Below are 112,153 nucleotides of genomic sequence, written 5' to 3'. Positions count from 1 at the left end.
TCCACCATCGCCGCCTTCAGCAGCATCGGGGTGTTGGCCGCCATGAGGACCTGCGACCAGGACAGGTCCTTGCCGTGCTTCATCGCCTTCCCGTCCGCGATCATCGCGCGCCACGACATCCCGGACAGCTTCTTGAATCGGGCCCCGTTGCGCAGCGCCCGGACCAGCCCGCTGACCCGGCCGGACGACTCCAGCCCGTCCACCAGCTCGCTGCGCAGCACCCGGTGCGGCATCCCGTCGACCTGCCGGGTCACGACCGTCTCGCCCGTCTCCAGGTACACCTGCTTGACCGCGTCGGGGACCGAGCTGTCGGAGGTCAGCAGGAACCGGGTGCCCATCGCCACTCCCGCCGCCCCGTAGGACAGCGCGGCGGCGAGCCCGCGCCCGTCGAAGAAGCCGCCGGCCGCGATCACCGGGATGTCGACCGCGTCCACGACCTGCGGCAGCAGCAGTGTGGTGGCGACGGCGCCGGTGTGCCCGCCGCCCTCGCCGCCCTGCACCAGCACCGCGTCCGCGCCCCAGCCCGCGACCTTCTCCGCGTGCCGCCGCGCGCCCACCGACGGGATCACGACGAGGCCCGCGTCCTTGAGCTTGGCGATCAGCTCCTTCTTCGGCGCGAGCGCGAACGACGCGACCTTCACGCCCTCCTTGATCAGCAGGTCGATGCGGTCGCCGGCGTCCCCGGCGTCGGCCCGCAGGTTGACCCCGAACGGCGCGTCCGTGCGGTCCTTCACCTCGTGGATCGCGTCCGCGAGCTGGTCCAGCGTCATCGTCGCCGACGCGAGGATCCCGAGACCGCCCGCGTTCGCGACCGCGGTGACCAGGCGCGGGCCGGCCACCCAGCCCATGCCCGTCTGGACGACCGGGTGCCGCACGCCCGTCAGCCGGGTCAGCGGGGTGTCGAGCCGCTGCTCCATCAGGCCGGGACCTCCCGCTCGCGCAGCCCCTTCGGGTCGAGCACCTCGCGCATGACCCGCAGCTCCTCGTCGTCGGGGAGGCGGGTCTGCGGCACCTCGTCCGGGACGGCCAGCTCGAACCCGGTGGCGGCCACGACGTCCTCGACGGTCACTCCGGGGTGCACCGAGCGCAGCCGCATCCGGTGGTCGGGGGTGTCGAAGTCCAGCACCGCCAGGTTGCTCACCACGGCGCGGATCTCGTGCGCGCCCCGGTCCCAGCCGACGCCGCTGACGAAGTCGACCGTGTCGGTGAACACCCGCGTCGAGTGCTTCGGCACCCAGTAGCTCGTCGGGTTCAGCAGCGTGTTGCCCGGCCCGCCGCGCGACCCGAGGAGCTGCCGCGTCGGCCGCTCCCAGTCGCCGATGCACGAGATGTTGGTGTTGCCGTACCGGTCGATCTGCGACGGCCCCATCACCACGTGCCGCCGCGCGTTCAGCACCAGCCACAGGTGGTCGCGGAACGGCAGCCAGCCCTCCGCCACCTCCGCGGTGCGGCCCAGCGGGACGGGCTCGGCGCTCAGCGTCGGCCCGCCGTCGGTCGTCAGCAGGTCCGGCTCGAACGTCGCCCGCGCGAGCCGCGAGCCCAGCATCGGCACGAAGCCGGCGACCGCCGCCGCCACGATCTCGCCGTCGCCCCGGAACAGCTCCGCGCAGGCGACCGCGCAGACCTCGGCCCTCGTCACATCGCTCATCGGGACTCCTCCTGCCAGGTCCGGACCGCGTCCTGGTAAGCGGCCTCGTCGCCGGACAGGAACCGGTCGCGGAACGCCGCCCACGCCTCCGGGTCGCCCGCCGACTTCGCGTACAGCTTCTGGAACGCCTCGTCGCGGCGGTGGTCGGGCTCGCAGTCGGTGAAGTGCGCGCCGTTCGGCGTCTCCACCACGCCCGCGACCTGCGCCCGGCTGATCAGCATCGACTGCGGCGGGCCCTCCTTGGCGAAGTCGGCGGTGTCCACCAGCCGCTCGCAGGAGATGTACGTCCGGTCCGCGGCCTTGGCGAACAGGTCGTCCATGTACGGGTCGGCGCCGAGGTACTGCGCGTTGCCGCGCGCGTCGGCGCGGTTCATGTGGATCAGCGCCGCGTCCATCTTCAGCGCCGGGACGGCGACGAGCTCCTGCCCGTCCTCGTACGGCGACCGGATCGTCTTCAACTCCGGGTTGACGCGCATCACGTCCGAGCCGAGCCCGACCGGGGTGGGCAGGAACGGCAGCCGGTGCGCCGCCGCGTACAGCCCGAACATGAACATGCCCTCGTCGTACTCGGTCAGCTCGATCGACCCGGTCTGCCGGGCCTGCCGGAAGTGCGGCTCCAGCGGGATCGAGTCCATGGTCACGAACGCGGTGACGAGCCGGCGGACCTTGCCGGCCGCGCACAGCAGCCCGACGTCCGGGCCGCCGTAGGTCACCACGGTCAGGTCGGTGACGTCGGAGCGGCACAGCGCCCGGACCAGGGCCATCGGCTTGCGCCGCGAGCCCCAGCCGCCGATCCCGAGCGTCATGCCGCTCTCCAGCGACCCGACGATCTCCTCGATGGAGAGAACCTTGCTCACTTGGCCCCCTTCGCGACGAAGGCGTCGCGGTGCTCGTCGCCCGCGCCCATGAGGTTCAGCTCGAACGTGAACCCCTGCTCGTAGCGGTAGCTGCGGCGGACGTCGACCGGGTCGATGCCGTTCAGCGACTCCTTGGCGCGCCGGATCACGTACCTGTCCTTCGCCGCGATGTTCCCGGCGACCTCCAGCGCCTTGGCGCGCAGCTCGTCCTTCGGGACGACCTCCAGCACCGAGCCGTGGTGGTGCAGCTCGGCCGCGGTCACGTTGCGGCAGGTGTAGACCATCGCGCGCATCAGGTGCTGCGGGACGAGCCGGGCCAGGTGCGTCGCGGCGCCGAGCGCCCCCCGGTCGACCTCGGGCAGGCCGAAGAAGGCGTCGTCGGACGCCACGACGATGTCGGCGTTGCCCGCCAGCCCGATGCCGCCGCCGAGGCAGAAGCCGTGCACCGCGGCGACGACCGGCACCTCGCAGTCGTAGACGGCGGCGAACGCCGCGAAGCAGCCCCGGTTGGCCCCCACCAGCGCGGTGTGGCCATCGGTCCGCTGCATCTCCTTGATGTCGACGCCCGCGTTGAAGCCCCGGCCCTCGGCCCGGAGCACGACGGCGCCGACCTGCGGGTCGCGGCCGGCCGCGAGCACCGCGTCGGCCAGCTCGAACCAGCCCGCGACGGTCAGTGCGTTGACCGGCGGCGCGTCCACGACGATCTCGGCGACCCCGTCCAGGGTCGTGGTGGAGACTCCCATGCGCTACCTTTCCACCAAACATTTGTTAGAACAGACCGTAGCAGAGGGGCTCGGAGGAGGCGGGATGTCACTGACGCTGGACCTGGCGGGGAAGACCGTCGTGGTCACCGGAGGCGCGCGCGGGGTCGGTGCGGGGATCAGCCGCGCCTTCCTGGAGGCGGGCGCCGACGTGATCGCGGTGGCCCGGCGGGAGCCGGACGCGCTGCCCCGGGGCGGCGGCCGCGAGGCGGCGTTCGTCTCGCTGGACGTCCGGGACGCCGACGCCGCCGAGGCGTTCGCCGCCGGGCTCGACCGGGTCGACGTCCTGGTCAACAACGCGGGCGGCGCGCCGTTCCGGCCGCTCACCGACGGGCCGCTGCGCACCCACCTCAAGATCATCGAGCTGAACCTGACCGGACCGCTGATCATGGCGCGGACGCTGCGCCCGCTGATGCCGGACGGCTCCTCGGTGATCAACATCGGCAGCGTCAGCGGGGTCCGGCCGTCGCCGGGCACCGCCGCGTACGGCGCCGCCAAGGCCGGGCTGCACAGCCTCACCCAGTCGCTGGCCGTCGAGTGGGCGCCGCGGGTGCGGGTCAACACCCTGGTCCTCGGCATGATCCGCACCGAGCTGGCGCACCTGCACTACGGGGACGAGGCGGGCGTCGAGGCCGTCGGCCGCACCGTCCCGATGGGCCGCCTCGGCGACCCGTTCGAGGTCGGCGCGGCCTGCGTCTACCTGGCCTCGGACCTGGCGTCCTACGTCACCGGGTCGCAGATGCTGCTGCACGGCGGGGGAGAGCGCCCCGCGTTCCTGGACGCCGCCACCGTGAACAAGGAGGAGTCGCGATGATCTGCAAGGACCGCGTGGTCGCCATCACCGGGGCCGGGCGCGGGCTCGGCCGCGCGCACGCGCTGGAGTTCGCCCGGCAGGGCGCCCTCGTCGTCGTCAACGACCTGGGCGTGGCCCGCGACGGCAGCGGCGACGCCTCCGGCGGCCCCGCCCAGGACGTCGTCAAGGAGATCGAGGCGCTCGGCGGGCGGGCCGTGGCCAGCACCGACGACATCGCCACCGACGCGGGCGCCGCCGCGCTCGTCGCCACCACCGTGGACACCTTCGGCCGCCTCGACACCCTCGTCAACAACGCCGGTTTCCTGCGCGACCGGATGCTGATCAACCTCTCCGAGGACGAGTGGGACGCGGTGATGCGCGTCCACCTCAAGGGGCACTTCCTGCCGCTCAAGCACGCCGGGCGGTACTGGCGGGCCGAGAGCAAGGCGGGCCGCGCCGTGGACGCCCGCGTGATCAACACCTCGTCCGGCGCGGGCCTGCTCGGCAGCGTCGGCCAGGGCAACTACTCGGCCGCGAAGGCCGGCATCGTCGGGCTCACCCTCGTCGCCTCCGCCGAGCTCGGCCGGTACGGGGTGAACGTCAACGCGATCGCGCCCGCCGCCCGCACCCGGATGACCGAGGAGGTCTTCGCGCAGACGATGGCCGCGCCGGCCGAGGGCGAGTTCGACGCGATGGCGCCGGAGAACGTGTCGCCGCTGGTCGTCTGGCTCGGGTCCGCGCAGTCCAAGGGCGTCACCGGCCGGGTCTTCGAGGCCGAGGGCGGCAAGATCTGCGTGATGGACGCGTTCCGGCACGGCCCCGCGGCCGACAAGGGCGCCCGCTGGGACCCCGCCGAGGTCGGCGAGGTCGTCGCGGGCCTCCTCGCCGAGGCCCCGGAGCCCGAGCCGGTGTACGGCGCGGGCTGATTCGCCCCCCGCCCGCGCCCCTCGTCCGCGCCCGGCGCATGCCGGGCGCGGCCGGTTCCGGTCGCGAACCTCCGTGGAACCGCCCTGACCTGCCACCATTCCGGATATCGGCGGGGGATGGGGGATGGTCGTGTCACCGAACCGGATCGTGGCGACCACGCGTCGTAGTTGCCGGGGAATGTCCCCGGACGACGTGAGAGGCAGGGGGTGCCGCCATGGCTCCTGTTGAGGGTCCGCCGCCAGGGGACGTGCCGCGCCGCGGCCCCGCCCACGAGATGACCGGCGCGTTCCTCGCCGGGCCCGGCGGCCGCCCCCGGCCCGTGGCGGCTCCCGCGGTCGCGCCGGCGCGGCGGGGACGGATCGGCGGACGCCGGGGCCGCGTCGCCGCGGGGGCGGTCGCGGCCGTCGTGGCGGGCGCCCTCCTCGGCCTCGGCGCCGAGTCCGGCGGGTCGCCGTCCCCGCTGCGCCCGGTCGGCCGGTTCCTCGACTTCTACTGCGGGGTCTTCGCGCTGGTCGCGCTGTCGCTGACGGTCATGATCGGGCTGCTGGCCACCGACCGCGCGATCCTCGCCTCCCGGCACCGGCTGCGGGCCCAGGCCGTGCACCGGGCCACCGCGTTCCTCGCCGTGGCGATGCTGGCCGTCCACATCGACTCGCAGCTCGCCGAGCACCGGGTCGGGATCGCCGGGGCGTTCCTGCCGCTGCCCGGCCGGCACGCCGCCGACTACGACATCGGCGTCATCGCCTTCTACCTCCTGATCATCGCGGTGGCCGGGGGCATCGCGCGCGGCCGCTTCGCCGCCACCCGGCGTCCGTGGATCTGGCGGGCCACGCACCTCACCGCGTACGCGGCGTGGCCGCTCGGGATCTGGCACGGCCTGACCTCCGGCCGCGCCCCCGCCGTGTGGGTGACGGCGGGCTACCTGCTGTGCGTGGCCGGAGTCGTGCTCGCGCTCGCCGCCCGCCCCGTCCTGCGGCCCCGGGAGAGGAGGACGCCGTGAGCGCGCTCGCCGTCCGGCACGTCGGCCCGCCGCGCCTCACCAAGGGGGTCGCCGACGGGGGACGCCTCGACTGGGACGCCCACCGCGCCCTGCATCCGCACCCGCGCCCCCTCACCACCGACCAGCTCGTCGCGCTGTGCGAGGAGGGGCGGCTGCACGGGCGGGGAGGCGCCGCGTTCCCGTTCGCGCGCAAGCTGCGTGCGACCGCCGACAGCGCCGTGCGGCGCGGCAAGCGGACGATCGTGGTCGTCAACGGCACCGAGGGCGAGCCCGGCAGCGCCAAGGACAAGGCGCTGCTGCGCGGCGCGCCGCACCTGATCCTGGACGGCGCCGCGCTCGCCGCGACCGCGCTCGGCTCGCTGGAGATCATCGTCGCCGTGACGGACGGGACGGCGGCCGCGTCGGTGCGGGACGCGATCGCCGAGCGCGACCTCGGCGGCCGGGCCCGCGTGGCGCTGCTGCCGGAGCGGTTCGTCACCGGCGAGAGCGGGGCGCTGGTGCGCGGCATCAACGGCAAGCGCCCGATCCCGCCCGGCCGCAAGGGCCGCGCCTCGACCCGCGGCGTGGACGGCCTGCCCACGCTGCTGTCCAACGCCGAGACCTACGCCCAGCTGGCCGTGCTCGCCGGGCTCGGCCCCGCCGGGTACCGGAAGGTCGGGACGCCCGACGAGCCCGGCACGGTGCTGCTGACCGTGACCGGCTCGGCCCGCTTCCCGGCCGTGGTGGAGACGCCCGCCGGGGCGCCGCTCGGCCACCTGCTCGACCTGTGCGGCGCGCGGGCGGGCGAGGGAGTGCTGGTCGGCGGGTACCACGGCGCCTGGCTGAAGGGCGAGGTCGCGACCCGGACCGCGGTGTCGCGCGCCGGGCTCGCGGCGGCGGGCGGCGCGCTCGGCGCCGGGATCGTCATGCCGGTCGGGCGCGGCACCTGCCCGCTCGGCGAGGCCGCGCGCGTCGCCGGGTACCTGGCCGCCGAGTCGGCCGGGCAGTGCGGGCCGTGCCGCCTCGGGTTGCCCGACGTCGCCGGCGCGCTCGCCGACATCGCCGCCGGCCGGGGCGTCGCGGCGGCCTGCGAGGCCGTCCGCCGCGCCGTCGGGATGGTCGTCGGCCGCGGCGCGTGCTCCCACCCCGACGGCACCGCCCGGTTCGTGCTGTCCGCACTGGAGGTCTTCGCCGACGACCTCGCCCGGCACGCCTCCGACGGCGGCTGCGGGCGGCCCGTCCTCGGGGTGCTGCCCGCCGAGGCGGAGGCGGCCGAGCTGCGGCTGGAGGTCGACTGGAGCCGCTGCGACGGGCACGGCCTGTGCGCCGACGTGCTGCGCGGCACCGTCCGGATGGACGAGTACAACTACCCGGTGATCCCGTCCGAGCCCATCCCGGCGCGGCTGGAGGCCGACGCGCGGCGCGCCGTCGCGATCTGCCCCGGCCTCGCCCTGCGCCTCGTCCCGCGCACGCCCCACGAGAAGGCGGGCCGGGCCTCCTAGCGGCGCAGGAATGCCCGGTGGGGCGGCGGGCGTTGTAATCGGCGCGCCGACGGAAAATGGATCGCCCGGCGCGGGCGATTCCGGCTACGGTGCGAAGGTTTGAGGGTGAGCGGGGCCTGCCGGCCTGGAACCCTATCCTTGTCGATGGTTATGAGGACGCCTGTGAGATCGCCGCTCGCCGACCTGCGCGCGCGCCTGCCCGAGCTGATGCTGCGCGACCAGCACCGGCTCCGCCGCCGCATCGACGGCGCCCAGAAGATGCGGGACGCGGCGCGGCGCGCGAAGGTCGCCGAGGAGATCGCCGCCGACGTCGAGGCCGCCGGACGGCGGGTCGAGCGGCGGCGCCTCGCCGTGCCCGAGATCACCTACCCGGCGGAGCTGCCGGTCGCGCAGAAGAAGGACGACATCCTCGCCGCGGTCCGCGACCACCAGGTCGTGATCGTCGCGGGCGAGACCGGGTCCGGCAAGACCACCCAGATCCCGAAGATCTGCCTGGAGCTCGGCCGCGGCGTGCTCGGCTCGATCGGCCACACCCAGCCGCGCCGGCTCGCCGCCCGCACCGTCGCCGACCGGATCGCCGAGGAGCTCGGCACCGAGCTCGGCGACACCGTCGGCTACAAGGTCCGCTTCACCGACAGGGCCGGCGACGACACGCTCGTGAAGCTGATGACCGACGGCATCCTGCTCGCCGAGATCCAGACCGACCGGCTGCTGCGCCAGTACGACACGCTGATCATCGACGAGGCGCACGAGCGCAGCCTGAACATCGACTTCCTGCTCGGCTACGTCAAGGAGATCCTGCCGCGGCGTCCCGACCTCAAGGTGATCATCACCTCGGCGACGATCGACCCCGAGCGGTTCTCCCGGCACTTCGGCGACGCCCCGATCGTCGAGGTCTCCGGCCGGACGTACCCGGTGGAGGTGCGGTACCGGCCGGTCGCCGACCCCGACGACCCGTCCGCCGACCCCGACCGCGACCAGATCCAGGCGATCATCGACGCGGTCGACGAGCTGGGCCGCGAGGCGCCCGGCGACGTCCTGGTCTTCCTCAGCGGCGAACGGGAGATCCGCGACACCGCCGACGCGCTCACCAAGCACTTCACCCGCCAGAGGACGGCGACCGAGGTGCTGCCGCTGTACGCGCGGCTGTCGGCCGCCGAGCAGCACCGGGTGTTCCAGGCGCATCGCGGGCGGCGCGTCGTCCTCGCGACGAACGTCGCCGAGACGTCGCTGACCGTCCCCGGCATCAAGTACGTCGTCGACCCGGGCACCGCCCGCATCTCCCGCTACAGCCACCGGCTGAAGGTGCAGCGGCTCCCGATCGAGCCGGTCTCGCAGGCGTCGGCGAACCAGCGCAAGGGGCGCTGCGGCCGCGTGTCCGAGGGCGTGTGCATCCGGCTGTACTCCGAGGAGGACTTCGAGTCCCGGCCCGAGTTCACCGACCCGGAGATCCTGCGCACGAACCTCGCGTCGGTCATCCTGCAGATGACGGCGCTCGGCCTCGGCGACATCGCCGCGTTCCCGTTCGTGGAGCCGCCGGACCGCCGCAACGTCAAGGCGGGCGTCGACCTGCTGCACGAGCTCGGCGCCATCGACCCGGCCGAGAAGGACCCGCGCAAGCGGCTCACCCCGCTCGGCCGCCGGCTCGCGCAGCTGCCCGTGGACCCGCGGCTCGCCCGCATGGTGCTGGAGGCCGACCGCAACGGGTGCGTCCGCGAGGTCCTCGTCATCGCCGCCGCGCTGTCGATCCAGGACCCGCGCGAGCGCCCCGCCGAGCACCAGCAGGCCGCCGACGAGATGCACCGCCGGTTCGCCGACCCCACGTCCGACTTCCTGGCGTACCTGAACCTGTGGAACTACCTGCGCGAGCGGCAGAAGGAGCTGTCGGGCAGCGCGTTCCGCCGCATGTGCAAGAACGAGTTCCTGCACTTCCTGCGCGTCCGCGAGTGGCAGGACCTGCACGGCCAGCTCAAGCAGGTCGCCAAGTCGCTGGGCGTCACGCTCAACACCGCCGACGCCCCGCCCGACCGCATCCACGTCTCCCTGCTCGCCGGCCTCCTCTCGCACATCGGGCTCATCGACTCCGACAAGAAGGAGAAGGACAAGCCGCGGCGCGGGCAGGAGTACCTCGGCGCGCGCGGCGCGAAGTTCGCCGTGTTCCCGGGGTCGGCGCTGTTCAAGAAGCCGCCGCGCTGGGTGATGTCGGCGGAGCTGGTCGAGACGTCCCGGCTCTGGGGGCGCATCAACGCCAAGATCGAGCCGGACTGGATCGAGCCGCTGGCGGAGCACCTCGTCAAGCGCAACTACAGCGAGCCGCACTGGTCGAAGAAGCAGGCCGCCGTCATGGCGCACGAGAAGGTCACCCTGTACGGGGTGCCGATCGTCGCCGACCGGCGCGTCAACTACGGCTCCATCGACCCGGCGCTGTCCCGCGAGCTGTTCATCCGGCACGCGCTCGTCGAGGGCGACTGGGAGACCCACCACGAGTTCTTCCACGACAACCGCGCGCTGCTCGAGGAGGTCGAGGAACTGGAGCACCGCGCCCGCCGCCGCGACATCCTCGTGGACGACGAGACGCTCTTCGACTTCTACGACGCGCGGATCCCCGAGGACGTCGTCTCCGGGCGGCACTTCGACGCGTGGTGGAAGCGGGCGCGGCGCTCGGACCCCGACCTGCTCGGGTTCGAGAAGTCGATGCTCATCAACGAGACCGCGGGCGGCGTCAGCGAGGCCGACTACCCTGACGTGTGGAAGCAGGGGCCGCTGCGGCTGCGGCTGACCTACCAGTTCGAGCCGGGCACCGACGCCGACGGCGTCACCGTCCACATCCCCGTCCAGGTCCTCAACCAGGTCCGCCCGGACGGGTTCGAATGGCAGGTCCCCGGCCTGCGCACCGAGCTGGTCACCGAGCTGATCCGGTCGCTGCCGAAGCAGCTGCGCGTCAACTTCGTCCCGGCGCCCGACTACGCCCGCAAGGTCCTCGACCGCGTCGCGCCGCGCACCGAGCCGCTGCTGGACGCGCTGGAGCGCGAGCTGACCGCGATGACGGGCGTCGCCGTCGCGCGGGAGGCGTGGGACCCCTCGCGGCTGCCCGCGCACCTGCGCATCACCTTCCGCGTCGTCGACGACCGCAAGCGCACCCTCGGCGAGGGCACCGACCTCGACGAGCTGAAACGCGGGCTCGCGGGCAAGGTGCGCGGGACGCTGGCGAAGGCCGCGTCGAACGTGGAGCGGTCCGGCCTCACCGAGTGGACGATCGGCGAGCTGCCCCGCACCTACGAGCGGCGGCAGGCCGGCTACGACGTGAAGGCGTACCCGGCGCTGACCGACGAGGGCGACAGCGTCGCCGTCCGCATGTACGAGACGGAGGCCGAGCAGCGCCGCGCCATGTGGCTCGGCACGCGCCGCCTCATCCTGCTGAACGCGCCGTCCCCGGTGAAGCTCATCCAGGGCCGCCTGACCAACAAGGGCAAGCTGGCGCTCAGCCACAACCCGCACGGGTCCGTCGCGGCGCTGTTCGACGACTGCGTCACCGCCGCCGCCGACCGGCTCATCGCCGAGGCGGGCGGGCCCGCGTGGGACGAGGCCGGCTTCCGCGCGCTGTACGACCGGGTCCGCGCCGACCTGCACGACGCCACCGCGCAGGTCGTCGGGCTGGTCGAGCGGATCCTCGCCGAGTCCCACGAGCTGGACCGGCGGCTGCGCGGCACCGCCAGCCTCACGCTCGTCCCGGCGCTGACCGACATCCGCGGGCGGCTGGCGGGCCTGATCCACCCGGGGTTCGTCACCGAGACGGGCTGGGCGCGGCTCGCCGACCTGCCCCGCTACCTGCGCGCGCTGCAGATCCGCCTCGACAAGCTCCCCGAGAACCCGGGACGCGACCGGATGCTCGCGCACCAGGTCGACGTGCTGGGGCAGGAGTACGAGCAGGCGCTCCGCCGGCTGCACCCGTCCCGCCGCGACGAGGAGCCCGCCCGGCAGATCCGCTGGATGCTGGAGGAGCTGCGGGTCAGCCTGTTCGCCCAGCAGCTCGGCACCCGGTTCCCCGTGTCCGACAAGCGCATCCGCAAGGCCATGGCCCAGCTGTAGCTCAGGCGGGGTCGCGTGCGAACAGCTCCAGATGCGCGCACCGCCGGCACCGCCACGCCTCGATCTGCCGGCGGGGCCGGCCTATGCGCTTCGCACCGCCGAACAGGCCCAGCTCGAGCGCGCCCTCGATCCAGCGCGCGTACCCCCGGCTGGCCTGCCCGGCGTCCTCGATGAAGCCGGGCTCGAAGTCGCCGCCCCCGCACTGCGTGCACGTCATCTCCATTCGCGGGATGCTAACGCGGTGCGAACATGATCAATTGTCGGATATGACTGGGGGTATGGCCTTGAGGGAGTTCTACCCGCCGATCGAGCCCTACGACTCCGGCCTGCTGGACGTCGGCGACGGGAACCGCGTCCACTGGGAGGTCTGCGGGAACCCGGACGGCAAGCCCGCGGTGTTCCTGCACGGCGGGCCCGGCGGCGGCGTGGTCCCCGCCTTCCGGCGCTTCTTCGACCCCGCCGCGTACCGGATCGTCCTGTTCGACCAGCGCAACTGCGGCCGGAGCCGCCCGCACGCCGGAGACCCCGGCGTCTCCCTCGAGCACAACACCACACCGCACCTCGTCGCCGACATCGAGCGGCTGCGCGAGCACCTGTCGATCGACCGCTGGCTGGTGTTCGGCGGCAGTTGGGGGAGCACCCTCGCGCTCGCCTACGCGCAGGCCCATCCCGAGCGGGTCACGGAGATGGTGCTGCGCGGCGTCTACCTCGTCCGGCCGTCCGACGAGGCGTGGGGGTTCACGCCGACCGGCGCCGCCCACCTGTTCCCGGCCGAGTGGGCCGCGTTCCGCGACGCGATCCCGCCGGACGAGCGGGACGACATGGTCGCCGCCTACGGCCGCCGTATCGAGGACCCGGACCCGGCCGTCCACCTGCCCGCGGCGCGGGCGTGGATGGGGTGGGAGCTGTGCGCCAACACGCTGCTGCCCGTCGCGGCGCCCGACCTCGACGACCCGGCCGTCCTCGCGTTCGCCCGTATCACGCACCATTACATCGCCGCCGGCGGATTCCTGCCCGACGGCGGCCTGCTCGCGGGCGTCGACCGGATCCGGCACGTCCCCGCCGTGATCGTCAACGGCCGCTACGACATGAAGACCCCGCCGGACCAGGCGTGGGACCTGCACCTCGCCTGGCCCGAGGCGGAGTTCCACATCGTCGAGGACGCGGGGCACGGCGGCGCCGAACCGGGCACCTTGGACCGGCTCATCGAGGCGACGGACCGGTTCGCCGTGCGGTGACGCCCGGGCGGTTCTACTCACTTCGGTGCGACGTGCGTGGTCCCACATCTACCTCGCAAGTCACTGCAGTACCGTGTACTAGTGCGTATGGTTCATTCCATGCCTAACAGCGAAGAGCGCGACAATAGCGGCCCCGAGGGGACGGCCGCGGCTCCCCAGGGCGCGGTCTCCGAGGACGGGCGTCCGCAGGGCGCCGCGTCCGCGGAGGGCGACGCGGTCGGCGGGCAGGGCTCGCCAGGGCAGCAGGGGGCCCCGCGGCAGGGCATGCCGCAGCAGTCCGCGCCGGAGGCGCGCGACGACATCGCCGGCGCCGCCGGCGCCGAGACGGCGGTCGCGCGGATGGGCGACCCCGTGACGGTCTGGCCGTGCGCGAACTGCGGGCGGCCGGTCCCGCAGCCGGTCGGGGCCGTCCGCACCGTCCGGTACTGCCAGGACAACGACGGCGCCTGCGCCCGCGAGGCCCGCGACCGCCGCGAGCGGGGCCGGGACGCGCCCGGCCTCACCGGGCAGGTCGCCTCCGCCTGGGAGATGGTCGAGCGGCTGGAGAAGGCTGCGGACCTGCTCGCCGACTCGCTGACCTCCGAGCTGAGCGTCGCCGGTGTCGAGCGCCGGGTCGCCGAGGTGCGGGCCGAGGCCGCCCGCGAGCTGGCCATCGCGCAGAGCGAGCGGGACGCCTCGCAGCGCAAGGCGGAGGAGGCGTGGCACGAGGCGTCGTCCGCCCGGGGCCGCGCCGACAAGGCCGAGAAGGACGCCGCCGAGGCCCGCGAGGAGGCCCGCCTCGCGACCGCCAAGCGCGACGCCGCGCAGCAGGCGTGGGAGGAGGCGCACCAGATCGCGCAGCAGTCGATGACGGCGAAGCTCGCCGCCGAGAGCGAGCGCGACCGCGTCGCCGCCCGCGAGACCGAGCTGCTCGCCGCGCTGGAGGCCGCCCGCGCCGAGCTGGTCGGGCTGCACGCCAAGCTCGCCGAGGCCGAGGGCGCCGCCGAGTCGCAGCGGGTCGAGGCCGCGGTCGCCAAGCAGGGCGCCGAGGACCTGCGCAACGCCATGCGCGACACCGAGGCGCAGCGCCAGCGCGCCATGCAGGCCGCCAGCAAGGCCGAGGCGGAGCGCGCCGCCGCGCTGCGCGCGCAGTCCGAGGCCGAGGCGGAGGTGGTCCGCGCCAACGCCCGCGCCGAGGACGCCGCCAAGGAGCGCGACGCCGCGCGGGCGCAGGCCGAGGCCGCCACCGGCGAGCGCGACGAGCTGACCGCCAAGATCAACGACCAGGCGGTGCAGTTGCGCCAGCTGTCCCAGTCGGTCGCCGAGCAGCAGGCCGCGCTGTCCGCCCTCGCCGAGGAGCGCGACGCCGCCCGCGCCGAGGCCGACCGCGCGCGCCGCCAGATAGACCAGCTCACCCACAACACCCTGTCGTCCAACGTCCCGCCGGGCGGCCGGCTGTCCGGCGGGAGCCCCGTCCCGCCGCCGGGCTTCGCGAACGCCCCCGGCGGCGCGCAGCCGCCGCTGGCGTCGACCGGCCCCGCCGGCGGCTCCGGCTTCCCGCTCGGCGCGCCCGTCCCGCCTGGGACGCACGGACCGAACGGGACGCACGGACCGAACGGGACGCACGGACCGAACGGAACGCACGGCGGACCGCCGCCCGGATCGTCCCAGTCGGGCGGGCACACGCTGCCGCCGCCCGCCGCCGGCGGCCCCCCGTCGCCCGCGGGCGGCCCCCCGGCGGGCGAGCCGCCGCTGCCGCGCCGGCAGCTGAAAGGAGCCGACCGGGAGGACCCGCTGTTCACCGGCCCCTGACGGCCGGGCGCCGGCGGCTCAGCCGTACTTGACGACGATCACGAGGACGACGACCGCCCCCGCGACGATCATGGTGGCCTGGCCGCGCTCGCGCACCGCCGTCCGCCGCAGGCCGGCGACCCGCCGGCGGCTCAGCCGCATGTCGGACGCGGCGCGGCGGGCCCGCTCCCAGTGCCTGCCGGTGTACACCGCGAGCGCCGCCACCCCGAGGAGAAGGAAGACCGTTCCGCCCATCTGACCCGCCTCCAGTCGCGGAAAGTCAGATTGAACAGCGGAACGGCGGTGCCGGACCATGTCGCGTGACATATTTCCCGCGGTCGGGTGGAGACGGTCTGGCGGGCGGCGGTTCCGGAGCACCGGTCCGCCGCCCCCGGCGGGTCACCGGCCGAACCGCTCCGGGTCGATCTCGATCCAGATCTGCTCGGCGCGGCCGAGCAGCCGCCCGTCGGCGCCGTACAGCGCGGTCGCCGCGTGCATCTTGCGGCCCTCCCGGCTGCGCGCCAGCCCCATCACCACGCACTCCTCACCGGCCTCGGGCACGTCGGTGACCTGCGCGGTCATCGTGCCGAGGACGGCCGGGCGGCCCGCCACGTCGAACGACCAGCCGCCGGGGCAGTCCAGCGCCGCCCACACCAGCGTCCGCTCCGGCACCCGGTCGGGCACCCACGGCGCCGCGACGGTGCCGTCGCCGACCTGCCCGGGCTCCAGCCGGAGCCCGTCGCCGGGCTCGCGCTCCGGCCCGCACACGAAGCAGCGCGGGAACGGATGGTTCTCGATCGCCCGGAACTTCTCCGCCGCCCGCAGCGCGTCCACGAACGGGACCGGCGGTACCGGCGGCACCACGATCGCCCCCGCGAGGGCCTCCGCGACGAGCGTCTCCCCGTCCCACATCCGCACGCTGTGCCCGCGCTCGTCCTCCACGGTGACCGTCAGCTCGGTCTCCAGCGGTGGCGGCTGCCGCAGCGTCACCGTCACCGTGTCGATCGGCACCCGCCCCGCCAGCAGCCCCGCCGTGTACCCCCCGTTGCCCGACCCGTCCGGGCCGTGGAACCGCCTATCGATGATCACTGGGTCCCCCGCAATCACATCCGCCGCACGAAAACGGCACCGATCATAATGAGCGGCACCGACATGCCGGGCCGTCGCCCCTGCTCTAGAGCGCGCGCGACGGCTGGGGGCGGCCCGGGCGGGTGGTGAAGAACACCGAGAGGGAGCCGCGCAGGCGGGCCCGGACGGTGTCCTCGTCGACGTCGACGTCCTCGGGGACGGGGGTGCGCTCCAGGGCGCGGGAGATGAGCACGTCGACCTTGCGGTCGGCGACCAGGACCGAGCAGGTGTCGCAGGCGTACCAGGGGTAGAGCATGTTCAGCACGGCGACGGCGGTGTCGTCGTCGGACAGGTGCGTGGTGTCGAGCTCGACCTCGAACATGTCGGTGTCCTCGGGGTCGAGCGTGGGGTAGTACAGCCACGTCGGCCCGTCGGCGCCGCAGAAGTCGCACGCGGGCTCGCCCGGCGACGCTTCGCCGACGGCGAGTTCCAGCTCGTGGTCCCACGGCTCCACCCGGCGGTTGTGCCGGTATCCCACCCCGTCCAGCGAGCCCTCGCGGTTGTGGGTGACGTCGTGCACCTCGCCGCCGCAGCGGGCGCACATGAAGCCGATCTCCTCCATGTCCCTCCCTGATCGCTGAGGCACGGCTCTCACAGTATCCGGCCGGGAGGCTCCCTCGTACCCGGCGGCGCGATCGTTCGGGTACGTTGAAGATCTTCCGCCGCTCCGGCGATCCCGGCCCGGTGTTCCGGACGCATACCCCGCGCGCCTCCCCGCATGTCCCGGTGCTCCTTCCGCGAGCCCGTCCCACCGAGCCCTCCAAAGGGAGGTCCCCTTGTCCCTTCCCGCCCCGACCGACATCGTGCTCAACGCCGACAAGATCGACCTCGTCCGGGACCGGCGGCCGCTGCTCGACCAGGTCACCATGACGGTGCTGCGCGGCGAGCACTGGGCGCTGATCGGGCCGAACGGCGCCGGCAAGAGCACGCTGCTCGGCATCCTCGGCGCCTACACCCACCCGACGCGCGGCGCCGCCGAGATCCTCGGCCGCCGGCTCGGCCGGGTGGACGTGCAGGAGCTGCGGAAGCTGATCGGCCAGGTCAACCCGCGGCACCCGCTGGAGTCGGCGCGGACCGTCCGGGAGATCGTGCTGACCGGCGTGACGGGCACCATCGAGCTCGTCCCGCGCTGGACGCCGACCGAGGACGACCTGCGCCGCGCCGACGAGCTGATCGCGCTGATGGGGCTGACGGCGCGCACCGACGCCCGCTGGCCGAACCTGTCGCAGGGGGAGCGGGGCCGGGCGCTGATCGCGCGGGCGCTGATGCCCGACCCGCCGCTGCTGCTGCTCGACGAGCCCGCCACGGGCCTGGACGTCGCGGCTCGCGAGCGGCTGCTCGCGAGCATCGACCAGCTGCGGGGCGAGCGCCCGGACCTGACGACCGTCCTGGTCACGCACCACCTGGAGGAGCTGCCGACCAGCACCAGCCACGCGCTGCTGCTGCGCGAGGGCCGGGTCCTGGCCTCGGGGCCGGCGGCCGAGGTGCTGACGACCGAGCTGGTCAGCGCGTGCTTCGACCACCCGATCACGATCACCCGGCACAAGGGCCGCTGGGCCGCCACCGCCGGGCCCGCGTAGCCGCCGGGTCCTCAGTCCGCGGCGACCCGGTGCCGGGCCAGGTGGGCGAGGATCGACTGGTTCGCCTCCCACCCGTCCGGGAACTTGACCGGCACGCCGAGGTGGACGGGCTCGGTGGACGGGTGGGCGTCCAGCAGCTCGGGGATGCCCGCCCGCGCCACCACGACGCACGCGTGCCGGTGCCGCGACGTCAGGACGCACAGCCGTCCCGACTCCAGGTGGAACGCGGTGGCGTCGCGGCGGCCCGACAGCGGGTGCAGCATGACCGTCACGTCGTACTCGCGGCCCTGCAGCCGGTTGGCGGTGTCGACGGTGATGCCCGTGCCGTGCTCGCCGAGCGCCGCGCGGATCGCGGTGACCTGGTCGCGGTGGGCGGCGCCGATCGCGACGCGGGTCGCGTCCACCGGCTTGGAGCCGAGTTCGGAGTGCGCGACCGGGCCGCGCTGCAGCAGCCGGACGGCGAGCGTCGCGGTCGCGCGGACGGCCTCGGCGTCGGTGCGCAGCGTGTGGCGGGCGGGCAGCTCGTACAGCGCCCAGCCGGTCGCGGCGGCCTCCTCCAGGGCGTGGTCGTAGCTGGTGCCCATGCCGCGCGCCCCGTACTCCAGCCGCCGGTCGCCCTTGTCCGTCCCGGCGCGGAAGCCAGTGAAGGGGTAGAACGCGTCGGACACGACCGGTGCCGCGGACGCGGGGAGCCGCCACGACACCGGCAGCCGGTGGACGGGCAGGCCGGGATTGTGCGCGAGCAGGACCGAGACGGCGCTGCGCATCGGGTCCCAGGACAGGCCGGCCCAGCGCTCGACCTCGACGGTGGAGAACGGGTCGAGCTGGCCGGGGTCGCCCACGAACAGGGCGCGCTCGAACCGGCCGGCGATGCGCAGCAGCATGTCCGAGCGCATCTGGTACGCCTCGTCGACGATCGCCCACGGCCACGACCCGTCGGACAGCGTCGCCCACTTCGCGGCGGTGGCGATGACGATGGTGTGCTCGGCGAGGTCGTCGGCCTTCTGCGCGACCCGCACCGACGGATGCGCCAGCACCCGCTCGGACGGCAGGTACCCCGACGCCGACAGCCGGCCCAGCGTCAGTTGCGGGTGCTTCGTCGCGATCCGCTCGATGAGGTCGTCGACCTGCTCGTTGGTCTGCGCCACGATCATCAGCCGCTCGCCCGCCTCGGCGAGGTGCGCGGCCGCGCGGACCACCAGCGTCGACTTGCCCGCCCCGGGCGGCGAGTCGACCACCACGCCGCGGTGCCCGCCGCCGAGGTCGGCGAGCACCCCGTCGACGGCCCGCGTCGCGGCCTCACCGGGATCGAGGCCGGGGGACGGCTCCGGCCCGGCCAGCGCGACCAGACGGCGTTCGGTCATGACCAGTCCTCTTCGGCGTCCTCGTCGGTCGGCACGTACTCCTCGGGCGGCCCGCCGTGGGTCCACGGCGTGTCCTCCCGGTCGGGGAACTTCGCGGCCCCGAACGAGCCCTCCGTCAGCGAGGTGAAGCACACCCGGTCGCCGACCGCGGGGACGGCGCCGGGCTCCGGGGTGAGCTTGCGGCCCATCCCGCCGGTCAGCTCCAGCAGCACGCCGCCGTCGCCGATCTCCACGATCCTCCCCTTCAGCGCCGGGCGCGCCGCGTTGCACACGGTCGACCCGATGTCGAGCCGCACGGGGTCCTCGGTGCGGACCCGCAGCAGCGGACGCAGCTTCGGCCGTTTGCCCGTCTCGTCCAGCCGGGCCGGGTCGCACTCGGTGACCGGCCCGCCGAACGCCTGCCCGGCCAGCCGGTGCTCGGCCATGACCAGGGGGTCGTCGAACGCGCGCTGCGCCTCGTAGGCGTCCTGGGCGCGTTCGAGATCGTGCAGCCGCCGCGCCGCCCGGACGGGCGGGTCGCGGCGCGCCTGAGGATACGCCTCGCCGAACGTCTGGTGGTAATAGGTGAAGGCGTCCCGGTCGCGCTCCCAGCGGCGCGGGACGCTCGCGCCCTCCGGCATCGCCCGCAGCAGGCCGACCGCCCGCCACATCAGGTCCCATGTCGGGGCGAGCTGCCCGCCGATGAGCGCGCGGAGCCGGTCGCCGGCGCGCGGGTCGCCGCCGGACCGGTCGTAGGCGGCGATCGCCGGGGCGAGCACCTCGTTGTCGAACGTCGGGTCGGTCGCGGGCCCGGCGGGCGGGCAGGTCACCGGGTCCTCGGCGCGCGCCGCGGCGGCGGGGCCGTCCAGCCCGTCCGGCGGGTCGATCCACCCCATCAGCGCGGCGAGGTTGCCGTCCTCCACCGAGCTCTGCCCGGTCGCCCAGTGCAGCCGCAGCACCTCCGTCATCGCGCGCAGCAGCGACGACCCCGGATGGTCGTGCCGGTCGGCGAACCACGTCAGCCAGCGGCCGAGCACCGGCACCGCCGGGTCGACCGCGTACGGGCCCTCGGTGCTGCGGAACCGCGTCGACCGGCCCAGCAGCCGCAGGAACGCGACACCGCCGCGGTTCGGTACGAGCAGCTGCGGCGCGTTGCCGTACCGGATCCGCTCGTCGCCCTCCTTGCCGGGCGGCAGCTCCTCCACCTCGCCGCGGCTCGTCTCGATGTGGTTCAGCACGAGCTTGGCCAGCTCCGCCGCGAACGCGAACCGCAGGTCGCGGTTGCGCGGCTGCGGCACCACCAGCAGCGACGGGTCGTCCGCCGCCGACCCGAGCATGACCGCCAGCGGCGCCGCCGCCTCGCCCGCGAGCTTCAACGGGATCAGCACCAGCGGCGCGTCCGACACGTGGACGTGCCGGACCGTCGCCAGCGGCTGCGCGATCCCGGCCCGCACCGCCTCCAGCCGCGCCAGCGAGCTCAGCGCGCTCATCGGGCCGTCACGCGAGGTCCCCGCGGCCGGTGCCGAGGGCCTCGGCGCGCAGCCGGGCCGCCGCGCGCAGCTGCTCGGCCGTCTCCGCGAGGTCGTCGGACGGGCGGAGCGACCCGTCCGCGAGGCCCAGCGCCGTGCCGATCGTGTCGACGCCGCCGAGGTCGTCGCGCACGGCCCGGCCGAGCGCACCCGTCGCCCCGCAGGCGCGCGCCTCGTCGCGGCAGAAGAACGCCATCTCGCAGCCCGCCATGCACTCGGGCGCGTAGCGCGCCTCCACCGTGCGGACGGAGTCGGCGAGATGCTCGCCGGGCTCGAACGTCAGGTCGCCGGGCAGCGCGTCCAGGATCCGGTCGACGCGGGTGAGGCGCGCGAGCTGCCGTTCCAGCACGGCCAGCTGCGGGCGGACGTCCAGCGGCGTCGCCGACGGCCGGTTGGAGAAGTTCTCCGGGCACACGAGGAACACCTCGTGCGACACCCGCGCCGGGTCGTGCCCGAGCTCGGCGACCAGCCGGCGCAGCGCCAGCACGTACACCGCCGACTGCCGGGCCGCCGCCGCGACCTGCTCGGGCTCGGCCTGCCCGTCCACCACCGCGAACGACTTGATCTCGATGACGTGCAGCCGGCCCTCGATCTGGAACGCGATGACGTCCGGCTCCAGGTAGGCGAGCTGCCCGCCGATCTCCAGCCGCAGCAGCGGATGGTCGAACAGGGTGCCCTCGCCGGTGTCGAGCGCCTGGGCGAGCAGCCGCCGGGTGCGGGTGTGCCGCAGCTCCCGCCCCTCGTTCCCCGCGACGACCTCCAGATCGTCGTAGGCGACCTCGGTCACCGCCAGGCCCATCCGGTCGCGCAGCAGCGTCAGCAGCTCCGCGCACCCGTCGGCCTTCACCTGCGCCTCGAACGCGTTGCCGCGCGTGATCGCGAACTGCGACTGGCCGAACGGGGACGGGAACCCGAGCGCGCGCGCCACCGCGTCCTTGTCGACGCCCGCCGCGTCCATCAGCCCGCGGCGGGCGCAGCCGGGATTGGCGGTCAGCGCCGCGATCGTGCGGGCGTCGTGGTTGCGCGGCGGAGCGCTTCCGCGCAGCCGGTCCAATTCCGGCGCGGTCTCGGTCATCGGTCCGTTTCTCCAGAGCTGGCACGTCGCCGTGCGGAATCCTGCAGGGCCCGCAGCCGGCTGCCGAACAGCCGTTCCGCGTCGTCGAGCTGGGCCCGGGCGCGCCCGGCGGCCGACGCGCGGCGCCGCCGGTCGGGCTCCCGGTGCACGTCCAGCTCGGCCCGGGCGGCCTCGGCGAGCACGGCCGGATCGACTGTACCGACCGTACCGGTGACCGCACCGGGAATGTTGGAGGCGAACCGCCACAGCAGCCGCTGCGCGTCCGGCGAGGGCGGCGTGCGCCCGGCGTGCTCGGCGAGGCGGATCGCGGAGGCGAGGAAGTCGGTGCGCGGGCTGAGCGGCCCGACGATCCGCTGCTCCAGCGGCCAGGTGCTCACCGTGAGCAGGCCGCGCGCGGGGGCGAGCAGGTCGGCGGTCAGCGCGGCGCACAGGTAGTAGGGCCGCGCGTACGGCGCGGTCCGGAACGAGCGCTCCTCGTCGCGGCGCAGGCTCGTCAGCCGCGTCCCGGGGATCTCGCCGGGGAAGAACGCCGCGTACACCGACCCGATCAGCTTGGGCGCGGCGGGCACCCCGAGCAGCGTCAGCGCCTGGTGGACCTGGTCGCGGACGGGCAGCAGCCCGCGGCGCCCGTCGCTTCCGGCGGGCGCGGGCTCCTCCGGCTCGCCGGCGTCGCCGAGGACGGCGGTGTCCCACTCCTGCTCGGCGCGGCGCAGGTCGGCGCGCAGCGCGCGGGCCGTCCGCCGGTCGCCGGTCGCCATCGCGCGGCGCACGCCGGCGCGCAGCTCCGCGATGCGCGCCTCCAGCGCGTCGGGGGCCGGGACGCCGGGGGACGGGGGCATGCGGCAGACAGTACAGGAGCTTCCAGACAGTTCCAGCGTTTTCCAGCTTTCGCGGCGGCCGATCCGATCAGCGCGGCCGGTGCCAGACGACGGAGTACCGCCAGAGCAGATGCCGGCGGAACACAGCGCCGGGCAGGAGCCGCAGCGCCTCGTCCCGCACCTCGCTCCAGGTCATGTCGGGATCGGCGAGCGGCGCGCCGGGCTCGCCCGCGGTCCCGCGCTTGAGGAGCCGGCGGTGCAGGACGTGCCCGGGCACGCCCGCCGCCCCGTACAGGAAGTCTTTCGGCCCGGCGTTGTTGGCGAGGCCGAGCACCACCAGCGCGCCGCCCGGCCGGACCGCGTCGCGCATCGCCGCCATGCCCGCGGCGAAGTCCATGTGGTGGATCGTGGCGACGCTGCACACGAAGTCGTAGTACCGCTCCGGGAGGTCGTACTCCAGCAGCCCGGCCTCGACGAAGTCGACGTTCCCGACGCCCTCGCTCAGCCTCTTCGCCTTGACGACCATCTCCGCCGACCGGTCGAGCCCGGTGACGTGGCGGGCGCGCGGCGCGAGCCGGCGCGCGAGCAGCCCGTCGCCGCTGCCGACGTCGAGCGCCTCGCCGCAGCCGCGCGGCACGTTGCGCAGGACGAGGCGGTGGTAGTGGGTGTTGTGGTTCCAGTACTCGGCGGGCGTCTCGGTCATGGCACCTCGCTCAGGATCGCGGGTCGCGTCGCAGCGGGTGCCCTTCCGGCACCTCCACGAGGACGATCCTCACGCCGTCCGGGTCCTCGATCCACATCTCCACCAGGCCCCACGGCTCCTCGCGCGGCTCGCGGACGACGCGCGCCCCGGCCGCCGCGAGCCGGTCGTGCTCGGCCCGCACGTCGCGGACCTGCAGCCAGATCATGGGGGACGGGCCGGCGCCGCCCGGCCCGTGCCCCGACACCTCCAGGAATCCGGGCCCGAGGAAGAACACGACGCCGGGGGAGTCCGGCGGCCCGAACTCGCGGTACACCGCCAGCCCCAGCACGTCGCGGTAGAACCGCCGGCTGCGGTCGAGGTCGGCCGGACGCAGCAGGATGCGGCTGCTCAGTACCTCCATGCGCCCATCCTCGCCCCGCGCCCGCCTGCGCGGCGCCCCGCCACGCCCACGGGACCGGGCGGATCAGCCGCCGAAGCTCGCCCGGTAGGTCGCGGCCATGTCCTCGTCGCCGTGGCCCTGCTCGATCACGCGGCGGAACCGGTCGCCCGCCGCGTCGTTGACGTCGACGCGGACGCCCGCCGACGCGGCCGCGTCGTGGATCAGCCGGGTGTTCTTCTCGGCGTTGCGGACGGCGAAGCTCGTCGCGTAGTCGTCGGCGAGCATCGCCTTCATCTTGATCTGCAGGTAGGCGCTGTCGAGCGCGCCGCCGGTGAGGACCTCGCCGAGCAGCGCCGGGTCGAGCCCGAGCCCCTTGGTCAGCGCGACGGACTCGGCGATGACGGAGGTGAGGGAGATGGCGTAGCTCACCGCGGCGAGTTTCAGCCGGGTGCCGGCGCCGCTCGCGCCGTCCTCGTCGAGCCAGAGCGTGCGGCTGCCGATCGCGCCGAACACCGGGTCGAGGACCGTCCGCGCGTCCTGCGGGCCGGCCGCCAGGACCATCAGCTTGCCCTGTTCGGCGGGCTGCTTCGTGCCCTGCACGGGGGAGTCCACGAAGGTCGCGCCGTGCTCGGCGGCGAACGCGGCGAGCCGCGGGACGTCGTCGACGCCGACCGTGCCCATCTGCGCCCAGATCCGCCCGTCCCGCAGCGCGGGCGCGGCGTCGGTCATCACGGCCAGCGCGGTGTCGCCGTCGTTCAGCATGGTCATGACGACGTCGGCGCCCTCGACGGCCTCGGCGGGCGAGTCGACGACGGTCGCGCCGTCCGCGGCGAGCGGCTCGGCGCGCTCCCGGGTGCGGTTCCAGGCGGCGACGCCGTGGCCGTTCTTCAGCAGGTTCCGGGCCATCGCGGCGCCCATGATCCCGGTGCCGAGCAGTGCGATCTGCGTCATCTCCGGCTCCTTTTGGACTGATCGATACATAACGGTGCGGGACAAGCCTGGCACACGGCCGCGCGTCGCGCATCCCGGAAGGTCCTTACCCGCCGGCGGCCGCCCATCGCGGTGCCGCACGGCTCTTTCGCGCGAGCCCGCCCCGGCGGGCGCGGCGGGGGAGGGGGTCAGCCGTAGGCGGGACTGCCGTCCGGCACTTCGGCGAAGGCGTCGGTGTACGGCGCTGCGAACACCTCGAGCGTGCGCTCCAACTGCGCCGACCACCAGGACACGAGCCCGGCCGCGCCCCGCTCGCCCGCGCCCTCCTCGCCCAGGTAGCGGTGCCGCAGCGGCGCCACGTCGCAGAGCCGCTCCCACCACTCGCGGTGCACCGCGGACTGGATCTGCCCCGCGTCCAGCGGGAACGCGGCGCGGTGCCCGCGCACGAACGCCTGCACCCGGTCGAGGTCGAGGCCGCGCTCGTCCTCGCAGGCGAACAGCCGCGCCGCCGCCCGCACGACCTCGCCCGCGACGGGACCCGTGGTCAGCGCGTCCCAGCCGAGCACCGCCGTGACGTTGCCCGCGCCCGCGTACCGCAGATGCCCCGCGTGGAACGCGCCGTGCAGGTGCCCGACCGTGCTGACCTCGATCTCCGGCGGCTGGTGCCCGGCGAACTCGGCGAGCAGAGCACGCCGCTCCCGCAGCCGGCGCGCGGTCAGCGCGTCGAAGTCGGTGCCGCCGCCCTCCGGCACGGCCGCCAGCATCGCGTCGACGGCGGCCGCCGCGTCCGCGGCGCGCGGCGTCGGCACGAGCAGGCTCTGCTGGACGGGCGGCGTGATCCGCTCCATCTCGGCGTGCAGCCGGCCGAGCAGCCCGCCGAGCTCCTCGCACTGCCGGAAGGTCAGCTCCAGGCCGCCGCGGCGCCGCCCGGCGACCCACGGGTACAGCGCGTAGGCGTGCCCCGAGGCGGTGACGAGCGTGCGGCCGGACTTCGCCGGCAGCGGCGCGAGCACGGGGAGCCCCGCGGCGTCGAGCGCACCCGTCAGCTCGTGCTGGAAGAGGACGCGCTTCCGTTCGGCCGGGGCGTACTCCTTCAGGAGGAACGGGCCGCCGGACGCGCCGACCCGCCAGCACCGCCGGCCGGACGCGCCGTCCAGGGCCTCGGGCGCCAGCGCCGCGTCGAACCCCCAGCGCTTCAGCAGCCGGGGCGGCGGACCCTCGTCCGCGCCGTTCTCGCCGGTCGCGGGGGCGCCGGCGCCGTGCATGGCGGCGCCGCGCTTTTCGGCGCCGTGCTCATCAGCGCTGGGAGACGTCGGCACCTTCGCACCTCGGCGGCCTCGGACGGACGGCGGTCGAACGGATGTTCCCACCCGACGCTACACGCCCCGGCGCTCCTGCGAAAGGGAACCGGCCGGGCCGGGCGGTTCGCGCCCGCGCCCGGCGCGCCCCCGACCTCAGACCCGCTCGAGGACGACCACGGGGATCTCGCGGTCCGTCTTCTGCTGGTACTCGTCGTAGGCGGGCCACGTCGCCGCCATCTTCTTCCAGAACGCCGGCTTCTCCTCCGCCGTCGCGGTGCGCGCCCGCGCGGTGAACCGGTCGCCCTTCACCTGGACCTTCACCTCGGGGTTCGCCTCGAGGTTCAGGAACCACTCCGGCGGCTCGTCAGCGCCGCCCTTGGACGCCACGACCAGGTAGGCGTCCCCCTCGGGCTGGTAGATGAGCGGCGTCGTGTACTCCTTGCCGCTGCGCCGTCCCTTCGTCGTGAGCAGCAGCGTGACCGTCCCCTGCCAGTCGTGCCCCTCCGCGCCGTCGGTCTCCTGGTAACGCTCGACGTGCTCCTTGCCGTACAGCATCGAGTCCTCCTCCATCCGGTTTCGGCCGTACCGCGGCCACCTGTGTGAACCCGCGAGCCCCCCATGACCTTCCCCGTGACGGGGGCCCAAAGCCCGGACGCTCATTACGCTGGGGACGGTGAGCGACCCGGTGGAGCTGGCGCGGCGATGCGCCGAGACGATGTACGCGGACGATAAGGTCGCGCAGGACCTCGGGATGGAGATCACCGGGATCGCGCCGGGACGGGCGGTGCTGCGCATGACGCTCTCCCCGGCGATGGTGAACGGCCACGGGATCGCCCACGGCGGCTACCTGTTCCTGCTCGCCGACTCGGCGTTCGCCTACGCGTGCAACACCCACGGCGCCGTCACCGTCGCCGCGTCCGCCGACGTCGTGTTCGTCGCGCCCGCGCGCGCGGGCGACGTGCTGGAGGCGACGGCCGTGGAACGCACCCGGTACGGGCGCAGCGGCGTCTACGACGTGACGGTCAGGCGCGTCCCGGACGGGGACGTCATCGCGGAGTTCCGCGGCGGCAGCCGCAGCCGGAAGGAGAGCGTCCTGGACGAGGCGGCGGAGCCGCCCCGCTAGAAGGACGACGGAGGCACTCGCTGGAGGGACAGCGGATGCGCTCGCTGGAAGGCCAGCGGAGGCGCCCGCTGGACGAGCCGCGGAGGCGTCCCGCTAGCGCGCGGTCAGAGCTCCTTCAGGATGCCGGTGAGCAGCCGGCCGGTGTCGTCGGGGCGCGCGGCGGTGATGCACAGGTTGTTCATCGCGCGCATGTACGTGTCGACGTCGGTCGGCTTGTCCAGGTACAGCGCGCTGGTGAGCTGCTCCAGATAGACCACGTCGGACAGGCCCGGCTCGGCGAAACGCAGGATGGTGAACGGGCCGCCGGCGGCCGCGTGCCCGCCCGCTCCGAACGGCACGATCTGGAGCGTGACGTTCGGCAGCTCCGACATCGCGATGAGGTGCTGCAGCTGCCGGCGCATCACGTCGCGACCGCCGAGCGGGCGGCGCACGACCGCCTCGTCCAGGACGGCCCACAGCGTCGGAGCGCCGGGCGAGGTGAACCGCCGCTGCCGGGTCGTGCGGAGCTGGACGCGCCGCTCGACCTCCTCGTCGGAGGCGTCGGAGTAGCCGAGGCGCACCACGGCGTGCGCGTAGTCCTCGGTCTGCAGCAGGCCAGGCACGAACTGCAGCTCGTAGGTGCGCAGCAGCGACGCGGCCTCCTCCAGCCCGAGGTAGACCTCGAACCAGCTCGGCAGGACGTCGCCGTAGCGGTGCCACCAGCCGGGGGTGTTGGCCTCCTTGGCCAGCTCCAGCAGCGGCGCGCGCTCGGCGGGGTCGTTCACCCCGTACAGGGTGAGCAGGTCGGAGACGTCGCGCTCCTTGAACCCGACGCGCCCCAGCTCCATCCGGCTGATCTTGGAGTGCGAGCCGCGGATCTCGTAGCCCGCCTGCTCGGTGGAGATGCCGCGGTCCTCCCGCAGGCGGCGCAGCTGGGCGCCGAGCAGGATGCGCAGGACCGTGGGCCCGCCACGCCGCGGGTAGTCGATCAGCCTGCCGGGCTGGTCGCCCTCGGCCGGAGGCGTGGGTGCGGCTGAATCCTGGGGCAAGGGGTCACCAGCCAGTCGACGGGTCTGTTCTGGGGCGGAACGGCACCGCCCTATGTTAGAGGATCGAAGCACGTTTTTGGGAAGTATGAAAAAGCGCGTCTTCGGCATAACGGCTCATCCGTGTGAGAACGGTCGAGCTGGACGCTCCGTGCGCCGATCGGCGCGGGTGAGGATACTCCCGCCGGGCCCCTGGATCGAACCGGGGGCGGCGCCCGGCGGGCCCGATCGGCGTTTTGGAGCGTGACCACGGCCCGTGACCAGTGCCGTCGGTGGCGGGTCGAACGCGGAACGTGGCGAACGGGTGACGATCTCGTTGACCAGGAGGTCATTTTCATAGCGGCGAAGTCACTGCCGGCCCACGAATTGCCTGGCGTTTCGCGCTCTTGTGCACGCCAATCGGCACCGGTATTCCGAGGCGGTCGTATGACGCGCGAATGACGGCGGTCATCTCGTTCGGTGAATATCGGCGGGACGGGAACAGACGGCGCGGTGCCGGGGTTGGCGACCGTCGAGCGTGGAAGGCACCCGTTGAAGCCGTCCCATGAGGAGGATCCATGAGCAAGCTGTCCGACGAGGCCAAGGCACTGCTGAACCGCCCGCTGCCGGGGTGGGCCACGACCGTCCGCCCTGACGGCTCCCTGCACAACACCGTCGTGTGGGTGGGCCTCGACAGCGACGACGTCCTCATCAACACCGCCGTCGGGCGCGCCAAGGAGCGGCACCTCAGCAAGGACGCGCGCGTGTCGGTCAGCGTCCTCGACCCCGACGACGCGTTCCACTGGGTCAGCGTCTCGGGCGAGGGCAGGCTGGAGACGGAGGGCGCCGTGGACGTCATCAACGGGCTCTCCGAAAAGTACACCGGGAACGCCACCTATCCCGTCCAGGAGGGTGAGGTGCGCCTCACCGTCCGCATCACCCCTGATCAGGTCCTCTACAGCGCCGGCGGGTGACCAAGCTCTCGTCCCCTTCGGGCGATCTTCGGGTCCGGGACGGCGTTCACTTGTCGGGAGGGCGCCGCGCACCGCGGTGACGCCCGCGGCGCCCCGGCACTTCCCGGAACATCACCGAGATCCACTCTTGGGGGAACCATGAACGCGACCCTCGAGCGACCGGAGGTCCGGTTTCTCACCTCGGGCGAGGTCACGGACGCCCAGCGCACGGAGGCCGAGCGTGCCGTCCGCGCGGCGCTGGACGGCACCGGGGCCGCGTCCGTGCAGGTCACGCTGAGCATCGTGGCCGACCCGGCGCTGCCCAGGCCGGCCCTCGCCAGGGCCGTCGCCGAGCTGGACGGGCGGCAACTCCGCGCGCAGGCCGCCGCGCCGACGCTGGAGGAGGCCATCGGCCTGCTCCGGCACCGGCTCGCGGTCCGCGCGTCCGACCGCCGGGCGGGCTGACCGGCCGTCCTCCGGACGGGCGGCCGACCCGCGCTGACCGCGCGAACGAGCGGCGGCGCCCCTACCGGGCGCCGCCGCCCACCCGCGTCCCCAGCGGGCGCCGCCGCCCACCCACGTCCCGAGAGGCCCCGGCCGCCGACGCCGACGCGTCATGAGCCGACGCGTCATGACACGCCACCGGCCCGGCGTGCGGGTCGGTCGTCTCAGGCGTCCCGGCGGCTGAGGACCAGGCCGGCGAACGCGAGCGGGACGAGCGCGTAGGCCAGCAGGACCGCAGCCGCCGCCGGTGGCGACAGCAGGTCGCCGTAGATGGAGTGCCCCGCGCTCCAGCCCGCGATCTCGGTGGGCAGGCCCGAGAGCATCACCGATCCGAGCCGCCCGTTCCACGGCTGCGGCAGGTGGTAGACCAGCAGCGGGACGACATGCCAGACCACGACGACGGCGACGATCGCACCGGCCGCCGACCGCAGCAGCACGCCGAGGGCCAGGCCGAGCAGGGCGAACACCGCCACCGCGACGCCCGAGACCGCGAATCCCGGCAGGTCGTGCCAGACGGACGCGCGCTGGTCGGGGAACGGCCGGCCGCCCGCGGCGAGCCGGGCGCCGAGGAAGCACCCGATGGTGACCGCCTCGCCCACGGCGAGCCCGGTGAGCGCCACCACCACGGCCTTCGCGGCCAGGAACCGTGGCCGCGAAGGCACCGCGACCAGGCTCGTCCGCACCATCCCCGTGCGGTACTCCGACGTCACCGCGAGCACGCCGAGGACTCCGAGGCACAACTGGGCGACCCAGCCGCCCAGTTCCTGCAGCGGCCGCAGGTAGAAGCGCGCGCGCCGGGCGGGGTCCAAGCCGTCCCAGACGTGCGCCTGCTGGACGGCCAGCAGCACGACGAGCAGGGCGAACCCGGCCGCGACCGCGACGATCACGTAGGTCGACCGGACGGAACGCAGCTTCCACCATTCGGCGGCGACGGCGTCGAGCATCACGCGTCCCGCCGTCCGAACACGCGGGCGCCGACGCCCAGGGCGACCACCACGTACGCGGCCAGGAGCAGGGCGGAGGCCGCCGGCGGGAGGCCGTCCCGCGCGGGGGAGGCGCCCGGCGGCGAGGCCATCCGCCCCGCGAGGCTCTCGGGGAGCACCGCCCAGACCCGCTCGCCCCACGGATCCGGCAGCAGGTTCGCGACGGGCGGCACCACGAACAGCACCGCCATCCCGGCCGTGATCGTCCCCGCGGTGGAGCGGAGCACCGCCGCCAGGCCGGTCGTCATGAGCGCGATCGCCGCGGTCGTCACCGCCATGGCCAGCACGTACGGGACGTGGTCGAGGAACGAGGCGTCGAACCCGCGCATCGGACGGCCGTTCGCGGCGGCCTTCCCCGCCACGACCCCGACGGCCAAGCTCGCAAGTGCGGCCGTGAACATCGCCGCGCCCGGAACCGCCGCCTTCGCGCAGAACAGCACCCGACGGCGCGGGGTCGCGGCCAGGCTCGTCCGGATCATTCCGGACGCGTACTCCGACGTCACCGGCAGCGCCCCGAGCAGCACCGCGCAGACCGGCAGAGCGATCGCGAGCGGCTGCTCCGGCGGCGCGGACTCGAACGCCGCGCGCCGTGCCTGCGACAGACCGTCCCAGTAGTGCGCCGCGTACAGCGACCACACGACGCACAGGAGCGCGAACGCCGCGACCGTGCCGAGCACGGCGAACGTCGAGCGCACCGAGCGCAGCTTCCACCACTCCGCCGCCAGCGCGTCGATCACGACCTCACCGCCCCGAACTCGGTGCTGCCCGCCGTCAGCTCCATGTAGGCCTCCTCCAGCGACGCGCTCCGCGGCGTCACCTCGTACAGCGGGATCCCGTGCGCGGCGGCGCGGTCACCGATCTCCGTCACGTCCAGCCCCGCGACCGACAGGGCGCCGCCCGGCGCGGCCTCGACCGTGCCGCCCGCCGCCGCCAGCACCCCGACCAGCTCCTCCGGACGCGGCGACCGGACCAGCACCCCGCGCGCGAACCGGTCCGCCAGCTCCCGCACCGAGGTGTCCGCGATCAGCCGGCCGCGCCCGATGACGACCAGCCGGTCCGCGGTCAGCTCCATCTCGCTCATCAGATGGCTGGACACCAGCACCGTCCGGCCCTCGGCGGCCAGCGCCCGCATCAGCTCGCGGATCCACCGCACCCCGTCCGGGTCCAGCCCGTTCACCGGCTCGTCGAACAACAGCACGCCCGGGTCGCCGAGCAGCGCCGCCGCGATCCCGAGCCGCTGCCGCATCCCGAGCGAGAACCCGCCCACCCGCTTGCGCGCGACGCCCGCCAGGCCGACCTGCTCCAGGACCTCCGCCACCCGCCGCGTCCCGATCCCGTTGCTGCGCGCCAGCCAGCCGAGATGGTCGAACGCGCGGCGGCCGCCGTGCACCGCCCCCGCGTCCAGCAGCGCCCCCACCTCGCGCAACGGCCGCCGCAGCGCCGTGTACGGGCCGCCGTTCACCAGCGCCGCGCCCGACGACGGCGCGTCCAGCCCCAGCAGCACGCGCATCGTCGTCGACTTCCCGGCGCCGTTCGGCCCGAGGAACCCCGTCACCGCCCCCGGCCGCACCTGGAACGACAGGCGGTCCACGGCGACGGTCCCGCCGTAGCGCTTGGTCAGCTCCCTCACTTCGATCATGCCGTCAACGCTCCCGCCGGACGCCGCCCCGGCACATCGGAACCCGGTCGGGACCCGCCCGTCCGACCGTGCTCCGAGACCGCGCCGCCGCATCGGACCCAGGTCTGACGTCCGCCGGCACGACGCGCCCGGCCGCACCGTCCGGCTACCGTCGTGACGTGCACGAATCCGAGCCGGCCTCCCCGCACGCCCGGCGGACCGGCCCGCGGCGGCCGATCCGCCTGGACATCGCGGTCGCGGTCCTCTACACGCTGTTCCTGCTGCTGTTCTCCGGCGGGCACGAGACGTCGGCGCTGCTCGCCGTGCCCGTCGCCGCCGCGATGGGACTGCCGCTCGGCGCCCGGCGGATCCGGCCCGTCCCGGTCTTCGGCGCCGTCCTCGCCGCGTCCACCCTGGCCCTGGTCCTCGACCTGCCATGGGACTTCTACATCGGGGCGGCGTACGCGCTCTACCCGCTCGCGCTGGAACTGCCCCGCGTGCGCTTCGTCCCGACACGGGCGATCGGCGTGCTGAGCGCGATCGTCATCTTCGGCGGCGCCCTCATCGGGCCGAAGAACTGGCAGGCCGAGCAACTCGGCCGCGTGCTCCTCGGCATCGCCGTCCTCGGCGCGTCCTGGGCCCTCGGCCGCGCCGTCCGCGACCGCCGCGCCTACACCGCCCAGGCCGCCCGCCGCCTCGCGGAGACCGCCGTCGGCGAGGAACGCCTCCGCATCGCCCGCGAACTGCACGACATCGTCGCGCACAGCATGAGCCTCATCGCCGTCAAGGCCGGCGTCGCCGTCCACGTCGCCGAGGCCCGGCCGCAGGAGGCCCTCGACGCGCTGCGCGTCATCGAGTCCACCAGCCGCGGCACGCTCGGCGAGATGCGCCACCTCCTCGGCGTCCTGCGCGCCGACGAGCCCGGGCTCGCCCCCTCACCCGGCCTCGGCTCCCTGCCGGGGCTGGCCGAACGCGCCGCCATGGCCGGGGTCCACGTCGACCTCGACGTCCGCGCGGGCGACCTGCCGGAGAGCGTGGCGCTCGCGGCCTACCGGATCGTCCAGGAGGCCGTCACCAACGTCGTCAAGCACGCCGCGCCCGCCCGCTGCCGGGTCCTGGTCGAGGCAGGCGGCGGACGCGTCCGCATCGAGGTGGACGACGACGGCCCCGGCGTCCGCGTCCTTCCCGGCGCCCCAGGCCACGGTCTCATCGGGATGCGCGAGCGCGTCATGATGTACGGCGGCGACTTCACCGCCGGCCCCCGCCCGGAAGGCGGCTTCGCCGTCGCCGCCGCCTTCCCCTACGAAGCCTAGGAGTGCGTTGGAACTGCGCGTCCTCGTCGCCGACGACCAGACCCTGGTACGCGGCAGCTTCCGCGTCCTGATCGACACCGCGCCGGGGCTGCGCGCCGTCGGCGAGGCCGGCACCGGCGCGGAGGCCGTCGAACTCGCCGAGCGCGAGCTGCCCGACGTCGTCCTCATGGACGTCCGGATGCCCGAGATGGACGGCATCGAGGCGACCCGGCGCATCAGCCGCGACCGGCCGGACGTCCGCGTCCTCATCCTCACGACGTTCGACCTGGACTCCTACGTCTACGCGGCGCTGCGGGCCGGCGCCAGCGGCTTCCTGCTCAAGGACACCCCGCCCGCCGACCTGCTGTCGGCGATCCGCGTGGTGGCCTCCGGCGAGTCGCTGCTCGCCCCGACCGTCACCCGCCGGCTGATCGCCGAGTTCGTCCGCCGGCCCGCCCCCGCGGGACCGCCGCCCGCCGGCCTCGGCGCCCTGACCGACCGCGAGCGCGAGGTCCTCGCCCTCATCGCCCGCGGCCTGTCCAACACCGAACTCGCCGAGCACCTGCACCTCAGCCCCGCGACGGTGAAGACCCACATCGGCCGTCTCCTGGCCAAACTCCAGGCCCGCGACCGGGCCCAGCTGGTGATCGCCGCCTACGAGACCGGCCTGGTCCGCCCCCGCTGACGGCTCACCGGCGCTCCGCCCGGACGCGGGCCGCGGGGTCAGTCGTTCAACAGGTGCGGGGCCAGGCGCTCGAACTGGTCGGCGGACGAGGCGAGGTCCGGCTGGAACACCGTCACGCACACGTGGTCGGCCCCCGCCTCCAGATAGGCACTGACGTCCTTGGCCACCGCGGCTTCGTCCCCCCAGATGAAGCAGGCGTCGATGAGCTCGTCGGAGCCGCCGTCGGCGAGGTCCGCGTCCGAGAAGCCGAGCTTCTTGAGCGCCCCGATGTAAGGGGACCCCGGGAGCGAGAACGCCCCGGCCTGGCGGGCGATGCCGCGCGCCTTCTCCGGATCGGTCTCGAGGATCACCGGCTGCATGGCGATCAGCAGCTTGTCCGGGCCGAGCAGTTCCCGCGCGCGGCGCGTGTGCTCGACGGGCATCATCGCGGGCAGCATCCCGTCCGCCCGTTCGGCGGCCAGTCCCTGCATCTTCGGCCCCAGCGCCGCGAGCAGCCGAGGGAACGGGACCCCCGGTGCAGGTGCCTCCGGCACGGCGGCGTCCATCCCGTCGAGGTAATCGCGCATGCGGGCGATCGGGCTGCTCCACGTCTGGCCGCTCCGCTCGACGACCGCGCCAATGCTGACGCCGATGCCGAGCGCGAGCCGTCCGGGGTAGGCGTCGGCCAGCACCGACGCGGCCCCCTGCATCGTCGCCGGATGCCGCGCCCACAGGTTCGCGATCGCCGACCCGAGCACGACCCGCTCGGTGGCCGCGAGCATCACGCCGAGCTGCGTGAACACCTCCCGGCCGCCGATCGCCTCGTTCACCCAGATCGATCCGTAGCCGGCGTCCTCCACCCGGCGGGCCGCCCGCCGCCACTCGTCCGCCGGCGCGAGCGGTGTCACCAGCGCCGCCCCGATCCGCCCCAGCCTCCGCCTCGCCTCGCGCACCGCGTCCTCGCCCATGCCGTCTCCTTCGGCCGTACAATCGGAACTGCCAACCCGCTTAGGACATTACCGGAACGACCGCCCCGTTTGTCAAAGGAGGAGCCGCCCGTGCCCGACGACCCGCCCCGCCGCGCCAAGCCCGCGCAGCGCAGCCGCACCAAGGCAGAGCCGCGCCGCGGCACCGAGGCGGAGCAGCGCGGCGCGGCCGCGGCCAAGCCGCCCCCTAGCGCCGAGACCGAGCCGCGCGGCCGCACTGAAGTGGAGTCGCGCCGCGCGGAGGCGGCCAAGCCGCCCCCTAGCGCCGAGACTGAGTTGCGCCGCCGCGCTGAGGCGGTGTCGCGCCGCCGTACCGCGGCCGAGCCGCGCCGCGCGGACGCGCGCCGGAATCGGACCCGGATCCTCGAGGCCGCCCTGGAGGCGTTCGCCGCCGAAGGGCGGCTCGTCCCGCTCGACGACATCGCCCGCCGCGCCGGCGTCGGCGCCGGAACGGTCTACCGCAACTTCCCGACCAAGGAGGCCCTGTTCACGGCCGTCATCACCGAGCGTTTCGAGAGCATCATCGAGGAGGCGAGGTCACTGGCCGACGCGGACGATCCGGGCGAGCGGTTCTACGGGTTCCTGATGTGGGTCGTCGAGCGCGCGATGTTCAATCACGCCATCTGCGAGGCGCTGGCGCTGGAGGAAGGCATCAAGGCGTTCGCGGCCGGCGTCGAGGAGGAGTTCAACGCCGCCCTCGGCGCGCTGCTCCAGCGGGCCCAAGCGGCCGGTGACGTGCGCGCCGACATCGACCTGCGCGATGTGCGAGCCCTGATGGCCGGGTGCGTGGTCACCGAGCGGATGCGGCGCGCCGACGGGCCGCCCGGCCGCATGACCGCACTCGCCTGCGACGCGCTCCGCCCCGCCGCCGTAACGAAACTTCGTGACGAAAGTCCGACGATGTCACGTAACGAAAGCCGTTGCGAGGTCTGCGGTACCCCGCTGGCGGCCGCACGTACCGGCCGCCCGGCGCGGTTCTGCGGCGCCGCCTGCCGGCAGAAGGCCCACCGCCGCAGGTCCGCGGCCGCGAAATCCGGTTGAACCGGACGCGCGCCCTGCGGCACCGTGGCGGCACCATGCGCACACGTGAGATCCGCGCCGTCCATGACCGCGAGTCGATCACCGTCTACCAGGCATACGGCCCGGACATCGGCGGCCCGGCGGCGCGGCACGGCACCTTCGTCCCTCCGTTCTCGCGCACCCGGATGACCTGGATCAAGCCGTCGTTCCTGTGGCTGATGGCCCGCAGCAACTGGGCCCGCAAGCCCGGCCAGGAGACCGTCCTCGCCGTCCGGATCACCCGCGCGGGCTGGGAGGAGGCCCTCGCCCAAGCCGTCCCGACCGACCCGGACCGCCGTGTCTTCCGCAGTTCCGACGAATGGCGCCGCCGCTTCGCGCACGCGCACGTCCACGTCCAGTGGGACCCCGAGCGCTCGATCAACGGCAGCAAGCGGGAAGTGCGGAGCATCCAGGTCGGCCTGAGCCGCCATATCGTGGACCGCTACGTCGACGACTGGATCCTCGCCATCGATGACCGGACGCCGCTGGTCCGCAAGATTCACGGACTCCTCCAGGCGGGCCGGACCGCGCAGGCCAAGGCCCTGCTGCCCAAGGAACGCCTCTATCCCCTCCCTCCCGCCCTCGCCCACAACATCGGCGCCGACTGACCACCACCCGTTCCGCCCACCGCCAAGCCGGCATCCCCGCCCTCCATCGGCCGCACCAGCCCGCCCAAGCGGCCGGGGCCGCCTCCCGGGCCGATCGGGCCGCTATCACTGGGTGCGCCGGCTCGGTCGCTTTCGGCAGGCTCGACGGGCTCGGCGGGTCCGGTGGCAGTGTTACGAAACGTTCGAGCCGATGTTCCGGATCCGGTGCTCCTCCAGCCGGTCGGCGAGCTCTTTGGGTCGGCTGAGCGCGACGAGGTGACCGCCCGGCAGCTCGTCGACCGGGATGTTCAGGCGCTCGCGCACGACCCTGCGCTGGAAGGGCAGGGGGAAGAGCCGGTCGTCCCGGCCCTGGAGGAACACGGTCGGCGTGTCCGGCCACGAGTCCAGGGGCCAGGGCTCCTCGAAGGGTTTCTGCGACTGCGGCTGCTCGCCCCGCCCCAACATTTCGCTGGTCACCTCTGGTGGGACGTCGTGGAAGAAGGTGACCTCCGGGTCGAACTCGGCCGGCATCGGCCGCCCCTCACGAGCCGCCTGTTCGGCCATGGCCTCCGCCTGACCGGTGTTGGTCCACCATTCACCTCCGGTCTCGCCCGGCGCAGGGACCATCGCGTTGAGCAGGACGAGCAGCGCCACCGGTACACGCGTGCACACGAGCGGTGCGGTGAGGCCGCCCATCGACTGGGCTACCAGGATGACCCCGGTGCGATCGCCGATCGCCTCGACCACGGTGTCCGCGTACTCCGTGAGCCCGGCCGATTCATCGGCCGCGGGCAGGTCGACGGCGATCGCCTCATGCCCGCGGGCCTGGAGTTCGGGGACGAGGAGGTGCCAGTACCAGGCGCCTCCACCCGCCCCCGGAACGAGGACGTACGTTGCCATTCTCGTGCTCCTCTTCTCGTGGCCGCCCGGCCGACGCTATCGGCGGCCACTGACAAACCAGCAGCACGAACTCCTGAATTAGGAGCTTCACCTACCATTCCGGCATGACAGGACGAAGGCGGTATGACGATCCGTGCGGCATCGCCCGGGCGCTGGACGCCGTGGGGGAGCGGTGGGCGCTGCTCGTCGTCCGCGAACTCCTGTTCGGTCCCAAGCGGTTCGCGGCACTGAGCCGGGGCCTCCCGGGCATGAGCCAGAACGTCCTCTCTCAGCGGCTGCGCGATTTGGAGGAGGGCGGGATCGTTCGCCGCCGCACCTTGGGCCCGCCCGCCAGCACCCGCGTCTACGAACTGACCCCGCGCGGCCGCGAACTCGAACCGGTCCTGCTCGCCCTCGCGGAGTGGGGCCGCAAGAGCCCTCTCGGTGCCCACGACACCGAGATGAGCGTCGATGCGATGATGCTCGCCCTCAGAACGACCTTCGACCTGACTGCGGCCCAGGGGCTGGACGTTCGCGTCGCGCTCCGCTTCGACGACCATCTGTTCGTGGCCGAGATCCGCTCCGGCCACCTCCACGTAGCCCGGGCGGACGAACCCGTCCGCGCGGACGCCACCTTCGACGCCGACGTCGCCACTCTGAGGTCCCTCGTGTTCGGCCGGTCCTCCCTGCCTGCGAACCCTCCCTTCCTGCAAGGAGCCCCCGACCTGGCCGTTCGTTTCCTGGCTTGCTTCTCTGAGCCGCAACCCGCCGCCCCCGCAGACGCTTCGCAGTGACACGGACGGTCGGCCCGGCTTTGCTCGAACACATGTTCGGGCTAGGGTCTGGTCTCGTGCTGATCGACGAACCCGTCTCCGCGGAGACCACCCCGGCGGGCCATCCTTCCCAGATCACCGGTGCGCGCGGCTGCTTCCAGGTGCGCCGGGTGCTGGAGCAGTGGCAGGAACCCGGCGAGGCCCGTTTCTACCGGCTCCAGGTCACGACGCCGGACGGTCCGGCGATCGCCGAGGTGGTCGGACCCGCCGCCGGCGGCGCCGGTCCCTGGACCCTCCGCCGAATCTGGCCCTGAACCCCTCCCTCACCGGACCAGCGCACCAGCCCACCCCACGCCACCACACCACCCCACGCCGGGCCGAGGCGCCAGCACGCGGGCCATCGCGAGCCCACACCAAGGCCAGCGCGCCAGTACATGCCAGGGCGACCGCGAGTACGTGCCAGGGCCATCGCGTAAGCCCAAGCCGGGGCCCGCGCCAAGGCCATTGCGCCAGCCTGCGCTGGGGCCATCGCGCCAGTCCGAGCCGTGGCCGCCGCGCCAGCCCGCGCCAAGGCCATTGCGCTGGCCTGCGCCAGGGTCAGCGCGTCAGTGCGAGCCGTGGCCTTTGCGCTGGCTTGCGCCAGGGCCCTTGTGCTGGCCTGCGCTAGGGGCAGCGCGCCAGTCCGAGCCGGGGCTATCGCGCCGGCCTTCGCCAGGGCCTTTGCGTGGGTCTGCGCCAGGGCGACCGCGCCAGTACGTGCCAGGGCCAGCGCGTCAGCCCGAGCCGGGGTCCTGCGCCGGCCCGCGCCAAGGCCCTTGCGCCTCCGCGCCGGGGCCAGCGTGTCAGTCCGAGCCGTGGCCACCGCGTCAGCTCGTGCCAAGGCCACTGCGCCTTCGCGCTAGGCCTTTGCGCCGGCCTGCGCAGACAGCCTCGCGTCAGTACGTGCCAAGGCGACTACGCCAGTACCTACCACGGCCATCGCGCCGTCCTGCGCTGGGTCATTGCGGCAGCCCGCGGCGGCGGAGGTCGCGGCTACGGTTGTAGCCGCAGCACGATGCGCCGGGAGAAGCCCCCTCTTTCGGTGTGCTTCGCGGAGCGGCTCGCCTCCAGGTCGGCGGGACTCATGCCGTGGAGCGCGGCGAGCGCGTGGACGACCTCCAGGAGATCGGCGAGTTCTGCGGGATCGCCGCTCGCCACGTACTCGCCGGCCTCCTCGTAGAGCTTGGCGCGCAGGAGCGACGCGTACTCCCCGGGGTCGGCGACCCGGGTCTCCGGCCGCCGGCCGGTGCTCCGAACGAGGTCGGGGATGCGGTCGCGGACCAGCTTCTCGGTGCGCCCGCCGCCCTCCTTGGGACGATGCTCGGTCGCACCGTTCCGGCGGTCCAGCGACTGGATCCATTTCACGGCCACGGCGGCCGTCTGCACCAGTCCGTTCCGCAGCGGCGCGGGTTCGGTTTCGGCGAGCGCCTCGTGGAACTCTTCGGCGAGCACGTGCCGCCATGTCAGCTCGCCGCGCGACCAGGCGTCGGCGCAGTCGTCCTTGGCCTTGTCGGCCTCTCCGGCGAACGCCGGGCCGCTGCCGTCCGGAAACTCCTGGACGCCCCACATCCGGTCCTGGGCGGCGCGTTCCGCAGCGATGTCCGCGAGCAGGGAGCCCGGCTCCTGTTGGTTCCGCATGCCGAACGACGTTAACCGGCGTGCCGCGGCCGTGCAGCGGCCCGGCGGTGACGGCGCCCGGCCGCTCAATCCGGATCGGCGTTGTCCGGCTCACAGCTCAGATAGTGATGGAGAACGGGCGGCAGTTCGTCCCAGAGCCACTCGTTGAGAGAGCCCGGGAAGTCCTCCGGTGCCTGGATCGAGAGACGGCGAGGCCCGGTCTGCACGAGACGCACGGGAATCGGGCCGTCATCCCAGACCTGCTCCCGGCTGCCCCAGAACGCCGAGAAATCGGCGCTCGTCAGCACGAGTTCCGAATGGAGGACGTGTTCGCCTCGGTGCCTGCCGAGGGGCAGCAGCCTCTGGGCGGTCGTCCGGAGGACGTTCAGCGCGGCGAGGTCATGGGGGCAGGCCACGCCGGTGATCTCCAGTTCGGGGAGACCGAAGCGGCGCAGGCCCCGAGTGGTGATCCCCACGCAGGAGCAGCCGTCGATCTCGTCCTCGTCGGCCGTGCACCGGCCGGCGTTCCGGTAGGGCGGGAGCACGGCGCCGGTCCAGTCGTCCGCGAGCACGAACTGCTCCTGGCGGGGGACGGGCAGCGGGTGCACGGCCTGGTTCATGTCGACGTCGACGGGGACGCCGCCCAGCGATTCGGCCAGCACCTCGGCCGCGGTGCGGCTGATGTGCGGGCCGGCCGGGAGATCGGCGACCTGCAGTACCGAGGTCACTCCGACGTGCCAATCGCTGCGGCGGGCTCGTTCGGCATCCTCCGGATCGGTGCTCGCCACCGACCGCAGATCCCACGGCGACACCTCGGCTTTGTGCGCGGCGACCATCAGGGCGGGCGTGCCGAGCCGTTGGAGCGTCGCGGCGCCGAGTCTGCCCGGCAGGCCTTGCCGGAGTGCGGTGGCGACGTCGTCGGGAGTCCGGTCGGCGGCGACGACGAACCGGGTGATGGTCTCCTCGGGAACGGTGACGGTGATGGACAAAGGAAGCCCCCTTCGGGCCATGACGGGTTCTCGTGACGTCGTCAAGCCTCGGGGGGACGCGGCCGAAACGGGACCTGAACATGGTTCTGTGGATAAGGGCCGCCATTTGCCGCCGAAAGCTGGAGAAATGTCCGACGAGCAGGCCCTTCGAGGCGCTCATCGCGGCCGCCGCCGCACGTCTCGCCCTGGCGTGGGAGGCTGAAAGCATGAATGCGACAGGACGTCTGGGGATCGGCTTGGCGGCGGTGGGTCGTCCGGCCTATATCAACGTGGGCAGGACGCAAGAGCTGCCCGAGGACCGTGGTGTCGAGCAGATGCGCCACGCTACCTGGAGCCTTCTGGACAGTGCGTACGCGGCAGGGATCAGGTGGGTGGACACCGCGCGGTCGTACGGGCGCGCTGAGGAGTTCCTAGGGGAATGGCTAGCCGCCCGTATGCCGGACGATCTGACCATCTCCAGTAAGTGGGGCTACACGTACGTGGGGGACTGGAGGATCGACGCCCCCGTGCACGAGGTCAAGGAGCACAGCGCCGATCGTTATCGTGCCCAGTACGCGGAGACGCGCGCGCTTCTAGGGGACCGCCTTTCGGTCTATCAGGTCCATTCGCTCACGCAGGAGAGCCCGCTCTTCGACGACGCGGGGCTTCAGGAGACCTTGGCCGAAGCGACCGCCCAGGGCGTTCGGGTCGGGTTCTCGACCTCCGGTCCTGGACAGGCCGACACCATCCGCCGTGCCTTGGAGCTCGAGGTCTCCGGCAAGCGGCTGTTCAGCACCGTGCAATCGACCTGGAATCTCCTGGAGACGTCCGCCGAAGCGGCGCTAGAAGAGGCTCATACGGCCGGTCTGCACGTCCTGCTCAAGGAGGTGCTCGCGAACGGCCGCCTCGCCGTACGGCCGCCGAGCGCGTTGGCCGCCATGGCGTCCGAGAAGGACACCACCGCCGACGCGCTGGCCTTGGCCGCCGCGCTGAGCCGCCCTTGGGCGGACACCGTCCTGATCGGAGCCGTCAGCCCAGGCCAGTTGGAGACCAACCTGGCGGCGACGCGGGTGTCCCTGAGTGAGCAGGAGGCGGACGTGCTGGCCCGCCTGAGCATCGCGCCGGATCGCTACTGGCGGGAACGGAGCGAGCTGCCCTGGGACTGACCGGCTGGAAGGGGGCCGCCCGTGGCACGATGAAGCCGCGCCCACCATGATCGGATTCATCGCCCATGCAGCCTGAAGCACCCCGGATGATCGGCCCCTACCGTGTGGTCGCACGGCTCGGCTCGGGCGGGATGGGTGAGGTCTTCCTCGGCACCTCACCGAGCCGGCGGCTCGTCGCCGTGAAGGTCATCAGAGAGGAACTGCTGGGCGATCCGCGCTGGCGGGCGAGGTTTCGCCGCGAGGTCGTCTCCGCCCAGGCGGTCAGCGGCTTCTACACCGCGGCGGTCGTCGACGCGGACCCCGACGCGGAGAGGCCGTGGCTCGCGACGCAGTACATCCGCGGTGTGAGCCTGGCCGATGTCGTCCGGGAGAAGGGACCGCTACCTGAGCAGGCGGCATGCAGACTGGGAGCCGGCTTGGGGGAGGCGCTGATCGCGATCCACCGTGCGGGGATCGTCCACCGGGATCTGAAACCCTCGAACGTCCTGCTGGCGTCGGACGGTCCGCGCGTCATCGACTTCGGCATCGCCCGGCCGCTGGATGCACTGCCGCTGGCGCGTTCGGAGATCCTGGGCACGCCCGCCTACATGTCGCCCGAACAGGCGCTCGGCGAGCCCGTCACCTCCAAGAGCGACGTCTTCTCGCTCGGCGCCACGCTCGTCTACGCGGCGACCGGTTCCGCGCCGTTCGGCACCGGCCACAAGGTGCGGGGACGCATCGTGTACGGCCGTCCCGACCTCGACCGCCTGCCCGACCCCATGCGCGGGCTCGTGACACGCTGCCTGGTCAAGGACCCGGAGGAACGGCCCTCACCCGAGCAGGTCCTCACCGCACTGTCCACGCTCCTCGACGCCGTCTACGGAGAGGACGAACTGACGGACGGCATAGGGGACCTCATCGACGTTCAGGAACGGACGTTGATCGAAGTGACCGCGGAGCAGCCCACCCTGGTCGAACCACCCGAGCAGGCATGACTCCTCGGCCGCGCCTTGAGCGGCGTCATGCCGCCGATATAGAAGGCCGGTCAGGGCAGATCGTCCACCAGCGCATCCCAGAAGGCGGTCTCGTACGCGTGCAGGAGGCGGGCCGCGCGGGATGCCTCCACGGGGTCGTCACCGGAGGCCAATCCTGCGGCCATCACTTCGAGCGCCTGCTCCTCGAAGCCCGGCGGCGACTCGGCGAAGAACGAGAAGAACCCCACGGCCTCCTCATCGAATCCATAGCGCTCGCGAAGCGCCGTGGCGGTACGGGCGCAGTAGGCGCCCCACTCCTCCAGGTTGGCCAGCATGGCCAAGGCCACTTCCGTGGACGTGCCGAAGGCGGCGCGCTGCGCAACGTAGGCGGGATACGCCTGCGCGAGTGGAAGAGGCTCATGGGCCCTGAGATTCTTCTCACTTTCGCCGAGGGCGGTGGCGAAACGACCGAGCAGCCGGAGCGCCTCCGCCTCGCCCTGCGCCAGCCCAAGGAACAACCCACCCGCCGGCGGTACCGGGAAACGCGCCGCCAGCAGCGCGAAGCTGCGCTGATCGCTACCGACGATCCGATACTCCTCGGCGGCCAGCCGGACCAGGCGTTCCCGGGGCAGGTCGCCTGTTTCGAGCAGGTCCAGGAAGCGGTTGCCGGCCGCCTTCGCCGCGATGTCCGCGCGCGCTCGGGCGACCAGCCCCGCGGCACTGTTGTCGGTCATGCACTCAGCGCAACATCCGCACGGTCGCGGCGTCAACGAGATGGCCGCCGATCAGGCCATATGATCACCTCGATACGATGAAGAACTGGAACGTCTACGCAGGTGTGGACGGAGTTGGGAGCGAGCGCATATGTCGGATTTCGAACTCAACCACGCGGGCGGCCGGATGCCCCTCGAGGTAACGGAGTCGACGGAGGGCCCTTCGGGCCTGCGGGTGGGAAGCCTCATGAAGGAGACGGGGCACGTCACACTCGACCCCGGTTTCACCAACACCGCGTCCACCACATCGGCGATCACCTATATCGACGGTGAGGCGGGCATCCTCCGCTACCGGGGTTATCCCATTGAGGAGCTGGCGGAGAAATCGTCCTTCCTCGAGGTGGCCTACCTGCTGATCTACGGTGAGCTGCCGACCACCGACCAGCTGGACGAGTTCACCGACAGCGTCCGCAAGCACACGCTGCTCGACGAGAAGTTCCGCGCCTTCTTCTCCGCCTTCCCGCGCCGCGCCCACCCGATGGCGGTCCTGTCGTCGGCGGTCAGCGCGCTGTCGACCTTCTACCAGGACAGCCTGGACCCGTTCGACCCCGAGCAGGTCGACCAGTCCAGCATCCGGCTCATCGCCAAGCTCCCCACCATCGCGGCCTACGCGTACAAGACCTCCAACGGGCAGCCGCTGCTGTACCCCGACAACTCGCTCGGGTACGTGGAGAACTTCCTCCGCATGACGTTCGGGCTGCCCACGGAGCCGTACGAGATCGACCCCGAGATCGTGCGGGTGCTGGACATGCTCTTCGTCCTGCACGCCGACCACGAGCAGAACTGCTCCACCTCCACGGTGCGGCTGGTGGGCTCCAGCCAGGCCAACCTGTTCTCGTCCGTCTCCGCAGGCGTCGACGCCCTGTTCGGGCCGCTCCACGGCGGCGCCAACCAGGCCGTCCTGGAGATGCTGGAGCGCATCCACGAGAACGGTGACAACATCGAGTCGTTCGTGGAGCGGGTCAAGAAGAAGGAGCCCGGCGTCAAGCTCATGGGCTTCGGGCACCGCGTGTACCGCAACTACGACCCGCGCGCCGCGGTCGTGAAGAAGGCCACCAGCAAGGTGCTCGGGGCGCTCGGCAAGTCCGACCCGCTCCTCGACCTCGCCATGCGCCTCGAGGAGGTCGCCCTCAGCGACGACTACTTCGTCGAGCGGAAGCTCTACCCGAACGTGGACTTCTACACCGGCGTCATCTACAAGGCGATGGGCTTCCCCACGAACGCCTTCACCGTGCTGTTCGCGCTCGGCCGGCTCCCCGGCTGGATCGCCCAGTGGCGCGAGATGATGAACGACACCACGACGAAGATCGGCCGTCCCCGGCAGGTGTACGTGGGACCGGGCGAGCGCCACTACGTGGACCCGTCCGCGCGCTGACCGGCCTCGGCCACATCACCGGCCCGTGAGGGGGAGTCTTCGCTCCCCGCCAGTCGGCTGCATCGTCCCAAGTGACGACATAGTGCGCAGCGGGCGGGCTCGCAGCCCGCCCGCGCGCGCTTCCGATACACGTCCCTTCCTTCCTTGTAGCGCAGGGCGTTCGACTGATCGCATTCCGGAGACCTCCGCGTTAGCCTGTGGACGGCGATTCCCCCGGCGGAAGGCGGCCCGGTCGATGCCCTCCCTTGTCGAGACGCGACTGTCCAGCCTGGACTTCTGGGCGGCGCCCCAGGCCGAACGCGACGAGGTGTTCGCCGGCCTGAGATCCGCGAAGGATCCCGTCTACTGCCCCTTGCAGGACGAGCCCGGCTTCTACGCCCTGACCCGGTACGAGCAGGTCGCCGAGGCCAGCCGCCGTCCCGAGGTGTTCAGCTCGCAACCCACGGCGGTCAGCCTCGTCGACCCACCGGAGGCGATCGCCGAGTACTCCGGCTCGATGATCAGCATGGACGACCCCCGGCACGCGCGGCTCCGCCGGATCGTCTCCCGCTCGTTCACCCCGCGCATGGTCGAGCGATTCGCCGGGGACGTCACCGTCCTCGCCCGCCGGATCGTCGACGAACTCGCCGAGCGCGGCCCCTGCGACTTCGTCGAGCACGTCGCGATGCCGATGCCCCTGCGGATCATCTGCTCCATGATGGGCATCCCCGACTCGGAGTACGGCGGGGTCATCGACGCCACCAACATGATCCTGGCGATCGGCGACCCCGACTACGTCGGCCCGGCCGGCGAGGACCGCATCACGACGCTGCGCGACAAGTTCGCCCACCTGCACGAGCTCATGGGCGAACTGGGGCGGCTGCGCAGCGAAGAGCCGGCGGACGACCTCGTCACTGCGCTGACCCACGCGAACGTGGACGGGGAGTCGCTCACGACCGTGGAACTGGCCCGCTTCTTCACTCTCCTGGTCGTCGCGGGGAACGAGACGACCCGCAACGCGCTGTCGCATGCGCTCGCCCTCCTCACCGAGCATCCGGAGCAGCGCGCGCTGCTCGTCGCCGACGTGGAGGGCCGCCTTCCCGGAGCGGTGGAGGAGGTCGTTCGCTATGCGACACCGGTGACGTGGATGCGGCGCACGCTTTCGCAGGACTACGAGCTGTGCGGCTACCTGTACAAGGCCGGCGAAAGGGTGGTGCTGTACTACAACTCGGCCAACCGCGACGGCGCCGTGTTCCACGACCCGCACGCGTTCGACATCACGCGCTCGCCCAATCCCCACGTCGGATTCGGGGCGCCTGGGCCGCATTTCTGTCTCGGCGCCCATCTCGCTCGCCGCGAGGTCACGGTGCTGCTGCGGGAGCTCTACACGCGCCTTCCCGACCTGCACGCCACCTCCGCCCCCGTACGGCAGCGCACGAGCTTCATCAACGGGATCAAAGCCCTTCCCTGCGCCTTCTGAAGGTCGCAAACCAGGACATTAGCCACGAGTTTCTTCGGCTTGTCCACAGAATGGCGTTCCACTATTGCGGCGGGCCACCGTGGGCGAGGCTGTTCCGCGTCACATCCCGAACACGGAAGGCGCGACCATGCCCGCACAGACCACAGGCCGAGACTTCGGACCGAACCAGTTCGCCGCCCGGCTCGGACTGACCCGATGGCAGCTGCGCCTCGGCCGGGAGCACGGACTGCTCCCCGAACCCGATCTCGAAGGCGAACGGTGGTCGGCCCGGCTCGTCGACGAATGCGCGAACCGGTCCGGCCAGGTGGTCGCACGGTTCGGCGAGGACCCTCCGGTCGGAGCGATCCGCGCCGCCGCGCGGCTGGCCGTGCGCACGGGCCTCGACGTCGAACGCCGCGACGTCGAGGTGCTGGTGGCCCGGGACGATCTCGATGTCGTCAGCAGCTTCCGCGGACATCCGCTCTACCTCCTGCGCGACCTCGACGCCCTCGATCCCGCCGCGGTCCGCGAGGTCGTCTCCGCCCGGAAGGGGCCGCTGTTCGACAGCGTCGACCCCGGTGGGGCGGTGACGATCCTCGGCTGGCCACGGAAGACCTTCGACCGGATCGCCGGCGAGCGGAACCTGGAAACCGACCGCTTCGGCCGCTACGCGCTCGCCGACATTCACGCTCTCGCCGCCGACGAGACGCTCGCGGCGGAGGTCCGTGAGGAGAAACTCCGGCGGGCCCTGGCCAGGGCGAGACGGGCCGAGACCGACATCGAGGACGTCGTGCGCGGATGGATGCTGCGCTGCACCGCCTACCTCGACCGCGACGCCGACCAGCCCCCGGACCCCGCCGTCCTGGGTCGCGCGATCCGCAACCTGGTCGGGACCAGGGCCGAGAGCGCCAGATACGAACGAGAGGCGTTGTGAGGCCCTCTCGATGTGAAACGTGGATCGGCGGCTCGCAGCCTTCGACGGCGGCGCAAGATCGGCGCCTCGCCTGTCCGGCGACCGGCGTGAGGTCACGTCCGCCGCGAGTTGTGGCGCCGCCCCGGCGGGCGCCTCCCCTCATCGCTCTGGCGGGCGATCGCGGCGTGGAGCCGGTCGCGGGCTTCGGTCCGGGACATCGCCGGGAGGCGCTGGGGGAGATGGGCCGCCAGCGCGGAGGGAGCGTCGACCAGGCCGTCGCCGTCCACGACGGCCTGAGCGCCCGGCCATGGACCGAGAAGCACGGCGGACAGCTCGCCCGGGTGGCGGTCGATGAGCGCGGCGATCCGACCCGCCTCCTCCGCGCAGTCGGCCACCAGGAGAAGCCGCCGGGTGGCGGCCGTCCCGGTGGTCCGCCGGATCGCGAGTTCGGTCTCCAGATAGGCCAGCGCGGCATCGAGGTTGCCCGGGATGAACAGACCCGGGGCGTTCTCGTCGAGCAGTTCGTCCTCGGCGAGCCCGAACAGCCTGCCGGCATCGGGCCGCGGGATCACCACCAGGGAACTGTCTCCGTGCTCGTCGAGCGCGGACAGGGCGAACACCCGCGCGCTGTCGACCGCACCGCTTCCCGCGAGCGCCAGCGCGGGCACCGCGAACGGGTCGAGGGAGGGCCGGTAGGTGAACGGTACGGGCCGCGAGTCGGATCCGCCGGTGGACGCGGAGAGCACCGGCATTCCCGCGGTCGCCGCCGCGAGGATCCGGTGCCGGAACGGGTAGCAGATCGCGACGGCAGCCGGGAGGAGGAGGCCGAGCAGAAGAACCGGTTGCAACGGACGCACCCGCGGCTCATCATCGGCCTGTTCTCGCAGGCGCACGGGGGCCTGGCCGCCTCCCCCGCCCCACTGAGTCACCGTCGGGACCGGTGTCGGAACCGGCGCCTGAGGAACGCCGTCCGGAGCCTGCGATGCGGGACGGGGATCCGGCTTGTCGAGCGGTTTCGGCGGCGTGGGCCGCCGACGCCCGGCCTTCGGTTCCTTCTCGGGCCGTCCCCGCCTGCGGGCCGCGTCGCCCCCGAGGCCCGGCGCCCTCCTCCGTGAGCCGTCGAACATCGCCAGCCAAGCCGCCCTGCACAGTTGCGAGGTGTACCAGTCACGGTCGAGGCTCTGCCGGCAGGGGGCCGGCAGAGATCTTCGCGGCTCCGGCCGAGGTCCGGACGCCGCATCGGCGGGCGCCGCGCTGAAGGAGATCACGCCCGCCACCGCGGTACAGCCGAGCAGCCCGCAGGTACAGCGGACGATCTCGCCGAATATGTCTGTCATCCTGGGATCTGCCAGGAAACGGGTCATCTTCGCCCCGGGGGATCGCGTTGGTCACCGTCGGAATGCCGATCGTAGTCAATCCGGCTACGGAGCGTTGACCATTGCTCGCACTCGACCCACCGATTATCCGGTCACCACTCCGGTGAAATGTGCTGCACATCCTTAATCGTCCGGATATAACCATCGTCATCGGGCGGCCTGAGGACAGCCACACTTGACCAACGCGAAGGTTCACCCATGCGAACCGTAAAGTAAGGTCCCTCGATCTCGACGCAACACATCCATCCCAAAACACCAATAAATGAACATGTAGCCGCCAAGCTCATCGAATCGCCTTCAATACCGACAAACCCCCACAAGTGTCGCCCCGCCTGGCGATCCAGGAGATCGCAGCACTCCGGGAAGACTCGCCATCGGACCGTACGCAGGCACACCTCGCCACCCGCGCCCGCACAAGTCCCTGCAGCCCCTACACAACGGGGACCCAACCCGAAGGGTCAGCACGCCGAAGGACAGCGGGCCAGAACGTCCGGAGCCGCCCTCACCACCTCGCCCACGCTCCAACACCACACCCCACCCACGCTCCAACGCCATGCGGGCAACTCGGCCGGCGTCCAAGCGCGCCCAAGGGCCTCGAGACAATGGAGGGCCACCCTCGGGGTGGTGCCTGCCAGTGCAAGCGAGCGAACACCGCGCATCGCTTGGCGGCCTGCGTGCTGGCTGTCGAGAGCCCGAGCGGCGCGCATTGCTGGGTGTGGCGAGGCCAGGGCTGGCCGCGCCGCCAGCCTCCAGTGCCGCGCGGGGAAACCAAACGGGACATGCGGTGTACTTCCGTGCAATTGGAGATCGCCTGCAGTGCATCGCATGTACGCAACCCGCGTCGGTGCAACGAAGGTCCAAGGCGTGCAAGGTTCAGCGCGTGCAAGGTTCAGCGCCCCGGGGCATCCGCCGCTAGTCGCGGAAGCGGAATCTGAATGCGGCTTGTGGCGCGAGTGTGCTCGACCTGTCGAGGGGCGCCTTACGTGATCGGCGGCCCCGAGCCAGTCTTCCGGGCTACCTGGAAGCGCATGCAATGCTGCGCTTCGGGTGATGCTGCGCGTCGGTGCAGCGAGCGGCCACCGCGCCGTTGGCGCAGCATATGCCGGGCGCCGTCAGTGCTGTGCTCTGCGTGTGCCGGTGTCGCGCATGCATGATGTCGTCCCGGATGCTGAGCGTCGCCCATGCGGGTGTCGCGCCTCCGGGCGGCGCGTGTGTTGCCGGGCGTCGCGCCTGCTGCCGGGCGTCGCGCCTGCTGCCTGGGCAGTGGGTGTGTTGCTGGCGTCGTGGCCTGTTACTGGGCATCGCGGGTGCTGCCTAGGCATCACGGCGTTGCGTGGGCGCCGCACGTGTTGCTGGGTGGCCCCATGCTGCCTGAGTGTGCCCAGGTTGCTGCTCGGTGCGCGTTCTGCTGGGTGTCTCGTGTGGGGGTTGGCAAGCCGTCGGTTTCTGGCGTCGCGCGGAAGCGTAAGCACAACGTGCCTAATGGTGTCGCGGGTGTTGCCTGGGCATCGCGCGTGTTGTGCGGGCGCCGAGCGTGTTGCCTGCCATGTCGCGAAGCACCGTACGTGCTTGACGAGGTCGAAGTGGATCGCCCCAGTGGCGTGAGATGGCATGTCTTGAATCGCATGCAGCGCCGCCTGGGCAGCGCGGCACGCCGTGGGGCGCTACCGCCTGTGGGTAGCCCCGCATGCGCTGGGTGTCGCCAGGGTTTGGGTCATGTGTGCTTGGTGCCGCGCGTGCTTGTGCCGCGCGTGCTTGTGCCGCGCGTGCTTGTGCCGCGCGTGCTTGGGCGCGTGCTTGGTGTTGCGTGGGTTGGTGTTGTTGGTGTGCTCGGGGTTGCGTGTCTTGGGTCTGGGTGTTGGGAGTGAGTGTGCTGGGGGCGTGTGTCTTTGGCGGCGGGTGGGCGTAGCTGCGGCGCTGCGCGGGGCGGCGCCGCAGGTCTTTGTTGCCGCGCGTGGAGGGTGAGCGGGGCAGCCGAACGGGCCTTGCGTGGGCTGGGGGTGGTTAGGCGGCTTGGGGGGTGGCGGGGGAGTGGATGACGTCGTACATGCCCAGGGGGAGTGTGTCGCCGTAGAGCCAGTCGTTGACGGTGCCGGTGAAGTCGTCGGGTGGGGCCACGGCGAGGAGGCGCTGGGTGAGGAGGGTGAGGCGGACCCGGAAGGGGTTCGGGGGAGTGAGGTGGACGCGGCGGCCGGTGCCCCAGAAGGCGCTGAAGTCGGACTCGGCGAGCGGGAGGTCGGTGTCGATCTCGCGGGTGCGGTCGGCGGGGCCGGTGGACAGCCAGGACCAGTGGTCCGTGAGGAGGCTGCGGGCGGTGGTGCGCAGGACGTTCAGGGCGGCCAGGTCGTGCGGGCAGGCGACGTCGGTGATCTGGAGTTCGGGCAGGCCGAAGCGGCGCAGGCCGCGGGTGCGCAGGCGGACGCAGGCGCAGCCGTTGACGCCCTCGGGGTCGCGGTCGGGGTCGGGGCCGGTGCAGCGGCCGTTGGCGCGGAAGGGGGGCAGCACGTCGCCGAGCCATTGGTCGGCCAGGACGAAACGGGTCCGTTCCTGGGCGGGCGGGGTCAGGACGTGGCCGGTGACGAGGTCGGCGGGGACGCCGCCGAGGGCGGCGGACAGGTGGAAGGCGGCGGTGCGCGCCACCTGGACGGCGCGGGGCTGGTCGGTGATCGGGGCGCAGGCGGTGACGACGGCGAACTCGGGAGCGTCCTGGAACGCGCGTTCGCGGTGGCGATCCTCGGGGCGGGGCGCCTTGATGCCGCGCGGGTCCCAGCGGAGGCAGGTGACGTCCTCGCGGACCACCTCCAGTTGGGGTGATCCGAGACGGCCGGCGATGTGCGCGGCGTAGGGGCCGCTCGCGTCGCGGAGCAGGTCGGCGAGGTCGTGCGGGACGCGTTCGGCGGCCACGGCGAACCGGGTGGTCGTGGTGGCGGGGACAGAGAAGGCGATCATGGTTTCTCCTTGCTGGGGGGACCGACGCCGACCAGCCTGCGGTCCCGGCGGAACAGACGGCACCCGAACAGCGTTCTGTGGATAACCAGGTCAACGCATGGGCAGTGCGACGTAAAATCGGTTCGCGGCAGCCATCGTCGGCTGCCCGATCGTGATCCGGTGGAGTGCCGCGGCCGGGTGCGCCTGACAAGGCCCCTGCCGGCCGGACCGCCGCGATGGAGCGGGATCCCCGATCGTCTGGCCGGAATCGCCGGACGCCCGATGCAACGTTGGGTAAAATCACCATCACTCGCAGTTATGATCTTCCTCTCGCGCCGCCGAACGGGGACCCGGAGCGCGGGATCACCCTAGATATCGAAAGGCGAACGGCATGTGCCGACTGTTCGGGATGAGCACGGGCGGGCCCCGCGTCAGGGCGGCTCACTGGCTGCTGGACGCGCCGTCCAGCCTGCGGGCGCAGAGCCACCGGATGCCGCACGGCGCGGGTCTCGGCTGGTTCTCGCTCGGCGGTGAGCCCGTCCGCGACCGGGCGCCGCTGGCCGCCTTCGAGAACGCGGACTTCGACCTGCACGCCCGCAACGTCCCGTCGCACACGTTCGTCTCCCACGTCCGCGACGCGTCGGTAGGCGGCCTCACCGTGCACAACTGCCACCCGTTCGTCATGAACGACCGCCTGTTCGCCCACAACGGAGTGGTGAAGGGGCTCGACACGCTCCGGACCTGGTTGAGCGACGTCGAGCGCGCGCACGTCGCGGGCGAGACCGACTCGGAGCTGGTGTTCGCCCTCGTGACCGCGGAGATCCGGCGGCACGGCGACACGACGACCGGGATCATCGAGGCGGTGCGGCGGATCGGGGCCGAGCTGCCGGTGTTCGCCGTCAACCTGCTGATCGCCGAGGCCGGGCGGCTGTGGGCGCTGCGCTACCCGGAGAGCAACGAGCTCTGGGTGCTGTCGCCGGACAAGGGCGGGTCGAGCGGACGCGACGGCGCGGCGGTGCCGGCCGTGGTGATCGCCAGCGAGCCGATGGACGACCAGCCGGGGTGGCGGCTGCTGGAGCCCGGTGAGCTGCTCGTCGTGGACGGGTTGACCGAGACCTCGCTGTTCCCGTTCGCGCCGCCCAGGCATCCGCTGCGCCGTGCCGACCTGTCGGCGCGGGAGGCCGCGTCGCAGCAGACGGCCGTCGCCGAGGAGCCCGTTCCGGGCGTGAAGATCGCCTCGCTCCGGGGCGCGACGGCGGGCGCCGGCGCGCAGGCGGTTCCGGTCCGCGGCCCGCTCGCGTCGCTGATCCTGCGGAACGCCGAGGCGAAGGCGGTCCGGGGCCCGTCTGTCTAGTTCCGACACGCCGTTGACCACGGAAAAGACCAGCTTCGGCCGATTTCGCGCGGAATAGTGTCGCATCAGGGGCGGATTCGGGGGGAATGTGTACGTTAGGTAGATCAACACTGCTGTGAGCTGCGGGGACGGCCCCGCCGCCCAGCTCTGGGAACAGGAGGTCCCCGTGACCCGAACGCTGTCGAGGGGCACCCGCGTCACCGGTGCCGAACGCACGCAGCTCGCGGCCGAGCTCGCGCCCCGCTACGCGGGCGGCGAGAGCATCCGCGACCTGGCCGCCGAGACGGGCCGGTCGTACGGGTTCATCTACAACGTCCTGAAGGAGGCCGGCGTCCCGCTGCGCGGCCGCGGCGGCAACACCCGGCGCAAGAAGGACTGACCCAGCTCCCTAAGCGGACACAGCCGAGCACGAGCAGAAAGAGCAGAACATGGCCGGACGTCCCCCTCGCCCCCCGGGGGGACCCCGCGCGCTAGGACCGGCGGGACGCCCCGGAGACCTCGGAGCGCCCGTTCAGGCTCGCGAGATCGGCCGCCGCGCGGCCGGCGACCCAGCCCTCGTAGTTGGACACCGAACCCGCCCGGCCCTTGGCCAGGTTGGGGAACATCGCGTCGACGGCCTTCTCGACGGCCATGTCCCGCGCGGCCAGGACGGGAAGCAGATCCTTCCCGCCGGCTTCCGCGGCCGCCCGGTTCGCCGCCTCACCGGCCGCGTCCCGGAGGCGCTCCCCGATGCGCGCCGCGTAGGCGTTGAGGAACGCGTGGCGGAACGACCGCGTCCGTGACCGCCCGCGCGCGTCGCGGCGAGGCCCGGCGTGCACCATCGCCGCCGTCGCCTGCACGAGCAGCGATGTGAAGAGCATCTCCACCGCCGCGAGATCGGCGGGGAACCCGAGCACTGTGGAGAAACCCAGTTCCCTGTGCCAGACGGCACGGCAGCGGTTGGCGTCCGCCACCACGGTGAGGAGTACCGCCTTGGGCGCGTCGTAGGGATTGTCCACCGCGACGCGCCGCCCTGCGGGGCCTCCGAGGTCGCCGGTCTCGGCGGCGAGCAACGCGTGGTCGATGCTGTGCCGCGCTATGAGCTCCTGGGCGCGCGCGCTGAGCGCCTCGGCCTCCTCGGGGAACTCGGTCGACTCCGCCTTCGCGAGCAGGGCGCGGACCTTGCCGAGCATGCGCTGGTCGACGCCCTCGAACCCGTCCCGGACGGGCGTCTCCCGCAACGGCGTCCCCGGAGGCGGGCCGATGCTCGCCAGCTTCGGCAGGCATTCCAGCAGGTGGACGAGTTCGGCGCCGCAGGCGACGAACTCGGACCGGTCGGTCCCTTCGCGCTCGCACCAGGCGTCCGGGTGCTCGTCGTCGTCCTCCCACCAGACCTCGGCGCCGATGAGGGCGAGCTGCTCGCGCCACTGCGCGGCGACGGTGGCGGCGGAGTACGCGCGCATCTCGGCGGCGATCGCGTCGGTGGCGAGGCGGGCGTGCCTGGCGGTGCGGCGGCGGGCCGCGTACCGGACGACGTCGGCGGGCTGCCAGCCGCGCTCCCAGGCGAGGGCGACGCCGCGCTCCAGCCGGGCGGCGAGGCACCGCGCGGTGACGAGGGGCCAGCCCGGCACGTCCGGACGGTCGGCCAGCGCGGCCACGAGGACGCCGAACGCGTCGTCGTCGCCCCGGGCCAGCGCGCGGACGGCCTCGGACGTCAGCGCCTCGGCCTCGTCCAGCGGGGACGGCCCGGGGCCGCAGGGCCCCGCATCGGAAGAGGACTCAGCCTGCCGTGGCCGCCACCACGCCTTCCGCACCGGTACTCCCGTCGTCGTCCGAGGCTCCGTCACCTGACCACGAGGCATACTGCCACGCACGGACGGGTGCCCGGGCATGGACATCCGTGCGAAACGGAGATTTCACCGTCGGTGCACCGCGACGGTACGGGTTACCGGCTCAGGTCCTGGCCGCGCATCTCCTCGACCACCACGCTCTGGTAGGCGCGGGTGGTGTCCGGGACGTAGCTGAGCCGTGCGAGGGCCTTGCCGTCGTGGTCCCTGATCTCGAAGTGGTAGCCCTCGGCGACGTCGCCGACGTGCGCCACCGCTTGGTCATGACGGAGCCGGCACATGGTGTCGACCTTCTCCAGCGCGACTTTCAGGCTGCCCGCGTCGCTGATGAGCCGTGCCGGCTCACTCGTCTCCCAGATCTCGAACATGGTCGCGTCCTGTCGGCGGTGGGTGGGAAGGAACGGGCGGGGCATTCCAGGCATCGGAGACAGCTTGCGCTGATTTGATGGATCTTTCAATCAGTACAGGTCTCGGATTGATCACTATTCGGAGCCGTGCACGGGCATAGCGTCATGTTCCCACGTGAGGCAAGTGTGTGCTTTCGTCTTCGTGAATCCGGTCGGTAAGGTCGGAGGCGCAGAACCGAATCTGATTCGGAAGGGGCCGGAGTGGACTACCGCGTCGTGTCCATCGTCCGCGACCACGCCCGGGACCGGGGCGACGCCCCCGCCATCACGGGCGACGGCCGGACGATCAGCTACGCCGAGCTGGACGAGCGCTCCAGCCGGGCCGCCCGCGCGCTCCTGGCCGCCGGGCTCGGCGCCGGGTCGCGGGTCGCCTACGTGGGCAAGAACGCGCCCGAGTTCTTCGACCTGCTGTTCGGCGCCGCGAAGATCGGCGCGGTGGCCGCGCCGGTGAACTGGCGGCTGACCCCCGCCGAGATCGCCGCGATCGTCGCGGACGCGCAGGCGCCGGTGACCGTGGTGGACGCCGAGTTCGCCGCGCTCGCCGGGACGCTCCCCGGCCGGGCGGTGCCGACCGGCCAGGAGTTCGAGGCATGGCTGGCGGAGCATCCGGCCGACGACCCCGGATTCGTCGGCGAGCCCGGCGACGTCGTCGTGCAGCTCTACACCTCCGGCACGACCGGCGTGCCGAAGGGCGTGCAGCTCAGCAACGCCAACTTCGAGGTCGGCGAGCGGATGGCGCGGCGCTGGCGGCTGGACGGGTCGTCGGTGAGCCTCGTGCCGATGCCGCTGTTCCACATCGGCGGGACCGGCTGGGCGCTGGCCGGCCTGTACGCCGGCTGCCGCCAGGTGCTGGTCCGCGACATCGACCCGGCGGCGCTGGTCGACACCTTCGAGCGCGAGCGGATCACCAACGCGTTCATCGTCCCGGCGGTCCTGCAGTTCATGTGCCAGGTGCCGGGCGCCGCAGAGCGCGACTACTCGGCGCTGCGGGCGATCACCTACGGGGCGTCGCCGATCACGAGCGAGGTGCTGCGGCGCTCGCTGGAGACCTTCAAGGCCCCGCTGTTCCAGCTGTACGGGATGACCGAGACGACCGGAGCCATCGTCCAGCTGGAGCCCGAGGACCACGACCCGGACGGCCCGCGCGCGCACCTGATGCGCTCGGCCGGGCGGCCCTACGCCTGGGTCGAGGTGAAGATCGTCGAGCCGGGAGAGGGCGCGGAGCGCGCGCCGGGCGAGGTCGGCGAGGTGCTGGTGCGGTCCACGCAGAACACCCCCGGCTACTGGAACCGGCCGGAGGAGACGGCCCGGCTGCTGGCCGGGGACGGCTGGCTGCGCACCGGCGACGCCGGGTACGTCGACGCCGAGGGCTACCTGTTCCTCACCGACCGGATCAAGGACATGATCGTCACGGGTGCGGAGAACGTGTACCCGATCGAGGTCGAGGAGGTCCTCGCGGCGCATCCCGGGATCGCCGACGTCGCGGTCATCGGCGTGCCCGACGAGCGGTGGGGCGAGACCGTCAAGGCCGTCGTCGTCCCCGCGCCCGGCGCGGACCTCACCGAGGGCGAGGTCATCGCCTACGCCCGCGAGCGGCTGGCCGGGTTCAAGCGCCCGCGCTCGGTCGACTTCGTGGACGCGCTGCCGCGCAACCCCAGCGGCAAGATCCTCAAGAAGGACCTGCGGGCGCCGTACTGGGAGGGCCTCGGCCGGACGATCGCCTGACCCCTCCCTGCCTGACCCGCCTGACCACCGCCGGGGCGTCAGTCCTCGGCGACGGTGACGACGGTGTCCTTGGCGTCGGGCTCGATGAAGCGCAGGAGGGCCTCGCCCTCGGCGGTGAGGTCGTCGAGGGCGGCCTGCGGGAGGGGTTCGAAGGGGCGCAGCCGAAGGGTGGCGACCTTGCGCTTGTACTCGGTCTCCCAGACGCCGCGTGCGAACCCGTCCCAGACGAACACGGCGCGGACCCGGAGGTTCTTCGTGGTGAGCGACGGCCGATGCGCGTCGGCGATGATCCGGCGGCGGTCGGCGTGCGCGAGGACCAGGCTGTCGAACTCCGGCAGGAACCGCGCGGGGGCCGGGACGTCCTCGCCCGGGCGGGGCGCGCCGGGCAGGTCGAACAGCTCCCGGCCCTTGTCGTCGGCGAAGACGGCCAGGCGCGGCCGCAGCCGTTCCAGGGTCTCGCCCGCCGAGCGCAGTCCCGACCAGGTCTGCGCGTCGGCCGCGGACGCAGGCCCGAACGCCTCCAGGTAGCGCAGGACGAGATCGTCCTCGGCGGCGCCGGCGGACGGGGCGGCGCCCAGCCAACTGTCGGCCGACGCGAACTCGGCGGAGCGGGGAAAGCCCCACCTGTCGTCGGTCGGGACCATGACCAGCGGCACGCACATCCGGACGGCGTAGCCGAGCGCGCGGTCGTTGACGTCCGGGAACCGTTCCTGCAGAAGGGCCCGCACCTCGTTGAACGTGCGCGGGCGCTCGTCGAGGAGGGAACGGGCGGCGGGGACGACCTGTTCGAGGTCGAGGCCCTTGGCGCGGTCCCCGAGGACGCGCATCGCCGCGTCCAGCATCGGCTGCATCGACGTGCGGAACGCGAGGTAGTCGGACGCGGTCATCAGGTGCAGGGTCGCGCGCATCATGGTCGCGCGGACGAGCGTCCGGTCGTGAAGGGCCGCGTGCAGGCTGGACGCCTGGAAGCCCTCCAGCCGCGACCACAGCCCGACGAACGGCGGTCTGGGCTCCTGCGCCTGGATCCCGAACAAGCGGCCCACGGCGTCGGTGACCGGTACGCGCTCGCGCGCCAGAAGCAGTTGCCGGGCCAGCGTCGCCCTGTTGAGGGCCCGGACGCTGAGAGTGTCCGCCATCGTGTCCGCCTTCTCGCCGGCCCCGGCGGCACCCGGACGGTGCGGCGGGGATGGTCAGGGATGCCGACACTACCCAGGCCCTAAGACGCTCCCTGCACGTCGGCCACGTCGCCCACGTCGGCCACGTCGGCCATGCCCGCCACGTCGGCCACGCCCGCCACTTCCGCGATCGTTTCGCGGACGCAGCCTCGCAGCCACGCGTGCGCGGGGTCGGCGTCGTAGCGCGCGTGCCAGGCCAATGACAGCCGCAGGGGCGGCATGGGCAGGGGGATCGGGATCCGCACCAGGCCCAGCCGCTCCACCAGGGGCCTGTGCAGCCGTTCCGCCGCGAACCCCATCAGGTCGGTCTCCCGGACGACGAGCAGCGCGGTGCTGACCGTCGGGACGGTCCCGGCCACGCGCCTGGACCGTCCCATCCCGGCGAGGAGTTCGTCGATGGGCCCGGCCAGGCGGCCGCGCCGCGTGTTGGTCAGCTGCGTGGTCGCGCACCATTCGTCGAGCGTCACCTCCCGGCCCGCGAGCGGGTGCCCGGGGCGGACGACGGAGGAGAACCGGTCCTCCAGGACCGGCTCGACCCGGGTGTCGGTCGCCTCGGCCGTGATGATGCCGATCTCCAGGTCGACGGAGGCGCGCCGCAGGAGATGGGTGTCGCGCGGCCCCTCGCCGAGGAAGCGCAGCGTGACGCCCGGGGCGTCGCGTGCCATCCGCGCCAGGAGTGGACCGGACAGGACGGCGATCGTGCCCTCCTCCGCCTGCAGGGTGAAGGTGCCCTCCAGCGTGTGCGGGGAGAAGGCGTCGTCCGCGGAGAACAGCGTGTAGGCGCGCTGGACGAGCTCATGCACCTCAGCGCGCATCGCGAGCGCGCGCGGGGTCGGCACCATGCCGCGGCCCGAGCGCACGAGCACGGGGTCGCCGAGGGCCTTGCGGATCCGGCCGAGGGTGCGGCTCATCGCGGGGCTCGACAGATGCAGGCGCTCGGCCGCCCCGGCGACGCTGCCCTCGTCCAGCAGGACGTCGAGCGCGACGAGCAGATTGAGATCCAGCGTGGATTGCACCGGACGCACTCCTCACGTGCAAAAGATGCATTTGAAAGCAAGTCACCGCAAGCCTACGTTGGAGATCGCGGAGGCGGCGCGCGCGGCCGGATCCCCGCCCCACCTGTCGGCTCAGCCCTTTCCGGCGTGCCCGAGGCACGCCCGCGAGTGACTTCGAGGAACCCTCATGACGATCGATGCCGTCCGCGCCGCCGCGCCTCCGGACCGGGGACGCGCCGCCCGGCGCGCCGTGCCGCCGCTGATGTCGGCGTGCGTGGTCCTGGTCGTGGCGATGGTCGCGGCGATCAACCTCTCGATCCCCAAGCTGTCGGCGAGCGGCCTGCACCCGTCCGCCACCGGCCTGCTGTGGATCGTCGACTCCTACGTCCTGGTGTTCGGCTGCCTGCTCATCCCGGCCGGCGCCGCGGGCGACCGGTTCGGGCGCAAGGGCGCCCTGCTGGCCGGCCTCGGCGTCTTCGCCGCCGGCTGCCTGCTGTCGGCGGCGGCGCCCGCGGTCGCCGTGCTGCTGGCGGGCCGGCTGGTCACCGGGGTCGGCGCGGCGCTCATCATGCCCGCGACGCTGTCGCTGCTGATGCAGGTCACCGAGCCGGCGCGGCGCCCGCAGGCGATCGCGGCCTGGACGGCCGCGACCGGCGTCGCGGGCGCCGTGGGCAACCTCGCCGGGGGAGCGGTGCTGGAGTGGCTGCCCTGGCAGTGCCTGTTCCTGGCCGGCGCGCTCGCCGCCGGTGCGCTGGCCGCGCTGACGGCCTGGCTGGCCCCCGCGGGCGAGCGGCACCGCGCGGACCTGGACGCGCCGGGCGCCGCGCTGCTCACGGCGGCCCTGTTCGCGCTGCTCTTCGGGATCATCGAGGGATCCGAGCGCGGCTGGACGTCCGCACCGGTGCTGGGCGGGTTCGCGGGCGCCGCCGTCCTGCTGGCGGTGTTCGCCGTCCACGCGACGCGCGCCGCGCACCCGCTGCTCGACCCGCGGCTGTTCGCCCGCGCCACGCTGCGCAGCGGCGTGCTGGGCATCGGGGCGGCCTTCTTCTGCCTGTTCGCGCTGTTCTTCGTCAACGCCCAGTACCTGCAGTACGCCAAGGGGTACTCGCCGCTGGTCACCGGCGTGGCGGTCGCTCCGGTCGTGGTCGGGATGATCGTGGTCTCCCGGCGGAGCGTCGGCCTGGCCCGCAGGTTCGGGAACCGCGCGGTCATCACCTCGGGGCTGCTCGTCCTCGCCTGCGGGCTCGGGCTGCTCTCGCTCGCCGACGCGGCCACGCCCTACCCGCTCTACGCGGTGGATCTGCTGGTCATGTCGGTCGGCATGGGACTGTGCGTGCCGCCGCTGTCGGTCGGCGTCATGTCCGCGCTCCCGCCCGGGCGCGCCGGGCTGGGGTCCGGGCTGAACAGCGCGGCCCGCGAGATCGGCAGCGCGCTGGGCGTCGCGGTCCTCGGGACGGTGCTCACCGGCCGTTTCACCGGCGCCCTGCCGCCGGCCCTGGCGGACCACGCCCGCTCGGCGGGCGAGGCGATCGCCGCGGCGAACGCCTCCGGCGCCGGCGCGGGGACGCACGCCCAGGTCGTCTCGGCCTTCACCGACGCGATGTCGGCGGGCTTCCGCGTGGTCGCGCTGATCGCCTGCGCGGCGGCGCTGCTGGTCGCTCCCGGCCTTTCCCGGGCCGACCGGGCGACGAGGGCTGGTCGCTCCGATCAATGAGATATATCGTGTCCTTCTGAATATGAGATATAACTCGATGACCAGGAGGGCGGCGATGGGCGTGGCGGAGAGCCCGCGCGGTGTCCGCGGCAGGCTGCTGGACCGGATGTTCGTCCGGGGACGCGTCGAGGACGTCCGGCCCGGGCCGGGCCGCATGCGGTGGATCGCCATCGGCGGCGTTCCCGGCCTGGACTGGACGCCCGGGCAGCACGTCCGCGTGCACATGGCGGACGTCACGTCCGCGCGGACGTGGGTCAGCGGCAAGGTGCGCGACGCGCTGCGCACCTACTCCGTGTGGGACTACGACGCCGCCTCCGGCGTGCTGGAGCTGTGCGTCATGAACCACGAGGGCGCCGGGCCGGGGGCGCGCTGGGCCCGTTCCGTCCGGCCGGGGGAGGAGGTCGTCTTCAACAAGCCGGAGGGCTCGTTCGTGCTGCGCCCCGCTCCGTACCACCTGTTCGCGGGCGAGGAGACGGCCTCCGTCACGTTCGGCGCGATGCTGCGCGCCGCCGGGCCGGACGAACCCGTGTACGGCGCGGTGGAGGTCGCCGAGCCGGAGGACCGGTTGCCGCTGCCGCGGAGCGAGGAGCTCGCGTGGTGCCGTCGCGGTGCCGCCTCGGCGGCGTCGTCGGAGATCCTCGTCGACGCGGTCCGCCGGCTCGATCTTCCCGGCGAGCCGGGGTTCGCGTACGTGGCCGGGGAAGCACGCACCGTACAGGCCGTGCGCGCCCATCTGGTCCGGGAGCGGAGCTGGCCGCGCAGATCCGTGCAGGTCAAGCCCTACTGGACGCCCGGCAGGCGGGGGATGGACTGATCGCCAACGAGCGTTGGAGGCGGGGGTTACGGGCCGATATTTCGCAAAATGCACGTGCATCAGCCCTTGCACCTGCACGCCATTCCTAGCAGGATTGCCCCGGACCCCCGCACGTGAACTCGCCGGAGATCGCGATGACCGCACACTTGAGCGACAGTGACCGACAGGCGCTGCGGCTGGCCCAGGATCTCCGCGAGGAGATGCGGGCGGCGCTGCCCCAGCTCCCCTCCGCGCCCTCGGTCTCCCCGTTCGTCGACCAGGGAGGGACGCCCAGCGTCCTGCTCCGGATGGACGCCGACACCGCCCGCGCGCTGATGGCCGTCCTGGCCGAGCGCCGCACGGATCGGACGGCTCCTCCGCTGCCGGAACCGCGCCGGGCCGACGGCTCCCACGTCCCGCCGCCCGTGCCGCCGCCGGGCGCCCCCCAGGCGGCTCCCGCGCCGTACCAGCCGATCGTCGCGGCCGCGCCGTTCCCGGAGCCCGCCTACGCGCAGGCCCCCTTCGCCGAGGCGCCGGCGGTCAACCCGGTGTTCGCCGGCGGGACGGGCCCGACCCCGCTGGTGCCGTCGGTCTACCCGACGCACTGACCCAGGTCCCTCCTCCCTCGGACCGCCGCGCGCGGTCCGCGGCCCCGCGGCGCCGGCGGGGGCGCCCCCCGGCCGGGACGAGGCCCGGGGGGTGGGCGGGGGGGCGGGCCCCCCCCCCGGGGGCCCCCGGCCCCCCCCCCCCCCCCCCCCCCCCCGCCCCCCCCGCCCGCCCCCCCGGGGCCGCCCCGCGGCCCGGCGCCGCCGTCATGGCCGCCGCCGGGCCGTCTCGCGGTTCACGGCCGCCCGGCGGCCGCCTCCGGTATCCACCCGGCCGGTACGTCCGGCCGGGTTTTCTTGTGCGCGCGCTCCTTCCGCGTATCGGTCTCACGGGCTCGCCGAGCCGATGTCGATCTTCAGTTCCGGGCCGCGCCGGCCGGCCGCCCGGCCGCATAAAAGATCATTTCCCTGGACATAAAGATCGTTCTTTAAGATCTTTCCGATCAGGGTGCCGACCTGCGCGTCCGCCCGGATCCCCTGCGGGAAAGGCGATCCCGCAGACCGGCCGAGAAAACGATCTATGTGGCCAAAGGTAAAGAAATCGCCCATTTGGCCCAAGTGTGGCAATGAGGGATATAGTCAACGCCAGGTCAAGGTCAAAGCACCGTTGACCTGGCCAATCGCATAGCCGTCGCCTCCCGCCCGCCAGGCGGGAACCCTCAGCCGAACCACGGCCGCACCATGCACCGGCCGTGACCGCGCAGGGCCCAGTGAGCCCCCGGTCGGCATCCTCTCCCGCTTCATCGAAGCCCGCGTCGCGCGCATGCCCGCAGATCGGCAGCGCGGACGGACGCGAGCTCGGCCCGTCATGTCCGCGGGCCGCCCATGCGGGGTCCTTTCCGCGGCGGCATTTCCGAGTCCCGAGTCTCGGAACCCCGTTCCGCATGCCCGGATCCCCTGTGCTCCGGCGCCGGAACGGCTGTCCTGTACGCCGAACTAAGGATTTTCATGCAGCAGCGGACGATCAATCGCGTGTTGACCGGTGTCACCGGCGCGGCTCTTGCCGGGATGCTGGTGGGCGGCGTGGCGGCCGCCAGCCACGACGACTCCGCTCCCAAGCCCGACAGGCTTCTGGCGCAGCAGCAGGACATGGCCGCGCTGAAGCAGAAGGCCCCCGAGAAGAACACCTCCTCCGAGACCCTGGCCGAGTCCAGCTCGAAGTCCGCCTCCAAGAAGCCGGACGCCAAGAAGCCGGACGCCAAGGCCTCCACCTCCAAGGACGCCAGGAAGAAGGCCGACAAGGGCCCGAAGGCGATCCTCAGTGGCACCACCACCGCGTCCTACTTCTGGGACGACGGTTCCGGCATCAACGGCGACACCGGCGCGCCCGCGAGCGGCAAGCCGATGCAGAAGGGCCTGTTCGCCAGCCCGAGCTGGCCCATGAACACCAAGGTCAAGGTCACCTACAAGGGCCGCAGCATCACCGGCTTCATCGGCGACCGCGGCCCCGGCGCGCCCTCGCACGACGGCGTCATGCTCGACCTCGACACCTACACCTTCCGGTACCTGCTGGACGGCGGCAAGCCCGACAGCAAGTACGACGCCGGCACCGGCGAGGGACACCTCCAGGGCGTCAAGTGGGAGGTCCTGTCGTGGGGCTCGGGCGCGGGCACCAAGGGCGAGCCGCAGCCTCTGGGCTGACCGTTCGCGAGCGGATTCACGGGCCACTTCTCAGCGACGGTTCGTGAGCCGCGCCGCACGACCCTCTCCGGCGCGACCGCCGGAACGCATGGAACGGGAACGCCCCGGCGAGTCGAACGATCGCCGGGGCGTTCTGCTGCATGAGCGGCGCCGGTCTCAGGCGGCGCCGGTCTCAGGCGGCGCCGGTTCAGGCGGCGCCGGTTCAGGCGGCGCCGTCCGGCCGGCGTGCGGCCAGCAGGCGGTACAGCGCCTCCGCGGCGGCGCCGACGCGCGCGACCGAGCACGTCTCGTCGGTCACATGCGCCTGCTCGGGATCGCCCGGCCCGTAGATCACCACGTCCGGCCCGCCGAGCAGGCCCGCGAGGACGGACGCGTCGGTGAAGTACGTCGCGTACTCCGGGACGGCCCCGGAGGAGCCGGGGGCGAGCAGGTCCAGGACCTCCGGCATGCCCGGGGCCGCCGGGTCGGTTGCGACGCCGGGAAGGTCCACGAGCCGTTCGAGCTCGACCTCCTCGCCGCACAACCCGGAGATCACCGCGACCGCCTCGTCCGCGCCGAAGCCGGGGACCGTGCGGACGTCCAGCCGCATCTCGGCGTGGTCGGGCACCAGGTTCGGCTGCACCCCGGAACGGAAGGTGCCCACGTTGACCGTCGCGGGCCCGTGCGTCGGGCTCACCGGCCAGTCCGCGTGCGCGTGCACGCGGACCGCCGCGGCGGCCAGCGCGGCGAGGGCGTTGCGGCCGAGTTCGGGCCGGGAGCCGTGCGCGGACACGCCCCGCGCCGTGGCCTTCAGCCAGAGCGTGCCCTTGTGGCCGAGGACCGTCCGGTTCCCCGTCGGCTCGGCGACGATCAGCAGGTCCGTGGCGGCGACGGCGGCCGGGTCCAGGACCGCCGCGCCGTCGCACCCGGTCTCCTCGCCGAAGGTGAACACCAGCTGGGGCGCGGGCAGCCCGTCGCGGACCGCCCGGACGGCCGCCTCGACCTGGCAGGCGACGCCCGCCTTCATGTCGCTGCTTCCCCGCCCGAGCAGGCGCCCGTCCCGGACGTCGCCGGACAGCGGGTCGAACGACCAGCCGGACGCGTCGGCGGGCACGGTGTCGAGGTGCCCGGTGAACGTGACCGGGACGCGCGGCGCCTCGGGCCCGTACCGGGCCACGACGTTCGCCCGCCCCTCGGCGGGCTCGTCCACCCGGACGGCGAATCCCGCGCCGTCCAGCACGTCCGCGACGAGGTCGGCGGCCCGCCGCTCACCGCCGCCCCGGGTGTCGATCCGCACCAGCCGGCGCGCGAGCTCGAGCGCGTCGCCCATCTCCTGACCTCCCTCTCCGGGCCCGGCCGGGCGGCCGGGACGTCTCAGGCCCGTGCCCGCGTGCTCTCCCTGACCACCAGGGTGGGGACGAGCGCGATGTGCGCCGACGGCCCGCGGTCGCCGTCGGCCTCGCCGGCGGCCGCGGCCAGCAGCCGCACCGCCTCGGTCGCGATCCGGTCGCGCGGCTGGTCGACGGTGGTGAGCGCGGGCTCGCTGAGCCGCGAGAACTCGATGTTGTCGTATCCCGTGACCTGGACCCGGCCCGGGACGTCCACGCCGTGCGCCCGGCAGGCCCGGGTCACGCCGAGCGCGATCAGGTCGTCGGCGCACACGATGGCGTCGGGCAGGTCGCCGGCGGCGATCAGCCGCGCGGCGGCCGTCTCGCCCCATTCCACGCTGTAGTCGCCGAGCAGGATCTGGTCCGGGTGCACGGCGATGCCGAGGTCCTCGGACCGGCGGCGGAACCCGGCGAAGCGCTGCTCGGTGGAGGAGTTGGTCAGCAGCGAGCCGGCGAACGCCGCCGACCGCGCCCCGCCCGCGTGCAGGTGGTCCATGACCTGGCGCATCGCGGCGACGTCGTCGACGCCGACCCAGTCGGTGCTGGTGCCGCCGACGAACCGGTCGAGCTGGACCAGGGGGAGCCGCCCGGCGGTCTCCTGGACGGCGGCGCCGCTGAGCGTGCCGTGGCTCGGGCTGACGATGATGCCGTCGACGTTGCGGGCGACGAGGGTGGCCAGCCGCCGCGCCTCGACCTCGGGGTCGGACCGCGCGTCGCAGAGCAGCAGCTCCTTGCCCTCGCGGCCGAGGGCGTGCTCGACGCTCTCCACCAGCGAGGTGAAGAACGGGTTGGAGATGCTCGGCACGACCATGCCGACGGTGTCGGTGCGGCTGTTGCGCAGCGCCCGGGCGATGGAGTTGACCTGGTATCCGAGGTCGTCGGCGGCCTTCCTGACCTTGCGCTGGACGGCCGCCGACACGGGCCCGCGGCCCGACAGCACGCGCGACACCGTGGCGGTGGAGACCCCGGCGCGCTCGGCGACCTGGGCGATCGTGACCCGCTGCAATCGTTTACCTCTCCAGCTTGGCGAAAGCCCGGATGCTGGGCAGATCAACAACAGTCGACCCGATCATACCCCCTTGACGGCCTGCGGGATCCGTATCTACGGTGCAGGACAACACGACTGCAATCGATTACACAGGAGGCGACATGGTGAGGGCGACGGGGAGCGAGCGGGCACTGGGCGTGTTCCCGCCCAAGCCGAACGCCGTCGAGGAGCTGTTCGGCACCCCCAAGGTCGTCATCGGCGCCGTGCACCTGCCGCCGCTGCCGGGCAGCCCGCACTACGAGGGCGTGCCGCTCGACGAGATCTGCACGTTCGCGATCGAGGAGGCGCGGGCCTACCTGGACGGCGGCGCGCACGGCGTGATCGTCGAGAACCACTGGGACATCCCGTTCCTCAAGCCGGGCGAGCACGGCTACGAGACCGCCGCCGCCATGGCCGTGGTGACCGACCGGGTCCGGCACGCGACCTCCGGGCGGGTCGGCGTCAGCATCCTGTCGAACGCCGCCGAGTGCTCGATCGCCTCCGCCTGGTCGGGCGGCGCCGGCTTCGTCCGCGTCAACCAGTGGGCCAACGCCTACGTCGCCAACGAGGGGATCATCGAGGGCCAGGCCGCGCACGCCACCCGCTACCGCAGCCGGATCGGCGCGAACCCCGTCAAGATCTTCGCGGACGTGCACGTCAAGCACGGCGCGCACGCGATCGTCGCCGACCGCACCCTCGCCGAGCAGACCGAGGACGCCGAGTTCTTCGGCGCCGACGTGCTGATCGCCACCGGCTCGCGGACCGGCGACGCGGCCGCGCTGGACGAGGTCGAGGGCATCGCCGCGCACACCACCCTGCCGGTCGTCATCGGCTCGGGGATCAGCGCGGGCAACGTCGGGGAGCTGCTGCCGGCCTGCGACGGCGTGATCGTCGCGTCCTCGGTCAAGGACAACGGCCGCTGGTGGGGCCGGGTCGACGCCGCCAAGGTGCGGGAGCTGACCGCCGCCGCCGCGAAGGCGGGCGTGGTCCTCCCATGATCGTGTTCTGCGGCTACGCCAACGTCGACCTCACGGTCGCCGTCCCCGTGCTGCCGGGGCCCGCCGCCCGCGTCCAGGCCACCGCGGTGCGCCGCGGCGAGGGCGGGATGGGGGCGAACGCGGCGGTGGCGGCCGCGCGGATGGGCGCCGACGCGCGCTTCGCGGGCGTCGTCGGGCCGGACGCGGCGAGCACCGCGTTCCTCGACGCGCTCGCCGCCGACGGCGTCGGCACCGAGTGGACGTCCCGGACCGGCGTCCTCACGACCGCGGTCGTCCTGCTCACCCCCGACGGGGAACGTTCCATCATCAGCCAGGACGACCAGGTCACCACCGAGCACGTCGCCGCCGTCGCCGCGCAGGCCCGCGCGGCGGGCGCGGACTGGCTCTACCTCGACGGCTACCGCTTCCCCGCGGCGGCCGGCGTGCTCGGCGACGGGCCGCCCGGGGTCGTCGTCGACCTCGACGGCTGCGACGGCGCCGCGGCGGCCCGCGCCGCGCTCGCCGCGGCCGACCACGCGGTCGTCGGCCGCGCGCAGGCCGCCGTGTTCCTCGGCGACGACGACGCGCTCGCCTCGACCGCTACCGAACATCGGGTAAACCTGGTGGTCACGGACGGTTCCCGGGGCTGGACGCTGTTCACTCCGGACGGCGGCCGGCACGCCGGCGCGGCGATCGAGGTGACCGCCGTGGACGCCACCGGCGCCGGGGACTGCTTCGCCGGCTCCTACTGCGCGGAACTGGACCGGGGCGCCGGCCCGCTGGAGGCGGCGCGGGTGGCCGCGGTCGCCGCGGGCCTGTCCTGCACCCGGCCCGGGGCGCGCGCGGGACTGCCGCATCGCGAGGACGTCCTCGCCTATATCGACTCCGCCGGAGCGCACCCCGCCGAGGCGAGCACAGCTCAAGCACATACGGCCCCCACGGACACGGTTCGTCCCGGAACCGGTCCGGACGCGTCCCCCGCGCTCGCGCGGCGCCATGGAGAGGAGACATGATGCGACGCACGGTGACGGCCGCGGTCGCGCTCGGCCTGCTGCTGACGGCGACGACCGCCTGCGACGTCCAGGCCCGCAAGGAGATCGCGGCCGAGAAGAAGGCGACCGAGCAGGGCCCGCCCCCGCCCCAGCGGATCGCGCAGGCCTGCAAGGTGCAGGGGCGCGCCCCGAAGATCGGGCTCGTCCCGATCAACCTCCAGGCGCTGTTCTTCAACCAGATCAACACGGGCGCCAAGACCGTCGCGGGCAAGGCCGGCGCGCAGGTGCAGGTCGTCAACGGCAACGACGACTCCACCACGCAGGCCAACGCCATCGACGACATGGTCGCGGGCCACTACGACGCGATCATCGTGGACGCGGTGGACACCGAGGGCATCAAGCCGGCGATCCGGCGCGCCAAGGACGCCGGCATCCCGGTCGTCGCGGTGGACGCCACCGTCGACGACCCGGCGGTGTCCACCCAGGTCGGCACCGCCAACGCCGAAGGCGGCAAGCAGCTCGCCGACGCGCTGCTGAAGATCTCCGGCGGCAAGGGCGACATCGGCGTGGTCGGCGCCCTCAACAGCACGATCCAGAACGAGCGGCAGAAGGGCTTCTCCGACGAGGTCACCGCGCACGGCATGAAGATCAAGAACGTCGTGGACGGCCGCAACATCCAGGAGAACGCGCAGACCGCCGCGGAGAACCTGCTGACCGGCAACCCGGACCTGCCCTACGCCTACGCCACCGGAGAGCCCGCGCTCATCGGCCTGGCCGCCGCCGTGGTCAGCCAGCAGCGCACCAAGGACCTCCAGGTCGTCGGCTGGGACCTGTCCAGCCAGGCGGTCGACGGGCTGAAGGCCGGCTGGATCAAGGGAGTCGTCCAGCAGAACACCTTCCAGTTCGGCTACGACGCGATGAACGCCGCGATCGACCTGGCGTGCAAGCGGTCCGCGCCGAAGGACGTCCCCGTCCCGACCCAGATCGTCACCCCCGCCAACGTCGGGGACTACCTGTACTACCTGGAGAAGTGATCATGGGCGATCAACCGCTGGTCACGCTGAAGGGCATCACCAAGTCGTTCGGCGCGGTGCAGTCGCTGCGCGGCGTCGACCTGACCCTCGCGCCCGGCGAGGTGCTCGGCCTCGTCGGCGACAACGGCGCCGGCAAGTCCACCTTGATGAAGGTGCTGGCCGGCGCGGTCCAGCACGACGCCGGCCAGATCACGATCGACGGCCGGGAGGTGCGGTTCGCCAGCCCGGCGGACGCGCGCCGCGAGCGGATCGGCATCGTCTACCAGGACCTCGCGCTGTGCGACACCCTCGACGTCGCGAGCAACCTGTTCCTCGGCCGCGAACCGCGCAAGGGCCCGTTCATCGACCGGCGCGCCATGCACGACAAGGCCGCCGAGACGCTGTCGGACCTGCACGTCCGGGTCAAGTCGACCTACCAGGAGATCGGGCACCTGTCCGGCGGGCAGCGGCAGGCCGTGGCGATCGCCCGCGCCGTGTCGTTCAAGCCGCGGGTGCTGATCCTGGACGAGCCGACCGCCGCGCTGGCGGTCGCCGAGGTCCGCCAGGTGCTCGCCATGATCAAGGACGTGGCGGCGCAGGGCGTCGGGGTCATCCTGATCACCCACCGGCTGCAGGACCTGTTCGAGGTCTGCGACCGCATCACCGTCATGTACGAGGGCCGCAGCGTCGAGGACGAGCCGGTGTCCGCGCTGGACATCGAGCGGCTCGTCGCCATGATCACCCGTTCCGGCAGCGAGCACACCGAGGAGGTGGCCTGATGAGCGTGCAGGCCCCGCCCGCCCCGACCGTCCTGGCGAAGACCCCGAGCCGCTGGGAGCGCGCCAACAAGGCGACGCTGGCGATGCTCGGCGTCACCGTCGCGCTGTTCGTCGGCTTCGGCATCGGCGCGGACAACTTCCTGAGCTTCGACAACATGTCGAACCTCGCCACCCAGGTGGCGATCACGCTGATCGTCGCGGTCGCGATGACCTTCGTGATCACCACCGGGCAGATCGACCTGTCGGTGGGCTCCACGGTCGCGTTCGTCGCGGTCGGCACGGCCGAGATGCTGAAGGCCGGCTGGGACTCCTCCCTCGTGATCGTCGCGGCCCTCGCGGCCGGGCTGTTCTGGGGCGCGGTCAACGGCTGGCTCGCCGCCTACCAGAAGATCCCGCCGTTCATCGTCACGCTGGCGACGATGTCGGTGATCCGCGGGCTCGCGCAGCTGTGGACCAAGGGGTTCTCGGTGCCGATCGACCGGCGGCTGTACGTCGCGAAGATCGGCGAGGCGAAGTTCCTCGGCTTCTCCGCGCTGGCGTGGATCGCGCTGGCCACCGTGGTGGTCGGCGGGATCCTGCTGGCCAGGACGCGGTTCGGCAACTACGTCAACGGCATCGGCTCGCAGGAGGAGTCGGTGCGCCGCGCGGGCGTGAACACCGCCCGGATCAAGATGGTCACGCTGATGCTGGCCGGGCTCGCGGCGGGCGTCGCCGGGCTGCTCACCGCGGCGCGGCTCGGCTCCGGCTCGGCCAACTCCGGGCAGGGCTTCGAGCTCACCGTGATCGCCGCGGTCGTGCTCGGCGGCACCGACCTGTTCGGCGGCCGCGGCACCATGATCGGCAGCATCATCGGCGCCGTGATCACCGGGGTGATCGCCAACGGGCTGACGCTGCTCGGCGTGAGCCCGTTCCTCACCCCGATCGTCACCGGGCTGGTGCTGCTCGCCGCGATCTGGCTGAACCTGCGCGGCCGCACGCTGTCCGAGCTGGGCGCCAAGCTGCTGGGACGGACATGACCGTGCCGTACCCCGGGCCGGGCGCTCCGCCGGGAGGCTCGCCGGGCGCGGTGCCGGTGATGACGGTGGCCGGGCCCGTCGCGAGCGACGGGCTCGGGCTCACCCTGACCCATGAGCACCTGCGCAACGACGTCCGCAAGGCGGTGAAGCCGGCCACCGACCCGGCGCTCGCGTTCCTGCGCGACGCCCGGACGACGCCGGGCCTGGCGTGGCTGCTGCGCGAACGTCCGTACGACTGCCTGGATCACTGCACGCTCGACGACGACGCGGCGATGCTGTCCGACCTGCGCGCGTTCGCCGCGACGGGCGGCGGCACGGTCGTGGACGTCACGCCCGGCGGCCTCGGCCGCGACCCGGAGGCGCTGCGCTCGCTCGCCGAGCGCAGCGGCCTGCGGATCGTCATGGGCTCCGGCTGGTACCTGGAGCAGTACCACCCCGCCCACCTCGCGGACGCGGGGGAGGAGCGGATGGCGGCCGAGCTGGTCGCCGAGTTCGCCGGCGGCGCGGACGGCACCGGTATCCGGCCCGGCGTGATCGGCGAGATCGGGGTGTCGCCCGACTTCACCCCGGCCGAGCAGGTCGCGCTGCGGGCCGCCGCCCGCGCGCAGCGGGAGACCGGCGTCCCCCTGTACGTCCATCTGCCGGGCTGGCAGCGCCGCGCCCACGAGGTGCTCGACATCGTCCTGGACGGGTACGGCGTGCCGCCGGGCGCGGTGGTGCTGTGCCACATGGACCCGTCCGGCGGCGACGTCGGCTACCAGCTGTCGGTCGCCGACCGGGGCGTGTGGCTCGAGTTCGACATGATCGGCATGCCGTTCCTGTATCCGGGCGAGGGGCAGTCGCCCGCCCCGGACGAGACCGCCCGCGCCGTCGCCGGGCTGATCGCGCGCGGGCACGGCGGGCGGCTGCTGCTCAGCCACGACGTGTTCCTCAAGAGCATGCTCACCACCTACGGGGGCAACGGCTTCCAGTACGTGCCGCTGCTGTTCGCGCGGCGGCTGGCCGCGCTCGGCGTCGCCCCGGAGACCGTCGACGGCCTGCTGCGCGGCAACCCCGCCCGGCTGTTCGAGTCCGCGGCCTGACCGGCCGCCGGCGCTCCGTCCCCCCACGTTTTCCCATCCGAGAGAGAGGATCGATAGTGAGCCGCGTCCTGATCGCCGGCGAGAGCTGGGTCTCCCAGTCCACCCACATCAAGGGGGTGGACTCCTTCACCACCAGCTCCTACGTGACCGGTGTCGAGCCGCTGCGCCGGGCCCTGGAGAGCCGGGGCCACGAGGTCGAGCACATGCCCGCCCACCTGGTGCCGGCCGACTTCCCCGGGGACGCGGACGCGCTCGGGCGCTACGACGTGGTCGTGCTGTCCGACATCGGCGCGAACTCCATCCAGCTCGCCCCGCAGGTGTTCGAGCAGGCCGTGCCGGGCACGGACCGGCTCGGCGCGCTGCGCGCGTGGGTCGCGGACGGCGGCGGGCTGCTGATGGTCGGCGGGTACCTGTCGTTCACCGGCTTCGAGGGCAAGGCCGCCTTCCGCAACACGGCGCTGCACGAGGCGCTGCCGGTCGAGCTGCTCCCCGAGGACGACCGCGTCGAGCTGCCCGGGGGCGCGAACGCCGAGGTCACCGCCGCCGGCCACGCCGCGCTCGGCGGGGTGGAGGGCGAGTGGCCCGCGCTGCTCGGCTACAACCGGGTCCGCGCCCGGCAGGGCACCGACGTCCTCGCCACGCTGAACGGCGATCCGCTGGTGGCCGTCGCCGGGTACGGGAAGGGGCGGTCCGGGGTGTTCACCTCCGACTGCTCCCCGCACTGGGCGCCCAAGCCGTTCTGCGAGGAATGGGACGGGTACGCCCGCGTGTTCGGCGGCCTCGTCGAGTGGCTCGCGCAGTGACCCGCTCCCGGCGGCTGCTCGACGCCTGCTCCGCGACGATGGAGCGGGCGCTCGCCATGCGCTTCGTCCGGGAGGTCGAGACGGGTGCCATCGGCGACCAGGAGTACGCCGACTACCTGGAGATCGAGGCGTCGTTCGTGGCGACGGCCGCCCGGCTGCACGGCCTCGCCGTGTGGGACGCGCCGGACTGGACGGCGATGGAGCGCAACGCGCGCGCCGTCCACGCGCTGACCACCGAGCAGGCGGACTACTTCCGCGCCGCCCGCGCGGCCTGGCCCGTGGAGGCGCGGCCGGACGCCGTCGAGCGCGCCCGGATCCTGTCCGATTTCGCCCTGGCCGCGGCCCGCGAGGGCGGCTACGGGGCGGTGACGACGGTGCTCTTCGCCGCCGAGAGCCTCTACCTCGCCTGGTGCACCCGCGCCCACGCGGGGGGCGGCGCGCCGTCCGGCCCGATCGCCGACTGGGTCGCGCTGCACGCGACCGCGGCGTTCCGCGAGGGTGTGGACGCGCTGGCCCGCCAGGTCGACGCCCTGCCCGGGAGCGTGGCGGACGACCTGCTGGTCCGCTGGTTCGGCGGGATGCTGGAGGCGGAGATCGCCTTCCACGACGCCGTCTACGCCTGACGGCGGCCCGAAGGCCCCCGGCGCGCTCGCGCCGGGGGCCTTCGCCGTCCCGGAATGGCGCTTAGCATTCTCTTATATTTCTCTTCGCCGCGTTTCAGTCCGGTCTATGAATTGTCATCGGATCGGGCCGGTAAGTTCATTTCTGCAAGGCCGTGGAAACGGCGAGAGAAATATGAAGGGAAGTCCGCATGAGCTTCAAGAAGATCACTCCGAAGCCCCGCAAGCGCCCGGCCAAGCCGGTCCCGCCGAAGAAGCACCGCCGCAAGCCCGTCCGGCGGCCGCACGCCAAGTAACCGGCGGTCGAGCCGGACGGGAGCCGGCGGGGGAGAGAGCGGACTCGCCCCGCCGGCTCCCGTCCCTTTTCCTGCGCGGGAACGCGCGAAAGTGATAGGAGGGGACGTGGCCCGTACATCTTTGCCGGAGGCCGCGCCCGTCGTGTCGGTGCGCACGACTTTCCGGCATTTCTGGCCGCTGATGCGCGGCGACCGGCGGCTGCTGCTGCTCGGCGGCGCGCTCGCCGTCGCCGCGGCGGCCTGCGAGGTCGCGGCGATCCGGCTGTTCGGCGTCATCACCGACCGGGCGCTGGCCGCCCGCGACCTGGCCGCCTTCTGGACGCCGGCCGCCGAGTGGCTCGGCATCGCGCTGGCGGCCGCGCTGATGACGTTCGCCGGCGACTACGCGACGACGCTCGCGGGCGAGCGGTTCCTGCTGCGGCTGCGCGACCGGGTGTTCGCGCACGTCCAGACGCTGTCGCCGGAGTTCTTCGACCAGGGCCGGCTCGGGGACCTGATGGCCCGGCTGACCGACGACATCGAGGCGATCGAGGAGCTGGTCGCGTCCGGGCTGGTCCGGCTGGCGACGGCGGTGGTCAGCGCGGCGTTCTTCGCGGCCGCCGCGTTCGCCGTCCGGTGGGACCTGGCGCTGGTCGCGTGCGCGCTCGTCCCGGTCTTCCTGCTGGTGACGCGGGGGTTCTCCGGACGGTTCCGGGCGGCGGCCGGGCGGGAGCGGCTCAGCAACGGCGCGCTGGCCGGCACCGTGGAGGAGAGCCTGTCGAACCAGCCGCTCGTCCAGGCGTACAACCGGCAGGAGGCGCAGGCGCGGCGGCTGCACGACGAGGGGCGCGTCTGGCTGGCGGCGAAGATGGCCGAGGCCCGGTTGTCCAGCCTGTACGGGCCGCTGGTCGAGGTCGTGGAGACGGTCTGCGTGCTGGTCGTGCTGGGCGTCGGCGCGTGGGAACTGCAGGAGCACCGGGTCACGCTCGGCGGGCTGCTGTCCTTCGCCGCCTACCTCGGCTACCTGTACCCGAACGTGCAGAGCCTCGGGGAGCTGGCGCTCACCGCGTCGGAGGCGGCGGCGGGCGCCGACCGCGTCCAGGAGGTGCTGCGGACCCGCCCCGCGGTCGCCGAGCCTCCGGCGGCGCGCACCCGGATCGCGCGGCGCGGGCGCGTCGCCTTCGACCACGTCACGTTCCGCTACCCGGGCGCCGACCGGCCCGCCATCGAGGACCTCACCTTCCAGGCCGGTCCCGGCGAGCTGGTGCTGCTGGCCGGGCCGAGCGGCGCCGGGAAGTCGACGGTCACCAAGCTGCTGCTGCGCTTCTACGACCCCGACTCCGGCGGGATCCGGCTGGACGGCGTCCCGCTGCCGGAGCTGTCGCTGGCCGCGCTCCGCGACACCGTCACCGTGCTTCAGCAGGAGACGCTGATGTTCTCCGGCACCGTCCGCGACAACATCGCCTACGGACGGCCCGGCGCGACGGAGGCGGAGATCGTCGCCGCGGCGGTCGCCGCCGACGCCCACGACTTCGTCACCGCGCTGCCGGACGGCTACGACACCGAGATCGGGCAGCGGGGGCGGCTGCTGTCGGGCGGCCAGCGGCAGCGGATCGGGATCGCCCGCGCGATGGTGCGGGACGCGCCGGTCCTGGTGCTCGACGAGCCCACCACCGGCCTGGACGCGCGGACGGCCCGCAACGTCCTCGGCCCGCTGCGCCGGCTGATGGCCGGCCGGACCACCGTCCTCATCACCCACGACCTGCGTCTGGCGCCGACGGCGGACCGGATCGTGCCGATCGGCCCGGCGGGTTCGCGGACGCTTGCGGCGTTCCAGGAAGGCGCAGGCGCATGAGCGCGCCGCCCTCGGGCCGGTTGGACGCCGACACGCCGCCGCCGTGCTGCTCGGCGGTGTGCCGGACGATCGCCAGCCCGAGCCCGGAGCCCGGCAGCGCGCGGGCCTCGGGCGCCCGGTAGAAGCGCTCGAAGACGTAGGGGAGCGTCGCCTCGGGGATCCCCGGCCCGTCGTCGGCGACCAGCAGCTCCCCGTCCCGCAGAACGATCCGGACGGTGCCGTCCGGCGGGCTGAACTTCACCGCGTTGTCCAGCAGGTTCGTCACCGCGCGGACGAGCGCCGGCTCCGAGCCGCGCACCAGCCACGGCTCCAGCAGCGTCTCGAACGTCGCCGCCGGCGCCCGCAGCCGGACCCGCTCGACCGCGAGCGGGACGACCCGGTCCAGCCGGACCTCGGTGCGCACCGCGGCCTGCTCGTCGTCGCGGGCCAGCTCGACCAGGTCCCCGACGAGGTTCGTCAGCTCCCGCAGCTGCGCCCTCACGTCCCCGAGGAGCGCGTCCATGCTGCCGTGGGGGAACGTCCGCTCGGGATGGGCGCGCGACTGGATCAGCAGGTCGATGTTGGTGCGCAGGCTGGTCAGCGGGGTGCGCAGCTCGTGCCCGGCGTCGGCGACGAGCCGCCGCTGCCGCTCCCGGGACCGGTTCAGCGCGGCGAGCATCGCGTTGAAGCTCCCCGCCAGCCGGCTGATCTCGTCGTCGCCCGACACCCGGATCGGTTCGGTGTTCAGGTCCTGGGTGCGGGCGATCGCGGCGACCGCGCGGGTGAGCCGCCGCACCGGCTGCAGCCCGGCGCCCGCGACCGCGATGCCCGCGCCGGCCGCCAGCACCGCCGCGCCCGCGCCGACCATGATCGTCATGTACTGGAAGCCGGTGACGGTCTCGTCGACCATCGTCAGCGAGCGGCCCAGCACGATCACGGTCCCGTCCTGCGCCCGGACGGTGATGACCCGCATGTGCACGCCGCCCGACTCGCCGTCCGCCAGCACGAACGGCGGCCCGCCCGCCGTGGAGACCCTCCGCACCGCGCCTTGGTCGACCGGCGGCGGCGTCCGGGTGCCCGGCGGCGAGACCGCCCGGCCGTCCCGGACCGTCGCGACGCTCATGTCCAGCGCCGCGAGCAGGTCGCCGTCGTGCCGGTCGCCGGGCCGGCCGTTGACGTTGTCGGCGAGCGTCCGCGCCTGCCCGATGAGGTTCTGGTCGATCTCCTTGCGCAGCCGCCCGGTGAACATCGTGAACGACACCACCGACGTCGCCACGATCGCGGCGATGACCGTCCCGGCGGCCAGCAGCGCCACCCGCGCCCGCAGCGACGGCCCCTGCCACCGCGACCGCCACCGGACCCTCATACCGGACCCTCCCGCAGCGCGTAGCCGACGCCCCGCACCGTGTGGATCAGCCGCGGCCCGCCGTGCTCCTCGGTCTTGCGGCGCAGGTAGCCGATGTAGACGTGCAGCGAGTTCGACGAGCGGCCGAAGTCGAACCCCCACACCTCCTCGTGGATCCGGGCCCGCTCCAGCACTCGCCGCGGCCGCCGCATCAGCAGCTCCAGCAGGTCGAACTCGGTGCGGGTCAGGTGCAGCGGCCGCCCGCCGCGCCGGACCTCCCGCGTGTCGACGTTCATCACCAGGTCCGCGAACCGCAGCACCTCGTCGCCGCCGGGCTCCGCCCCGAACCCGCGGGAGCGGCGCAGCAGCGCGCGCAGCCGCGCCGTCAGCTCCTCCAGCTCGAACGGCTTGGCGATGTAGTCGTCGGCGCCCGCGTCGAGCCCGGCGACGCGGTCGTCCAGCTCGTCACGCGCGGTCAGCAGCAGCACCGGCAGGTCGTCGCCGCGGCCGCGCAGCATCCGGCACGTGCCGATCCCGTCCAGGTTCGGCATCATCCAGTCCAGTACGACCGCGTCCGGGGCGGCCCGGTCGATCGCCTCCAGCGTCTCCAGCCCGTCCGCCGCGAGCTCCACCTCGTAGCCGTTGAAGCGCAGCACGCGCTCCAGCGCCGACCGCACCGCCGGGTCGTCGTCGGCCACCAGTATCCGCGGCGCGCCCGCGCCCGCCTCCGTCATCCGCGCTCCCTCGGTCGGTCCGGGCACCACTGTGGGCCACCGATGATGAGCGGAGGGTGAGAGGACGCTTAGACGCCGCTCAGGAGCTTCTTAACCGCGACGGCAGCGGGCTCGCGCCGTCGCGGGCGAGCTCCCGCGACAGCGACAGCGCGGCGGTCGAGGACGGGCGCGGCGACGGCGGACACCCCCGCCTCCGACTACTCCTGGTTCAGCAGGCTGAGCCCGCGCGCCGGCACCGACCTCGGCGTACCGGGCGATCGGCGGCCCGCTCCCGGCGCGGATGTCCATGCGCCGATCGTCACCGTGATCGCGCGCCCCCGGCAAGGGGCCGCGGCTCGCCGCTCACCGGGGCCCCGTGTCGGACGACGGGGTGTGCCCGGTGATCGGGGCCTCGATCAGCAGCGGCGCGTCCAGGTCCCGCACCGACGCGACCGCCTCGGCCAGCTCCGCCGCCGACCCGGCGCGCACCGCGGCGATGCCGAACAACCGCCCTGCGGCCTGCCAGTCCAGCGCCGGAGGGGCGAGGTCCATGCCGATGTAGCGGCCCTGCTCGGCGGACGCGCCGCCGCCCTCGTCGAGGGTCTCCTTGAGCGTGCGGTACTCGCCGTTGTTCATCACGACGAACGCGACCGGAACCCGGTAGCGGGCGGCGCTCCACAGCCCCTGCACGCCGAACATCGCGCAGCCGTCGCCGAGGACCGCGACCACCGGGCGGTCGCCGCGGGCCATCCGGGTGCCGATCGCGGCGCCGATGCCCCAGCCGAGCCCGCCGCCGACCGTGTGCACGTACGAGCCGGGCCGGTCCTGCCGCAGCACCGCGCGCAGCCTCAGCCCGGTCGTGATCGCCTCCTCGACCACGATCGCGCCGTCCGGCAGCCCGGCCGCGACCGCGTGCGCGGCGGCGCCCGGGTCCATCGGCGCCGGACCATAGGCGGCGCGCGCCCGCTCCTCCGTCTCCGCGCGGGCACGGGCGTGCGCCGCGCCGAGCCGCTCGGTTCGCTCCTTCGCGGCCGGCACCCGCCCGTCCAGCGCGGCGGCGAGCGCGGCCAGCGTCCCCGGAAGGTCGCCGGTCAGGCCGTGCCGGACCGCGAAGTTGCGGCCGATCTCCGCCGGGTCCTCGTCGATCTGCACGATCGCCAGCCCGTCCGGGACGGCCGGCCCCGGTGTGTAGTGGTGCGGCATGAACGCGTGGCACCCGGCGATCAGTGCCGCGTCGTGCGCGGCGAGCGTCTCCCGGATCACCGCGTTGCGCGGCGGCAGCATCCCCGCGTACAGCGGGTGGCCGGTGGGGAAGTCGACGCCGTCGTTCATCGGCTGGTGGTGCACGACCGCGCCGATCCGTTCGGCGACCGCGACCAGGTCCGCGACGGCGCCCGCGCGCCCCACCCCGTCGCCGGCGATCACGACCGGACGCTCGGCCGCCGCGAGCAGCGCCGCCGCGTCCGCGACGTCCGCCGGTCCCGGGCCGGTCACCGGGGAGCGCGCCGGGACCGCGACGTCGCCGTCCTCCTCCAGCAGGTCCATCGGGACCGACAGCAGAACCGGTCCCGCCGGCGGACGCGCCGCCAGCGCGAACGCCCGCCGCAGCAGTACCGGAAGGTCCCGGGCGTGCTGCACCTCGACCGCGCTCTTGGTCGCCGCCGACGCCAGCCCCACCAGGTCGCCCGACAGCATCGGGTCCTGGACGAGGTGCCGCCGGTCCTGCTGCCCCGCGACGACCACCATCGGCGTCCGCGACCGCAGCGCGTTCAGCATCCCGATCAGCCCGTTCGCGACGCCCGCCGCGACGTGCAGGCTGACCATCGAGGTACGGCGCGCCGCCCGCGCGTACCCGTCGGCCATCGCCACCACCGACGCCTCCTGCAGCCCCAGCACGTACCGCAGGTCCGGCGCCGCCGCGAGCGCGTCCATCAGCGGCAGCTCGGTCGTGCCGGGATTGCCGAAGATCCGCGTGACGCCCTCGTCGCGGGCGATCTCCAGCAGCGCCTCGATCGGCCTCATGTCCTGCCTCCCCGGCGGTCGGTGCTTCGCGGAGCCGCCGTCGACGTTGATGGTGTGCCCGGTGAGGAACCCGCTGCCCTCGTCGACCACGTATAGCAGCGTCGACAGCAGGTCGCGCGGCTCCTCGATCGCCGGACCACCTGCAGCTCCCGGACGCGGCCGAAGCCGCCGTCCGCGCCCGTCGTCCGCGCGACGGTCGCCCCCGCGCGCAGGTGGGGGAGCGCGGGCGCGCGAGGCCAGGAGCGGGCCGTCCAGGTTCACCCGCATGGGGGTGCGTCAGGACAGGTGCGCGATGACGGGCGCGAAGGCGTCCATCGCCTCGTCGGACACCTGGTAGTAGGTGAAGCCGTAGCGGTCGCGGCGGGCGAGCATCTGCTCGGCGATGTGCTCGGGCGGCCCGACGAACTGCGACGGCATCTCCAGCACCAGGTCGGTGGACGCGGTGCCCCAGCCGCGGGTGACCGCGACCTTCGCGGCGGCGCGGCGCGGATCGGGGCCGAAGGTGGGCGTGACCAGCATGCTCAGCTCGACGTCGCGCCCGGCGGCGGCCTCCCGGATCCAGCCGACCTTGCGCTCGATGGTCTCCGGGAGCCGTTCGCCGATCTCCTCGGAGATCGTCCCGTCCGGGAGGGCGCGGGGCAGGATCCCGACGGTGTCGGCGAGCCGCCCCGCGATGCCGAGCATCCGCCGGCTGCCCGCGCCGACCACGAGCGGCGGGCGGCGCTCCGGGCGCGGGAACACCGTCAGGCCGTCGATCCGGTAGTGCTCGCCGGTGAAGCTCGTCTTCTCGCCCGACAGCAGGCTTCGCAGGATCCGCAGCGACTCCTCCATGCGACCGACCCGCACGCCCGCGGCGTCGAACGGCATCCCGGCGGCCTCGTACTCCTCGCGGAGCCAGCCCGCGCCGAGGCCCAGCTCGAAGCGGCCGCCCGACAGGTGGTCGAGCGTCGCCGCCTCCTTCGCGAGCATCACCGGGTGCCGGTAGTCGTTGCAGAGCACCATCGTGCCGACCCGCAGCGTGCTCGTCGCGGCGGCGGCCGACGCCAGCGCGACCATCGGGGCGAGCTGGTCGCCGAACGGCTCGGCCACGAAGTGGTCGCGCAGGATCAGGGTGGAGTACCCGAGGTCCTCCGCGCGCCGCGCCGTCGCGAGCAGGTCCGCGCCGGAGCGGACCGACTCGCCGACCACGCCGAAGCGGAACGGGCGGCGGGTCGGGCCGGTGCTGGTCCGGTCCTTGCGGGCTTCGTCCATGAGCCGAGGATGCCGTGCGCGTGGACCGTTCCGCTGGCGGGAAAACGACACAGGGCTCGACTTGGTCAACAAATGGCCCCGGGACTGGTGCCGGCGGTTCGAAGATCGCAATATTGCGGGGGCGAGAATCGCCCCGGCCGCTCGTTCCCCCGGCCCATGGAGGTCATCCGTGAGTGATACGTCCCCCGCCTCTTCACCCCCTCCCAGCCCGTCCCTCGCACGGAAGGCGGTGGCGGGCGTCCTGCTGGTCGTCCCCTTCGCCGTCTACCTCGCCGTGCCGACCTACGCCAAGGACGGCCCGCACGTGGCCGGCTTCCCGTTCTTCTACTGGTGGCAGCTGCTGTGGGTGGTGCTCACGGCCGTCTGCATCGGAAGCGCGCACCTGCTCACCCGCAAGCGGGGTGAGGCGAAGTGAAGGACGTCAACGGCGTCGAACTGACCATCTTCATCGTCTTCTTCGCGGTGGTGACGGTGGTCGGCTTCGCGGCCGCGCGCTGGCGGCGCGGCCAGACCATCATGCACCTGGACGAGTGGGGCCTCGGCGGCCGCAGCTTCGGCACGTTCGTCACCTGGTTCCTGCTCGGCGGCGACCTCTACAGCGCCTACACGTTCATCGCCGTGCCGTCGGCGGTGTTCGCGGGCGGCGCGATGGGCTTCTGGTCGGTGCCCTACGGCGCGATCGCCTACCCGATCGTGTTCCTGATCGGCCCGCGGCTGTGGTCGGTCGCGCAGCGGCACGGCTACGTGACCGCGGCCGACTTCGTCCGCGGCCGGTACGGCTCCCGGTCGCTGGGGCTCGCCATCGCGCTCACCGGGATCCTGGCGATGATGCCGTACATCGCGCTCCAGCTCGTCGGCATCCAGGCCGTCCTGACGGTGATGGGCGTGTCCGGGTCCGGCTGGGCGAAGGACCTGCCGCTGTTCATCGCGTTCGCGCTGCTGGCCGCCTACACCTACACCTCGGGGCTGCGGGCGCCGGCGCTGATCTCGTTCGTCAAGGACGCGCTGATCTACCTCGTCATCATCGTCGCGATCGTCTACATCCCGACCAGGCTCGGCGGCTGGGACGGCATCTTCGACAAGTCCGCCGCCGCGCTCGCCAAGCCGAACCCGGCGACGGGCAAGCCCGCCGGCTCGCTGTTCACCAATGACATGACGCACTGGGCGTACGGGACGCTGGCGCTCGGCTCGTCGCTCGCGCTGTTCATCTACCCGCACAGCGTGACCGGCGCGCTCGCCGCCGGGCGCCGCGACGTGATCCGCCGGAACGCGGCGCTGCTGCCCGCGTACTCGCTGCTGCTCGGGCTGCTCGCGCTGCTCGGCTACATGGCGCTCGCCCACCCCGGCGTGGTCGCCGCCGTGAAGCACGCCGGCAACCCGCAGCTGGCGGTCCCGGAGCTGTTCGACCAGGTCTTCCCCGACTGGTTCGCCGGCGTCGCGTTCGCCGCGATCGGGGTCGGCGCGCTGGTGCCCGCCGCGATCATGTCGATCGCCGCGTCCAACCTGTTCACCCGCAACGTCTACACCTCCTTCATCCGGCCGGACGCCTCGCCCGAGGAGGAGACCCGGGTGTCGCAGCTGGTGTCGCTGCTGGTGAAGCTGGGCGCGCTGGTGTTCGTGCTCGGCTTCGACAAGTCGCTGGCGATCAACCTGCAACTGCTCGGCGGCATCTGGGTCGTGCAGACGTTCCCCGCCATCGGCATCGGCCTGTACACGCGGTGGCTGGACCGGTGGGGCCTGCTCGCCGGCTGGGCCGCGGGCATGGCGTACGGCACCTACACCGCCTACGACCAGGCGTCGCCGACGCAGAGCCACTTCGGTTCGCCGCTCGCCGACATCCCGTTCATCGGGCACACCGGCTACATCGCGCTGACCGCGTTCGTGCTGAACATGGTCGTCGCGGTCGCGGTCACGGCGCTCGTCCGGGCGTTCAAGGTGCCGGCGGGGCCGGACGAGACGAGCCCCGACGACTACACCGCCGACGCGGGCGACAGGCTCGCCGCGCCGGAGGACCCGGCGGGCGAGCTCACCGGCCAGTCCGCCTGAAAACCGGCCCGCTCCAGGTGCGGCCCGCCCGAGGACCGGCGGTGCCGGAGGGCCGCGCAGACCGGCGGGACGGGGCGAGCGGCTCGGTCGCCGTCCGTGCGGCGTAAGGGCGTCACCGACTGCCCCGATCCCGCCGGTCCCTTCCAGACTGCGCCCCGCCCGCCGCGATCCGCAAGGCGGGCGGGGCTCAGCCCGCGGCGTCGACGCGCTGCGACAGCACCTGCCCCGGCCAGTCGCCCACCTTGAACTCGGCGACCGTCGCGAACCCCTGGCGCCGGTAGTACTCGACGAGCCGCCCGTCCCCGCCGCCGTAGCAGTCGACGCGCAGCAGCCCGGCGCCCCGGGCCCGCGCCAGCCGTCTCGCCTCGCCGATCAGGGCGGCGCCGACGCCGCGGCCGGCGAACGCCCGGTCGGTCACCAGCAGCGTGATGTACAGCTCGGGCTCGTCGGCCGCGCCGACGTAGGACGGCGGGCCCGGCGCGACGGCCATGACCCCGGCGGGACGGCCGTCCGCCTCCGCCACCAGGATCTCGTCGTCGCGGGCGATGCCGGTGATCCGCTCGACCCGGCGCGGGTCGCGCGACCAGGGCTCGGCGCCCCACTGGCCGGTCCGCCCGTTGCTCGCCAGCCAGGCGACGGCGCCGTCCAGCATCGCCATGATCACGGGTACGTCGTCCGGTCCGCCGCTGCGGATCTCCATCGCGGCACCTCCCACCCGTGATCATCGCATCAGCGCGGCACCGGGCGGTGCTCCTTCTCCTCGGAACGCTCCAGCTCCCCGCCGGCGAACAGCCGTGCCAGCGGCCCGCCGGACGGCCTCGGGACCGCGGTCCTCGCCCGGAGCCGCTCCGCGGCCTCCGCCGGGAGGGGCCGGGTCCGCTCGCCGAACCCGCCGGAGGGGGAGCGGACGATGATCCCGGTCTCGACGCCGTGCTCCAGAAGCAGCAGGTCCCGGCGCTGGAGGCCGAGGCACAGCCGCCGCGTCACCGCGAACGCCAGCGGCGGCCCGGCGAGGAGCGCGACGCGGAAGAACCAGGTGGTCGCGAACAGCGACACGTCGAACCGGTCGGCGATGACGTCGTTGCCGGCCGCCGCCCACAGCACGCCGTAGAAGACGATCCCGGCGGCGCCCAGGCCCGTCCGCGTCGCGGCGTCGCGCGGGCGGTCGAGCACATGGTGGAACGCCGTGTCGCCCGTCGCGCGCCGCTCGATGAACGGGTAGAGCGCGAGCACCGTGAAGAACACGGTGATGACCAGCAGCGGGACGAGGATGCCGAAGGAGAGGGTGTGCCCGGCGACGGTGACGTCCCAGCCCGGCATCAGCCGCAGCGCCCCGTCCCCGAACGCCAGGTACCAGTCGGGCTGCGACCCGGCGCTGATCGCGCTGGGGGAGTAGGGGCCGTACTGCCAGACCGGGTTGATCTGCAGGAAGGCCGCCAGCAGCACGGTCACGCCCGCGGTGAACAGGACGAACGCCGTGGTCTTGGCCATGAAGACCGGGTAGAACGGCTTGCCCTCGACGGTCCGCTCGGTGCTGCGGCCGCGCCGGAAGTCGGTGTGCTTCTGCACCCACGGCAGCACGATCGCGTGCAGCGGCACCAGCGCCGCCATCAGGCCCGGCACCAGCAGCACGTGCACGACGTAGAGCCGCGGGATGAGGTCGGTGCCGGGGAACTGCCCGCCGAGCAGGAAGAACGCGAGGTAGCTGCCGACGAGCGGGATCGCCTGCGCGGCGCCGAGCACCAGCCGCAGCCCGGTGCCGGACAGCAGGTCGTCCGGCAGCGAGTAGCCGGTGAACCCGTTGGCCATCGCCAGCGTGAACAGCACGATGCCGAGCAGCCAGTTCAGCTCGCGCGGCTTGCGGAACGCGCCGGTGAAGAACACCCGGAGCATGTGCGCCAGGATCGCCGAAAGGAAGATCAGCGCGGACCAGTGGTGCACCTGCCGCACGAGCAGGCCGCCGCGCACGTCCATGCTCAGGCGCAGCGTCGAGGCGTACGCCTCGCTCATCTCGACGCCGCGGAGCGGTGCGTAGGAGCCGTGGTAGACGACCTCGGACATGCTCGGCTTGAAGAAGAACGTCAGGAAGACGCCGGAGGCGAGCAGGACGAGGAAGGAGTAGAGGGCGATCTCGCCGATGAGGAAGGACCAGTGGTCGGGGAACGCCTTGCGGGCGGCGCGGCGGGCGAAACCGGTGGTGCCGAGCCGGTCGTCCAGGGCGTTCAGGGCTTGTTCGGCCGTCGAAGCGCGCCGTTCGGTCAAGGACATGCGCCACTCCCAGGGGGGTCGGTCGCCGGTGACCTGTACGACCGAACGTAGTACGACGCGTCGTAGTTCTACAAGGGGTAGTTCTACGACGGGTAGTACTTGGGAGCGGGCGTCCGGCGAGGGCGCCCGGGGCGCGGGTCAGGAGGCGATGAACGCCTGCGCGCGGCGGAACAGCCCGAGCGTGATGGCGTGCAGCAGGTCGCCGGTCTCCTTCGGCGCCTTCCCGGCGAACGCCCGCGCGTGCGTGCCCTCCAGGACGATCCCGAGCTTGAAGCAGGCGAGCACCGCGTACCACGTGATGGACGACAGGTCGCGGCCGGCGACGGCGTCCGCGCGCTCGGCGTAGGCGGCGACCAGCTCGTCCGTCGTCGGCAGGCCCCCGGCCGCGCCCAGCGGCCCGGCCAGCTGCGCGCTCTCGTCGCCGTGCTGCGGCCAGGTGGCCAGCAGCCAGCCGAGGTCGAGCAGCGGGTCGCCGATCGTGCACATCTCCCAGTCGACGATCGCCGCCACCTCGGGGCCGTCGAAGGAGTACATCAGGTTGGCCAGGTGGTAGTCGCCGTGCAGGACGCCGGGCCGCCATGTCGCAGGGCGGTGCTCCTCCAGCCAGCGCGCCACGTCGTCCAGACCCGGGATCTCCGGCCCGGGGTAGCCGTCCAGCGTGCTGTAGGAGTCGAGTTCGGAGAGCCAGCGGCTCACCTGCCGCTCCAGGAAGCCCTCCGGCTTGCCGAAGTCCGACAGCCCGACGGCCTCGTGGTCGACCGCGCCCAGCGCGGACAGCGCGCGCGCCGCGTTCAGGCCCATCGCATGCCGGACGGACGCGTCCCCGGCGTGCAACTCCGGCAGGGACACTGAGGCGTTGAAGCCCTCGACCGGCGTCATCAGGTAGAACACGGCGCCGTTCATGACCGACTCGTCCGGGCAGGCCGCGATCACGCGGGGCGCGGGCACGTCGGTGCCGTCCAGCGCGGCGAGCACGCGCGCCTCGCGGCGCAGCACGTCGTTGGTGCGGGCGCGTAGGTGCGCGGGACCGCGCCGCAGCACGTAGTCCCGGCCGCCGCGGCGGAAGCGGACCAGCGTGTTCTGCGTCCCGCCCGTCAGCGGCTCGACCCCTTCGAACGCGCCGCCCGGCAGGCCCTGCCCGTCCATCCACGCCGCCAGGACGGCGAAGTCCACCAGCGCGGGGTCGATCTGCTCAGGCTGCACGGCGGTTCCTTTCGGGTACGGCGGTCTGCCGGAGAGTAACAGTCATGCACTTGCATTATTCATTGAGATGGCTCGATTATTCACGGGACGGAGCGCACCGACCGCAGGAGGCTCGCCATGGCCTGGGACTTCGAGACCGACCCCGCCTACCAGGAACTTCTCGACTGGGCGGACGCCTTCGTCCGCGACGAGGTCGAACCCCTCGACCTGGTGCTGGGCGACCCGTACGACAAGTCCGACCCCCGCTACAAGACGATGGTGCGGCCCCTGCAGGACCAGGTCCGCGAGAAGGGCCTGTGGGCGTGCCACCTCGGCCCCGAACTCGGCGGCCAGGGCTACGGGCAGGTGAAGCTCGCGCTGCTGAACGAGATCCTCGGGCGGTCCCGGTGGGCGCCCTCGGTGTTCGGCTGCCAGGCCCCCGACTCCGGCAACGCCGAGATCATCGCCCATTTCGGCACGCCCGAGCAGAAGGAGCGCTACCTGCGCCCGCTGCTGGACGGCGAGATCTCCTCGTCCTACTCGATGACCGAGCCGCACGGCGGCGCCGACCCGACCCTGTTCACCACCCGCGCCGTCCGCGACGGCGACGGCTGGGTCATCAACGGCGAGAAGTGGTTCTCCTCCAACGCGCGGCACGCCGAGTTCCTGATCGTGATGGCCGTGTCGAACCCCGACGTGTCCGCCTACGAGGGCATGTCGATGTTCATCGTCCCCGCCGACACGCCGGGGCTGACCACCGTCCGCAACGTCGGCGTCGGCGGCGAGCGCGAGGGCTCGCACGGCTACCTGCGCTACGAGAACGTCCGCGTCCCGGCCGAGAACCTGCTCGGCGACGAGGGCGGCGCGTTCGTCATCGCCCAGACGCGCCTCGGCGGCGGCCGCATCCACCACGCCATGCGCACGATCGCGCAGGTCCGCAAGGCGTTCGACATGATGTGCGAGCGCGCCGTCTCCCGGCGGACCCGGTTCGGGCCGCTCGCCAAGATGCAGATGACCCAGGAGAAGATCGCCGACAGCTGGATCGAGATCGAGCAGTTCCGGCTGCTCGTGCTGCGCACCGCCTGGCTCATCGACAAGCACAAGGACTACAAGAAGGTCCGCAAGGACATCGCCGCGGTCAAGGCCGCGATGCCGAAGGTGTACCACGACGTCGTGCAGCGCGCGATGCACCTGCACGGCGCCCTCGGCGTGTCGAACGAGATGCCGTTCGCCGCCATGATGATGGGCGCGCAGGCGATGGCCATCGCCGACGGCCCCACCGAGGTCCACAAGATCACCGTGGCGCGGCAGCTGCTGCGCGACGCCGAGCCCGTCGAGGGCCTGTGGCCGTCCGGGCATCTGCCGACCCGCCGCGAGGCGGCCCGCGCCCGCTTCGCCGACGCCCTGGAACACGCTATAGGTAACGAATGAACGAGACGCGGGAGCGGTTGCTGGACGCGGCCGAGCGGCTCTACGCCGAGCGCGGGATCGACGCCGTCAGCCTGCGCGAGATCGTGCAGGCCGCCGGCGCCCGCAACGCCACGGCCGTGCAGTACCACTTCGGCGACCGGGCGGGGATCGTGCGCGCGATCCTCGCCCGGCACGCCCCGGAGATCGAGGCGCGCCGGCACGCCCTGCTCGACGCCTACGAGGCCGACGGCGTGCCGGGCGGGCGCGCGCTCGCCGCCGCGCTCGTCCGCCCCATGGCGGCCTGCCTCGGCGACGCGTCGGGCCGCGCGTTCCTGCAGATCTGGGCGGACGTGGTGAACCGGCCGCGCCCGCTGCTCCCGTCCGTGCTCCTTGACGACCCGGCAGAGGCGGGCGAGGCCGGAGCCGGGGGAGCGGCGCACCGGCCGAAGCCCGACAGCCTGTGCCGGTGGCGCGACCTCGTGGAACCCGTTTTGGAGGAGGACGCGGCGCGGCTGCACCGCCGGTTCACCGCGATCCTCTACGCCGCGACCGAGCTGGCCCGGCGCGCGCGCTCGGGGCCGCGCACCGACGACCGGCTGTTCACCAGCTACCTGATCGACGTCGTCGCCGCGATCCTCGGCGCGCCGGTCTCGGACGAGACGCGCCGCCTCGCCGACGAGCGCGACGCCGCCCGCCGCTGACCCGCGTCGGCGCCGGCGCCCGCGACCTCCGCCGGCGCCCGCCGACCCGCGCCGCGGCGGCCGCACCGCCTCCGACCTCCCATTCGTCCAAGACCCGCCGGAGAGGCGCGGCGGAGACTGGGCATGTCACCGGACGACCGAGGAGGACGACATGACCAGCGAGACCCGGCGGACCTTCTACCCGCTGATCGCCACCGCCGACCCCGACAAGTCGATGGAGTGGCTGGAGAAGGCGTTCGGGTTCGTCCCGCACGACGTGCACCGGGACGACTCCGGCGCGATCGTCCACGCCGAGATGGGGTACGACACCGGGCTCTTCATGTTCGGCACCGGCGTGCGGGTCAAGGCGGCCGTGTACGTGGCGATCGACGACCCGGACGCCCACCACGCCCGCGCGAAGGCCGCCGGCGCCGAGATCTTCCGCGAGCTCGCCGACACCGACTACGGCTCGCGCGACTACGCCGCCCGCGACCTGGACGGCAACGAGTGGTACTTCGGCACCTACCGCCCCTGACGCCGGAAATGGACGCGCCCGCCCCCGCTCCCCGGTGCTACGGTGCGGGGGCCGGCCGCGGGACTTCGGTGCGACTTCCGGAACCCGCCCTGTAAAGCGATGATTCGCTGCTCGCGCTCCCCTTCCCCGGCCGGCGCCCCCATCCCCGGCCTGTGTTGGATCACGATGAGCGAGACGTTCGCGGACCTGATCGCCTGCGAGGACGCGCTGATGTTCGTCAACGCCGCGATCACCTCCACCGGCCAGCGGGAGTTCCACCACGCCCCCGGCGACCAGCGCCTCTCCCTGGAGTTCCTGCACGCCTACACGCTGGAGAACTACCGGGAGGTCTACGCCGCGGCGCTCGCGCTCGACGTCAACGACCACAACGCCGCGATCATCATCCGCAACCTGCTGGTGCGGGCGTCCGACGTCGGCGTGGAGCGGCGCCGCGCCGAGGGGCGGCTGATCGCGCGGCGGCTGGAGCTGATGCCGCGGCAGCGGGTGTACCGGCTGTTCCGCGAGCTGCGCCGGCTGAAGGTCAACAACCGGCGCACGCGCGCGATCATCCGCGGCTGGCTGGAGGCCCGCGCCGACCCCGCGTTCGACGCCGTCAAGTACCGCAACGGCGTCAAGACCGCCGTCCGCCACGTCCACGCCCAGCCCGGCGGCGAGCTCCGCGTCTTCCTGTTCGATCCGCTCCGGGCGAAGTCCTACGCGACGCCCATCCTTGAGCAGTGGCGGCGCGCGCACTACGAGAAGGCCGCGCTGTACGAGCTGCCCTACACCATCGCGGAGGGGTTCGCGGCCAAGCACCGCGTGCCGCGCGAGGTGTTCCTGGAGCGCATCGCGCCCCGCATGACCAGGCTGGAGCGGCTGCGCCTGCAGGAGAACGCGCGCGAGGCCGGCGCTTCGGCCGTGGCCGCGGACCTGACCGCGATGCCGCTGACCCGGCTGGCGTCCTACGTGCTCGCGCTCCCGCTCGACGACCGCGCGGCGCGCCGTGCGGAACTGACCGGGGCGCTGCGGACCGCCGCCCGCCGCGTCGCCGGGCCGGCGCGCGGCTCGTGGGGCCGCGTCGCGGCGGTGCTGGACGACAGCCACTCCTCGACCGGCTCCGGGCAGAAGCGCCGCCGGCCGCTCGCGGTCGCGCTCGCCGCCCACTACCTGCTGGAGGCGCTCGCCAAGGAGTACACGCCGCTGTGGACGTCGGGCCGCACCGACGAGCTGCTCGCCTACCCGTTCGGCCCGACGCCGCTGGGGGAGCGGATCATCGACGCGCTGGAGACCCGGCCCGACCGGCTCATCATCGTGTCCGACGGCTTCGACAACGCGCCGCCCGGCGTCGCCGCCGACGTCCTGCGGATCTGGCGGACGCGCCTCGACCCCGGGCACCGGCTGGCGCCCGGGCAGCGGGTCCTGATCGCCCACCTCAACCCGGTGTACGACGCGGACGACTTCGACGTGCGGAGGCTGTCCCCGGCCGTGCCGACCGCGGGCATCCGCGACGCGGAGGACCTGCCGACCCTGGTCGAGCTGGCCCGCTTCGCGGAGCGGCAGGTCGGCCTCGCGGGGCTGCGCGCCCACCTGGACGACCGGACCGCCCGGTTCCTGGGGGAGCGCGCATGACGTTCGCGCTGGAGGGGCTCGAGACGCGGCCCGCGCAGGTCTGGGGGTCCGTGCGGCTCGTCCCGCTCGTCCGGGACGAGCCCGTCCCGCACCTGCGGCTGCACCGGAAGGCCTACGAGGAGCCGGTGTCCGTCGTGGACGTCGGCGACGGGTCCGCCTACGTCTCGTTCGTCCCGCACGCGTTCGTGGCGACCTGGGCCGACGGCGACCAGGCCCCGGCGGCCTCCTACGGGACGCGCCTGCTGGAGCGGGACACCGCGGCCGCCCCGCCGCGCATGCCCGTCCGCCTCACCCGGCGCATGGCGCGCAAGGCCGGGAAGGACCGCCTCCGGTTCCTGCCGCTGCACCTGGCCGTCGAGGGCTACCTCGCCCTGCATTTCGGCGGCCCGGAGATCGTCTGGGAGGAGTGGTCGAGGCGGGCGGTGGCGCGCGGCCTGTCGCCGCGCTGCGAGGAGAGCTACCTCGGGCTCCACGTCCGCGGGCTGGGGGACGCGCTCCGGATCTTCGAGATCCATCCCGGGCAGTGCGGCGTGCTCGTCTACGTGGCCGACGCGCTGGCCAGCGCGTTCGTCACGCCGCATCCCGACGACTACCGCGCCCTGCACGCGACGCTGGTCGAGGACCTGTTCGGCGAGCTGATCTACAATTACGGGCTGCTCGGGGTCCCGGCGGGCGACCTGTCGGCGGGGATCGACGGCGCCGGGATCGCCTCGCTGCACGACCTGCGGGCCGCCGCGTCCCGGCGCCGGGACGAATGGGCCGCCTTCCACGACGAGGTCATGGCCGGCGACCTGTTCGACGAGGACGGCACCAGCCAGCGCGTGCAGCGCCTGCACGGGTTCGAGCTGTCGCGGTTCCTGCCGTCGTTCGGGCTGCGCAAGGAGAACCACATCGGCGAGACGATCACCGGGGAGGACGGCCGCGTCGCCTACCTGAAGACGTACCGGCTCTCGGACTCGCAGGTGCGCCGCGGCCACCTGCTGACGCGCCTGGCCGCGCACGAGTGGCGGCTGGACGCGACGGCCGCCGCCCTCGGCATCGGCGAGGCGGCCCTGGCGCTGCGGCTGGAGCGGGCGGGCTTCGGCCACCTGCTGCGGCAGGACGTCCTCGACCACTACCGGGCCCAGGCGAGGCGCGGCGCGCCCGCCTGAGCCCGCTCTCCTAAGCCCCGTCCGCCTGGGCCGTGCGCGTCGGGCGGGGCCGCGCCGTCAGCGCAGGCCCGCGAACAGGTCGTCCTCGTGGTCGGGGGCGGCGTCCACGCGGTTGAAGTGCCGGACGAACGTCTCGTTCGCGAAGACCATGTGCTGGACCTCCTCGGGCAGGCGCAGGAAGAAGATGTTCTCGCCCTGGCTCGCGTGCGCCTCCAGCGCCTTGACCTTGCGGGCGGCGTAGGGCGCGACGTCCACCACGCTGGTGATCATCTCGTCCGGGACGCCGAAGTCGTCCGGCGGTTCGAAGCCGACGTCCACCCCGGCGGCCTTCGCGACCTCGAACATCTTCGCGATGCCGGACCGGGGGATCGCCGTGTAGTACAGCTTGTCGGGGATGCCGGTCTTCTCGGTGGCGGCGACGGCGATGCGGTGCGCCTGGATGTGGTCGGGGTGCCCGTACCCGCCGTTCTCGTCGTAGGTGACGACGACCTGCGGACGGTACCGCTCCATCAGCTCGGCCAGCCGCCCCGCGGACTCCTCCAGCGGGACGTTCGCGAACGCCCGCGGGTCCTCGTTGGTGGACCAGCCCTCCATGCCGGAGTCGCGGTAGCCGAGCAGCTCCAGGTGCTCGACCGCCAGGATCCCGGCGGACTCGCGGACCTCGGCCAGCCGCCGCCGCGCGACCTCCTCCGCGTCGTGGCCCGGCTCGCCCGGCTTCACGCCGCCGGAGTCGTCGCCCTGCTCGCCGTTGGTACAGGTGACCAGCACCGTGCGGATGCCCTCGGCGGCGCAGCGCGCGAGCAGCCCGCCGGTGCTGAGGACCTCGTCGTCCGGGTGGGCGTGGACCGCCATCAGGGTGAGTTCGTGCTCCATTGCTCCGGGACTCCTCGGGGGCGCTCGTCCGACCCGGTCAACCCTACGCGGCGGCGGGTGAAGCAGATCACGTCTGAGACGTGGCCTCGGTCACCGAGAGATCGTCCATGGAGATCCGGTGGGCCGGCGGGTCGAACGGGAACAGCGAGGTGGTGTCCGTGCCGTCCACGACCAGCAGCTCACCGGGTGCGAGGAGCCGCCAGCCGTCGGCGTCGTCCATTCGCTCGCTGGCCAGCACGTGGGCGACGGCCGGCTCGCGGTGCGCGGACACGTGCACGCGTCCGGGCTCGCGCTCGGACGCCATGTGGCGGGTCTCGCCCTTCTCGGCGAGGTCGTGCTTGAGCACCCACAGCTCGTGGGTGTCGGGGTAGCGCAGCGCCCACAGCCGCCTCGACTCGGCGAGCAGCACGTTGAGCGCGAAGACCGGCACCTCGGCGGCGATCCGCCGGACCGCGGCGATCAGGCCGGCGATGGTGTCGCCGTGCCGCCGGATCTCCGCCGTGACGTAGGCGAAGACCAGCTCCGAGTCGGTCTGCCCGCCGACACGCGCGAGGTCCACGTCGGTGAGCCAGGAGCGGATCACGTCGAGGCCCCGGACCATCCCGTTGTGCGCGAACAGCCGGTCGTCCATCACGAACGGGTGGGAGTTGTGCACGTCCGGCTTGCCCGTCGAGGCGTACCGGACGTGCGACATGAACGTGTGGGAGACGACCTCGCGGGCCTCGGCGCAGAAGTCGGCGTCCTCGTAGGCCGCGATGGGCGCCCGGTCGCGGACCGGCTCCTCGCCGAGCGAGAACCAGCCGAGGCCGGTCCCGTCGGGCATCCGGCGGCTCTGCGAGGACAGGCTGTCGGGGGCGTCCAGCAGCCAGAACCGGGCCTGCACGCGGGGCCCGCCGGTCGTCATCCCGAACAGTCGGCACATGCCCCCACGATGCCCGCCGCGCCGGGACCGAACCGGTCCCGGCGGGTCAGGGATCGGTCATTCTTCGATCGGGTCCGCCGTCCGGGCCGCCGCGACGGACGCGACCCGTCCCCGCGCGCAGAACCAGCCGACCACCAGCGCGGCGATGATCACCGGGACGGCCAGCACGGTCTTGTGGCCCTCGCCGTCGTAGTCGAACCACATCAGCACGACGACCGCGGCGAGGAAGGCCAGCGTGACGATCTCGGTGACCGGCGAGCCCGGCAGCCGGTACGAGGGGCGGGACAGCGCGCCCGTGCGGGCCCGCCGCACGAACAGCAGGTGCGAGATCATGATCATCGCCCACGAGCCGAGGATGCCGATCGCCGCGAAGTTCAGCACGATCTCGAAGGCGTCCTTGGGGACCCACGCGTTCAGGCCGACGCCCAGCACGCAGATCGCCGTGGTCATCAGGATGCCGCCGTGGGGCACCTGCGACCGGCTCATCGCCGTGGTGAACCGGGGCGCCGACCCGGAGGCGCCGAGCGAGCGCAGGATCCGGCCGGTGGAGTACAGCCCGGAGTTCAGGCTGGACAACGCCGCGGTGAGCACGATGAGGTTCATCACGCCGCCCGCGGCGGGCACGCCGAGCTTGGACAGCACGGTGACGAAGGGGCTCTCGCCGTCCTTGTAGGCGCTCCACGGCAGCAGCATCGTGAGCAGCAGCACCGACCCCACGTAGAACACCAGGATCCGCCAGACGATCGAGTTGATCGCCTTCGGCATGACCTTCTCGGGGTTCTCGGTCTCCCCGGCCGCGACGCCGACCAGCTCGGTGGAGGCGTAGGCGAACACGACGCCCTGCACGACCACGAGCATCGGCAGCACGCCCTTGGGGAAGATGCCGCCGTGGTCGAGGATCGTCAGCGGCCCGGCGTCCTGCGCGCCGACCTTGTGGCCGGTCACGACCAGCACGATGCCGATGCACATGAACGCGACGAGCGCGCCGACCTTGACGATGGAGAACCAGAATTCCAGCTCGCCGAAGATCCGCACGGAGATCAGGTTGATCGTGACGACGACCGCCAGCGCGATCAGCGCGAGCACCCATTGCGGGATGCTCGTGAACGCCTTCCAGTAGTGGATGTAGAGCGCGATCGCCGTGATGTCGACGATGCCGGTCGTCGACCAGTTCAGGAAGTGCATCCAGCCCGCGACGAACGCGCCCTTCTCGCCCATGAACTCGCGCGAGTAGGAGACGAACGACCCCGACGAGGGGCGGTGCAGGACCAGCTCGCCGAGCGCCCGCACGACCATGAACGAGAAGAACCCGCAGACCGCGTAGGCGATGGCCAGGGACGGGCCGGCGCTGGCCAGCCGCCCGCCGGCGCCGAGGAACAGCCCGGTGCCGATGGCGCCGCCGATCGCGATCATGTTGACGTGGCGCGTCTTGAGGGACTTGCGGTAGCCGGCGTCGCCCGCGTCGACGTGCGACGGCTCGGCCGGTGCCGTCCTCAAATCCTGGTCGCTCACGCCTCGTTACCGCCTTTCCACGGGGTGTCGCCTCGATGGCCCGGTGCAGTTTCGGTCATGGAGCCAAAACTGTCAAAACGCTGCCCAAAATGACCTTGATGTAACATCCGTGCCGCATGCCGTAGGTTCTCGGGTATGGGGTCGCCGCTGGTGCTGCTGGACGTTGACGGAGTGCTCAATCCGTTCGAAAGGCCGCACCGGGGCTATCGCCGCCATCGCTGCTCGCCCAACGGCGTCACGTTCCGCCTCTGGCTGAACGCCGCGCACGGCCCGGCGCTGCTCGAGCTGGCCGAGTCGGCGGGCGCCGAGCTGGCCTGGGCGAGCTACTGGTGCGACAACGCCAACGAGTGGATCTCGCCCCGGGTCGGGCTGCCCCGGCTGCCGTTCGTGCCGATCCCGCGGTTCCCGGGCATCGAGGAGGGCCGCACCCTCGGCGCGTGGAAGGCCCGGCACGTCGCGTCATGGGTCGAGCGGAGGCCGTTCGTGTGGTTCGAGGACGAGCCCGACGCGACGGAGTGCATCGCCGCCGAGGAGGGCGTCGCCGACCATCTCCTCGTCTCCGTCGACCCCCTGGTGGGCCTCACCGACGACGATCTGGAGCAGGGCGCGGCGTGGCTGCGCGCCCTCGCCCGCTGATCGCCCCGGCCGGGCGGTGCGGGCCGCGCGGGCCCGCACCGTCCGGCCGGCGTCTCAGTAAGGGCGGCGTCTCAGCGGGTGCCGTGTCTCAGCAACCGCCGTGTCTCAGCAGGTGGCGAGCAGCCGGGTCAGGGCCGTCTTCTCCGCCGAGTCGACGGTCAGGCCGTAGCGGTACTTCACGTCGATCCAGGAGCGGGCGTACATGCAGTCGAAGCTCGCGAGCGGCGGGGTCCACTCGGCGGGGTCCTTGTCGCCCTTGGCCTGGTTGACGTTGTCGGTGACGGCCCACAGCTGCGAGGAGTCCAGGTCGTTGGCGAACGCCTGGCGGCGCGCGGTCGTCCAGGACGAGGCGCCCGACCGCCACGCCTCGGCCAGCGGGACCATGTGGTCGATGTCGAGGTCGGAGGCCTGGGTCCAGGTCGCGCCGTCGTAGGGGCTCGTCCACGTGCCGGAGACGGCGGCGCAGGAGGAGTCGGTGGTGACGTTCACGCCGTCGCGCTTGAGGACGACCTCGCGGGTGTTGCACGTCCCGGACTGGGTGATCCAGTGCGGGAACTTGTCGCGGCTGTAGCCGGACTCCGACCCCTCGGGGGCGACGGTGAGGCCGGCCAGATGGGTGGCGGCGGTGCTCGCGCCGGGCGGGGGCGGCGGAGCGGCGTCGGCGGCGGGGGCGAGGAGAGCGGTGCCGGTGAGGGCGGTGGCGAGGGTGGCGGTGAGGGCGGTGGCGGTGAGGGCGGTGGCGGTGATCCCCGTGCGTCTCACGGGAACTCCTTTTCGCTCGGGAGCACGAGCCACCAAGTCTTGAATACTTGAATAAACCGGATATGTCCGTTTGGTTAGCGGGGGTCACGATCCGGTGACGGTCACCAGGGGCGCCAGCGCGGCCGCCGCGCCGCCCGCAAGGGGGCGCGCGGATTCTTGTCAGGGGCCGCTTATGGGCGCGGCCGCGCGGCGGGCAGGATGGTGCTCCGCGTTCCGCGATCTGACGAAGGAGTGCCCATGAGTTCTCTCGCCGGCCGTACGGCCCTGGTCACCGGGGGCAGCCGGGGGATCGGCCGCGCCATCGCGCTGGCCCTGGCCGCCGACGGCGCCCGGGTCGCGATCGCCTACCGGCGCGACGAGGAGGCCGCCCGCAAGACCGTCGCCGACATCGAGGCCGCCGGGTCGCGCGGCCACGCCTTCCAGGCGTCCGTCGACTCCCTCGACGCCTGCCGGGCCCTCGCCGCCGCGGTCGAGGAGGAACTCGGCGAGCTGGACATCCTCGTGCACAGCGCCGGGATCGCCAGCCGCGGCAACAGCGTGGCCGAGACCGACCCGGCCGAGCTGGAGCGGGTGCTGCGCGTGCACGCCTTCGGGCCGCACCACCTCAGCCAGGCGCTGATCCCGCTGCTGAGGCGCGCCGACCGCAGCGACATCGTGTTCGTGTCCAGCGTGGTCACCGACCTGATGCACGCGAACTCGGGCCCCTACGCCATGGGCAAGGCGGCCCAGGAGGCGCTGGCGCAGGTGCTGTCGAAGGAGGAGCGCGCCAACGGCATGCACGTCAACGTGGTCGCTCCGGGCGTCGTGGACACCGACATGGGGCGGCGCCTGGTGCGCGCGACGATGGGTGTCGACGACATCCGCCAGGTGGACGCGGCCTCCCCCTACGGGCACGTCTGCACGCCGGAGGAGGTCGCCGACGTCGTCCGGTTCCTGGTGTCGGACGGCGCGTCCTACCTCACCGGGCAGCGCATCGTCATCGACGGCGGCACCTTCTAGCCGCCGCCCGCGACCCGCCGCACCGCGACCCGCCGCACCGCGACCCGCCGCACCGCGACCCGTCGCACCGCGAGCCGCCGGGCCGGGACCCGCCCGGCGGGCCCGCTAGTTGCGGGTCCAGTCGGGCTGGGCGAAGTCCGCGACCCTGGCCCGGCGCCCGAGCAGCACCACCTCGCGGAACTGCCACAGCATCGCGCCGGTCGGGGCGTGCACCCGCCAGTCCGGCGCGAGCCACATCTGCAGCAGGCTGCCGCCGTCCGGGAGCGGCACCCACCTCGGGGTGTCGTCGTCGGCCAGCCTGCGCAGGCTCGTGTAGTGGACGGAGTGGACCTCGTCCGGGTTCGGGACGAGCGGCCCGGGATCGTCGAGCACGACCACGATCGGGGTGATCGCGAAACCGGACGCGGCGGGGAAGTCGTCCAGCCGGCCGACCACGTCGCCCGGGCCCGCGACCAGGCCGATCTCCTCCCGCAGTTCCCGCAGCGCCGCTTCCTCGGCGGTCTCGCCGTCCTCGAGCCGGCCGCCGGGCAGGCCCCACTGCCCGGCGTTCCGCCCCTGGTACGCGCGCCTGATCAGGATCACCGACGGGACGCCGTCCTGCTCCACGGCGCACAGCACGACCCCGGCACGGCGCAGACCCGGCCCGTCCGGGACGGTGGTGTGCTCGAACCCGCCCAGCCGCTCCGCGGCGAGCCGGTGGAAGGCCGTCAGGTCATCGAGGGGGCCGGGGGTCGCGAGGGGGTCCGTCATGTCCTGATCCTGCCAGTTCCTCCTCCCGTGCGTACCGGGCGGGCGAGGTGCCGACGGCGGCGGTGAAGTCGCGGGTGAAGTGCGCCTGGTCGGCGTAGCCCAGCTCGGCGGCCAGCCGGGCCCAGTCGACCCGGGTGCCCGCCTCGGCCCGCTCGGCCGCCTCGATCATCCGGAACCTGCGGATGACCCACTTCGGGCCGATCCCGACGTACTCGTGGAACAGCCGCTGTAGGCTGCGCGGGCTCACGCCCTCGTCCCGGGCCAGCTCCCCGACGCGGACGACGCCGGGTCGTCCCGCGATGCGCCCGACGATCGCGGCGGCCCGCTCGGCGGACGGGTCGGGCTCGGGACGCAGCCCGGCGAGGAACGCCTCCAGCCGGGCGACGGCCGCCGCGTCGCCGGGCGTCGCGAAGATCTCCGCGGCCAGGTCGAGCCCGGGCGCGCCGAACACCTCGTCCACGCCCGCGAACCGGCCGGTCAGCGCGGCCACCGGGCCGTCCAGGAACGGCCGGAACCCGCCCGGACGGAACGCCGCGCCGATCACCCGGCCCTCGTCCGCGATCTCCTCGACGAAGTCGTCGCGCACCACGCCCACGATCCGCGCCCGCGTCGCGCCGCTCGTCAGGTAGCTGGTGAAGGTCATGTGCACCGACGGCCGGGTCAGCACCTGCTGCCGGTGGGGCGGGTGCCCCCGCAGGTCCCAGCGCAGCGTCCAGAAGAAGTCCACGAAGGGGGCGAGGGCGGGCGACGGCGCGGCCCGCTCGACCCGGAAGCTCTCCAGGCCCGTCCGCGGGCGCAGGATCCCGCGTGTCCCGCCGGGTTGGGATCGGCCCATCGGACCAGGCTAGCGGTGTCGCGTTTTTTCAAGACCGCGCGCGGCGGCCCGTCCTAGCGTGGAACCATGTTCGAACGAATGAGCGAAGGAGTCGTCATGGACATCCGGAGGCAGATGCGGCCCGCCGCTGACGCCGCGGCGCGGATCGTCCTGGAGACACCGGAGGACCGCCTGGACGCGCCGACCCCGTGCTCCGGCTGGGACGTGCGGGCACTGGTCAACCACCTGATCCTGTGGAACGGGCGGGGCGAGACCGCCGCGCGCAGGGAGCCCGTGACCGGGCCCGGCGAGGACCACGACTTCACCGCCGAGCCCGGCTGGGCCGAGCGGTTCGCCGAGCAGGCCCGCAGGACCGCCGACGCGTGGAGCGACCCCGCCGCCTGGGAGGGGAACACCAGCCTGACCGGCGCCAAGGAGGGCATGCCCGCCTCGTTCATCGCCGGGATCGTGCTCGGCGAGTGCGTCGTGCACGGCTGGGACCTCGCCGTCGCCACCGGCCGCGAGCCCGGCCTCCCGCCGGAGGTCGTCGAGGCCGCCTGGGAGCAGCTCGTCCCGACCGCGGAGTTCAGCCGCAAGTACGGCGCGTTCGGCCCGGAGGTCGCGGTCCCGGAAGACGCGCCGCTGCTCGAACGCCTCCTCGGGCTCGCCGGCCGCGACCCGTACTGGAAGCCCTGACGGGCGCCCCGCGCCCGGCGGGAACCGCGCCTCGATGAGGGCGCGCCGCGCGGCGCGCCCCTATCCGGGCGCGAGCGGGGCCTCGCTCGCTCTACCCTTGAGGGCATGTCAACGAGCTCTTCGATCCGGGTACGTTTCGCGCCGTCGCCGACCGGCATGTTCCACGTCGGCGGCGCCCGCTCCGCGCTGTTCAACTGGGTGATGGCCGCCCAGTCGGGCGGCACGCTCGTGCTGCGGATCGAGGACACCGACGCCTCCCGCAACAGCCCCGAGTGGACCGAGGGCATCATCCGCGCCCTGGCCTGGCTCGGCATGGACGGGGAGCAGTACGAGGGCCCCTACTTTCAGTCCGCCAACGCCGACAAGCACGTCGAGGCCGCCCGGACGCTGCGGGACCAGGGCCGCGCCTACTACTGCGACTGCACACGCGAGGCCGTCGTCGCCCGCACCGGCGACCAGCACAAGGGCTACGACGGGTTCTGCCGCGACCGCGGCCTGGAGCCCGGCCCCGGGCGCGCCCTGCGCTTCCGCACCCCCGACGAGGGCCAGACCACCGTCGTGGACCTGCTGCGCGGCAAGCCCGTCTTCGACAACGCCGTGCTGGAGGACTTCGTCATCGCCCGCGCCGACGGGTCGGTCACGTTCCTGCTGGCCAACGCCGTCGACGACATGAGTCAGGGCATCACCCACGTCGTGCGCGGCGAGGAGCACCTGTCCAACGCGCCCAAGCAGCAGCTGCTGTGGGAGGCGCTCGGCGGCGAGCCGCCCGTCTGGGCGCACGTCCCGGTGATCGTCAACGAGAAGCGGCAGAAGCTGTCCAAGCGCCGCGACAAGGTCGCCCTGGAGGACTACCGCGCCGAGGGCTACCTCGCCGAGGCGATGCGCAACTACCTGATGCTGCTCGGCTGGGCCCCGTCCGGCGACCGCGAGATCGTCCCGTGGGACGTGATCGTCGACGAGTTCCGCATCGAGGACGTCAACTCCTCGCCGGCCTTCTTCGACGTCAAGAAGCTGCGCGCGATCAACGGCGAGTACATCCGGGCGCTGCCGGAGCAGAAGTTCATCGCCGAGTGCCTGCCGTTCCTGCAGGAGGCGCCGTTCGACGTGGACGTCGCGGTGTTCGCCGAGCTGGCGCCGCTCGCGCAGACCCGCGTCGCGCTGCTCTCGGAGATCGTCCAGATGATCGACTTCGCGTTCCTGGACGAGCCGCCCGCCGACGAGCAGTCCTGGAACAAGGCGATGAAGGAGCCGGCCGCCGACATCCTCGCCGCCACTGAGGCCGCCTACCAGGACGCCCCGTGGAACGCCGACGAGCTGAAGGAGCGGCTGGAGCGGATCGGCGCCGAGCACGGCCTCAAGCTCGGCAAGACGCAGGCGCCCGTCCGCGTCGCCGTCACCGGCCGCACCGTGGGCCTGCCGCTGTTCGAGTCCCTGGAGATCCTCGGCCGCGACCGGACCCTCGCCCGGATCGCCGCCGCCCGCGCGAAGCTCGCCGCCTCCTCCTGACCCCCGGGGTCAGCGGAAGGTGATCGCGCCGGGGAAGTGGCCGGACGCGCACATGAACGGCATCCGGCCCGGGGCCGGGGCGCCCAGGTCGACGCGGGTCTCGCCGGTCGCGGGCAGGTAGACGTCCTTGTCGCGGCTCGGGATGGTGAAGACCCGCATGTGCCCGGAGGTGTGCCGGGTCCGCAGCACGAGGACGGTGTGCACGCGGGCCCGCGCCGTCAGCAGCGCGGGCCGGTAGCCCTGGTCCAGGGCCCACACCGTCACGACCTGGGTGCCCGCCGCGTCCGTCCGGACGAACCGGGCCGAGTCGGCCGCCGCCGTCGCCCCGCCGCCGGACGGGAGCCAGCCGCCGAGCCGCAGGCCCGACAGCAGCGTCCAGCCGGACGCCGCGAGCAGCGCCACGGCGAGCAGCGCGGTCAGCCGCCCCCGCAGCAGCGCCATCGTCCGCCCGACGGTGACGCCGATCAGCCCGAACAGCGGCGCCGTCCCCAGCACGAACGCGCCCATCACCACCGCGCCGCCGAGCGCGGAACGCGACGTCACGGCCAGCAGCTCCGCCGACAGCGTCAGCCCGCACGGGACCAGCACCGTCGCGGCGCCCAGCACGGCGGGCCGCCGGGAGCGCCCGCGTTGGGGTGGGTGACAGGCGTCCTCGCCCTCCCCGGCCTCGGGGGAGTGCTCCCGGCCTCGTCCCAGCAGGCGGCGCACCGGCCGGAAGCCCAGCAGATCGAGGGCGAACAGCGCCAGCGCCGCCGCGGCCGCCGCCAGCAGCGCCCCGCGCACCCGCGGACCCGGCTGCACCGCACCGCCCGCCAGCCCCAGCAGCGCACCCAGCGCCGCATGCGAGACCAGCTTCGACGCCAGGAACACCGAGACCTGCCGTACCGGGCGCGTCCCCGCCGGGCCGGAACCGGCGCCGGCCGCACCGCCCACCGCTCCGGTCAGCAGGCCGATCTGCGTCGCCGCGCACGTGGTGCCGCCCGCCAGCAGCCCCGCCCCGGCGCCCGCGAGGAACAGCCCCGCGACGTCCACGGCCCACCTCCCGGCGGAAGCATCCCCGACACCGAAGGGCGCAAAGCGTCACTGACCGGACACGGCCAGTCGATCACCCCTCGGGGCGGGGCCGCGGTTCACTCGGCGGGCAGGAGGGCCTCCCGCAGCGCCGCCAGGCGCCGCTCCAGCTCGTCGTACTCGCCGCGCCGCGCCGCCGGCAGGTGCTTGCCGACGGTCTCGGCCTGCTCGGCCACCGCGGCCAGCCGGTCGGCGACCTGCGGATCCGCAGGCCGCGGACCGTCCCCGTTCTCACCCGGGGCCCCGGCGTCCCGCGCCTTCAGCAGCGTCGACTGCTCGCGCAGCAGCGCGGCCTGCTCCCGCAGCAGCGCCGTCTGGTCGCGCAGCTGCTTGTTCTTGGTGTGCAGCTCCACGAACACCGACACCTTCGCGCGCAGCACCCACGGGTCGAACGGCTTGGAGATGAAGTCGACCGCGCCCGCCGCGTACCCGCGGAACGCGTAGTCGGGGTCGCTGTTCACCGCCGTCAGGAAGATGATCGGCAGGTCGCGGGTCTTCTTGCGGCGCTTGATGTCGCGCGCCGTCTCGAACCCGTCCATCCCCGGCATGACGACGTCCAGCAGGATGACCGCGTACTCGTCGGTGAGCAGCGCCTTCAGCGCCTCCTCGCCGGAGCGCGCCCGGACCAGATCCTGATCGAGCGAACTGAGAATGGCCTCCAGTGCGATCAGGTTCTCCTCGCGGTCGTCCACGAGCAGGATCTTCGCCTTGTCGTCCACGCGTCGTCTCTCCGATTCCGGTCCGGCCTCCCGCCGTGCGGCCACGCCCAGCCCCACGCCCGGCCCCACGGCGACCCTACCTGCCAGGCGACTCCTCTCCTCAGCGGACGATGGAGGGTTGCAGCCAGTTCCTCATGACGTCAAGGAGATGATCCACGTCGACGGGCTTCGGCACGTAGTCCGACGCGCCCGATTCGAGGCTCTTCTCCCGATCGCCCTTCATCACCTTCGCGGTGATCACGATGATCGGCAGCTCGGCGAACTGCGGCATCTGCCTGATCGCCGCCGTCGTCGCGTACCCGTCCAGGCCGGGCATCATCACGTCCATCAGCACGATCGCCACGTCCGGGTTGCGGTGCAGCAGGTCGATCCCCGCCTGCCCGTCCTCGGCGTACAGGACCTCCATCCCGTACCCCTCCAGGACGGACGTCAGCGCGAACACGTTGCGGACGTCGTCGTCGACGATCAGCACCTTGCGGCCCGACAGCACCCTGTCGACGAAGTCCGCCGGCGGCTCCGCCAGCATCCCGTTCAGCGCGGGCTCGGGCCGCCGGACCTCACCGGGAGGCCGCTGGTCGGCCGGAAGCCCGTTCTCGCGGCCGGACGCCGCGCGCGGCGCGCCGCCCTCGGCGGGACCGCCCGCCGGCAGCGCGGGCGCGGCCTCCGCCGCACCCTCGGCCTCCTCCTGCGCCGCGGACCGCCGGCGGCCCTCCGCCTCGCTGTACTGGGCCGGCAGGTACAGCGTGAACACGCTGCCGCGGCCCGGCTGGCTCTCCGCCTGGATCTCGCCGCCCAGCAGCCGGGCGATGTTCCGGCTGATCGACAGGCCCAGCCCGGTGCCGCCGTAGCGGCGGCTGGTGGTCCCGTCGGCCTGCTGGAACGGCTCGAAGATCTCCTGCAGCTTGTCGGCGCTCACCCCGATGCCGGTGTCGATCACCCGGAACGCGATGACGTCCGGGGTGTTCCACAGCGCCGGCAGCGTGAAGTCGATGTCCCCGGCCCGCTCGATCACCAACCGGACCTCGCCCTCGGCCGTGAACTTCACCGCGTTCGACAGCAGGTTCCGCAGCACCTGCTGCAGCCGCTGCTCGTCGGTGTTCAGCGTCGGCGGGACGTCCGGCGCGACCTCCACCCCGAAGTGCAGCCCCTTGTCGACCGACAGCGGGCGGAACGTCGCGTCGACGTAGTCCACCAGCGCCGGCACCGACAGCCGCTGCGGATGCGCCTCCATCTTCCCGGCCTCCACCTTGGCCAGGTCGAGGATGTCGTTGATCAGCTCCAGCAGGTCGGTGCCGGACTCGTGGATCGTCCGCGCGAACTCCACCTGCTTGTCGGTGAGGTTGCCGCCCTGGTTCTCCGACAGCAGCTTGGCCAGCACCAGCAGGCTGTTCAGCGGCGTCCGCAGCTCGTGCGACATGTTCGCCAGGAACTCCGACTTGTACCGCGAGGAGATCGCCAGCTGCTCGGCGCGCTCCTCCAGCGTCCGCCGCGCCTGCTCGATCTGGAAGTTCTGGATCTCGATCGCCCGGTTCTGCTGGGCGAGCAGCGCCGCCTTCTCCTCCAGCTCGGTGTTGGAGTGCCGCAGCTCGCCCTGCTGGCGCTGCAGCTCGTCGGAGCGTTCCTGGAGCTCCTGCGCGAGCCGCTGGGACTCGCCGAGCAGCGCCTCGGTCCGGGTGTTGGCGCGGATCGCGTTCAGCGTCACCCCGATCGTCTCGATCAGCTGGCTGAAGAACGCCAGGTGCACGTCCGTGAACCGGCCGAACGAGGCCAGCTCGATCGCGCCGAGCACCTCGTCCTCGAACACGATCGGCAGCACGATGATGTTGACCGGCGACGACTCGCCCAGCCCCGACCCGATCCGGACGTAGTCGGCGGGCGCGTCGTTGATCAGCAGCGGGCGGCGCTCCTGCGCGGCCTGCCCGACGAGCCCCTCGCCGAGCGCGAACCGGACCGTGCCGATCCGGCTGCGCCGCGTCCCGTACCCGGCGATCAGCACCAGCTCGGTCTCCTCGCCGCCCTCGGCCAGGTAGAACGCGCCGTACTGGGCGCTCGCCGTCGGCGTCAGCTCCCGCATGATCAGCTCGGCGACCTGCATCAGGTCCCGGTGGCCCTGCATGAGCCCGCCGATCCGGGCCAGGTTGGTCTTCAGCCAGTCCTGCTCCTCGTTCGCGCGGGTCGTCTCGCGCAGGGTGGCGACCATCAGGTTGACGTTGTCGGACAGCTCGGCGACCTCGCCGCGCGCCTCCACGGTGATCGTCCGGGTCAGGTCGCCGGTGGCGACCGCGCTGGCCACCGCGCCGATCGCGCGGACCTGCGTGGTCAGGTTGCGGGCCAGCTCGTTCACGCTCTCGGTGAGCCGCTTCCAGGTGCCGGAGACGCCCTCGACCTCGGCCTGCCCGCCGAGCCGGCCCTCGCTGCCCACCTCGCGGGCGACGCGGGTCACCTCGGACGCGAACGACGACAGGGTGTCCACCATCGTGTTCAGCGTCGTCTTCAGCTCCAGGATCTCGCCCTGCGCGTCGACGTCGATGCGGCGGGTCAGGTCGCCGTGCGCGACCGCCGTCGCGACCTGCGCGATGTTGCGGACCTGGTAGGTCAGGTTGGACGCCATCCCGTTGACGTTGTCGGTCAGGTCCTTCCACATGCCGCCCGCGCCGGGCACGTGCGCCTGGCCGCCGAGGCGGCCCTCCGTGCCGACCTCGCGGGCGACCCGGCTGACCTCGTCCGCGAACGCCGACAGCGTGTCGACCATCGTGTTCAGGGTGTCCTTGAGCTGAAGGATCTCGCCCTGCGCGTCGACCTCGATCTTGCGGGTCAGGTCGCCCTGCGCGACCGCCGTGGTGACCTGCGCGATCCCCCGGACCTGCACGGTCAGGTTGTTCGCCATCGAGTTGACGTTGTCGGTCAGGTTCTTCCAGACCCCGCTGACGCCCTGGACGTTGGCCTGGCCGCCGAGGCGCCCCTCGGTGCCGACCTCGCGGGCGACGCGGGTGACCTCGTCGGCGAAGGCCGAGAGGGTGTCGACCATCGTGTTGACGGTGTCCTTGAGTTCGAGGATCTCGCCCTGGGCGTCGACGGTGATCTTCTTGCCGAGGTCGCCCTCGGCGACGGCCGTGGTGACCTGCGCGATGTTGCGGACCTGGTAGGTCAGGTTGGACGCCATCCCGTTGACGTTGTTGGTCAAGTCCCGCCAGACGCCGCCGGCGCCGGGCACGTTGGCCTGGCCGCCGAGACGGCCTTCGGTGCCGACCTCGCGGGCGACGCGGGTGACCTCGTCGGCGAAGGCCGAGAGGGTGTCGACCATCGTGTTGACGGTGTCCTTGAGTTCGAGGATCTCGCCCTGGGCGTCGACGGTGATCTTCTTGCCGAGGTCGCCCTCGGCGACGGCCGTGGTGACCTGCGCGATGTTGCGGACCTGGTAGGTCAGGTTGTTCGCCATCGCGTTGACGTTGTCGGTCAGGTTCTTCCAGACGCCGCTGACGCCCCGCACGTTCGCCTGGCCGCCGAGACGGCCTTCGGTGCCGACCTCGCGGGCGACGCGGGTGACCTCGTCGGCGAACGCCGACAGCTGGTCCACCATCTGGTTCACGGTCAGCTTCAGCTCCTGAAGCTCACCGGTCGCCTCGACCGTGACCTTGCGGGTCAGGTCGCCCTGCGCCACCGCCGTCGTGACCTCGGCGATGTCGCGGACCTGCGACGTCAGCCGCGCCGCCATCACGTTCACCGACGCCGTCACGTCCCGCCAGCGGCCGGTCATGCCGCGCGACGGGGCCTGGCCGCCGAGCCGGCCCTCCGTGCCGACCTCCCGGGCGAACTGGGTGACCTCCCAGGTGAACTGGTCCAGCAGCTCGACCATGCCGTTCACCGACTTGGCCATCCGCAGCAGCTCGCCGCGCATGGGCCGGCCCCGCACCCGCAGCTCCACCCGCTGGCTCAGGTCGCCGGCCGCCACCGCCTCCACCACCCGGTGCATCCCGGTGGCCAGGTCGGTCAGCTTGTCGATGATCGCGTTCGCGTCCTCCACCGCCGACGCCCACGAGCCCCGCAGGCTCCCCGGCGTCAGCCGCCCGCGCAGCTGCCCCTCGCGGCCGATCTCGCGCCGCACCCGGGCCAGCCCGGACGCCACCTCATGCCCGTTCTGCCGGATCTCGTCCAGTATCGCCCCGGCCTCCGCGACGGCGCCCTCGCCGGGCACGTCCAGCTCGGCCGCCGTCCGGCCGTCCCGGACGGCGGCCAGCGCCTTCAACAGCGGCGCGAGATCGGCGTCGCTGTAACGCGGAGTGGTGTCGCGAGACCCGCCCGCGGGGCGGGCACGGGACGCTGTACGCGGCATTGTTCCTCTTCCTCCTGGCCCGCGGTCGCCGGGTGCCCGGCGCGGCGGGCCGGTCTTTCCGGACCGCCTCCCGGCCGCACCAGTACTCTACGTTGCCGCCCGTTCCAGAGCCCGAATCGCTCGCTCACGAGTGACAAGCGGCATAGGTCATGGATCGGGGGCCGTAGTCTTCGTGTTACGGTCTGTCGTGTTGTGACGGAGCGCCGGACACCGAGGTCAGAGGCATCGCAAGGCCCCGGTTCGGCACTCTCGTGGCCGGGTGGCCGCACGGTCTGCCACGATGGCCAGACCCGGTAAGAGGCTTCGAACGAGGGACGGCAGTTGGATCGGCAGACGGCGTCGGCGACCTTCCCGTCCGCCGCCGCGGCGGTGGCGGACGCGCGCCGCTTCGTCCGCAAGGTGCTCGCCGACTGGGGCATGGACGAGGCCGCCGACGACGCGGTCCTGGCCACCAGCGAACTGGCCACCAACGCGGTCGCCTACGCCGGCACGTCCTTCGAGGTGTCCTGCCGCCTGGAGGGCGGCGACATCGAGATCGAGGTCCGCGACCGCCACCCCACCCGCGGGATCGAGATGCCGGGCGTCACCGCCTCCAGCGGCCGCGGCCTGCCGTCGATCGCCCGGCTGGCCGCCTCCTGGGGCGTCTCCTACGACCGCCGCACCAAGGGCGTCTGGTTCCGGCTGCCCCGTCCCGGCGCCGACGAGGAAGGCGCCGAGCCGGGCACGTCCGACGACACCGCCGCGGAGGCGGAGCCGACTCCCGGCATCGCCCGCGCGGAACGGGCCGCACGCGGCTTCGCCGGCCTCGACACGGCCGCCGAGGCCGGGCTCGAGCCCGGCGTCCCCGGCGCCCAGCCCCGCGACGACCGGCTCGGCGGCGAGCGCCTCGACGCCGACGGCATGGGCGAGACGCCCGCCGCCGGCGACCGGCTGCTGCGCTCCCCGGCCGCGATGGAGGCCATGGAGGACGCCGTCGCGGCCGTCCGCGAGGTGCTCGGCGCCGACGGCGCGGCCGTCCTGCTGACCGAGCGCGACGGGCGCCTGATCATGGGCGCGTCCGGCGGCACGGCCGCGGAGATGCCGCTCGGCGGCCTGACGGTGGGCGGCCTCGCCCCCGCCGTCCGCGCCGGCTCGCCCTGGGTGGCCCCCGACGCCGCCGACCCGGCCGCCGCCGCGCTGCGGGCCGGCTCGCTGGCAGCCGCCCCGCTGGAGTCGCAGGGCCGCCTCACCGGCCTGCTGGTGGCCGTCTCATCGGCCCCCGGCAGGTTCGAGGAGGCCGACGGCGCCCGCCTCGGCCGCCTCGCCGACGAGATCTCGCTCTCCCTGGAGAAGGCCAGGGTGGGGGAGCTGGAACGGTCCTGGCGCGGCTGGCTCAGCTTCGTCGCCGAGGCCAGCGACCTGCTCGCCGGCACCCTCGACCAGGAACGGACGATGGCGCTGGTCGCCCAGCTCGTCGTGCCGCGGCTCGCCACCTGGTGCGCCGTCTACACCGTCACCGAGGCCGAGCCGGCGCGGCTCGCCTACGTCTGGCACGCCGACGAGACCCGCGCCGACGGCCTGCGCGACCTGCTCGACCAGGCCAGCTCCGCCCCGCCGATGGACGCCCCCGGCCCCTGGAACGGCCTGGCCGGCGCACCGGACGACGTCCGCGCCGCCGCCGGCGACACCGCCGACGACCAGGTCTACGCGTTCCCGCTGATCGCCCGGGGCCGCCGCATCGGCAGCATCGTCATCGGCCGCCCCGCCGGCGACCGGTTCCAGCGCAGCGCCATCGAACTGGCCGAGGAGCTCAGCCGCCGCGCCGCCCTCGCCGTCGACAACGCCCGCCTGTTCTCCGCCCAGACCGCCATGAGCAGCGCCCTGCAGCGCAGCCTGCTCCCGCCCGGCATCCCGGAGATCCCCGGCCTGGAGGTCGCGGTCGTCTACGAGCCGGCGGGGGAGGGCAGCGAGGTCGGCGGCGACTTCTACGACGTGTTCGAGTCCGGGGTCCGGCCCGGCGCCCCGCAGACCCCGTCCCGCTGGCGGTTCGCGATCGGCGACGTGTGCGGCACCGGGCCGGAGGCCGCCGCCGTCACCGGCCTGGCCCGGCACGCGCTGCGCATCCTGGCCGCCGAGGACATGTCGGTGCCGGGCGTCCTCGCCCGCCTCAACCGGCTGATCCTGGGCGAGGGCGAGCGCGGGCGGCTGCTCACCCTGCTGCACGGCGAGATCGCGGCGCGCCGCCGCCGCGACGGCGTCACGATCAGGCTGACGAGCGCGGGGCACCCGCCCCCGCTGGTGCTCGACCCCGAGGGCGGCGTCCGCGAGGCCGCCACCCCCCAGCCGCTGCTCGGCGTGTTCGACGGTGTGGAGTTCCACACCGACACCCTCGAGCTGCGCCGCGGCGAGGTGCTGCTGTGCGTGACCGACGGGGTCACCGAGCGGCGCTCGGGCAACCGGCTGCTCGGCGACGGCCACGGGCTGGAGCGGCTGCTGGCCGGCTGCACCGGGCTGAGCGCAGGGGCCGTCGCCGCCCGCATCCAGCGAGCGGTGCGCGATTTCGGCCCCGAACCCTCGAACGACGACGTTGCCCTCATCGTTCTGCGGGCGTCATGATGGAGACCAACAATCGGTAAGGTGGGGTGGCGTGGGGCTTGCCTTGCACACGACACGACAGGACGGCCGTGCGACGATCGCCGCGCGCGGCTCCATAGACCTGCACTCCTCCGACGAGCTACGGGCCCGGCTGGCCGAACTCGTGGACGCCGGTGAGCGCGTGGTCGTGGTCGATCTCACCGCCGTCGACTTCTGCGACTCGTCCGGCCTCAACGTCCTCGTCCGCGCGTACAAGCACGCCCGGGCGCAGAACGCCACGCTGACGGTCACCGGCGCTTACGGCCGGGTGGAGAACGTGCTGCGCACGACCGGCCTCGACCGCTTCCTGATCGAGGGTCCGGCGGAGGAGGCGCCCGCCGATGGACGCTGAGACCGCGCCGCCCGGATCCGGGCGGCCGCACCGGACGGGACGGCACACGATGCGGAACGGCGAGCGGGCGGAGTGACCGACCCGATGACCGAGACCACGCTGCGCGCGGCCCCGCAGACGGAGGCCGTCGAGTACGCGCGCCGCCTCGCCGCCCGCACCATGCGCACCTGGGCGCTCATGGAGCGCGAAGAGCTCGTGACCGCGATCGTCGCCGAACTGGTCGCCAACGCCGTCCGGCATGCCGGGACGGCGCTGGAGCTGCGCCTGCTGCGCGGCACCGGGCGCGTCCGGGTCGAGGTCCGCGACCGCGCCGCCCAGCTGCCCCGGCTGACCGTCCCCGGCCCCCTCGACGAGTCCCACCGCGGCCTGTTCATCGTCGACCGGTTCGCCACCTCGTGGGGCGCCGACCCGGTCACCGGCGGCAAGGTCGTCTGGGCCGAGGTCAGCATCTGACACGGCCTCCGGGGCCGTCCGTCCCGTTTCGAAGATCGTTCGTCGCACCGCCGACCGGGGGCACCCGGACATGAGAACGGCGCGTCCCGCCCCTGAGAGGCGGGACGCGCCGTGCCCGGACCGCTCGTCAGGACGACTTGCGGTACAGCTCCGCGACCATGAACGCCAGGTCCAGCGACTGGCCGCGGTTGAGCCGCGGGTCGCAGGCCGTCTCGTAGCGCTGGTGCAGATCGTCCTCCGCCAGCCCGTGGCCGCCGCCCGTGCACTCGGTCACGTCGTCGCCGGTGAACTCGATGTGGATGCCGCCCGGGTGCGTGCCGAGCGCCCGGTGCACCTCGAAGAAGCCGGCGACCTCGTCCAGCACGTCGTCCAGCCGCCGCGTCTTGTGGCCGCTCGGCGCCTCGTAGGTGTTGCCGTGCATCGGGTCGCAGATCCACGCGACCGGCGCGCCGCTCTGGTCCACCTTCTCGATCAGCGGCGGCAGCGCGTCCCGGATCCGGCCCGCGCCCATCCGGGTGATGAAGGTCAGCCGGCCGGGCTCCCGCTCCGGGTTCAGCGTGTCGATCAGCGCCAGCGCGTCGTCGGCGGTGGTCGTGGGCCCGAGCTTCACCCCGATCGGGTTGCGGATGTGCCGCAGGAACTCCACGTGCGCGCCGTCCAGCTGCCGGGTCCGCTCACCGATCCACAGGAAGTGGCTCGACACGTCGTAGGGCAGGCCGCTGAGGTGGTCGATCCGGGTCAGCGCCCGCTCGTACTCCAGCAGCAGCGCCTCGTGGCTGGAGTAGAACTCCACGCTGTGGAACTCGTCCGGGCTCACCCCGCACGCCTTCATGAACGTCAGCGCCCGGTCGATCTCCCCGGCGAGCTGCTCGTACCGGCGGCCCGAGGGGCTCGTCGCCACGAAGTCCTGGTTCCAGGCGTGCACCTGCCGCAGGTCGGCGTAGCCGCCCTTGGTGAACGCCCGGCACAGGTTCAGCGTCACCGCCGAGCAGTGGTAGGCGCGCAGCAGCCGGTGCGGGTCGTTGCGGCGGGACTCGGCGTCGAAGGCGAAGCCGTTCACCGCGTCGCCCCGGTAGGCGGGCAGCTCCACGCCGCCGCGCACCTCCGACGGCTTCGAGCGCGGCTTGGCGAACTGCCCCGCCATCCGGCCGATCTTCACGACCGGCACGCTGGCGGCGTACGTGAGCACCACCGCCATCTGCAGCAGCGTCTTGAGCTTGTTCTTGACCGCGTCGGCGTTCGACCCCTCGAACGTCTCCGCGCAGTCGCCGCCCTGCAGGACGAACGCCTCGCCGCGCGCGACCTCCGCGAGACGGGCCTTGAGCTGGTCGCACTCGCCCGCGAACACGAGCGGCGGCTGGGCGGCGAGTTCGGCGGCGACGGCGCGGACCTCGGCCGGGTCGTCCCAATCGGGCTGCTGCAGTGCGGGGAGGTCGCGCCAGGCGTCGAGCGCCCCCGAGACGCTGGAAGTACTCACGCGCAAAGGGTATCGGGCGGTGCGCGCGCTCGATGCCCCGTCCGGGCCCCCTAGACCGCTCCAGGACGGCCCGCGGTCGCTGCCGATGCCCAAGAGAACGCCGGCCTGGCGGC

Annotated in this window: 104 protein-coding genes (1 of these 104 cut by a window edge); 52 read left to right on the top strand and 52 right to left on the bottom strand. The window is 73.2% G+C overall.

Features of this window, described 5'->3' with window-relative positions:
- The 4 genes in view from ABT299_RS02075 to ABT299_RS02060 are tightly spaced (each overlapping or abutting the next) and all read right to left on the bottom strand, a layout consistent with a single transcriptional unit that may run on beyond the window.
- Positions 1-917, bottom strand: the 5' portion of a protein-coding gene (locus ABT299_RS02075) for an NAD(P)H-dependent flavin oxidoreductase (protein ID WP_190858483.1). 145 nt of this gene lie to the left of the window's left edge; only the first 917 of its 1,062 coding nucleotides appear in the window; its start codon is at positions 915-917; its stop codon lies beyond the left edge, outside the window.
- Positions 917-1,648 carry a CoA-transferase subunit beta gene (locus ABT299_RS02070; protein ID WP_190858474.1) on the bottom strand — a complete coding sequence of 244 codons (732 nt, stop codon included), beginning with the start codon at positions 1,646-1,648 and terminating at the stop codon, positions 917-919. The genes ABT299_RS02075 and ABT299_RS02070 overlap by 1 nt, the downstream gene beginning before the upstream one ends.
- Positions 1,645-2,505, bottom strand: a complete 861-nt coding sequence (locus ABT299_RS02065) for a CoA transferase subunit A (protein ID WP_500249468.1) — start codon at positions 2,503-2,505, stop codon at positions 1,645-1,647. Before ABT299_RS02065 ends, ABT299_RS02070 begins: the two co-directional genes overlap by 4 nt.
- Complete coding sequence (locus ABT299_RS02060; protein ID WP_190858472.1) at positions 2,502-3,248, bottom strand: enoyl-CoA hydratase family protein; 747 nt, start codon at positions 3,246-3,248, stop codon at positions 2,502-2,504. The genes ABT299_RS02065 and ABT299_RS02060 overlap by 4 nt, the downstream gene beginning before the upstream one ends.
- 64 nt (positions 3,249-3,312) lie before the next feature.
- Between ABT299_RS02060 and ABT299_RS02055 the strand changes: the two genes are divergently transcribed.
- The 5 genes from ABT299_RS02055 (at position 3,313) to hrpA (ending at position 11,556) form a co-directional block, all read left to right on the top strand.
- Positions 3,313-4,080 carry an SDR family oxidoreductase gene (locus ABT299_RS02055; RefSeq protein WP_387020713.1) on the top strand — a complete coding sequence of 256 codons (768 nt, stop codon included), beginning with the start codon at positions 3,313-3,315 and terminating at the stop codon, positions 4,078-4,080.
- Positions 4,077-4,985: an SDR family oxidoreductase gene (locus tag ABT299_RS02050; protein WP_500249467.1), complete on the top strand. Its 909-nt coding sequence runs from the start codon at positions 4,077-4,079 to the stop codon at positions 4,983-4,985. Before ABT299_RS02055 ends, ABT299_RS02050 begins: the two co-directional genes overlap by 4 nt.
- A 215-nt stretch (positions 4,986-5,200) precedes the next feature.
- Entirely contained in the window at positions 5,201-5,986 is a 786-nt protein-coding gene (locus ABT299_RS02045; protein ID WP_500249466.1) for a ferric reductase-like transmembrane domain-containing protein, read from the top strand.
- Positions 5,983-7,467: an NADH-ubiquinone oxidoreductase-F iron-sulfur binding region domain-containing protein gene (locus ABT299_RS02040; RefSeq protein WP_500249465.1), complete on the top strand. Its 1,485-nt coding sequence runs from the start codon at positions 5,983-5,985 to the stop codon at positions 7,465-7,467. The genes ABT299_RS02045 and ABT299_RS02040 overlap by 4 nt, the downstream gene beginning before the upstream one ends.
- A 150-nt stretch (positions 7,468-7,617) precedes the next feature.
- Positions 7,618-11,556, top strand: coding sequence for an ATP-dependent RNA helicase HrpA (gene hrpA / locus ABT299_RS02035; RefSeq protein ID WP_500249464.1), 3,939 nt, complete (start codon positions 7,618-7,620; stop codon positions 11,554-11,556).
- 1 nt (position 11,557) lies between these two features.
- Here the strand turns inward: hrpA and ABT299_RS02030 are convergent, their stop codons facing one another.
- Entirely contained in the window at positions 11,558-11,779 is a 222-nt protein-coding gene (locus ABT299_RS02030) for a hypothetical protein (protein ID WP_190858460.1), read from the bottom strand.
- Positions 11,780-11,840: 61 nt separating this feature from the next.
- Here ABT299_RS02030 and pip point away from each other — a divergent pair, with 61 nt between their 5' ends.
- Together pip and ABT299_RS02020 are read left to right on the top strand one after the other, a co-directional pair.
- Positions 11,841-12,794, top strand: a complete 954-nt coding sequence (gene pip / locus ABT299_RS02025) for a prolyl aminopeptidase (RefSeq protein WP_500249573.1) — start codon at positions 11,841-11,843, stop codon at positions 12,792-12,794.
- A 99-nt stretch (positions 12,795-12,893) separates the two neighbouring features.
- Entirely contained in the window at positions 12,894-14,585 is a 1,692-nt protein-coding gene (locus tag ABT299_RS02020; protein ID WP_500249463.1) for a chromosome segregation ATPase, read from the top strand.
- An 18-nt stretch (positions 14,586-14,603) separates the two neighbouring features.
- Here the strand turns inward: ABT299_RS02020 and ABT299_RS02015 are convergent, their stop codons facing one another.
- The 3 genes from ABT299_RS02015 to ABT299_RS02005 all read right to left on the bottom strand — a co-directional run bounded on the left by ABT299_RS02015 (position 14,604) and on the right by ABT299_RS02005 (position 16,254).
- A complete protein-coding gene (locus ABT299_RS02015) occupies positions 14,604-14,819 on the bottom strand; it encodes a hypothetical protein (protein WP_190858457.1) in 216 nt (71 codons plus the stop codon).
- A 144-nt stretch (positions 14,820-14,963) separates the two neighbouring features.
- A complete protein-coding gene (locus ABT299_RS02010; RefSeq protein ID WP_190858455.1) occupies positions 14,964-15,653 on the bottom strand; it encodes a hypothetical protein in 690 nt (229 codons plus the stop codon).
- Between the two features lie 85 nt (positions 15,654-15,738).
- Positions 15,739-16,254, bottom strand: coding sequence for a hypothetical protein (locus tag ABT299_RS02005; RefSeq protein ID WP_190858453.1), 516 nt, complete (start codon positions 16,252-16,254; stop codon positions 15,739-15,741).
- 214 nt (positions 16,255-16,468) lie between these two features.
- Here ABT299_RS02005 and ABT299_RS02000 point away from each other — a divergent pair, with 214 nt between their 5' ends.
- Positions 16,469-17,272, top strand: coding sequence for an ABC transporter ATP-binding protein (locus ABT299_RS02000; protein WP_500249462.1), 804 nt, complete (start codon positions 16,469-16,471; stop codon positions 17,270-17,272).
- An 11-nt stretch (positions 17,273-17,283) separates the two neighbouring features.
- Here ABT299_RS02000 and ABT299_RS01995 read toward each other — a convergent pair whose 3' ends face one another.
- From ABT299_RS01995 to ABT299_RS01955, 9 genes are all read right to left on the bottom strand, one after another.
- The gene (locus tag ABT299_RS01995) at positions 17,284-18,636 is read right to left on the bottom strand and encodes an AAA family ATPase (protein ID WP_500249461.1); all 1,353 of its coding nucleotides are present in this window, start codon (positions 18,634-18,636) and stop codon (positions 17,284-17,286) included.
- Positions 18,633-20,105 (bottom strand): hypothetical protein, encoded by a 1,473-nt coding sequence (locus tag ABT299_RS01990; RefSeq protein WP_500249460.1) that lies wholly within the window; start codon positions 20,103-20,105, stop codon positions 18,633-18,635. Before ABT299_RS01990 ends, ABT299_RS01995 begins: the two co-directional genes overlap by 4 nt.
- A 7-nt stretch (positions 20,106-20,112) precedes the next feature.
- A complete protein-coding gene (locus ABT299_RS01985; RefSeq protein ID WP_387020739.1) occupies positions 20,113-21,219 on the bottom strand; it encodes a hypothetical protein in 1,107 nt (368 codons plus the stop codon).
- Positions 21,216-22,058: a serine/threonine-protein kinase gene (locus ABT299_RS01980; RefSeq protein ID WP_190858443.1), complete on the bottom strand. Its 843-nt coding sequence runs from the start codon at positions 22,056-22,058 to the stop codon at positions 21,216-21,218. The genes ABT299_RS01985 and ABT299_RS01980 overlap by 4 nt, the downstream gene beginning before the upstream one ends.
- Positions 22,059-22,125: 67 nt before the next feature.
- Positions 22,126-22,740 (bottom strand): class I SAM-dependent methyltransferase, encoded by a 615-nt coding sequence (locus ABT299_RS01975; protein WP_500249459.1) that lies wholly within the window; start codon positions 22,738-22,740, stop codon positions 22,126-22,128.
- Positions 22,741-22,750: 10 nt separating this feature from the next.
- The gene (locus tag ABT299_RS01970; RefSeq protein WP_190858439.1) at positions 22,751-23,140 is read right to left on the bottom strand and encodes a VOC family protein; all 390 of its coding nucleotides are present in this window, start codon (positions 23,138-23,140) and stop codon (positions 22,751-22,753) included.
- Positions 23,141-23,203: 63 nt separating this feature from the next.
- Positions 23,204-24,070: an NAD(P)-dependent oxidoreductase gene (locus ABT299_RS01965; RefSeq protein ID WP_500193568.1), complete on the bottom strand. Its 867-nt coding sequence runs from the start codon at positions 24,068-24,070 to the stop codon at positions 23,204-23,206.
- 167 nt (positions 24,071-24,237) lie between these two features.
- Positions 24,238-25,368 carry a phosphotransferase enzyme family protein gene (locus tag ABT299_RS01960; RefSeq protein WP_500249458.1) on the bottom strand — a complete coding sequence of 377 codons (1,131 nt, stop codon included), beginning with the start codon at positions 25,366-25,368 and terminating at the stop codon, positions 24,238-24,240.
- Positions 25,369-25,503: 135 nt separating this feature from the next.
- Entirely contained in the window at positions 25,504-25,905 is a 402-nt protein-coding gene (locus ABT299_RS01955; protein WP_387020753.1) for a nitroreductase family deazaflavin-dependent oxidoreductase, read from the bottom strand.
- A 160-nt stretch (positions 25,906-26,065) separates the two neighbouring features.
- Between ABT299_RS01955 and paaI the strand changes: the two genes are divergently transcribed.
- Positions 26,066-26,473 carry a hydroxyphenylacetyl-CoA thioesterase PaaI gene (gene paaI, locus ABT299_RS01950; RefSeq protein WP_387020986.1) on the top strand — a complete coding sequence of 136 codons (408 nt, stop codon included), beginning with the start codon at positions 26,066-26,068 and terminating at the stop codon, positions 26,471-26,473.
- 104 nt (positions 26,474-26,577) lie between these two features.
- On the opposite strand, the gene ABT299_RS01945 is transcribed toward paaI, so the two are convergent.
- Positions 26,578-27,444, bottom strand: coding sequence for a Sco1979 family transcriptional regulator (locus ABT299_RS01945; RefSeq protein WP_190858592.1), 867 nt, complete (start codon positions 27,442-27,444; stop codon positions 26,578-26,580).
- Positions 27,445-28,055: 611 nt separating this feature from the next.
- Here ABT299_RS01945 and ABT299_RS01940 point away from each other — a divergent pair.
- Both ABT299_RS01940 and ABT299_RS01935 read left to right on the top strand, forming a co-directional pair.
- Complete coding sequence (locus ABT299_RS01940) at positions 28,056-28,451, top strand: PPOX class F420-dependent oxidoreductase (protein WP_500249457.1); 396 nt, start codon at positions 28,056-28,058, stop codon at positions 28,449-28,451.
- Positions 28,452-28,589: 138 nt separating this feature from the next.
- On the top strand, positions 28,590-28,895 hold the full coding sequence (locus ABT299_RS01935) for a hypothetical protein (protein ID WP_500249456.1): 306 nt from the start codon (positions 28,590-28,592) through the stop codon (positions 28,893-28,895).
- Between the two features lie 203 nt (positions 28,896-29,098).
- Here ABT299_RS01935 and ABT299_RS01930 read toward each other — a convergent pair whose 3' ends face one another.
- Genes ABT299_RS01930 through ABT299_RS01920 form a run of 3 tightly spaced genes read right to left on the bottom strand, consistent with a single transcriptional unit; the run spans position 29,099 to position 31,556 of the window.
- Positions 29,099-29,878 (bottom strand): ABC transporter permease, encoded by a 780-nt coding sequence (locus tag ABT299_RS01930; protein WP_500249455.1) that lies wholly within the window; start codon positions 29,876-29,878, stop codon positions 29,099-29,101.
- Positions 29,878-30,654 carry an ABC transporter permease subunit gene (locus tag ABT299_RS01925; RefSeq protein ID WP_500249454.1) on the bottom strand — a complete coding sequence of 259 codons (777 nt, stop codon included), beginning with the start codon at positions 30,652-30,654 and terminating at the stop codon, positions 29,878-29,880. Before ABT299_RS01925 ends, ABT299_RS01930 begins: the two co-directional genes overlap by 1 nt.
- Positions 30,651-31,556: an ABC transporter ATP-binding protein gene (locus tag ABT299_RS01920; protein ID WP_500249453.1), complete on the bottom strand. Its 906-nt coding sequence runs from the start codon at positions 31,554-31,556 to the stop codon at positions 30,651-30,653. Before ABT299_RS01920 ends, ABT299_RS01925 begins: the two co-directional genes overlap by 4 nt.
- Before the next feature lie 158 nt (positions 31,557-31,714).
- Between ABT299_RS01920 and ABT299_RS01915 the strand changes: the two genes are divergently transcribed.
- Both ABT299_RS01915 and ABT299_RS01910 read left to right on the top strand, forming a co-directional pair.
- On the top strand, positions 31,715-32,848 hold the full coding sequence (locus tag ABT299_RS01915; RefSeq protein ID WP_206700035.1) for a histidine kinase: 1,134 nt from the start codon (positions 31,715-31,717) through the stop codon (positions 32,846-32,848).
- Between the two features lie 7 nt (positions 32,849-32,855).
- Complete coding sequence (locus tag ABT299_RS01910) at positions 32,856-33,512, top strand: response regulator transcription factor (protein WP_500249452.1); 657 nt, start codon at positions 32,856-32,858, stop codon at positions 33,510-33,512.
- Positions 33,513-33,550: 38 nt separating this feature from the next.
- Here the strand turns inward: ABT299_RS01910 and ABT299_RS01905 are convergent, their stop codons facing one another.
- The gene (locus ABT299_RS01905; protein ID WP_500249451.1) at positions 33,551-34,459 is read right to left on the bottom strand and encodes a TIGR03620 family F420-dependent LLM class oxidoreductase; all 909 of its coding nucleotides are present in this window, start codon (positions 34,457-34,459) and stop codon (positions 33,551-33,553) included.
- Positions 34,460-34,549: 90 nt separating this feature from the next.
- Between ABT299_RS01905 and ABT299_RS01900 the strand changes: the two genes are divergently transcribed.
- Positions 34,550-35,518, top strand: coding sequence for a TetR/AcrR family transcriptional regulator (locus tag ABT299_RS01900; protein WP_500249450.1), 969 nt, complete (start codon positions 34,550-34,552; stop codon positions 35,516-35,518).
- A 35-nt stretch (positions 35,519-35,553) separates the two neighbouring features.
- Complete coding sequence (locus ABT299_RS01895; RefSeq protein WP_190858409.1) at positions 35,554-36,144, top strand: DUF4291 domain-containing protein; 591 nt, start codon at positions 35,554-35,556, stop codon at positions 36,142-36,144.
- A gap of 171 nt (positions 36,145-36,315) precedes the next feature.
- Here ABT299_RS01895 and ABT299_RS01890 read toward each other — a convergent pair whose 3' ends face one another.
- Positions 36,316-37,023: an alpha/beta fold hydrolase gene (locus tag ABT299_RS01890; RefSeq protein ID WP_500249449.1), complete on the bottom strand. Its 708-nt coding sequence runs from the start codon at positions 37,021-37,023 to the stop codon at positions 36,316-36,318.
- Between the two features lie 104 nt (positions 37,024-37,127).
- On the opposite strand from ABT299_RS01890, the gene ABT299_RS01885 reads away from it, so the two are divergent.
- On the top strand, positions 37,128-37,796 hold the full coding sequence (locus ABT299_RS01885) for a winged helix-turn-helix transcriptional regulator (protein ID WP_500249448.1): 669 nt from the start codon (positions 37,128-37,130) through the stop codon (positions 37,794-37,796).
- 56 nt (positions 37,797-37,852) lie between these two features.
- Positions 37,853-38,089 carry a hypothetical protein gene (locus ABT299_RS01880; protein ID WP_387020780.1) on the top strand — a complete coding sequence of 79 codons (237 nt, stop codon included), beginning with the start codon at positions 37,853-37,855 and terminating at the stop codon, positions 38,087-38,089.
- A 718-nt stretch (positions 38,090-38,807) separates the two neighbouring features.
- On the opposite strand, the gene ABT299_RS01875 is transcribed toward ABT299_RS01880, so the two are convergent.
- Both ABT299_RS01875 and ABT299_RS01870 read right to left on the bottom strand, forming a co-directional pair.
- Positions 38,808-39,452 (bottom strand): hypothetical protein, encoded by a 645-nt coding sequence (locus ABT299_RS01875; RefSeq protein WP_500249447.1) that lies wholly within the window; start codon positions 39,450-39,452, stop codon positions 38,808-38,810.
- 65 nt (positions 39,453-39,517) lie between these two features.
- Positions 39,518-40,420 (bottom strand): hypothetical protein, encoded by a 903-nt coding sequence (locus tag ABT299_RS01870; protein ID WP_500249446.1) that lies wholly within the window; start codon positions 40,418-40,420, stop codon positions 39,518-39,520.
- Between the two features lie 80 nt (positions 40,421-40,500).
- Between ABT299_RS01870 and ABT299_RS01865 the strand changes: the two genes are divergently transcribed.
- Together ABT299_RS01865 and ABT299_RS01860 are read left to right on the top strand one after the other, a co-directional pair.
- Entirely contained in the window at positions 40,501-41,565 is a 1,065-nt protein-coding gene (locus tag ABT299_RS01865) for an aldo/keto reductase (RefSeq protein ID WP_500249445.1), read from the top strand.
- 65 nt (positions 41,566-41,630) lie between these two features.
- Complete coding sequence (locus ABT299_RS01860) at positions 41,631-42,539, top strand: serine/threonine-protein kinase (RefSeq protein ID WP_190858396.1); 909 nt, start codon at positions 41,631-41,633, stop codon at positions 42,537-42,539.
- Between the two features lie 50 nt (positions 42,540-42,589).
- Here ABT299_RS01860 and ABT299_RS01855 read toward each other — a convergent pair whose 3' ends face one another.
- Entirely contained in the window at positions 42,590-43,252 is a 663-nt protein-coding gene (locus ABT299_RS01855; protein WP_190858394.1) for a thiaminase II/PqqC family protein, read from the bottom strand.
- 130 nt (positions 43,253-43,382) lie between these two features.
- Here ABT299_RS01855 and ABT299_RS01850 point away from each other — a divergent pair, with 130 nt between their 5' ends.
- From ABT299_RS01850 to ABT299_RS01840, 3 genes are all read left to right on the top strand, one after another.
- Positions 43,383-44,666 carry a citrate synthase gene (locus tag ABT299_RS01850; RefSeq protein ID WP_190858390.1) on the top strand — a complete coding sequence of 428 codons (1,284 nt, stop codon included), beginning with the start codon at positions 43,383-43,385 and terminating at the stop codon, positions 44,664-44,666.
- 235 nt (positions 44,667-44,901) lie between these two features.
- The gene (locus ABT299_RS01845) at positions 44,902-46,125 is read left to right on the top strand and encodes a cytochrome P450 (protein WP_500249444.1); all 1,224 of its coding nucleotides are present in this window, start codon (positions 44,902-44,904) and stop codon (positions 46,123-46,125) included.
- A 127-nt stretch (positions 46,126-46,252) separates the two neighbouring features.
- Positions 46,253-47,038 (top strand): hypothetical protein, encoded by a 786-nt coding sequence (locus ABT299_RS01840; protein ID WP_500249443.1) that lies wholly within the window; start codon positions 46,253-46,255, stop codon positions 47,036-47,038.
- Between the two features lie 92 nt (positions 47,039-47,130).
- Here the strand turns inward: ABT299_RS01840 and ABT299_RS01835 are convergent, their stop codons facing one another.
- Both ABT299_RS01835 and ABT299_RS01830 read right to left on the bottom strand, forming a co-directional pair.
- Positions 47,131-47,865, bottom strand: a complete 735-nt coding sequence (locus ABT299_RS01835; RefSeq protein WP_500249442.1) for a hypothetical protein — start codon at positions 47,863-47,865, stop codon at positions 47,131-47,133.
- 2,532 nt (positions 47,866-50,397) lie between these two features.
- Entirely contained in the window at positions 50,398-51,342 is a 945-nt protein-coding gene (locus tag ABT299_RS01830) for a hypothetical protein (RefSeq protein ID WP_500249441.1), read from the bottom strand.
- A 370-nt stretch (positions 51,343-51,712) separates the two neighbouring features.
- Between ABT299_RS01830 and ABT299_RS01825 the strand changes: the two genes are divergently transcribed.
- A complete protein-coding gene (locus ABT299_RS01825) occupies positions 51,713-52,675 on the top strand; it encodes a class II glutamine amidotransferase (protein WP_190858374.1) in 963 nt (320 codons plus the stop codon).
- Positions 52,676-52,841: 166 nt separating this feature from the next.
- Positions 52,842-53,054, top strand: a complete 213-nt coding sequence (locus tag ABT299_RS01820; RefSeq protein ID WP_151538805.1) for a helix-turn-helix domain-containing protein — start codon at positions 52,842-52,844, stop codon at positions 53,052-53,054.
- 91 nt (positions 53,055-53,145) lie between these two features.
- On the opposite strand, the gene ABT299_RS01815 is transcribed toward ABT299_RS01820, so the two are convergent.
- Together ABT299_RS01815 and ABT299_RS01810 are read right to left on the bottom strand one after the other, a co-directional pair.
- A complete protein-coding gene (locus ABT299_RS01815) occupies positions 53,146-54,468 on the bottom strand; it encodes a DUF2786 domain-containing protein (protein WP_500249440.1) in 1,323 nt (440 codons plus the stop codon).
- Between the two features lie 131 nt (positions 54,469-54,599).
- Positions 54,600-54,869 (bottom strand): hypothetical protein, encoded by a 270-nt coding sequence (locus ABT299_RS01810; RefSeq protein ID WP_190858371.1) that lies wholly within the window; start codon positions 54,867-54,869, stop codon positions 54,600-54,602.
- Between the two features lie 240 nt (positions 54,870-55,109).
- Between ABT299_RS01810 and ABT299_RS01805 the strand changes: the two genes are divergently transcribed.
- Entirely contained in the window at positions 55,110-56,633 is a 1,524-nt protein-coding gene (locus ABT299_RS01805) for a long-chain-fatty-acid--CoA ligase (protein WP_500249439.1), read from the top strand.
- A gap of 38 nt (positions 56,634-56,671) precedes the next feature.
- Here ABT299_RS01805 and ABT299_RS01800 read toward each other — a convergent pair whose 3' ends face one another.
- Both ABT299_RS01800 and ABT299_RS01795 read right to left on the bottom strand, forming a co-directional pair.
- Positions 56,672-57,769, bottom strand: coding sequence for a winged helix DNA-binding domain-containing protein (locus tag ABT299_RS01800; RefSeq protein WP_500249438.1), 1,098 nt, complete (start codon positions 57,767-57,769; stop codon positions 56,672-56,674).
- 80 nt (positions 57,770-57,849) lie between these two features.
- On the bottom strand, positions 57,850-58,824 hold the full coding sequence (locus tag ABT299_RS01795; protein ID WP_500249437.1) for a LysR family transcriptional regulator: 975 nt from the start codon (positions 58,822-58,824) through the stop codon (positions 57,850-57,852).
- Between the two features lie 166 nt (positions 58,825-58,990).
- Between ABT299_RS01795 and ABT299_RS01790 the strand changes: the two genes are divergently transcribed.
- From ABT299_RS01790 to ABT299_RS01780, 3 genes are all read left to right on the top strand, one after another.
- The gene (locus ABT299_RS01790; protein WP_500249436.1) at positions 58,991-60,517 is read left to right on the top strand and encodes an MFS transporter; all 1,527 of its coding nucleotides are present in this window, start codon (positions 58,991-58,993) and stop codon (positions 60,515-60,517) included.
- A gap of 37 nt (positions 60,518-60,554) precedes the next feature.
- Positions 60,555-61,331 carry a siderophore-interacting protein gene (locus tag ABT299_RS01785; RefSeq protein ID WP_500249435.1) on the top strand — a complete coding sequence of 259 codons (777 nt, stop codon included), beginning with the start codon at positions 60,555-60,557 and terminating at the stop codon, positions 61,329-61,331.
- 134 nt (positions 61,332-61,465) lie between these two features.
- A complete protein-coding gene (locus ABT299_RS01780) occupies positions 61,466-61,918 on the top strand; it encodes a hypothetical protein (RefSeq protein WP_500249434.1) in 453 nt (150 codons plus the stop codon).
- Positions 61,919-62,242: 324 nt separating this feature from the next.
- Here the strand turns inward: ABT299_RS01780 and ABT299_RS01775 are convergent, their stop codons facing one another.
- Entirely contained in the window at positions 62,243-62,464 is a 222-nt protein-coding gene (locus ABT299_RS01775) for a hypothetical protein (protein ID WP_500249433.1), read from the bottom strand.
- A gap of 423 nt (positions 62,465-62,887) precedes the next feature.
- Here ABT299_RS01775 and ABT299_RS01770 point away from each other — a divergent pair, with 423 nt between their 5' ends.
- Positions 62,888-63,556, top strand: coding sequence for an RlpA-like double-psi beta-barrel domain-containing protein (locus ABT299_RS01770; protein ID WP_347256768.1), 669 nt, complete (start codon positions 62,888-62,890; stop codon positions 63,554-63,556).
- Between the two features lie 202 nt (positions 63,557-63,758).
- Here ABT299_RS01770 and ABT299_RS01765 read toward each other — a convergent pair whose 3' ends face one another.
- On the bottom strand, positions 63,759-64,865 hold the full coding sequence (locus tag ABT299_RS01765) for a M20 family metallopeptidase (protein WP_500249432.1): 1,107 nt from the start codon (positions 64,863-64,865) through the stop codon (positions 63,759-63,761).
- 44 nt (positions 64,866-64,909) lie between these two features.
- Positions 64,910-65,929: a LacI family DNA-binding transcriptional regulator gene (locus tag ABT299_RS01760; RefSeq protein ID WP_190858354.1), complete on the bottom strand. Its 1,020-nt coding sequence runs from the start codon at positions 65,927-65,929 to the stop codon at positions 64,910-64,912.
- 143 nt (positions 65,930-66,072) lie between these two features.
- Between ABT299_RS01760 and ABT299_RS01755 the strand changes: the two genes are divergently transcribed.
- The 9 genes from ABT299_RS01755 (at position 66,073) to ABT299_RS01715 (ending at position 75,362) form a co-directional block, all read left to right on the top strand.
- On the top strand, positions 66,073-66,948 hold the full coding sequence (locus tag ABT299_RS01755) for a BtpA/SgcQ family protein (RefSeq protein WP_387020835.1): 876 nt from the start codon (positions 66,073-66,075) through the stop codon (positions 66,946-66,948).
- On the top strand, positions 66,945-67,940 hold the full coding sequence (locus ABT299_RS01750; RefSeq protein WP_500249431.1) for a carbohydrate kinase family protein: 996 nt from the start codon (positions 66,945-66,947) through the stop codon (positions 67,938-67,940). Before ABT299_RS01755 ends, ABT299_RS01750 begins: the two co-directional genes overlap by 4 nt.
- Positions 67,937-68,953: a substrate-binding domain-containing protein gene (locus tag ABT299_RS01745; protein ID WP_206700031.1), complete on the top strand. Its 1,017-nt coding sequence runs from the start codon at positions 67,937-67,939 to the stop codon at positions 68,951-68,953. The genes ABT299_RS01750 and ABT299_RS01745 overlap by 4 nt, the downstream gene beginning before the upstream one ends.
- A gap of 2 nt (positions 68,954-68,955) precedes the next feature.
- Positions 68,956-69,711, top strand: coding sequence for an ATP-binding cassette domain-containing protein (locus tag ABT299_RS01740; protein WP_190858348.1), 756 nt, complete (start codon positions 68,956-68,958; stop codon positions 69,709-69,711).
- A complete protein-coding gene (locus ABT299_RS01735) occupies positions 69,711-70,727 on the top strand; it encodes an ABC transporter permease (protein WP_190858346.1) in 1,017 nt (338 codons plus the stop codon). The genes ABT299_RS01740 and ABT299_RS01735 overlap by 1 nt, the downstream gene beginning before the upstream one ends.
- Complete coding sequence (locus tag ABT299_RS01730) at positions 70,724-71,809, top strand: phosphotriesterase family protein (RefSeq protein WP_500249430.1); 1,086 nt, start codon at positions 70,724-70,726, stop codon at positions 71,807-71,809. The genes ABT299_RS01735 and ABT299_RS01730 overlap by 4 nt, the downstream gene beginning before the upstream one ends.
- 56 nt (positions 71,810-71,865) lie before the next feature.
- Positions 71,866-72,612 (top strand): glutamine amidotransferase, encoded by a 747-nt coding sequence (locus tag ABT299_RS01725; protein ID WP_387020849.1) that lies wholly within the window; start codon positions 71,866-71,868, stop codon positions 72,610-72,612.
- Positions 72,597-73,235, top strand: a complete 639-nt coding sequence (locus ABT299_RS01720; RefSeq protein WP_500249429.1) for a TenA family protein — start codon at positions 72,597-72,599, stop codon at positions 73,233-73,235. Before ABT299_RS01725 ends, ABT299_RS01720 begins: the two co-directional genes overlap by 16 nt.
- Positions 73,236-73,634: 399 nt before the next feature.
- The gene (locus tag ABT299_RS01715) at positions 73,635-75,362 is read left to right on the top strand and encodes an ABC transporter ATP-binding protein (RefSeq protein ID WP_500249428.1); all 1,728 of its coding nucleotides are present in this window, start codon (positions 73,635-73,637) and stop codon (positions 75,360-75,362) included.
- Here the strand turns inward: ABT299_RS01715 and ABT299_RS01710 are convergent.
- The 4 genes from ABT299_RS01710 to ABT299_RS01695 form a co-directional block, all read right to left on the bottom strand.
- Positions 75,259-76,707 carry an ATP-binding protein gene (locus ABT299_RS01710; protein ID WP_500249427.1) on the bottom strand — a complete coding sequence of 483 codons (1,449 nt, stop codon included), beginning with the start codon at positions 76,705-76,707 and terminating at the stop codon, positions 75,259-75,261. The genes ABT299_RS01715 and ABT299_RS01710 overlap by 104 nt on opposite strands.
- Positions 76,704-77,420, bottom strand: a complete 717-nt coding sequence (locus ABT299_RS01705; protein ID WP_387020858.1) for a response regulator transcription factor — start codon at positions 77,418-77,420, stop codon at positions 76,704-76,706. The genes ABT299_RS01710 and ABT299_RS01705 overlap by 4 nt, the downstream gene beginning before the upstream one ends.
- 342 nt (positions 77,421-77,762) lie before the next feature.
- Positions 77,763-79,688 carry a thiamine pyrophosphate-binding protein gene (locus ABT299_RS01700; protein WP_500249426.1) on the bottom strand — a complete coding sequence of 642 codons (1,926 nt, stop codon included), beginning with the start codon at positions 79,686-79,688 and terminating at the stop codon, positions 77,763-77,765.
- Positions 79,689-79,697: 9 nt separating this feature from the next.
- Positions 79,698-80,672: a TIGR03621 family F420-dependent LLM class oxidoreductase gene (locus tag ABT299_RS01695; protein ID WP_500249425.1), complete on the bottom strand. Its 975-nt coding sequence runs from the start codon at positions 80,670-80,672 to the stop codon at positions 79,698-79,700.
- Between the two features lie 169 nt (positions 80,673-80,841).
- Here ABT299_RS01695 and ABT299_RS01690 point away from each other — a divergent pair, with 169 nt between their 5' ends.
- Positions 80,842-81,087 (top strand): DUF3311 domain-containing protein, encoded by a 246-nt coding sequence (locus ABT299_RS01690; RefSeq protein ID WP_387020867.1) that lies wholly within the window; start codon positions 80,842-80,844, stop codon positions 81,085-81,087.
- Entirely contained in the window at positions 81,084-82,718 is a 1,635-nt protein-coding gene (gene mctP, locus ABT299_RS01685; protein WP_500197585.1) for a monocarboxylate uptake permease MctP, read from the top strand. The genes ABT299_RS01690 and mctP overlap by 4 nt, the downstream gene beginning before the upstream one ends.
- A 187-nt stretch (positions 82,719-82,905) precedes the next feature.
- On the opposite strand, the gene ABT299_RS01680 is transcribed toward mctP, so the two are convergent.
- The 3 genes from ABT299_RS01680 to ABT299_RS01670 all read right to left on the bottom strand — a co-directional run bounded on the left by ABT299_RS01680 (position 82,906) and on the right by ABT299_RS01670 (position 86,189).
- A complete protein-coding gene (locus ABT299_RS01680) occupies positions 82,906-83,418 on the bottom strand; it encodes a GNAT family N-acetyltransferase (protein WP_190858330.1) in 513 nt (170 codons plus the stop codon).
- Positions 83,419-83,447: 29 nt separating this feature from the next.
- Complete coding sequence (qcrB, locus tag ABT299_RS01675) at positions 83,448-84,986, bottom strand: cytochrome bc1 complex cytochrome b subunit (protein WP_190858328.1); 1,539 nt, start codon at positions 84,984-84,986, stop codon at positions 83,448-83,450.
- Between the two features lie 138 nt (positions 84,987-85,124).
- A complete protein-coding gene (locus ABT299_RS01670; RefSeq protein WP_347256764.1) occupies positions 85,125-86,189 on the bottom strand; it encodes a phosphotransferase family protein in 1,065 nt (354 codons plus the stop codon).
- A 117-nt stretch (positions 86,190-86,306) separates the two neighbouring features.
- On the opposite strand from ABT299_RS01670, the gene ABT299_RS01665 reads away from it, so the two are divergent.
- The 5 genes from ABT299_RS01665 (at position 86,307) to ABT299_RS01645 (ending at position 91,552) form a co-directional block, all read left to right on the top strand.
- Positions 86,307-87,599: an acyl-CoA dehydrogenase family protein gene (locus tag ABT299_RS01665; RefSeq protein ID WP_190858326.1), complete on the top strand. Its 1,293-nt coding sequence runs from the start codon at positions 86,307-86,309 to the stop codon at positions 87,597-87,599.
- Complete coding sequence (locus ABT299_RS01660; protein ID WP_387020883.1) at positions 87,596-88,279, top strand: TetR family transcriptional regulator; 684 nt, start codon at positions 87,596-87,598, stop codon at positions 88,277-88,279. The genes ABT299_RS01665 and ABT299_RS01660 overlap by 4 nt, the downstream gene beginning before the upstream one ends.
- Positions 88,280-88,430: 151 nt before the next feature.
- Positions 88,431-88,793 (top strand): VOC family protein, encoded by a 363-nt coding sequence (locus ABT299_RS01655; protein WP_387020886.1) that lies wholly within the window; start codon positions 88,431-88,433, stop codon positions 88,791-88,793.
- Between the two features lie 165 nt (positions 88,794-88,958).
- Positions 88,959-90,401 carry a hypothetical protein gene (locus ABT299_RS01650; protein WP_500249424.1) on the top strand — a complete coding sequence of 481 codons (1,443 nt, stop codon included), beginning with the start codon at positions 88,959-88,961 and terminating at the stop codon, positions 90,399-90,401.
- Complete coding sequence (locus ABT299_RS01645) at positions 90,398-91,552, top strand: ARPP-2 domain-containing protein (protein WP_500249423.1); 1,155 nt, start codon at positions 90,398-90,400, stop codon at positions 91,550-91,552. The genes ABT299_RS01650 and ABT299_RS01645 overlap by 4 nt, the downstream gene beginning before the upstream one ends.
- 57 nt (positions 91,553-91,609) lie before the next feature.
- Here the strand turns inward: ABT299_RS01645 and ABT299_RS01640 are convergent, their stop codons facing one another.
- From ABT299_RS01640 to ABT299_RS01630, 3 genes are all read right to left on the bottom strand, one after another.
- Positions 91,610-92,425 carry a PIG-L family deacetylase gene (locus ABT299_RS01640; RefSeq protein WP_190868219.1) on the bottom strand — a complete coding sequence of 272 codons (816 nt, stop codon included), beginning with the start codon at positions 92,423-92,425 and terminating at the stop codon, positions 91,610-91,612.
- Between the two features lie 67 nt (positions 92,426-92,492).
- On the bottom strand, positions 92,493-93,347 hold the full coding sequence (locus ABT299_RS01635) for a class II glutamine amidotransferase (RefSeq protein ID WP_190868221.1): 855 nt from the start codon (positions 93,345-93,347) through the stop codon (positions 92,493-92,495).
- A 57-nt stretch (positions 93,348-93,404) separates the two neighbouring features.
- On the bottom strand, positions 93,405-94,859 hold the full coding sequence (locus tag ABT299_RS01630; RefSeq protein WP_500249422.1) for an amino acid permease: 1,455 nt from the start codon (positions 94,857-94,859) through the stop codon (positions 93,405-93,407).
- A gap of 135 nt (positions 94,860-94,994) precedes the next feature.
- Here ABT299_RS01630 and ABT299_RS01625 point away from each other — a divergent pair, with 135 nt between their 5' ends.
- Positions 94,995-95,495 (top strand): HAD domain-containing protein, encoded by a 501-nt coding sequence (locus tag ABT299_RS01625; protein ID WP_500249421.1) that lies wholly within the window; start codon positions 94,995-94,997, stop codon positions 95,493-95,495.
- Positions 95,496-95,600: 105 nt separating this feature from the next.
- On the opposite strand, the gene ABT299_RS01620 is transcribed toward ABT299_RS01625, so the two are convergent.
- Positions 95,601-96,257, bottom strand: coding sequence for an HNH endonuclease family protein (locus tag ABT299_RS01620; protein WP_500249420.1), 657 nt, complete (start codon positions 96,255-96,257; stop codon positions 95,601-95,603).
- Between the two features lie 237 nt (positions 96,258-96,494).
- Between ABT299_RS01620 and ABT299_RS01615 the strand changes: the two genes are divergently transcribed.
- Entirely contained in the window at positions 96,495-97,256 is a 762-nt protein-coding gene (locus tag ABT299_RS01615) for an SDR family NAD(P)-dependent oxidoreductase (RefSeq protein ID WP_500249419.1), read from the top strand.
- 105 nt (positions 97,257-97,361) lie between these two features.
- Here the strand turns inward: ABT299_RS01615 and ABT299_RS01610 are convergent, their stop codons facing one another.
- Together ABT299_RS01610 and ABT299_RS01605 are read right to left on the bottom strand one after the other, a co-directional pair.
- Entirely contained in the window at positions 97,362-98,006 is a 645-nt protein-coding gene (locus ABT299_RS01610; protein ID WP_500249418.1) for an NUDIX hydrolase, read from the bottom strand.
- Positions 97,969-98,841, bottom strand: coding sequence for a helix-turn-helix domain-containing protein (locus tag ABT299_RS01605; RefSeq protein ID WP_500249417.1), 873 nt, complete (start codon positions 98,839-98,841; stop codon positions 97,969-97,971). Before ABT299_RS01605 ends, ABT299_RS01610 begins: the two co-directional genes overlap by 38 nt.
- Positions 98,842-98,937: 96 nt before the next feature.
- Between ABT299_RS01605 and ABT299_RS01600 the strand changes: the two genes are divergently transcribed.
- Positions 98,938-99,516, top strand: a complete 579-nt coding sequence (locus ABT299_RS01600) for a TIGR03086 family metal-binding protein (RefSeq protein ID WP_500249416.1) — start codon at positions 98,938-98,940, stop codon at positions 99,514-99,516.
- A 105-nt stretch (positions 99,517-99,621) separates the two neighbouring features.
- On the top strand, positions 99,622-101,022 hold the full coding sequence (gene gltX / locus ABT299_RS01595) for a glutamate--tRNA ligase (protein WP_433136656.1): 1,401 nt from the start codon (positions 99,622-99,624) through the stop codon (positions 101,020-101,022).
- 9 nt (positions 101,023-101,031) lie between these two features.
- On the opposite strand, the gene ABT299_RS01590 is transcribed toward gltX, so the two are convergent.
- The 3 genes from ABT299_RS01590 to ABT299_RS01580 form a co-directional block, all read right to left on the bottom strand.
- On the bottom strand, positions 101,032-102,054 hold the full coding sequence (locus ABT299_RS01590) for an urease accessory protein UreH domain-containing protein (RefSeq protein WP_500249415.1): 1,023 nt from the start codon (positions 102,052-102,054) through the stop codon (positions 101,032-101,034).
- 98 nt (positions 102,055-102,152) lie between these two features.
- On the bottom strand, positions 102,153-102,812 hold the full coding sequence (locus ABT299_RS01585) for a response regulator (protein ID WP_190868235.1): 660 nt from the start codon (positions 102,810-102,812) through the stop codon (positions 102,153-102,155).
- Positions 102,813-102,912: 100 nt separating this feature from the next.
- Positions 102,913-107,145 carry a HAMP domain-containing protein gene (locus ABT299_RS01580; protein ID WP_433136653.1) on the bottom strand — a complete coding sequence of 1,411 codons (4,233 nt, stop codon included), beginning with the start codon at positions 107,143-107,145 and terminating at the stop codon, positions 102,913-102,915.
- A 321-nt stretch (positions 107,146-107,466) separates the two neighbouring features.
- On the opposite strand from ABT299_RS01580, the gene ABT299_RS01575 reads away from it, so the two are divergent.
- The 3 genes from ABT299_RS01575 (at position 107,467) to ABT299_RS01565 (ending at position 110,563) form a co-directional block, all read left to right on the top strand.
- Positions 107,467-109,740, top strand: a complete 2,274-nt coding sequence (locus ABT299_RS01575) for a SpoIIE family protein phosphatase (RefSeq protein ID WP_500249414.1) — start codon at positions 107,467-107,469, stop codon at positions 109,738-109,740.
- Between the two features lie 31 nt (positions 109,741-109,771).
- A complete protein-coding gene (locus ABT299_RS01570) occupies positions 109,772-110,110 on the top strand; it encodes an STAS domain-containing protein (protein WP_190868237.1) in 339 nt (112 codons plus the stop codon).
- A gap of 84 nt (positions 110,111-110,194) precedes the next feature.
- A complete protein-coding gene (locus ABT299_RS01565; protein WP_067469847.1) occupies positions 110,195-110,563 on the top strand; it encodes an ATP-binding protein in 369 nt (122 codons plus the stop codon).
- Positions 110,564-110,690: 127 nt separating this feature from the next.
- On the opposite strand, the gene ABT299_RS01560 is transcribed toward ABT299_RS01565, so the two are convergent.
- Entirely contained in the window at positions 110,691-112,040 is a 1,350-nt protein-coding gene (locus ABT299_RS01560; RefSeq protein WP_347257135.1) for a class II 3-deoxy-7-phosphoheptulonate synthase, read from the bottom strand.
- Positions 112,041-112,153 lie beyond the last annotated feature (113 nt).

It is taken from the genome of Spirillospora sp. NPDC000708, assembly GCF_040299565.1.
GTDB lineage: Bacteria > Actinomycetota > Actinomycetes > Streptosporangiales > Streptosporangiaceae > Spirillospora.
This window is presented reverse-complemented; position numbering and strand designations above follow the sequence as displayed.

What these genes read in the sequence shown, in the direction of transcription:
- ABT299_RS02070 (WP_190858474.1), bottom strand. Translation starts at nt 1,648, where the DNA reads ATGAGCGATGTGACGAGGGCCGAGGTCTGCGCGGTCGCCTGCGCGGAG.
- ABT299_RS02060 (WP_190858472.1), bottom strand. Translation starts at nt 3,248, where the DNA reads ATGGGAGTCTCCACCACGACCCTGGACGGGGTCGCCGAGATCGTCGTG.
- ABT299_RS02055 (WP_387020713.1), top strand. Translation starts at nt 3,313, where the DNA reads ATGTCACTGACGCTGGACCTGGCGGGGAAGACCGTCGTGGTCACCGGA.
- ABT299_RS02050 (WP_500249467.1), top strand. Translation starts at nt 4,077, where the DNA reads ATGATCTGCAAGGACCGCGTGGTCGCCATCACCGGGGCCGGGCGCGGG.
- ABT299_RS02045 (WP_500249466.1), top strand. Translation starts at nt 5,201, where the DNA reads ATGGCTCCTGTTGAGGGTCCGCCGCCAGGGGACGTGCCGCGCCGCGGC.
- hrpA (WP_500249464.1), top strand. Translation starts at nt 7,618, where the DNA reads ATGAGGACGCCTGTGAGATCGCCGCTCGCCGACCTGCGCGCGCGCCTG.
- ABT299_RS02030 (WP_190858460.1), bottom strand. Translation starts at nt 11,779, where the DNA reads ATGGAGATGACGTGCACGCAGTGCGGGGGCGGCGACTTCGAGCCCGGC.
- ABT299_RS02020 (WP_500249463.1), top strand. Translation starts at nt 12,894, where the DNA reads ATGCCTAACAGCGAAGAGCGCGACAATAGCGGCCCCGAGGGGACGGCC.
- ABT299_RS02015 (WP_190858457.1), bottom strand. Translation starts at nt 14,819, where the DNA reads ATGGGCGGAACGGTCTTCCTTCTCCTCGGGGTGGCGGCGCTCGCGGTG.
- ABT299_RS02005 (WP_190858453.1), bottom strand. Translation starts at nt 16,254, where the DNA reads ATGGAGGAGATCGGCTTCATGTGCGCCCGCTGCGGCGGCGAGGTGCAC.
- ABT299_RS01995 (WP_500249461.1), bottom strand. Translation starts at nt 18,636, where the DNA reads ATGACCGAACGCCGTCTGGTCGCGCTGGCCGGGCCGGAGCCGTCCCCC.
- ABT299_RS01990 (WP_500249460.1), bottom strand. Translation starts at nt 20,105, where the DNA reads ATGAGCGCGCTGAGCTCGCTGGCGCGGCTGGAGGCGGTGCGGGCCGGG.
- ABT299_RS01985 (WP_387020739.1), bottom strand. Translation starts at nt 21,219, where the DNA reads ATGACCGAGACCGCGCCGGAATTGGACCGGCTGCGCGGAAGCGCTCCG.
- ABT299_RS01980 (WP_190858443.1), bottom strand. Translation starts at nt 22,058, where the DNA reads ATGCCCCCGTCCCCCGGCGTCCCGGCCCCCGACGCGCTGGAGGCGCGC.
- ABT299_RS01975 (WP_500249459.1), bottom strand. Translation starts at nt 22,740, where the DNA reads ATGACCGAGACGCCCGCCGAGTACTGGAACCACAACACCCACTACCAC.
- ABT299_RS01970 (WP_190858439.1), bottom strand. Translation starts at nt 23,140, where the DNA reads ATGGAGGTACTGAGCAGCCGCATCCTGCTGCGTCCGGCCGACCTCGAC.
- ABT299_RS01965 (WP_500193568.1), bottom strand. Translation starts at nt 24,070, where the DNA reads ATGACGCAGATCGCACTGCTCGGCACCGGGATCATGGGCGCCGCGATG.
- ABT299_RS01955 (WP_387020753.1), bottom strand. Translation starts at nt 25,905, where the DNA reads ATGCTGTACGGCAAGGAGCACGTCGAGCGTTACCAGGAGACCGACGGC.
- paaI (WP_387020986.1), top strand. Translation starts at nt 26,066, where the DNA reads ATGTACGCGGACGATAAGGTCGCGCAGGACCTCGGGATGGAGATCACC.
- ABT299_RS01940 (WP_500249457.1), top strand. Translation starts at nt 28,056, where the DNA reads ATGAGCAAGCTGTCCGACGAGGCCAAGGCACTGCTGAACCGCCCGCTG.
- ABT299_RS01935 (WP_500249456.1), top strand. Translation starts at nt 28,590, where the DNA reads ATGAACGCGACCCTCGAGCGACCGGAGGTCCGGTTTCTCACCTCGGGC.
- ABT299_RS01930 (WP_500249455.1), bottom strand. Translation starts at nt 29,878, where the DNA reads ATGCTCGACGCCGTCGCCGCCGAATGGTGGAAGCTGCGTTCCGTCCGG.
- ABT299_RS01920 (WP_500249453.1), bottom strand. Translation starts at nt 31,556, where the DNA reads ATGATCGAAGTGAGGGAGCTGACCAAGCGCTACGGCGGGACCGTCGCC.
- ABT299_RS01905 (WP_500249451.1), bottom strand. Translation starts at nt 34,459, where the DNA reads ATGGGCGAGGACGCGGTGCGCGAGGCGAGGCGGAGGCTGGGGCGGATC.
- ABT299_RS01895 (WP_190858409.1), top strand. Translation starts at nt 35,554, where the DNA reads ATGCGCACACGTGAGATCCGCGCCGTCCATGACCGCGAGTCGATCACC.
- ABT299_RS01890 (WP_500249449.1), bottom strand. Translation starts at nt 37,023, where the DNA reads ATGGCAACGTACGTCCTCGTTCCGGGGGCGGGTGGAGGCGCCTGGTAC.
- ABT299_RS01885 (WP_500249448.1), top strand. Translation starts at nt 37,128, where the DNA reads ATGACAGGACGAAGGCGGTATGACGATCCGTGCGGCATCGCCCGGGCG.
- ABT299_RS01875 (WP_500249447.1), bottom strand. Translation starts at nt 39,452, where the DNA reads ATGCGGAACCAACAGGAGCCGGGCTCCCTGCTCGCGGACATCGCTGCG.
- ABT299_RS01865 (WP_500249445.1), top strand. Translation starts at nt 40,501, where the DNA reads ATGGTTCTGTGGATAAGGGCCGCCATTTGCCGCCGAAAGCTGGAGAAA.
- ABT299_RS01860 (WP_190858396.1), top strand. Translation starts at nt 41,631, where the DNA reads ATGCAGCCTGAAGCACCCCGGATGATCGGCCCCTACCGTGTGGTCGCA.
- ABT299_RS01855 (WP_190858394.1), bottom strand. Translation starts at nt 43,252, where the DNA reads ATGACCGACAACAGTGCCGCGGGGCTGGTCGCCCGAGCGCGCGCGGAC.
- ABT299_RS01850 (WP_190858390.1), top strand. Translation starts at nt 43,383, where the DNA reads ATGTCGGATTTCGAACTCAACCACGCGGGCGGCCGGATGCCCCTCGAG.
- ABT299_RS01845 (WP_500249444.1), top strand. Translation starts at nt 44,902, where the DNA reads ATGCCCTCCCTTGTCGAGACGCGACTGTCCAGCCTGGACTTCTGGGCG.
- ABT299_RS01840 (WP_500249443.1), top strand. Translation starts at nt 46,253, where the DNA reads ATGCCCGCACAGACCACAGGCCGAGACTTCGGACCGAACCAGTTCGCC.
- ABT299_RS01830 (WP_500249441.1), bottom strand. Translation starts at nt 51,342, where the DNA reads ATGATCGCCTTCTCTGTCCCCGCCACCACGACCACCCGGTTCGCCGTG.
- ABT299_RS01825 (WP_190858374.1), top strand. Translation starts at nt 51,713, where the DNA reads ATGTGCCGACTGTTCGGGATGAGCACGGGCGGGCCCCGCGTCAGGGCG.
- ABT299_RS01810 (WP_190858371.1), bottom strand. Translation starts at nt 54,869, where the DNA reads ATGTTCGAGATCTGGGAGACGAGTGAGCCGGCACGGCTCATCAGCGAC.
- ABT299_RS01800 (WP_500249438.1), bottom strand. Translation starts at nt 57,769, where the DNA reads ATGGCGGACACTCTCAGCGTCCGGGCCCTCAACAGGGCGACGCTGGCC.
- ABT299_RS01790 (WP_500249436.1), top strand. Translation starts at nt 58,991, where the DNA reads ATGACGATCGATGCCGTCCGCGCCGCCGCGCCTCCGGACCGGGGACGC.
- ABT299_RS01785 (WP_500249435.1), top strand. Translation starts at nt 60,555, where the DNA reads ATGACCAGGAGGGCGGCGATGGGCGTGGCGGAGAGCCCGCGCGGTGTC.
- ABT299_RS01780 (WP_500249434.1), top strand. Translation starts at nt 61,466, where the DNA reads ATGACCGCACACTTGAGCGACAGTGACCGACAGGCGCTGCGGCTGGCC.
- ABT299_RS01775 (WP_500249433.1), bottom strand. Translation starts at nt 62,464, where the DNA reads ATGGGCGATTTCTTTACCTTTGGCCACATAGATCGTTTTCTCGGCCGG.
- ABT299_RS01765 (WP_500249432.1), bottom strand. Translation starts at nt 64,865, where the DNA reads ATGGGCGACGCGCTCGAGCTCGCGCGCCGGCTGGTGCGGATCGACACC.
- ABT299_RS01755 (WP_387020835.1), top strand. Translation starts at nt 66,073, where the DNA reads ATGGTGAGGGCGACGGGGAGCGAGCGGGCACTGGGCGTGTTCCCGCCC.
- ABT299_RS01750 (WP_500249431.1), top strand. Translation starts at nt 66,945, where the DNA reads ATGATCGTGTTCTGCGGCTACGCCAACGTCGACCTCACGGTCGCCGTC.
- ABT299_RS01745 (WP_206700031.1), top strand. Translation starts at nt 67,937, where the DNA reads ATGATGCGACGCACGGTGACGGCCGCGGTCGCGCTCGGCCTGCTGCTG.
- ABT299_RS01740 (WP_190858348.1), top strand. Translation starts at nt 68,956, where the DNA reads ATGGGCGATCAACCGCTGGTCACGCTGAAGGGCATCACCAAGTCGTTC.
- ABT299_RS01735 (WP_190858346.1), top strand. Translation starts at nt 69,711, where the DNA reads ATGAGCGTGCAGGCCCCGCCCGCCCCGACCGTCCTGGCGAAGACCCCG.
- ABT299_RS01730 (WP_500249430.1), top strand. Translation starts at nt 70,724, where the DNA reads ATGACCGTGCCGTACCCCGGGCCGGGCGCTCCGCCGGGAGGCTCGCCG.
- ABT299_RS01710 (WP_500249427.1), bottom strand. Translation starts at nt 76,707, where the DNA reads ATGAGGGTCCGGTGGCGGTCGCGGTGGCAGGGGCCGTCGCTGCGGGCG.
- ABT299_RS01705 (WP_387020858.1), bottom strand. Translation starts at nt 77,420, where the DNA reads ATGACGGAGGCGGGCGCGGGCGCGCCGCGGATACTGGTGGCCGACGAC.
- ABT299_RS01700 (WP_500249426.1), bottom strand. Translation starts at nt 79,688, where the DNA reads ATGCGGGTGAACCTGGACGGCCCGCTCCTGGCCTCGCGCGCCCGCGCT.
- ABT299_RS01695 (WP_500249425.1), bottom strand. Translation starts at nt 80,672, where the DNA reads ATGGACGAAGCCCGCAAGGACCGGACCAGCACCGGCCCGACCCGCCGC.
- ABT299_RS01680 (WP_190858330.1), bottom strand. Translation starts at nt 83,418, where the DNA reads ATGGAGATCCGCAGCGGCGGACCGGACGACGTACCCGTGATCATGGCG.
- qcrB (WP_190858328.1), bottom strand. Translation starts at nt 84,986, where the DNA reads ATGTCCTTGACCGAACGGCGCGCTTCGACGGCCGAACAAGCCCTGAAC.
- ABT299_RS01665 (WP_190858326.1), top strand. Translation starts at nt 86,307, where the DNA reads ATGGCCTGGGACTTCGAGACCGACCCCGCCTACCAGGAACTTCTCGAC.
- ABT299_RS01660 (WP_387020883.1), top strand. Translation starts at nt 87,596, where the DNA reads ATGAACGAGACGCGGGAGCGGTTGCTGGACGCGGCCGAGCGGCTCTAC.
- ABT299_RS01655 (WP_387020886.1), top strand. Translation starts at nt 88,431, where the DNA reads ATGACCAGCGAGACCCGGCGGACCTTCTACCCGCTGATCGCCACCGCC.
- ABT299_RS01650 (WP_500249424.1), top strand. Translation starts at nt 88,959, where the DNA reads ATGAGCGAGACGTTCGCGGACCTGATCGCCTGCGAGGACGCGCTGATG.
- ABT299_RS01645 (WP_500249423.1), top strand. Translation starts at nt 90,398, where the DNA reads ATGACGTTCGCGCTGGAGGGGCTCGAGACGCGGCCCGCGCAGGTCTGG.
- ABT299_RS01640 (WP_190868219.1), bottom strand. Translation starts at nt 92,425, where the DNA reads ATGGAGCACGAACTCACCCTGATGGCGGTCCACGCCCACCCGGACGAC.
- ABT299_RS01635 (WP_190868221.1), bottom strand. Translation starts at nt 93,347, where the DNA reads ATGTGCCGACTGTTCGGGATGACGACCGGCGGGCCCCGCGTGCAGGCC.
- ABT299_RS01625 (WP_500249421.1), top strand. Translation starts at nt 94,995, where the DNA reads ATGGGGTCGCCGCTGGTGCTGCTGGACGTTGACGGAGTGCTCAATCCG.
- ABT299_RS01615 (WP_500249419.1), top strand. Translation starts at nt 96,495, where the DNA reads ATGAGTTCTCTCGCCGGCCGTACGGCCCTGGTCACCGGGGGCAGCCGG.
- ABT299_RS01610 (WP_500249418.1), bottom strand. Translation starts at nt 98,006, where the DNA reads ATGACGGACCCCCTCGCGACCCCCGGCCCCCTCGATGACCTGACGGCC.
- ABT299_RS01605 (WP_500249417.1), bottom strand. Translation starts at nt 98,841, where the DNA reads ATGGGCCGATCCCAACCCGGCGGGACACGCGGGATCCTGCGCCCGCGG.
- ABT299_RS01600 (WP_500249416.1), top strand. Translation starts at nt 98,938, where the DNA reads ATGGACATCCGGAGGCAGATGCGGCCCGCCGCTGACGCCGCGGCGCGG.
- gltX (WP_433136656.1), top strand. Translation starts at nt 99,622, where the DNA reads ATGTCAACGAGCTCTTCGATCCGGGTACGTTTCGCGCCGTCGCCGACC.
- ABT299_RS01580 (WP_433136653.1), bottom strand. Translation starts at nt 107,145, where the DNA reads ATGCCGCGTACAGCGTCCCGTGCCCGCCCCGCGGGCGGGTCTCGCGAC.
- ABT299_RS01565 (WP_067469847.1), top strand. Translation starts at nt 110,195, where the DNA reads ATGACCGAGACCACGCTGCGCGCGGCCCCGCAGACGGAGGCCGTCGAG.